Below are 115,343 nucleotides of genomic sequence, written 5' to 3'. Positions count from 1 at the left end.
GCGCGAGCCACTCCGGCGATGGCGCGCAGAACCGCGTGAGCGCCCCCCGGACGGCCGACACTCCCGCATCCGGCACATCCGACACACCCGATGCAGCCGTCGCGGGACAGGTGTCCTCGTCACCGCATCCGCGTGGCCCACTCCTGCACCTTGGCGATCCGCTGCCGCAGCTGCCCGGCCGTGGCCTCGGCGCTCGGCGGGCCGCCGCACACCCGGCGCAGCTCGGTGTGGATCACTCCGTGGGGCTTGCCGCTCTGGTGGGTGTACGCGCTGACCATGGTGTTGAGCTGCTTGCGCAGCTCCATCATCTCCTTGTGGGAGACGACGGGGCGCCGCTCGGCGGGCATCTCCAGGAGGTCGGCCTCCGAGTCCGGCTTCTTGCGGCTGTGCGCGATCTGCCGCGCCTGCCGCTTCTGGAGGAGGAGCTGCACCTGGTCGGGTTCGAGCAGCCCCGGGATGCCGAGGTAGTCCTGCTCCTCCTCGCTCCCCGGGTGCGCCTGCATGCCGAACTCGGCTCCGTCGTAGAGGACGCGGTCGAAGACGGCGTCGGACTCCAGCGCCTCGAAGGCGAACTGCTCCTGCTCACCGGTGTCCTCGTCCTCCTCCTTGTTCGCCTCCTCCATCTCCTTCTCGGACTCGGCGTAGGGGTCCTCCTCGCCCTCCTTCTTCGGCTTGTCGAGGGCGTGGTCGCGCTCGACCTCCATCTCGTTGGCGAAGGTGAGGAGGTCCGGGACGGTCGGGAGGAAGACGGAGGCGGTCTCGCCGCGCCGCCGGGACCGTACGAAACGGCCGACGGCCTGGGCGAAGAAGAGGGGCGTCGAGATGGTGGTGGCGTACACCCCGACCGCGAGCCGCGGGACGTCGACGCCCTCGGACACCATGCGGACGGCGACCATCCACCGGTCGTTGCTCGCGCTGAAGGCGTCGATCCGCTTGGACGCTCCGGTGTCGTCGGAGAGGACGAGGGTGGCCTTGGAGCCCGTGATCTCACGGATGAGCTTGGCGTAGGCCCGGGCCGATTCCTGGTCGGAGGCGATGACGAGGGCCCCGGCGTCCGGGATCCCCTTCCTGACCTCGGTGAGCCGCTGGTCGGCGGCCCGCAGCACGCTGGGCATCCACTCACCGCGCGGATCCAGGGCCGTACGCCAGGCCTGGCTGATCGCGTCCTTGGTCATGGGTTCGCCGAGCCGGGCGGCGATCTCGTCACCGGCCTTGGTCCGCCACCGCATCTGCCCGCTGTAGGACAGGAAGATGACGGGCCGCACGACGTGGTCGGCGAGCGCGTTGCCGTAGCCGTAGGTGTAGTCGGCGGCCGACCGCCGGATCCCGTCGTTGCCCTCCTCGTACGTCACGAAGGGGATGGGGTTGGTGTCGGACCGGAAGGGCGTACCGGTGAGCGCGAGCCGTCGCGTGGCCGGCTCGAAGGCTTCGAGGCAGGCCTCGCCCCACGACTTGCTGTCACCGGCGTGGTGGATCTCGTCGAGGATGACGAGCGTCTTGCGCTGCTCGACACGGTTGCGGTGCAGCATGGGCCGTACGCCCACACCCGCGTAGGTGACGGCGACGCCGTGGTAGTCCTTGCCGATCGGGCCCGCGCTGTACTCGGGATCCAGCTTGATCCCTATCCGCGCGGCCGCCTCGGCCCACTGCTTCTTCAGATGCTCGGTCGGCGCGACGACGGTCACCTGCTGCACGACATGGTGGTGCAGCAGCCAGGAGGCGAGGGTGAGGGCGAAGGTCGTCTTGCCCGCACCGGGGGTCGCGACGGCCAGGAAGTCACGCGGCTGCTCCTGGACGTATCTCTCCATCGCCCCCTGCTGCCAGGCACGCAGCTTGTTGGCCGTGCCCCAGGGGGCGCGGCCGGGGAAGGCGGGAGAAAGGTGGTGGGAGGAGGCGGCGGTGGTAGTCACGGTCTCCGTCGGGGGTCGAGCGGCTCGGTGCGTATACGACTGCGTCTTGGGCTGTGTCTTGGGCTGTGTCTGTCGACAGGTTCTTCGGCAGGTTGGCAGGTTGGCAGGTTGGCAGGTTGGTCGGCAGTGCCGTCGCCTGTGTATGACGACCGGGTCACCTTACCGGCGGCCCGGTCGCGTCAACGCGCGGACGGGGCCGGGGCACCGGCGGGTGGGACCGAGGTCACATCGCGTCGTGCAGCGCCCTCAGACGCAGGGCGATCAGCCCGACGTCCTCCAGATCGCCGGCCGCCACTTCGATGACCAGCTTGTACGCCTCGTCCTGGTCGACATCGAGCATCTCGGTGCCGTTGAAGTCGAGGAAGACGACCGTGCACATCCACGCCATGCGCTTGTTGCCGTCCACCAGGGGATGGTTCACAGCAAGTGACTGGAGCAGCGCCGCGGCCTTCTCGAAGAGGTCCGTGTACGCCTCGACCCCGAACATCTGCGACCGGGGACGGTGGGCGGCCGAGCTGAGCAGACCCAGGTCACGCACGGCGACCCGGGTCTGCTCCCCGCAAGCCAGCTCCGCCAGGTCCAGCACCTCCTGGACCGTGAGGTACTTCATCTACTCCCCCAGCCTCCGCAGCAGGTCGGCGTGGCCCGCCGCATACTTGGCGCCGAGCTTGCGGACCGTGCCCCGGTCGGCCTCCTGCTCCAGATACCTGTCGATCGCCTGGAGCACTATGGCGTGCATGCTGCGCCCCTCCTCCTCGGCGCGCAGCTTGAGCGCCTCCTGCTGGTCTTCACGCAGACGAAGATTCATAGCCATACCAAAACGGTACCGCTCATGGGGTCATCTTGATACCACGGCACCGCCTCGCAACCGCGTCGTCACCCACGCCCCCACCAACGCCACCCCCGCCATCGGCAGGAACACCACGGCGAAGGCCAGCGGATGCTGCGAGCCGGCCGCCTCACTCGCCGTATGGCTCACCGTGCCCCCGCCCAGCGCGGCGAAGGCCGCCCCGCCCGCCGCCAGCAGGACGGCGTTGGAGAGGCCGTCGGAGATCTGGAGGGCGGCGGAGTTGGTGCCGGCTTCCTCGGGGGCGGAGAGATGCAGCAGAAGCACGCTGGTGGAGGCGATCACCAGTCCCATCCCGAAACAGCCGAACCCCCAGGCCACGGCGACGGTCCAGACCGGCACGGAGTGGATCAGCACACTCGGCGCGGCGGCGATCGCGGCGGCGACCAGCACCATCCCCACGGTCATCAGCCGCCCCCGGTACGGCTCCACCCACGGCCGTGACTGCACCCACGACCCCAGCGCCCACGTACCGCCGCCCGCCGCGAGCGAGAACCCGGCCAGCGTCGGCGACAGCCCCCGCTGGGTGACCAGCATCAACGGCACGAAGGACTCGGCGGCGACGAACGACCCCGCGGCGACCCCGCGCAGCAGCACGACGGAGGGCAGCCCCCGCGCCGCCCGGTACGTACCGCGCGGCAGCAGCCCGTGCACGGCCGGTACGAGCAGCGCGGCGCCCGCGAGGCCCGGGAGCAGGGAGAGAGGGCGCAGGTCCTGGGCGGCGTACTGGAGGAGCCCCGCGCCGAGGGAGATCGCGAGGGCGAGCCGGATGCGGCGACGGTCGAAGGAGGCCTTCCCGTGGGCGTCGTCGACCGGCCCTCCCGCCAGCCGCCGTATCTGCGGCAGCGCGAGGGCCAGGGGAAAGACGACGAGCACCGGAATCCCCACGAACACCCACCGCCACCCGAGATGCTCGGTCACCGCTCCGGCCGCGAGCGGCCCCACGATCGACGGCACGACCCACGCCGCGGCGAACGCGGCCATGATCGCGGGCCGCAGCCGCTCGGGATACGCCCGCCCCACCACGACGTACAACGCCACGATGACGAGCCCGCCCCCGAGCCCCTGCACGGCCCGCCCGAGAATGAACTGCCACATCGCCGTGGCGGTCCCGGACACCAGCAACCCGGCGGCGAACGCGGCGATCCCGCTCCCCAACGCCCCGAGCGGCCCCCGCCGATCCGACCACTGCCCGGACAACACCATCCCGAACAGGCTGGTGGTGAAGTACCCGGAGAACGCGAACGCGTACAGCGCGACCCCGTCCAACTCCCGCGCGGCCACGGGCATCGCGGTCCCGACAGCGGTCGCCTCGAACGCGATCAGCAGCACGACGGAGACGATCCCGATACTGAGCGCCCGATAGGACCGCCCCAGCACCCCCTCCCCGACCTCACCGGCGAACGGGCCCACAGAGTCATCAGTGACACCGACGTCACGCGGTTCGAGAGCTGCCATGCCCGCCAGAGTAAGTCCCACAACCCACGTTGACCCCTGTCAAGAGACCGCCTCCCCCTAAGACCTTGGACGTACGACCGCCCCCGCACGGCCCCGTTCATGAACGCCGTATGGCAGTCCCGTTGCAGCCCCCGCGGCCCCCTTGAACCCACCCTCCTCCCCGCCCTACGTTCATTCCACCGACCTCGGCAGGAGCACCCCACTCCACACCGACCCGGCCGTGTGCCCGAGTGGTTCAGGGACTCGCCTGCAAAGCGAGTTACGCGGGTTCGATTCCCGCCACGGCCTCTGGCGAGTGACCAGGCAGAACGGAAGGGCGGCACTTCTTCGGGAGTGCCGCCCTTCCGTTCGTCCGTCTCAGTCGAGGATCGCGGTGGCCTCGATCTCGACCAGGTGGTCGGGGACGTCGAGTGCCGCGACACCCAGCAGTGTGGCCGGTGGGACCGGGGTGATCCCCAGCGTCGCGGCCGCCCGGGAGATCCCCTCCAGGAGCGGGGGCATCTTGTCGGGAGTCCAGTCGACGACGTAGAAGGTCAGTTTCGCCACGTCGTCGAAGGAGCCGCCGGCCTCGGCCAGGGCGGTGCCGATGTTGAGGTAGCACTGCTCGACCTGCGCGGCGAGGTCGCCTTCGCCGACCGTGACGCCCTCGGCGTCCCAGGCGACCTGCCCGGCGATGAAGACCAGCTTCGATCCCGTCGCGATCGACACCTGCCGGTAGACATCGATCTTGGGCAATCCGCTGGGGTTCACCAGAGTGATGGCCATGCCGTCCGCCTCCTTGGCCGGGCATCGTGGGCCCGTGCTCGTCAGTCGAGGACCTTGCGGTCTCCTGTGGTTACTCAGGAACCGTAAGAGAGTGTGCGCTGACATGGAAGAACGCACTTTTCGGTGACCGGGGAACCGGATGGTGACCAAGGAGGTAGAGGGCCCATCCCCGGAGGAAGAGATACAGGACCCGGGTCTGGCGCTCGACGATGACGGGCGCCCTGCTACCGACGGCGATGATCACCCAGCCGACCGGCAGCACGGAGGGCCGGCCGCTGCGGCACCACCCCTCGGTGGCCCCGTGGCGTGACGGCGGTCAGAGCACTCCGCCTGCCTCGTCCTGGAACAGCTCCGTCCAGTAGTGCCAGTCGGCGTCCGTCGTCGTGCCCGTGGGGTCGATGGTGGAGAGGGCCCGGATCATCGTCTTGGCGACCTGGACGTACAGGGAGTTCGTCAGCTCGTGGGCGAGCGACTCGTCTATCTGTCGCTCTCGGTGCAGGAGCCAGAGGGTGAAGGCGAGGGTGGAGATGTCGGTGTTGAGGGGGTGGAGGGTCGCTTCCCGCTCGCTCCAGTTCAGGACCGCGCCCGTCTCGCCGTCGACCACCAGGGTGTTGTCCTCGATCAGGTGGCCCAGGACGATCAGGTGGTCGGCCCGGGGCGGGAGGGCGACCAGCCGGTCGGTCTGGTGCTCGGCGAGGGTCGGGAGCGGGGCGTCCGGGTCGGTGTGGAAGAGGACGCCGTCCTCCGGCAGACCCGTCTCCGCCAGGAAACGGCGGGTCGGGGCATGGGTGAGCGTGGACGGGAAGTCGATGTCCTCGAAGCGGGCGACCCGGTTCCGGCCGAACTCCTGGTCCAGCAGGCGCGGCGGCAGGTCCAGGGCCAGGCCGGAGTCCGTGCCGGGGCCCGCCACCAGGGCCAGCGGTCGGATCAGGGCCGCGATCTTCCAGAACGTCGGTATCGCGCCGCCCATGCCCTCCTCGAACACCGTCAGCAGCTGACGGGTCGCCTCCTCCACCGCGGTGGGACCGAAGCGGCCGGCGTACGCGGCGAACTGGCCGCGCACCTCCGTCAGTTCGTCCGTCGCCGTCGCGAAGCGGACCAGCGTGGGGAGCGACGGGGCCAGAGGGGTGCGGTCCATCAGGTCGGGGCGGGCGTGGAAGAAGGCCGTCGTCGAGACCTCGCCCGTGGCTCCGTCGAGCAGGACCGACTCCGTTTCCATGCCGTGCAGGTCCGTCAGTCCGCCTATCACCAGTTGGTCGCGCAGCCCGTCGCTGAGCCGTCCGGCCGGGTCGGCCGTCGCGTCGGCCACCGTGCGCAGGCCGTCGCGGCGCAGTTCCTCGAAGGTGAACAGGTCGCTGTCGCCGGGCAGTCCGGGGCCGCTGAGCCAGCGGCGTGTGGACACGTGAGTGATGTACGGGCGCAGTTCGTCCTCGGTCAGTCTGATCGCCGCTACGGCGGCATCGGTCGTGCTCATGGCTCCCCCGTGTGTTTCCTTGCACAGTCCCCTGGGCACGTCTCTCACGGTCCCCTGGCAGGGCACGGCACGGCGAACCAGTTCGGTCGGCGCTTGTCCCCCACTGCTCGAAACACTACGCGCCGCCACTGACAACGCCCCCCCCCGTATCAGGGAGACGTCAGAGCACCCTCGCGCGTTCCCGCCCCGCGAGGATCGCCTCCACCGACTGCGCCGGGGTGAGCTCGGAGGTGTCCAGCCACAGGCCGATCCGTGGCGTCGACGCCCGTAGTGCCTCGTCCAGCGCGGGGATCGTCCAAACCGCGTCGTCGTAGCCCGACTTGGTCCGGCCCGCCTCCCGGGCGGCCACCGTCTCTGCGTCCGGGGCCAGGACCACGACGTACAGGGGGCGCGTCCGGACCAGCGCCACGTACGCCGTCAAGTGCTCGCCCAGGACGACGTCCTGGACGATCGCCGTGAAGCCGGCTTCCGCGTACGCGTCCGCTGTCGCTGCCGACAGCCGGTATCGCAGGCACAGTTGGGCTTCGGCCTCACCCGTCTCGGCCTCACCGGACGCCCCGGGTACGTACTCCTCGCGCCCCGACACGATCATCCGCCGGAACAGGTCGCCGCGGACATGCGCCGCCCGCGGAAGCCGCTCCGCGAGTGCCTGCGCGACCGTCGACTTGCCGGCCGCCATCACTCCGGTGACCAGGACGACGCCGTTCACGCGAAGTGGACGCCGCCCACCGGAACCACCCTCACGCGGAGCTCCTGACCGGCAGACCTCACCGGTCCGTCACCACCGCGGCCTGCGGACGGATCGGCAGCCGGTTCACGGGACGGCCGGTGGCCGCGCGCACGGCGGAGGCGACGGCAGCAGGGGACGTGACCACCGGCACCGCGCTGGCCGCCTTCGCACCGAACGGCGCGATCACGTCCCGCTCCTCGACGAGCTTGACGATCCGGATGTCCGGCGCGTCCAGGGCCGTCGGCAGCGCGTACCCCGTGAGGTCCGGGTGGCGGATCAGCCCGCGCGCGGTGCGCAGGTTCTCCGTCAGCGCTATCCCGACGCCCTGGGTGACGCCCGCTTCGATACGGGCCTCCAGCTGGGCGGGGTTGAGGATCCGGCCGACGTCCTGGGCGAGTGCCATCTCGACGACGCGGACCGAGCCCAGTTCGACGTCGACGTCGACGACCGCGCGGATCGCACAGAACGCGATCCCCACGAAGGCGTCGCCCTGGCCCGCCTCGTTCAGGGGCTCGGTCGGATGCGGGCGGCACTGGGCGGTCGCCCACAGTTCCTTGCCGTCCATGGCCTCGGTGACGGTCGTCGACAGGACGCCGTCGTACGAGGTGATCTTGCCGTCGGTGATCTGGAGCAGCTCGGTGGACATGCCGAACTTGTGCGCCAGGGGCTGGAGGAGCTGGGTGCGGACCATCTTGGCGGCGCGTTCGACCGCGCCGCCCGAGACCCAGGTGTGGCGGCCTCGCGCACCCGGGCCGGCCGGGGGCTGGTCGGTGTCGACGGGAGCGACGTGCACCTCGTCGATGCCGAGCGTCTCCTGGACGATCTGGCGGGCCAGCGTGGTGAAGCCCTGGCCGGTCTCGACGGCCGCGCACAGCACCGTCGCGACACCGTCCTGGACCCGTACGGTCGCCGTGGAGACCTCGTCCGCGCCTTCCGTGCCGAGCATGTGGACCATGCCGAGGCCGTAGCCGACGCCCCGGCGGACCGCGCCCGGTTCGCCCGCGCCCTCGGGACCGCCGGGCAGCAGCCACTCGTCCTCGGGGGTGTCCTTGGGGAGCTCGGGGAGCGGGAAGTCCCGTACGGCCTGGAGCAGTTCGGCGACCGGGGCCGGGCAGGTCACGGTCTGGCCGGTCGGGAGGACGTCGCCGGTGGCGAGGACGTTGCGCAGGCGCAGTTCCGCCGGGTCGACGCCCAGCCTCTTGGCCAGCTTGTCCATCTGCGCCTCGTAGGCGGCGCACACCTGCATCGCGCCCTCGCCGCGGACATGGCCGGAGGGCGGGTTGTTGGTGCGGACGGCCCAGCCCTCGATGAAGGCGTTCGGGACGACGTACGGCCCGCAGGCGAAGCCCACCGCGGCGGCCAGGGCCTCCGAGGAGGTGTCCGCGTAGGCGCCCCCGTCGAGCAGGATCTGCGCCTCGACCTTCACCAGCTTGCCGTCCGCGTCGGCGTGGTGGCGGTATCTCAGCAGGGTGGGATGGCGGTGCACATGGCCGAGGAAGGACTCCTCGCGCGTGGCCGTGAGCTTCACCGGGCAACCCGTCTTCAGCGCGAGCAGGCCGAGCGGGAGCTGGAAGCCCTGGTCCTCGCGGTCGGCGGTGGCGCCGGGGACGCCGGTGACGACGACCTTGACGCGCTCGGGCTCCAGGCCGTAGCAGGCGGCGGCGGTGTCGCGGTCGGAGTGCGGGTCGGTGGAGGCGAGGTAGAGCTCGACGCCGCCGTCGGGACGGGGCACGGCGAGGCCGGCCTCGGCACCGATGGGGGCGGGGTCCTGGCGGCCGATGCGGTACTGGCCCTCGACGATGATCTCGCCGACGACGTCCGGGTCGCCGTGGTGCAGCGGGATGTGGCGGACCAGGTTGCCGTCGGGGTGCAGGGGCTCGGCCTCGAAGGCCTGCTCCGGGTCGGTGACTGGCTCCAGTACCTCGTACTCGACGATGACGGCGGCCGCCGCCATGCGCGCGGTGTCGGGGTGGTCGGCGGCGACGGCCGCGATGGGCTCGCCGTGATGGCGTACGACCTCGGAGGCGAAGACCGGGCGGTCGGCCTTGCCACGGCCGTGCACCGGGCTGCCGGGGACGTCCTCGTGGGTGATGACCGAGCGGACTCCGGGCATCTCACGCGCGTGGGACGTGTCGATGGACACGATGCGCGCGTGCGCGTGCGGGGAGCGCAGGACGGCGGCCCACAGCAGGCCCTCGGCCCACAGGTCCGCCGCGTACGGGAAGGTGCCCTCGGTTTTCGCGCGCGCGTCGGCGGCCGGCAGGGAGACGCCGAGGCCGTGCGGAATCGGCTCCGGGGCGGGTGCTGCCTCCGCGGCGGTGGTCGCGGTGGCGGCTTCGTTGCTCACGCCTGGCCTCCGTCCTGTCCCTGTCCGTACGCCTGCTCATGCGGTCCGGCGGCGCCCGGGAACCCCGGCGAGTCGAACGCCGACGCGTGGACGCTTCCGGCCCCGGGGCCCGCCTGGTGCGGAATACGTGCCTCGTCGCCATCCGTCTCAGCGTCGCCCGTCGCGTGGGCCTCGCGCTCGGCGACGACCTCCTTGACGGCGTCGACGACGCCTCGGTAGCCGGAGCAGCGGCAGAGGTTGCCGCACAGTGCGGTGCGGGTCTCCATCTCGGTGGGCGCCGGGTTGCCCTCCAGCAGGTCGTGCACGGTCATCGCCATGCCCGGCACGCAGAAGCCGCACTGCACTGCGCCGCACCTGGCGAGCGCGCGCTGCACGTCCGAGGGGCGGCCGTCCGCGGCGAGGCCCTCGACGGTGCGGACCTCGCTGCCGGCGGCGGTCACGGCGGGCACCAGGCAGGAGGCGACGAGCCGTCCGTCGACCTGGACGTTGCACGCCCCGCACTCGCCCTGGGAGCAGCCGTCCTTGGCACCGGCGAGTCCGAGCCGCTCGCGCAGTACGTAGAGCAGCGACTCGCCGATCCAGGCGTCGGTGACGGGGCGGTCGACGCCGTTGACGCGCAGGACGAAGGAGGCGAGGGGGTGTTCCTCGCCGGTGGGTGCGGGGGCCGGATCGTCCGCGTCCTCGCGGGAGGCGGAGGCGGAAACCGCGTCGGAGTCGGAGTCGGCCGCGTGCTCCTCGGCGGCTTCCGGCCCCGGTTCGTCGTCACCGACGGACGGGGCGTGCTCCACGCCGGACTCGGCAAGGCCGTCAGCGGCTTCTACGGCCCCTTGGGCGTCGTCGGAGGCCTCGGGGGCGGCCGGAGCCTCACCGGCGCCTGGAGTGGGCCGTGAGGCGGCTGCGGAGGGGCTGTCCGCGTAGGGCTCGGCGGGGTCGTGGGGCGCCGGGCCCGGCTCGGTCGGCGCGGGCTGCTCCGACGTATCGGCGGGCGCGCGGTCCTCGGTGTGCGCGGCGGGCGGCACATGCAGGTCGGTGTGCGTGTCGGCCTGCGCGTCGGCGGCCGGCACCGCGTAGGCGTCACCGGCGGAAGGGGAGTGCCCGGTGTGCCCCTCGCCGAAGGCGCCACCGTGCCCGGGGGCCGCTCCGGCGCCACCCTGGGCCGGGTCGCCCCACGGCTGCGCCGGCTGTGTCGCCCAGGGCGCGGACGCACCGCCCGGCAGGGTCGCGGGAGGGGTGCCGCCCCACTGCTCGACCAGGGCCGACGTGGTGAACTCGCCCGATTCGTCCGGGAGGTCGCCGCCGACGACGGGGATCGACCACTGGCCGGTGACGTCGTGGCCGGGCGCGGGCGCGGTGTCCTCGACGTTCCACTGCTGGGTGGACGCGGGGTTGTACGTGAACTGTCCGGTCTGGCCCTGCGGCACCGCGTTCGGGTCGGGCCAGCCGGCCCCCTCGGCGGGAGTGCCCCACGCGCCCGTGCCCGCCGGGTCGGTTCCGGTGCCGTCGCCCGGCGCGGCCGTTATCTGCGGCGGGACATAGCCCTGCCCGCGCGCGGCGAGCGGACTGTCGGCGGAGGCCAGGAGGGCGTCGATGCCTCCTTCGGGGAGTTTCACGAAGGCGGTCGCGCCGTCGTCGTAGTCGCCCTGGGGCAGCGGGTCCCAGCGGCCCGCGGCCCGGGGTGCGCCCTCTCCGTGCTGGTCGTCGGTCACGACAGTGCCCTCCCCAGTGCTCGTCGGGCCAGTGCGGCGACGGTGCGCCGCAGGTGCAGTACGGCGGGCGGATGCTGCGGTACGGAGCCGTCCCCGGCCGGTGCCGGGTCGGGGATGCAGGCCGCGGCGACGTACTCGCCGAAGGCCTCCAGGGCCTCCGGGACGATCGCGCGGCCGTTGTCCCAGTCGATGAGCCGGGCGACCCACTGCTCGGCATCCAGGGGCCGCAGCGGCATCGGCGCTATGGCACCGACGGCGCACCTGACCCCCCGCCGGGCCGGGTCGAGGACCAGCGCGACCGAGGCCATCGCGCGGCCCGGGCCGGTCCGACCGGTCACCTTGAGGAAGACCTGCGGGGCGTGCAGCAGCGGCACGCGGACGAAGCCGATGAGTTCTCCGGCGCGCAGCATCTCCATGCCGGCCAGCAGGTGGGAGACGGGCATCTCCCGGCGGGCCCCGTCCGGGCCCGCGATGATCAGGGTCGCTTCCAGGGCGGCCAGTACGGGCAGCGCGTCGCCCGTGGGGGCCGCCGAGGCGATGTTGCCGCCCAGGGTGCCCGCGTTGCGGATCTGCGGCGGGCCCGCGGCGCGGGCGGCTGCCGCGAGCGCCGGGATGAGGGCGGCGAAGTCGGGACGGCCCATACGCGCGTGTGTGAGGCCCGCGCCGAGCAGGGCGTGTCCGTCCTGGTACTGCCAGCCGCGGATCTCGCTGATCCTGCCGAGGCCGACCAGCGCGGCGGGCCTGAGCTGCCCGGAGTTGACGGCGGCCATCAGGTCGGTGCCGCCCGCGACGGGCACGGCGGCGGGCATGGCCGTGAGGGCCGCCACCGCCTCGTCCAGCGTTGTGGGCAGCGTGACGGCCTGCTTCGCCTGCGGTGCTTGCGTGGTCAAACCGGCTGCCCCTTCCCGCTGCCCCACCTGGCCCTGCCTGTTGCTGCCGTACGGTACGTGCTGACAGGGCGGACGTGGCAACTCTGGCACATCTTCGCAACACCCGAAGACAGGGGTCCGCTAGGAGGCATTCGGTGGCATTCGCCCACCCCGTCCGGGAGATGGTCCGTTTTCGTACGGCATCACCGACATATGCCGATCGCCACCCTTAAGTGGCTCCTGGGGCCTTTATCTGTTCGGAGGCGTCCCGTCGATGGGCCGCCCGAGCACTCCGGGCCGCCGCTGCCACGGCAACGGCCCTGTGGGCGGCCGGTAGCCGACGCCCAGGGCGTCAAGTCGCGCGTAGTGGGCGGTCATTCGCCGCTCGAAGTCCGCGAGGTCCCGTTCCGCCGGGGCGGGCAGGGCGCTCCAGGCCACCTCGGCGAAGGCCGCGAGCCGTGGGAACGCCTGGTAGTCCACGCGCGCGTGATCCTCCATCACCTCGGTCCACAGGTTGGCCTGCGTGCCCAGGACGTGCGCGGCCTCCTCCGAAGTCAGCTGCGGCGGAACGGGTTCGAAGCGATACACGTCCTCCAGGGTGCGGACATAGCCGATCGGCACCGGCTCGTCCGCGCCGGCGTCCTGGCGGTGGTCCAGGTACACGTACTGCTCGGGGCACATCACGACGTCATGGCCGGAGCGTGCGGCGGCGATCCCGCCCTCGTATCCGCGCCACGAGGAGACGGCGGCGCCTTCGGCAAGCCCGCCCTCCAGGATCTCGTCCCAGCCGATGAGCCTGCGCCCGCGCGCGGAGAGCCACTTGTCGAAGTGTCCGATGAACCAGGACTGCAACTCGTCCTCGTCCGCGAGGCCGAGTTCCTCGATACGGGCCTGGACGAAGGGCGACTCCCGCCACTGCTCCTTGGCGCATTCGTCGCCGCCGATGTGAATGAACTCGGAAGGGAACAGCTCCAGCAGTTCCTCGAACACGCCCTCGTAGAACCGAAGGGTGTTGTCAGTGGGGGCGAGTACGTTCAGAGAGATGCCCCAGTTGTCCCAGACCGACAGGGAGGACGTGTCGATGACATCGGTGTTGCCGAGTTCCGGGTACGCGGTGATGGCGGCCTGCGAGTGTCCGGGTACGTCGATTTCGGGGACGACGGTGATATGCCGCTCGGCCGCGTAGGCGACGATCTCCCGGATGTCGTCCTGGGTGTAGAAGCCCCCGTGCGGCTTCTCCTCCCACAGCGGTGAGGCCCGGTGGCCGAATTTGGTACGGGCCCGCCATGAGCCGACCTCGGTGAGCCGGGGGTACCTCTTGATCTCGATCCGCCAGCCCTGGTCGTCCGTCAGGTGGAAGTGGAAGACGTTGAGTTTGTGCGCGGCCATCAGATCCAGGTAGCGCAGCACTCCGTCCTTGGGCATGAAGTGCCGGGAGACGTCGAGCATCAGGCCGCGCCAACGGAATCGGGGTGCGTCGCGGATGGTGACCGGGGGTACTTCCCAGGCCCGCTCGGAGGTGATGGGTGCGCGACGGAAGGCGGCGGGGCCGAGCAGCTGACGGAAGGTCTGGGCGCCGTAGAACAAGCCCTCCCGGCTCGCCCCGTCGATGACCACCCCGTGCTCGTCCACGGTGAGGCGGTACGCCTCGGGGCCGAGCTCGTCGGCGAGGGGCGGCGCGATCCGCAGCCGGATGCGGCTCCCGCCGGAGGCGTACGGCTCCAGCGGCAGGCCCGTCGCCGCGCCGACCGTCGTGCGCAGCCAGCGGGCCACTTCGCCGGCACCACGGCCGGCCTCGATCTCGGTCTCCTCGCCGAGGACGAACACCCGCCCACCGGGGCTGTCGACGCTCGACGGCGCCGGAATCAGTGAAGTCACGTCAGTCCTTAACCGCTCCGCCCAGCCCCGAGACCAGGCGTCGCTGTACGAGTACGAAGAACACCAGCACCGGAATCGTCATCACCGTCGAGGCGGCCATGACGCCGCCCCAGTCCGGCTCGTCCGGTTTGAAGAAGACCAGCAGGGCCATCGGCAGCGTGGACTGCGAGGTGTCGCTGATGATGAACGACTTGGCGAAGAGGAAATCGTTCCAGGCCGAGATGAAGGAGAACACGCTCGTGGCCACCAGGCCGGGCAGGACGAGGGGAAACAGAATCTGCCACAGGAATCGCGCGCGGCTCGCCCCGTCGATGTACGCGGCCTCCTCCAGAGCCTCCGGTACGGCCTTCACGAACCCTCTCAGCATCCAGATCGCGAAGGGCAGCGAGAAGGCGATGTGGGGCAGGATCAGCGAGCCCAGCGTGTTCAGCAGACCGAAGTCCCGCATCTGGAAGAACAAGGGGATGGTGAGGGCCTCCACAGGCACCATCTGGGCCACGAGAAACATGATCAGCAGGGTGGTCCGGAAGCGGAAGCGGAATCGTGTCACGGCGGTCGCCGCGAGAAACGCGATCAGCGCCGAGACGATCACGACACTGCCCGCCACGACAAGGCTGTTGACGAAATACCGACCGAAATCCTGCTGCCCGAACACCCGCCGGAAGGAATCGAGCGAGGGCGAGAGCGTCCAGGGCCGGGGCTCGGTGGACTCGATCTCTCCTGCCGGTTTGAAGGCGCTGAGCACCATCCAGTAGAGGGGGAAGGCGACGACGACCGCGATCAGCAACGCGGACCCTTCGGCGGCCAGCCGCCACGGACGCCGTAGGGACAACCGCGCGCGTGGAAGGCTCACAGTTCCTCCCCCTGGCGGGTCAGCAGCCGCAGGTACACCAGTGTCACGGCGAGCAGGATCAGCAGCATCACGACGCCGATCGCCGCGCCGAGGCTGTACTGCGAGGAGGCGAAGGCCTGTTGGTAGGCGTAGACGTTCAGGACGAGGTTCTGTCCGGCGATGCCGCCGCCGTTCGTCATGACGTAGATCTGGGTGAAGACCTTGAAGTCCCAGATGACCGACTGGATGGTGACGACGGCCAGGATCGGCCTCAGCATCGGCGCGAGCACCGACCGCCAGATCCGCCACTGCGAGGCCCCGTCCAGCGCGGCCGCCTCCAGCACCTCGCCCGGCACGGCTCGGATCCCGGCGTACACCGTGACCATCACGAACGGGAAGGAGCACCAGACGACTTCGAGGAGTACGAGGAGGAAGGCGCTGACCCGCCCGTACGTCCACGAGTGGTCGCCGAGCCCGAGGACGCGGTTCACCGGTCCGAAGTCGGGGTCGAAGAGGAGCAGCCAGACCGTCGACCCCGTCACCGCCGGTGTCGCCCACGCCCCGAGCGCGGCCAGCATCAACGCCAGCCGCGGCACGGCCCGTACCCGTGTGAGGAGCACGGCCAGCGCGCACCCGACGGCGAGCGTCGACATGACGCAGGCCGCCGCGAACAGGACGGTGGCCAGCAGCACCTGCCAGAACTGCGGGTCGGAGAGGAGCGCGGAGTAGTTCCCGAACCCCTCGAAGGCGGTCGGTTCCCCGCCGCTGACCTGGGCCTGGGTGTACCGGAAGAAGGAGATCAGACCGAGCTGGTAGACGGGGTAGACGAGCAGTCCGCCCAGGACGACGAGAGCGGGGGCGAGATAGAGCCAGGGTGCCCGGGTGGTGCGGTTGATCACTGACGTCACCGAGGTCATCCGACGGTGCCGAACGCGGCGTTCATCTTCTTCGCCGCTTCACGGGAGGCCGCCGCCACGTCCTTCTTGCCGCTGATGACCTCCTGGAACATCGTCGGCAGCACCAGCGAGGAGTCGATCTGCGACCAGGCGGGCGAGGCGGGCACGAACTTCGTCCCGGCGGCGAGGGTCTGCGCGAAGGGCTTCACGTACGGCTGCTCGGAGGCGGCCCGCTGCCGGACGTCCGCGAACGTCGGCAGGAACCCCATCGCGCCGAACATCGACGCCTGCGTCTTCTTCGAGGTGAGCTGTTCCATCAGGTCGACGGCGAGCGTCCGGTGGGCCGTGCTCTTCAGCACGCCGATGTTGTTGCCGCCCGCGAAGGCGGGAGCGATCGACCCCGCGGTGATCCCGGGCAGCGGCACGACCGCGTACTCACCCCTGACCTTCCCGGCCTCCACGGCCGTGTGGCTGAAGTCGCCCCCGATCGCCATCCCGGCCTTGCCCGCCGCGAACGCGGTGATGGTGTCGTTGCCGCCCATCCCGGCGCACTTCGCGGCGGGACAGTTGGTGTCGGTGAAGAGCGAGGTGTACTCCTTGATGCCCTTCTGCGCGGCCGCGCTGTCGATCTCGGAGGCGTACGACCCGCCCTTGCCGTCGGCGAGTTCGCCGCCGGCCGCCCAGATGAAGGGCATCGCGCCGTACGTGTAGGCGCCGCCGACGACGAGGCCGTACAACTCGGGCCTCGCGGCGCGGATCGTGCGGGCCGTGGTGGCCAACTCGGCCATCGTCCTCGGGACTTCGAGGCCTAGTTCCTTGAAGACGTCGGTGCGGTAGTACAGGGCGCGGACGCCGACGTAGAAGGGCGAGCCGTAGATCTTGCCGTCCACGGTGACCGACTGTCTGGCGGTGGGGTCGGTGTCCTTGGCCTCGTTCCAGTGGGCGAACTCCTTGGTGACGTCGAGGAGTCCGCCGTCCTTCACGTAGCCGGCGGTGTCGGTGTTGCCGTACTCCATGACGTCGGGTGCGGAGGAGGGGTCGTTGAAGGCGGCCTTGACGCGCTGGGCGCGGGTCTCGACCGGGATGTACTCGACGTCGACCTTGGTGCCGTCGTGGGCCTTCTCGAAGGCGGACACGACGGAGTCGACGACCTTCTCCTTCGGCTTGTTGCCGACCTCCTGGAAGAGCCAGACGCGCAGGGTGCCGGTCTTCTCGTCCTTGTCGGAGGAGGAGTTGGAGGAGGTCTGGGGCGCGCAGGCGGTGACGACCAGGGCGGCCAGGAGCAGGGCGGGAAGGTGGGGGGAGAGCTTCATGGAGCGTTCCTCCGGGCATGCGTTGCAACATATGCAATGACGGTTTCGCTCAACGCAACGGAGGTTATGGGTTACATGAACACGCCCACAAGAGGTCTCTACCACTTCGTGACCCTCGGCCCGCTCCGGCGCACACGAAGGCCCCCCGGAGCGCGCCGAAACGCGCCCCGGGGGGCCTTCGAAATCCTCAGAGCGTCACAGGACGGACCGGACTACTTGTCGCCGCCCTTGCCGCCCTCGTCGTCCCCGGAGCCCATGGACTCGTAGATCTCCTTGCACATGGGGCACACGGGGTACTTCTTGGGATCGCGGCCGGGCACCCACACCTTGCCGCACAGCGCCACGACGGGAGTCCCGTCGAGGGCGCTCGCCATGATCTTGTCCTTCTGGACGTAGTGGGCGAAGCGCTCGTGGTCGCCGTCACCGTGGGACACCTGCGGCGTCGGCTCTACGAGGGTCCCCGTACCAGTCCCGCGCTCGGGCTCGAGAGTGCTCATGAACCCAAGAGTACTGAAGGTCACATGCATCAGTTGAGCGAAGGGTCGTCCGGGTAGGTGGCCACCATCGCGAGCTCGTTGCGCTGGCGGCGCAGCACCTCGCGCCAGAGTCTCTCCGGGGACGGCGAGGAGACGTCGCCGGGTTCCGACTCGACGACATACCAGGCCCCGTCCACCAGCTCGTCCTGCAGCTGGCCGGGGCCCCAGCCGGAGTAACCGGCGAAGATGCGCAGGCTGCCGAGGGCCGAGGCGAGCAGCTCGGGCGGGGCCTCCAGGTCGACCAGCCCGATCGCGCCGTGCACTCTGCGCCAGCCCAGCGGAGTCCCGTCGACGGCCCCGCCGCCGGGTATGACGGCGACCCCCAGGGCCGAGTCCAGGGAGACCGGGCCGCCCTGGAAGACGACACCGGGTTCGCCTGCGAGGTCCGCCCAGCCCTCCAGGATGTCGCCGACGTCCACCGGGGTGGGGCGGTTGAGGACCACGCCGAGCGAGCCCTTCTCGTCGTGGTCGAGAAGAAGCACCACCGCGCGGTCGAAGTTCGGGTCCGCCAGGGCGGGCGTTGCCACGAGCAACCGCCCTGTGAGCGAGGACACCTCGGTCATGCCAGACATGATCCCGCATCTTCCCGCGAAGTGTGGAGGCAATGCGTTCACCGCCGAGGTTGCAGCTCAGAGCGCAACCGTGCGCCCCGGGCGTGCGACACGCGCCCGTGACCCCATGTGCCCGACAGGGAACGGCCCGTGTTGTGACAGAGCTATGACGTGGCTGGGTGGCACTTGGGCTTACAGAAGGGGGGTAGGCGGCGATTACCCTTTCCCTTCTGGTCCCTGCCCGACTCATCGGAACGCGAGATACATGACCGTCATCGGCTCAGACGACGTACTGCTTGTCCACGGCGGAACCCCGCTGGAGGGTGAGATCCGTGTCCGCGGTGCGAAGAACCTCGTACCGAAGGCCATGGTCGCCGCCCTGCTGGGCAGCGGACCGAGTCGACTGCGCAACGTTCCGGACATCCGAGACGTGCGAGTCGTACGAGGGCTGCTGCAACTGCACGGGGTGACGGTCCGTCCGGGTGAGGAACCGGGCGAGCTGGTGATGGACCCGACCCATGTCGAGAGCGCCAACGTCGCCGACATCGATGCCCACGCGGGGTCGAGCCGCATCCCGATCCTCCTGTGCGGTCCGCTGCTGCACCGCCTCGGGCACGCGTTCATCCCCGGCCTCGGCGGCTGCGACATCGGCGGCCGGCCCATCGACTTCCACTTCGAGGTGCTGCGGCAGTTCGGCGCGACGATCGAGAAGCGCGCGGACGGTCAGTTCCTGGAGGCGCCCCGGCGGCTGCGCGGCACGAAGATCCGGCTGCCGTACCCGTCGGTGGGCGCGACCGAGCAGGTACTGCTCACCGCCGTCCTCGCCGAGGGCGTCACCGAGCTCTCGAACGCGGCCGTGGAGCCGGAGATCGAGGACCTGATCTGCGTCCTGCAGAAAATGGGCGCCATCATCGCGATGGACACCGACCGGACCATCCGCGTCACCGGTGTGGACCAGCTCGGCGGTTACAACCACGCGGCCCTGCCGGACCGCCTGGAGGCGGCCTCCTGGGCGTCCGCGGCGCTGGCAACCGAGGGGAACATCTACGTCCGCGGCGCCCAGCAGCGCTCGATGATGACGTTCCTGAACACCTACCGGAAGGTGGGTGGCGCCTTCGAGATCGACGACCAGGGCATCCGCTTCTGGCACCCCGGCAGCCAGTTGAAGTCCATCGCGCTCGAAACCGACGTGCACCCGGGCTTCCAGACGGACTGGCAGCAGCCGCTGGTGGTCGCCCTGACGCAGGCCACGGGCCTGTCGATCGTCCACGAGACGGTGTACGAGTCCCGCCTCGGATTCACCTCCGCGCTGAACCAGATGGGTGCTCACATCCAGCTGTACCGCGAGTGCCTGGGCAGCTCGGACTGCCGCTTCGGCCAGCGCAACTTCCTCCATTCGGCGGTCGTCTCGGGCCCGACCCGCCTCCAGGGCGCCGACCTGGTCATCCCCGACCTGCGCGGCGGCTTCTCGTACCTCATCGCGGCCCTCGCCGCCCAGGGCACCTCCCGCGTCCACGGCATCGACCTCATCAACCGCGGCTACGAGAACTTCATGGAGAAGCTCGTGGAACTCGGCGCGAAGGTGGAACTGCCGGGCAAGGCACTCGGATAGCCGTAGGCGACCCTGCGCAAATGGGGCGGCCCCCACGCCGGGTGGCCGCCCCATCCGCATGACCGCACCCCGTGGCTCCGGCCCCGAACACTCGGGTGACGGCGCGGTCGTACACACGTCGATGGGGCGGTCACCCGAGTCCGGGTGACCGCCCCATCGGCGTTGTGCTGAGCGCCCCGAAGGGGCGCGGGGCCGCATGAGCGCGGCCGGCCACGGGCGTCCGACAGCCGAAGGACGGCCCGCAGTCACCCGGCGCTCGTAGCGGAGCGCTTACTTGCCCTTGGCGGCTTCCTTGAGCTTGGAGCCCGCCGAAACCTTGACGCTGTAGCCGGCCGGGATCTGGATCGGGTCACCGGTCTGCGGGTTGCGCGCGGTACGGGCGGCACGGTGGGTGCGCTCGAAGGTCAGGAAGCCGGGGATGGTGACCTTCTCGTCACCCTTGGCGACGATCTCGCCGACGGTCTCGGCGAACGCGGCCAGAACGGCGTCGGCGTCCTTGCGGGTCACCTCGGCGCGGTCGGCCAGCGCGGCCACCAGCTCACTGCGGTTCATGTTGTTACTCCCGTGTTCTTCTTGCCGTTGGGGTGTGCCTCGCGGCGGCGGGGCCGCACACGTGGCACAGCGAAGCCGATGCGCTCGCGCCCAGTGACGCATCCTGCCCCTACCTGCTGCGGGAAAGCCAATCCGGCACCCGCAGGACTCGTGAGAACACCCTAGGGGGTCACACGAACTGGGGCCTGGGCGTGGCGCCACCATAGAGGGTGGCGTGAAGCGCCCCGTTTCGCGACGCGCCGGGCCGGAGGGCCACCGTGGCGATCCTCACAGCCGACGCCCACTGTAGACGCGGCCCTATGCCGTCGCCCCCGCGGCCTTCGCCGCGTCCCGCACCGCGCCCGCGACCGCGCCCGCGACCTTGTCGTTGAACACGCTCGGGATGATGTAGTTCGGGTTCAGCTCGTCCTCGGTCACGACGTCCGCGAGCGCCTTCGCTGCCGCGAGCATCATCTCCGTGTTGACGGTGCGGGACTGAGCGTCCAGCAGACCGCGGAAGACACCCGGGAAGACCAGCACGTTGTTGATCTGGTTGGGGAAGTCGGAGCGGCCGGTGGCCACGACGGCCGCCGTCTCACGGGCGATCGTCGGGTCGACCTCGGGGTCGGGATTCGCGAGCGCGAACACAATCGCACCCTCGGCCATGGCGGCCACGTCGGCGCCGTCGAGGACGTTCGGGGCCGAGACGCCGATGAAGACGTCGGCGCCGCGCACGGCCTCCTTCAACGTTCCGGTGAGGTTCTCGGGGTTGGTGTTGTCGGCGATCCAGCGCAGCGCCGAGCCCGGAGCGGCGTCGACGAGGTCCTCGCGGCCTGCGTGCACGACGCCGTGGATGTCGGCGACGACGGCGTTCTTGACGCCAGCGGCGATGAGCAGCTTGAGGATGGCGGTACCGGCCGCGCCGGCGCCGGACATGACGACCCGGATGTTCTCGATCGCCTTGCCGGTGACGCGCAGTGCGTTCGTCAGGGCGGCGAGGCAGACGATCGCGGTGCCGTGCTGGTCGTCGTGGAAGACGGGGATGTCGAGGGCCTCGCGCAGCCGGGCCTCGATCTCGAAGCAGCGCGGAGCGGAGATGTCCTCGAGGTTGATGCCGGCGAACCCGGGGGCGATCGCCTTGACGATCTCGACGATCGCGTCGGTGTCCTGGGTGTCCAGGCAGATCGGCCAGGCGTCGATGCCGGCGAACCGCTTGAAGAGGGCCGCCTTGCCCTCCATGACCGGGAGGGCGGCCATCGGGCCGATGTTGCCCAGGCCCAGCACGGCCGAGCCGTCCGTCACGACCGCAACGGAGTTGCGCTTGATGGTGAGGCGGCGGGCGTCCTCGGGGTTCTCGGCGATGGCCATGCAGACGCGGGCGACACCCGGCGTGTAGATCATCGAGAGGTCGTCACGGTTGCGGATGGGGTGCTTCGACGCCATCTCGATCTTGCCGCCGAGGTGCATGAGGAACGTACGGTCGGACACCTTGCCGAGCGTGACGCCCTCGATGCCGCGCAGCTGCTGGACGATCTCGTCGGCGTGCGCGGTGGAGGACGCGGCGATGGTGACGTCGATGCGGAGCTTCTCGTGGCCGGACGCGGTCACGTCGAGGCCGGTCACCGAGCCTCCGTGGGACTCTACGGCCGTGGTGATCTGGGAGACCGCGGTGCCGCTCGCGGGCACCTCCAGCCGGACCGTAATCGAGTAGGAGACGCTGGGCGCCGTTGCCATGGCCGACTTCCTCTGCTTTCACCTGTGACGCTGATGCCGTCCGATGGTCGCACCTACTGACGAGTAGGGGTTAGCCGCACCGGATTGCGGACTTTGTGTTCACGGGGGCGCTCATGCGAAGAGGCTCACGTCCCGTCGGACGTGAGCCTCTCACCAGGTCAGTGACACCGACCCGCCATGCTCGCCTCGCGGCAAGTGGTCGCTCGTGGCGACGAAGGTTGGGCCCGGGGGCTTGGATCGGGCCGGTGTCACACCCAGGCTAACAAACGGATCCCGAAAGACCATTCCCGTGCCGAGAGTTCAATCTCTCAGCAGATCCGGCACCCCTTCCGCGTTTGGCTGGTCGCGGTCCGCGGACACCACCGTCAGCTGCTGAGTGGCCCGGGTGAGCGCGACGTACAGCACGCGCAGCCCGGCCGGTGACTCGTCGGCGATCTCGGCCGGGGAGACGACGATCGACGCGTCGTACTCCAGGCCCTTGGCCTCCAGGCTGCCGAGCGCGACCACGCGGTCGCCGAGCCCGGTGAGCCAGCGGGCCGCCTCCTCGCGCCGGTTCATGGCGACGACGACGCCGACGGTGCCGTCGACGAGGTCGAGGAGCCGGGCCGCCTCCTCGCGGACGGTCTCGCCCAGCGTCTTGCGTACGACCGTGAAGCGCGGCTGGACGCCGGTGGACCGTACGGCCGAGGGGGAGATCGCGCCGGGCATGGCCAGCACGAGGACCTTGGCCGCGAGGTCGGCGATCTCGGAGGGGTTGCGGTAGTTGACGGTGAGCTGGAATCGGCGGCGAGGGCGGGTGCCGAGGGCCTCGTCGCGGGCCTCGGCGGCCTCGTCGGGGTCGGACCAGGAGGACTGGGCCGGGTCTCCCACGACCGTCCAGGTGGCGTGCCGGCCGCGGCGGCCGACCATGCGCCACTGCATCGGCGTGAGGTCCTGTGCCTCGTCGACGATGACGTGGGCGTACTCGACCCGTTCCTGGGCGAGCCGCTCGGCCCGCTCGCGCTGCGTCTCCTCGCGGACCGGCATCAGCTCCTCCAGGCCCGTGAGCTGGTCGAGCGGATCCAGGTCCCGCCTCCTGCGCGGGCGGGCCGGGACGCCGAGGATCGCCTGGAGCTCGTCGAGCATGGCGATGTCGTGCACGGAGAGGCCGTCGCGTCTCAGGGAGCGGGCGACCCTGCGGATCTCGCCGGGGTTGAGGATCCGGCGGGCCCAGCGACCCAGGCGCCGCTCGTCGGCCATGGCGTCGAGGACGGACTTCGGGGTGAGCTCCGGCCACCAGGCGTCGAGGAACGCGATGAAGCTGTCCTCCGAGGTGATGTCCTCGTCGAACGACGACCGCAGTTCGGCGGCCAGCTCCGGGTCGGTGTGCCGGCTACCCGACCCGGACCGCGCCCACAGGGCGTCCAGGAGCAGCTTGCGGGCCCGGGGCCGCAACAGGTTGACGGGCGCGGTGCCGCTGAGGGCGGACTGGCGGATACGTTCCAGCTCGTCCGCCTCCAGTTCGAGCCGGCGCCCGAAGGCGACGACGCGGAGGCGGGAGGGAGTTCCCGCGGGGGCGGCCTCGGGCGTGTCCTCCTCGCCGAAGGCGAGCTGGCCGGGCGCGCCGGGCTCGCCGAAGGCCCGCTGCCCCGGACCGCTCCCCCTGCCGTGGGTGCCTGCCTCCAGTGCCCCCCGCGCGGCCTTCCGCAGGACCTTCAGCATCCGGTACGACCCCTTGGCGCGGGCCACGGCCGGGGAGTCGTACACGGTGGCCTCGACGCCGTCGACCAGGGAGCCGATCGCCCGGATGGCGACCTGGCCCTCCTCGCCGAGGGACGGCAGGACGCCCTCGGTGTACGCGACGAGCAGGGGTGTGGGCGAGACGATGAGGATGCCGCCCGCGTAGCGACGGCGGTCCTGGTAGAGCAGGTACGCGGCCCGGTGCAGGGCCACGGCGGTCTTGCCCGTGCCGGGGCCGCCCTCGACGTACGTCACCGAGGCCGCGGGGGCCCGGATGACCATGTCCTGCTCGGCCTGGATGGAGGCGACGATGTCCCGCATGGTGTGGCTGCGGGCCTGTCCGAGCGCGGCCATCAGGGCACCGTCGCCGATGACGGGCAGCTCCTGGCCGTCGAGGAGGGCCTTGAGCTCGGGGCGCATGAGGTCGTCCTCGACACCGAGCACCCTGCGGCCCTTGGACCGGATGACGCGGCGCCGTACGACACGCCCGGGATCCACCGGAGTGGACCTGTAGAAGGGCGCTGCGGCGGGGGCCCGCCAGTCGATGACCAGCGGGGCGTACTCGGAGTCCAGGACGCCGATCCGGCCGATGTGCAGGGTCTCCGCGATGTCCGCGGTGTTGTCCTCCCGGACCGCGCCTTCGGCGGGTTCCACGGCGGTGTAGGCGCCGTCCGGGCCCTTCTTGCCGTCCCTGCCGAGGAGCAGGTCGATCCGGCCGAAGAGGAAGTCCTCGAACTCGTTGTTGAGGCGGTTGAGGTGGACGCCGGCCCGGAAGACCTGGGCGTCCCGCTCCGCGAGCGCGCCGGGTGTGCCCACCTGGCCGCGCTTGGCCGCGTCGTTCATCAGGAACTCCGCCTCGTGGATCTTCTCCTCGAGGCGCCGGTACACCCGGTCCAGATGTTCCTGTTCCACGCTGATCTCGCGGTCCCGAACTGAGTCGGAAACCGAGTCGACCGCGGTCGGTTGAGCCTGAGCGGCCACCGGGCCCCCTTCTGACGTGCTGGGCAGCCGTCAACCGTACGCGAAGGGGGGCCCGGGCGGGAAGTTACGCGTCGACCTCGACCAGCTTCTTGCCGTTGGAGTCGACGACCTCGAAGTGGTCGATGTCGCCCTGTGCCGGGGCGACGGCCCCGCCGATGTAGAGCGGCTTCTTGGACTCCGGGGTCTTGCCGTCCGTGAGGCCGTAGCCCCACTTGCCGACGGACCAGGTGGACGCAGTCCAGCGTTCGCCGTTGTCGGCGACCGCGATGAGGGAGCACTTGAGCGGTCCCTTGACGCCCTTCAGCTCCAGACCGAGCGAGGTGCCCCAGTCCTTCTGCTGCATGGCGACGGTCGCGCTGACCCCGGTCGAGGGGTCGGTGCCGGAGACCTTGTCGGTCATGGACTCGAAGAGTTCCTTCGCGGTACTCGCGAGGACCTGGCCCTGCTTGGGCTGGGTGCCCGAGTCGCCGCCGCTCGCCGCCATCGCGACGAACGGACCGCCGATGATCAGGGCGGCCGCGGCCGCGACCATGTAGAAGCTGCGGCGCCGCTTGTGCGCACGGCGCTCCGCGACCTCGTCCACGAGCTTGTTCACGATGCGTGGGCTGGGCTTCGCGGAGAGCGACTCCCCGATCGCGGGTGTGCCGGAGCCCGGCAGGTCCGCGAGGGCGGCGAGCATCGGCTCCATGCCGGCGAGCTCGTCGAGCTGCTGAGCGCACCATTCGCAGGTCGCGAGGTGGGCCTCGAAGGCGGTCGCCTCGGCGTCGTCGAGGATCCCGAGGGCGTAGGCGCCGACGGTCTCGTGCTCGTTCGGCACCGGAGATCCCATCATGGAACCTGACATACCCGAACCACCTGTACCGAACCCCTGGTTACCCCCGTACACACTCATCACGCCGTCACCCCCCGCTCCTCCAGTGCGAGCTTCATCGACCGCAGGGCGTAGAACACCCGCGAGCGGACGGTGCCGCTGGGTATGCCCAGGGTCTCGGCCGCCTCGTTGACGGTACGCCCCTTGAAGTACGTCTCGACGAGCACCTCCCGGTGGGCCGGGGTCAGGTCGTCGAGCGCGTCCGACAGCGTCATCAACCACAGCGCCTTGTCGATCTCGTCCTCCGCGGGGATGACCTCCAGCGGTGACGGGTCGACCTCCTGCGGCCGGGCCTGCCGGCTGCGGTGTCCGTCGATGACGATGCGCCGGGCGACCGTCACCAGCCAGGGGCGTACCGATCCGGTCGCTCGATTGAGCTGTCCGGCGTTCTTCCAGGCACGGATGAGCGTCTCCTGCACCACGTCCTCGGCTCTCTGGCGGTCTCCCGCAACCAACCGGAGGACATACGCAAGGAGAGGTCCGGCATGCTCCCTGTACAGGGCACGCATCAGCTCCTCATCAGGTTCCGAGGGCTGGGACATGCGATGTCGGGCCCTCGATCCACGTTCATTGGCCACGACAGAATCCTTGCGCACGCCCACCTCCGATGTCCGGGGGTTCCCCCAGTCGGTCGCTCACCAACAGGTACGGAAGGGGGGTGCCGGGTGTTCAAAGTGCTACGACAGTTTTCTTCTGAGTGACGTGACGAGACAGGACATGCGCGCACATTCCCGCCGCGCGATCTTTACATTTCCGCCACATCGGCAAGATCACGACTACGGCCCGTGAGGTTGAGCGAGTAAACGACATGTAATCGAAATCACGTCGACAGGCCCTCCACAGAAGGGACATAACGACCAGTCAGGCGCGGAGGACGGCCGCGCGCCTCCGGTGCCGGGCCACTCTTTCGCGGTTTCCGCACACCTCACTGGAGCACCAGCGCCTCCTGCGCCCCCGTGATGTATCCAGGTACACGATGGTGCAGTTGTCCCCTTCGCACTCTCTGATCCCCAGCCGCGCGACCGGGTCGGTGAGCAGTTCCACGGCGTCCCTGGCGACGGCCCCGAGCAGTGCCGCGCAATCGGGCGGACCGTCCAACTCCCGCACCAGGGCGCCGTCCGCACCGGACACCGCCCGCGGGGCCGGGGGTGCGGCGCGAGCGGCGTCGTTGACGTGGGCGAGCGCGAGGTCGTAGCCGTGCCCGGGACCCTCGCGCACCAACTGTCCGATCCAGCCGCGCAGTTCGCGGAAGCCGACGAGCCAGGAGGGGTCCGCGTGCGTCAGGCCGGTCCCGTCCGGCACCAGCCCCGCACCGACGATCCAGGCGCACAGCACCTGCGTCGAGTCGAGGCGTTCCTCGGGATGGGTGGTCGCGAGGAGGTCGAGACAGATCCGTCCGGCGTCGAAGCGCAGCTCGTACGCGACCGTGGCCGTACCCAGTGCCATGTGCCTGTCACCGCCTAGGGGTGCCGCTTCGGGGCTCCCTCTAACAGTGCCTCCCCGCTCCCGCCGCCGGAACCCCCCGGACCGGGAGCGGTACCTGGATCCAGCCCCTCCGGCGTTTGAGGAGCGGGGGTCCGGGGGCGGAGCCCCCGGAGGACGGGACGGGTAGGGGCGGCGGGGGCGAACCCCTCACACGTCGGAGTACTTCGCGTCCGCCGCCGGGTCCAGCGCCAGCCGGTACCCCCGTTTCACCACCGTCTGGATCAGCTTCGGCGCCCCGAGGGCCGTACGGAGGCGGGCCATGGCCGTCTCCACCGCGTGTTCGTCACGACCGGCACCCGGCAGCGCCCGCAGCAGCTCGGCGCGGGACACCACCCAGCCGGGCCGTCGCGACAGCGACCGCAGCAACGACATCCCCGCGGGCGGTACCGGCCGCAGCGCCCCGTCGACCAGCACCGCGTGCCCCCGGATCTCCACCCGGTGGCCGGCGACGGGCAGCGACCGGGCTCGCCCGGGCAGTTCCTGGCACAGCAGCTGCACGAGCGGTCCGAGCCGGAAGCGCTCCGGCTGCACCGTGTCCACTCCCTGCGCCTGCAAGGGCAGCGCGGTCACCGGCCCGACACACGCGGGCAGCACGTCGTGGTTGAGCGCGGCGAGCAGTTCCGGCAGCAGGCTCCGGTCCTCGGCCCGCGACAGCAGGGACACCGCGGCGGGCGCGCTCGTGAACGTCAGCGCGTCAAGCCCGCGCGAGACGGCCGCGTCCAGCAAACGGTCCAGCGGCGCGAGGTCCTCCGGCGGCATCCACCGGTACACCGGCACCCCCACGACCTCCGCGCCCGCGGCCCTGAGCGCCTCCACGAACCCCGGCAGCGGTTCACCGTGCAGCTGGATGGCGACCCGGCGCCCCTCGACGCCCTCCTCAAGGAGCCGGTCGAGCACCTCGGCCATGGACTCGGACGACGGCGACCAGTCCTCCGTCAGCCCTGCGGCCCGTACGGCCCCCTTGACCTTGGGTCCGCGCGCGAGCAGCTCCACCCCGCCCAGCCGGTCGAGGAGCGGCTCACCGAGCCCCCACCCCTCGGCGGCCTCGATCCAGCCCCGGAAGCCGATGGCGGTCGTGGCGATCACGACGTCGGGCGCCTGATCGATCAGTTCCTTCGTCGCCGCCAGTAGTTCGCTGTCGTCGGAGAGGGGCACGATCCGCAGGGCGGCCGCGTGCAGTACAGCGGCTCCGCGGCGCTGGAGCAGCGCACCGAGTTCGTCGGCCCGGCGCGCGGCTGTGACGCCCACGGTGAACCCCGCGAGGGGGCCGTGTTGCTCTGCTGGCTGCTGTTCGTCGTACATGGCTGTCGTCCCGCAGTCTGTCGTCCGACCTACATGCCGACCGAGCCTGTCAACGGCTCGTGACAGGCTCGGTTCCGCTTCATGTCGTCAGTGTTACGTCACACCTCGGCGTAGCTGAGCTGCGGCTTCGCCTCTGAGGCGGTCGTGGCCTGGCCCTGGGTGGCCGAGCGGCGAAGGTATACGGCCCAGGTGACCAGGAAGCAGGCCGCGTAGAAGGCGAGGAAGGCGACGAACGCGCCGGTTCCGGAGCCGTAGGAGAGGAAGGACTGGCGGAAGGCGAGGTTGATGCCGACGCCGCCGAGTGCGCCGACCGCGCCGATCAGGCCCATGGAGGCACCGGAGAGACGGCGTCCGTAGGCGGCGGCCGCTTCGCCTTCGAGCCCCTTGCCCAGGGCCTTCGTGTGGAAGATGCCGGGGATCATCTTGAAGGTCGAGCCGTTGCCGAGGCCGCTGAGGACGAACAGCACCACGAACGCGACGGTGAACAGTCCGAGCGACTTCGCCATGCTGGCGGCGATGAGGACGCCGGTCGCGGCGCCCATCCCGACGTAGTTCCACAGCGTGATCTTCGCGCCGCCGTACTTGTCGGCCAGCGCGCCGCCCAGGGGACGGATCAGCGAGCCGAGCAGCGGGCCGATGAAGGTGACGTACGCGGCCTCCAGCGGGGTCCGGCCGAACTGGTTGGTCAGCACCTGGCCGAAGGCGAAGCTGTAGCCGATGAAGGAGCCGAACGTGCCGATGTAGAGGAAGGACATGATCCAGGTGTGGCCGTCCCTCGCGGCGTCCTTGGCGGCGCCGGTGTCGTTCTTCACGTTCTCGATGTTGTCCATGAAGAGCGCGGAGAGGACGGCGGCGACGAGGATCAGCGGGATGTAGATCCCGAGCAGCACCCGGGGTCCGCCGCTGGCGCCGATGATCGCGAGGGCGATCAGCTGGATGACCGGGACGCCGATGTTGCCGCCGCCGGCGTTGAGCCCGAGGGCCCACCCCTTCTTACGCAGGGGGAAGAACGCGTTGATGTTCGTCATGGACGACGCGAAGTTGCCGCCACCGATACCGGCCAGCAGGCCGACCAGCAGGAAGGTGTTGAACGAGGTCCCCGGCTTCATCACGGTGAACGCGGCGATGGTGGGGACGAGGAGCAGGCTGGCCGAGATGATCGTCCAGTTCCGCCCGCCGAAGATCGCGACGGCGAAGGTGTAGGGGACGCGGACGACGGCACCGACGAGCGTGACCATCGACGTGAGCAGGAACTTGTCGGCCGGGGTGAGCCCGTACTCCGGGCCCATGAAGAGCACCAGCACGGACCACATGGTCCAGACCGAGAACCCGATGTGCTCGGAGAGAACGGAGAAGAGCAGGTTCCGCTTGGCGACCTTCTCGCCGGTCTCCTTCCAGAAGGTCTCGTCCTCGGGATCCCACTGCTGGATCCAGCGGCCGCCCCTGCTCGGGGGTGCGGGGGCTGTACTAGGGGCTGTCATGACGCCTCCACGGTGCGACGGGGCTCGGTCCTGCTTCGAGTGGCTGATCCCGAAGGTAGGGACGACGCGTTTCCTGCCTGTGGCACAGGGTGACCGGAAAGGAACGTTGCTCTCACCCCGGCGGGGGGCGGGATGAGAGGTCGTGGAGGCTTTGTGTTACGAACAGCTCAGCGCCGTGAGGCGGCGGTGTGAGGCCCGGTCGGCCACTTCACTCGCCGGCGCCCACGGGGTCGTCGTACTCCTCGGCCAGCCGGAGCCCGAGGTCGGACTCCCAGTCCAAGGCCCATCGCCGCAGCTCGGCGATCTCCTCAGGGCCGAGTCCGTGGGCCGCGAACTCCTCGTCACTCACCCATACGACGCTCTCCAGCCGGTCGCGCAGCTCGACGAGGCCGGATTCCCCCTCGTTCCCCGCGCCCGGCTGCTGCAACTGCTGCACCAGCTCCAGCTCGATCACGGAGTAGTAGCGGCACGCCGCACGGACGCCGATCACGTCCTGGGGCAAACCCCGGTCGACGAGGTCACGCATCAGCAGCTTCACGTCTTCGGGATCGAGGACCGCGCCGTGATCCCAGCGGGAGGGCGCTCTCCGGCTTCCGTCCACGTCCTCGGCCACAGCGGCAGTATGCCGGGCTCGGGCCCGTACGACAGTCGCTGCCGGACTTCTCAAGGCGTCCGGCCGCACCGGCCACCCCGGCCCACCTCGAACCACAGCAGCTTCCCGGCACCCCGGTCGAGAAGCCCGTCCCCCAGCGACCAGCCACCCCACGAGTCGGCGAACTCCTGCACGAGGAACAGTCCACGTCCTCCGGCGTCCCCCACCGGGGAGGGTTGCAGCCGATCGCCGGGAGGCTCGGCGAAGGGAGCGGGGATATAGGGGTGGGCGTCCCACACCCCGACCCGTAGCCGCCCCTCCCCGAGCGCCGTCAGCCGCAGGGACGCGGGGCCCTTGGCGTGCCGGTAGGCGTTGGTGACGAGTTCCGACGTCAACAGCTCGACGACGTCGAGGACTTCGGTCATGCCGTGGCCTTTCAACGCGGCCCGCACGGTCGTACGTGCGACTCGTGCGGCTCTCGGGTCATAGGGCAGGCGAAGGGCGTACACCCAGGTGTCGGGCAGGGCTACGGTGACCATCGGATACCTCCGGCGGATGGAAGGGGACCACGACGACTCGCTCAACGGCCGCGCCGGGCGGTGGCAGTGCCTGGGTGGGTGCGCTTCCGGCTTATGGGCGGGGAGTCGGGCGACAAGAAGTACAGTAGGGGTTCACGGGAGATACATCTTCCGAATCGAAGAGATGCACCCGTTGTTACTTCGTGTGGGTTACACGACCGCCGTGCCGCCGCCCGGAAGGACGCGCTTTGCCGCCCACCAGCAACCCCACCCTGCGCCAGCGCCGACTCGGCGCCGAACTGCGCAAACTCCGAGAGCAGGCCGGCTTCACCACGACCGGTGCCGCCTCCCTGTTCGGCGTCAACCAAGGGCGCATCAGCATGATCGAGACTGGCCGCAGCGCTCTCAGCGCCGACCGAGTCCGCGCCATGGCGTCCGCTTACGCCTGCTCCGACGAGGCCCTGATCGACGCCCTGGCCGACATGACGGGGAGACGGACCCTCGATTGGTGGGAGACGTATCGCGATCACCTACCGGCGGCGCTGGTCGACCTGGCCGAACTGGAGCACCACGCAACGGGGTTCCGGGTGGCCCTCGTGATCCACATCCCCGCACTGCTGCAGACCACCGACCATGCCCGAGCCCTCTTCCGGGCAGTCGTACCGCCCATGCGGCAGTACGAGATCGAGCACCGCCTCACCCACCGCATCAAGCGGCAGGGCATCCTGCACAGGGAAGATCCGCCGCCGTACTCGGCATTCATCCACGAGAGCGCCCTGCGCATGGGCTTCGGTGGCCCCGCTGTCGCACGCGGCCAACTCGAGCATCTGCTGGACATGAGCGAACTGGCCCATGTCACAGTCCGGGTGATCCCCTTCGGCGCGAAGTTCTTCCCGAGTACAGGTCAGTCCTTCGACTACGTCGAGGGCGCAGTCCCCCAGCTCGCCACGGTCCAACTGGACACGCACCACGGCGGCTGCGGCTTCCTCGACACGGAGGCCTGGTTGAGCAAGTACCGTGCCGTGCTCGACCATATGGAGACCTGCGCACTCGACACCACTCAGTCACGGGACCTCATCCACCACCTCGTCCAGGACACGTGAAAGGGCCGTACGGTGCAGATCCTCCACTGGCAGAAGTCCAGCTACAGCGGCGACAGTTCGAACTGCGTCGAGATAGCCGCGACCCCCGCGACGGTCCACGTCCGCGACTCAAAGGGCAAGGAAGGCCCGAGCCTGACTTTCCCGTCGTTCGCATGGGCCTCTTTCGCTGCGCACGCAGCGAAAGACAAAATTCACGACCGACACAAATAGCAGGAATATCGAAACCCGAACATCGCGTGAATTCTTTCATCCTTCGTAAATATGCGCCACACACAGACCTTCGCGATCAGCTCGCCGGAACACTTCACGCATCTCTATGAAATATTCGGCCAGGTCTTCCAGATACCCCTGCGGAATAGCACCGCTAATGATCTCGGAGAGCAACTCTGGCGCCTGACTCATCACGCTCTCGACACTCACTGCGGTAAGGAATGAGCTGACTCGCCGCACTTCGGCCACAGAAAGAAAGGTACACACCGTACCGACACGGTCATCGCCAAGGACGCTATCGCCGGAAACGGCGAGACGAGCGATATCTCCCGCACCGGCACTCAGGAGTAGCTTTTCGATAGCCGCTCCCTCCTCGCCTAGATCACAGTAAGTGTCGACGGATTCACTATCAGATTCCAAAGCGCGAAATTTTGCCACTACATTCTCGAACCCGGAGTCGATCTCCGCAGCCTCTAGAGGAAAAATGGAAACGTTCATGCTTGAATTCCGCCTTCCAGGAACGCGCAGGGTCAATAGGCTACCAGAGGGCCAGAGAGCGGAGGAATCAGCGGTGCATTCGAGCCGCCTTCACCGAAGTCAAACGGACCTCTCGACCAGTCATGATTCCCGACGTTCTCATGCCACCAATCCGAGGCACTATTTGTCACCTTCTTGTACCACGGATTCTTCACGTTCACCGGATCATTAACTGGAGGGTTCGGATTTCTGGGCGGAGTGCGATCCACTTTCTTCGCCCTGTATGCGATCACGCCTTCGCTCTTCACTGAAGGGAAGGCGTCCACCCACTCATCCGGCTTGAACAAATTCGGTCCCTTGAGCGGGAACATATTGAAACCGATTTTAACCTTCATTTTATTGGTCTTCTCATTCCCTCGGAGTTGCTCCTGAAGGGCCTTTACGTACTTCTTCACCTCTGCGTCACCGTCGATTTCGGCTTTTCCTCCAAAATTCTTCACATCCCAGACGTAGACAGTGTCATCAGTCCAATAAAGGAGGTCCGCCCAGCCACCTTTCCCCCTCTTCCCCGCCTTGCGGATGTAATTCTCGGGGTTCCGATACCCCATCGTCTGGCCAAGGTCCACCGTAACCTTTCCGCCCCCCTTGGGCTGAAGCAGGCGCAACCAGGCCATGTACATCACGATTGTGGTGTCATGCGCCTTCGTATACTTTTCTTTGATGATGTCGGCGCGCCGCTGCCCGCGCTGCTTCGCGTGTTCGGACTCCTCCTTTACTAGGTCGAGCAGACCGGTCGGGTCGCTGCGCGACACAGGACTGTTGTGGCTGTACGCGTACCCGTTCATCTGAAGCGGGTCCGCGATGTCGAAGATCGGGTCCGCGGAGAGGAAGCGGCCCGAGGCCTGGTCGTACTCGCGCGCCCCGATATGCGTCAGGCCGGAGGCCGTGTCGTCAATACCGACGCCCAAGTAGCTGCGCTTGTTGGGCCAGTTCGACGGCTTCGCTCCACGCACATCGCCGTAGGGCTTGAAATCGCGGCGGTTGACCGTCTGACCACTGGCCAAGTCGACAGACGTGTTCGCCGTGCCGAGGTTGTCGGAGATCAGGACACTGAGCTTGTGGCCCGTCGTCGCGCCGTTGGTCGTCGAGCGGACGACTGTGGGTGCGCCGGCCTGGGCGTAGGAACGCGACGCCTTGGTGATGGTGCCGGTCACATTCGTCGTCAGCTCCGTCTCGCCCAGGTACAGGGTCGAGCCCGAAGCAGAGTTCTCCAAAAGGCGGTTGCCCGCGGCGTCGTAGACGTACGTCGTCTTGTTGCCACCGGCGGTGATCGAGTCGAGCTTGTTCTCCTGCGACCAGACGAGGTTCTGGGTGGCGCCGGACAGGGCCCGGACGGTGTTGTTGCCCGTTGTGTCGTAGATGTAGGAGCTGCCCCTACCCGACGGGTTCGAGCTGACCGTCGTCATCGTGTGCGGCTGCGTCCGGTACGCCGGAGTGGTCGGCGTCGCATCGACCGTCTTGCCGTAGCCGTAGGTGAGGGTGACGTTCTTCGTCGCGTCCGCCGTGTCGTGTTCGGTCATGGTGGCGCGGTTGCCGAGCCAGTCGAAGGTGAACGACTGGCGGTAGGCGGTGGCACCCGTGGAGACGGTCGTGGCGTCCGGAGCGGCGGCCGCAAGCGTCGACTTCAGTGCCGAGTCCGGAGTTGCGGCATCCGTCGACTCGTCGGGGGCATCGGTGACGGGGCCCGAGGACGTCGCGTAGTCAGTGCGATAGCCCCAGGCCGCACCGCTCGCAGCCTTGCAGCCCGTTCCGTCGCCGGCCGGCGCGACATTGGACGTCCAGGCATGCACCAGTTCGCCCAGCACGTCGTAGGTGAAGCACTGGGTGTCCCAGACCTTGTCCGCCGGGTCACCGAGTTGGCGCGCGCTGGAGGTGATCGTCCCGGAGGCGTCGTAGGAGTAGTAGTTGTCCGCGATGCGATGCGGGCCAGCTGTCTCGCGGTCCGTGACCGTGCGTTGGAGGCTGCCGTTGAAGGGGTTGACGAAGTTCGTCGTCCAGACGCGGTAGGGCTGGGATCCGGAGACGGCACGCAGTACCTCGCCGTAAGGCGAGTAGGTGGCGTCGGAGGTGTACCAGGTCTGGCCGGAGGTCGATTCCGGCAGGCCGTCGCCGTTGTAACGGGTGACGACCTTCTCCCGTGCCAGTCCGCCTGCGGCGGGCAGGGTGACGGACAGCGGTTTGCCTGTCGGTGTGTACGTGTAGGTGTACGCGTACGTGCCCGAAAGTCCCGTCGTCATCGAGTTAGCCGGGATGACCGTCTCGCTGCCGGTGACGTTGTACTCGGCGTCGTAACCGGTGACGCGGCTGACGTAGTCACCGGTGTCGGTGTGCCGCTTGGAGGAGAGCGGCTGTCCGATGCCGCCGGGCGCTTCGTCGTAGGTGTACTCCTTGACCGGAGTGGCGGTCGTGGAGCCCTGCCGCACCTTCAGGACGCGTCCGAGGATGTCGTACTCGGTGTAGGTGTGCAGACCGAGCTCACTCCGCACATGGTCGGGGCGGTCGGCCACGTCGTACCAGGTGTCCGTGGTGCCGGTGTCCGGGTCGGTCGCGGATGTCACCCTGCCTCGGGCGTCGTAGGTGTACGTCCAGGCGTTGCCCGCCGGGTCGGTGACTTTGGAGCGGTTGCCCCTCGCGTCGTACTCGTAGGTGGTCAGGCGGCCCGCGTCGGAGCTGCCCTGGGTGTAGTGCTTCAGCATGGTGGGGCGGCCGAGGGCGTCGTAGGCGGTCCAGGTCTTCGGCAGGGTCGAGCCCGCCGGATCCACGAACGTGGAGGAGAGGCCGTACGACGTGTAGGTCGCGTACTTGTACTGGTCGCCCTGGTAGACCTGCGACCGTACTTCCCGTTCCAGGCCGTCGTAGCGGTATTCGGTCCAGGAGGGGAACAACCAGTTCGACTTGGGGGCGAACAGAACCGCCTCGGGTTCGCCCTTCGCCAGATAGCCCCCCGTCTTCTCCTGCACGAGGCCGTGGTCGTCGTACTTGGTGTCCACGATGATGCGGCCGGGGCCATGCGCCTCCGCCTGCTGCTGGACCTCGCGCCCCAGACCGTCGTACAGGGTGATGTTCGCGGCGTAGGAACCGTCGTCCTTCAGAGTCTTGACGGTCACTGCCGCCGGACGGTTCACCTCGCTCGTTGCGATGGCCGCCTGGTAGGCGATCTGCACGTTCGGCGGCTGTCCCGCGCCTGAGCGGGACGGGGACCAGCCCTTCACCAGGCGGCCGAGAGCGTCGTACTCGGTGCGGGTGACACGGCCGTTGGGGTCGGTCACCGTGAGAGGGAGGCCACGCCCCGGGTCGTAGGTCGTGATGGTCTCGTAGTTCTTGGCGTCGTAGGACCTCACTTCGGTGACCGGACCACCCTCGTCAGCCGGGGTGTACTTGGTCTCCGTCGTGCCCTTGCCGGGCGACGTGACGGTACGGACCCTGCCCAGTGGGTCGTACGTGGTCGTGACGACAAAGGAGTACGCCGTACCGGCACCGTCGATCTCGGCCTTCGAGGTGGCCATGCCCCTGGTCGGGGTCGCGCCGTAGGAGAGGCCGTCGTAGGAGAACCGCACGGCCGACTTGAGTTTGGTGGCCGGGTCCGCGGTGTCGTGTGCCGCACACGAAGTGCCCGTGCTGCGTTGCTCCTTCGGCAGCCCGATCAGCCAGGCCGTGGTGTTGTGGAGGTACGACGTCTTGGTGCACGTCTGGTCGGAGAGGGTCTCGGCGGTGCCATTGGGCTCGACGACAGCCGTCTCGATCTGCTCGGGCAGTCCATAAGTGTCATCGACGGTGGTGAGTGTGCGCACAGCGCGCCACCCCGAGTCCAGGGTCTGAATGTCGTCGGTTCGTTTGACACCGGTGCGGTGAGCGAGCAGCGGGTCCGCGGTGGTGCCGTCCTCGTTCTCGCGGGCTCGGGAGGCTGTCTGCTGAGACCACGGGAAGTTGAGGCTGCGGTTGAGAACCTCGCCGTTGGAGTCGCGATAGGTGATGGTCTCCGCGGTCATGCCGGCGTACTGCGGTGCGTCGTCCGCGGCGAGCGTGTAGGCACCGGTGGAGTCCTTCACCGCACCGCCGACGCCCTGGAGATAGCGGGTCACGGAGAGGGACTGGGACGGCGCCTCTCCGACCTCGGAGACGACCGTCTCGCCCTTGGTGACCTTCACCTGCCGGTAGCCGCGCCAGTCGCTGTAGGTGCGCAGAGCGGGGCGGGTGAACTCGTCGTCGTTCTTGGCCCAGGCCGATCCGGAGTATTCGTACTCCGTGGTGACCGGCTTTCCTCGGGAGGTGACCTTGTCCGTCTCGGTCACCTTCTCGACGACGTACTTGTTGAACCAAGCCTTGGCAGGAGTCTTTTCGTCGCCATCGGGAGACCAGCGCACCGGGAAGCAGGTGCCGTTGCTCCTTCCCTTGTCCTCCGTGGGCTCAGTGGCGCAGCCGCCCGTGTACTCGACCTGGATGTCCCCACCGTTCTCCGTGGAGACGGTTCCGATGCGAGGGCGGGTGAAGCCGGGACGCTGGTCGCTCTTATTCTTCAGCACCAGGTTCGGCAGTTGGCGGTCCCGGAGCCGGCCCTGCAGGGGCGAGGAGGAACCGACCGTGTACGGCGCGAAACTCACGCCGTAGTCGGACTGCACGGTGCCAGTCGTGTCTCCGGGCGCGTAGCCGGTGCGGGTGATGGAGTTGAGCCACAGGCCGGGGGCTGTGTCGTACCAGGCCTCGGGGAAGGACTGGCGAAGCGTGTACTTGTCGACCGGACCCATGACCGCCTGGCCCGCGCGAGCCGCCTTCGTCGTGACCGTGTCCAGGCGCATCTGCGTCCAGAAAGACGGAAACGCTTGGCACATCTTTGACGTGGACTTGCAGTTGAGGTTGCCGGGGGTGTCCCACCAAGGACGATAGGCGCCCGGGTCGTCGGTTTTGGCGAAGTTGGCTTCGGTGCAGACCGAGACCGACTTGAGGCAGCGCTGCTTGACGCCGAAGTCCACGGTCGCCGACGGCTTGGTCAGGCCGTCAGGTCGCATGCCGTACTCGATGGACGCCGGGTAGGCGTAACGGTCGTACTGCTCGGGAGACTTGAACTTCTCGCGAACGGCGTAGTAGTTGGACTCCTGCTTCCAGTTGACGATCATCGTGTTGCCGTTGACGTCGACGACCTTGTCCAGGCCCCAGCGCCAAGCCTGCTGCTTGCCGGCGCCGCAGCGGGAGTCGGCGAAGGCCGTGGCGTGGCACGGCTCGCCCTCGTGGTTGCCGAAGACAGGGACGGTGGAGACGGAGTCGGTGGTCGCGTGGCCTCCGCCGACCGTGTTCTGGCCGTAGTAGTACTGGGTGCCGTCGGTGGTGCTGACGACCCAGTACTCGCCGTTGTTGTCGTCGTTCGTGCCACCCACACGGTGTTCGACCCGGGTGCCGTCGTCCTGTTGCGGACGGTAGACCTCGGTGTCCTTGTCGGGGTTGCTGCCGGATGCCGCGTCCCGGACCAGCTCAGTGGTCTTGCCGCCCAGTGACATCACCGCGTTGTACGAAACCCAGCACAGGTCGGAGGTCTTGTCCTTCTTGGCCGTGTTGTTGGGAGTTCCGGCCTTGAGGGTCTTGCGGTCGTCCTGGCAGGCGCGGTAGCGGCGTTCGATGTAGCCGGGGTCGTATGACCAGCCTTCGCCGATCCAGGAGGCCTGGGGAGAGGCTACGGACGTACGACCGTCCACGCTCTGTGAGCTGTATTCGAAAGAGATCGTCGGAGTCGGTCCTGCCGGCGGGTCCGGCACGGTGAGGGGGTAGGACCAGCTGAACGCGCCCGATGACCCACCAGCCGTCCACTTGCCGTCCGAGGAAAGCGGTGTCGCCTTGAAGGTGCCACCACCGCCTGTTCCGGAATCGACAGCGCCGATCACCGCCGTGCCACTGCCCGCGGTGGCGATCGGTGTCGCCTTTCGGTAAGCCGCTTGGATGACACCGGAGTTCGAAGGCTTCACGGACCTTGCCAAGGCAGGTGTCACCGTGCCGTCGGCTGCGGGGTCGACCGTGGCCGTGAGCGATGCCGACGCGGTGTCGTTCGTGGTCTCCAGTTCCTCGTACGCCTGGCACGCTTCGTCGTCCGGCGTGTCCAGATAGCAGTCCGGGAACTGTACGAAGCGGAGGCGGGATGCCCAGTCGGCGCCGTAGAGGTTCTCGAACTTGGTGTAGTCGAGCTTCACAGAGACTGGGACCGCTCCGCCGGCGGGGGCTTCCACGACGATGACGGCACCGTCGGCGCCCTGGCCCAATGCGGTATCGCGCCGCGGAACCATGACCTGCCATATGCCTGTCGGTGCAGACTGACCGACTGCCTGACCGACGCTCACCGGCAAAGTACCGGCAGGTTTCATGCCCACTTGCTGCGCTGCTTGTGCTGAGCTTCGGGCCGAGGCCGACGTAGTGGGCGAATTGAAGTCGACCTGCGCCGATCCGGCGGGTGGCGTGACAGTGCTGGCGGGTGCTTCAAGCCGGTCCTTGGGCACCTTGGCACGCAACGTCGAGCGGTCCAGGCTGAACTCTTCGCCTGGGATCGGCTCTTCCTTCTCAAGCTCCTCCAGGGTGAGCGTCTCCCGCCCGATCTCCGCCTTCGCCGGATCCGGGGGAAGCGCAATGGCCTGTGCGGGCAGCAGTCCGATCAGCAGTGCCGCTGCCGTGACCGGAACAGCAGTGCGTGCCATGCGGCGCTTGCGAGCATGCGAAAGTCGATCGAACACGACCAGGTCCCCCCGGACCACTTGAAGCGGGACCGGTGAAGGACCACGCGTGACGACTTAGCAGAGAACACAGATTCTGTGATCACTCTGTGAAAAAACACCAGATGCGACGGACTGACGTGATGATCGTCACCGTGTGTAATGCATCATTACGCTGCGAATACACTTGAAAACGGGATTTCGCTTTACGCGGGATTGACTTCCCCTTTATCGACCATTGGGGAAATTCAAGAGGATTGCGACATAAGGCTTACTCATGCGGCCAATTTGTCCCACCTCAGCATGATTTACGAGCGAGCGCCTGGGATCGCTCGACACGTTCTCCGGCACAGCGCGCCCGCTCACCGGAGGCAGTGCCGAAGATCTCCACAGGGTGACGACAGTTCCCCCATAGGTCATCATCGGCTGGCCACACGAGGGGGAAGGGGAACCCGCCCGATGACGCACAACCGGCGCCGCCTGCCCGGCCGTCGGGCCGGAGCGGCACTGCTCGCCGCCGCGGTCACCACGACCGGCATCGTCTACGCCGGCTTCCGGCTGTCCGACGACGCGCGCAACGACAGTGCCCGCGGCCGAGGCACTCCGACGGTCACAGAATCCGTCGCGCTCACCCGGGCTGCGAGGACGGGGAAGTCCGTCGAGGTGACCGCGGCTCGCACCGCACGCTCCACCACGTGGGCCCGCCCCGACGGCCAGATGGCGAAGCAGCTGTACTCCTCCCCGATCCGGGCCAAGGTGGACGGCGAGTGGAAGAGGATCGACCCGAACCTGCGGCGCACTGCGCAAGGTTGGGAGCCAAAAGCCACCAACACGCGGATGGTGTTCTCCGCCGGGTCGGAGGAGCGCAGCGAAGAGCGCTCTTCCCGTTCGACCACGCACCGCGTCTCCCTGGTCAAATCCGCCACCGCTGACGCCGGGACGCCGTTGGCCACGCTCCACGTCGGCAACAACGGGGAGCACACGATCCAGCTCACCTGGCCGGGCCCCATACCGACGCCGATCGTCGACGGCAATCGCATCCTGTACCCGGAGATCTTCCCGGGCGGCGACCTGGTGCTGACGGCGGACGACGACGGATTCGGCCAGACCCTCGTGGTGAAGAACCGGCAGGCCGCGTCCGATCCGCACGTTCAGCAGATGACATACGGCCTGCACTCCAACAATCTATCCTTCCGCTTGGATCCGTTGTCAGGGATGCTCAGCGCGGTGAACCTCTCCAACGATGAGGTCGCTGTCTCCCCTACCCCGTTGATGTGGGACAGCAGCGGATCCCCCGCCGTCACCGACGGACAGGTGGGTGCCACGGCCCAACCGACCGAGGCTGAATCGCCGGACCCGACCGACTCACCGACCAACGCGCCCTCGGACACTGCAAGCCCGACAGAGGAAGAAGTCGAGTCCGACGAGCAGAAGGACACCGACGTCGAGGTTCTCCCCTCCGCAAGCGACGGTCCCGGACCCTCTGTTTCGGAGTCTCCCCTGCCCTCTGCGCCGGCCGAGCCGACCCCGGCGCCATCCCAGTCTGGTTCCGGCGCGTCGCTGAGCCTGTCGGCCCTGGACGGCCCTTCACCCGACTCGCGCGGTGATCTGGTGAAAGCCGCTCTGTCCCCGGGCCAGTGGACTCTCAGGCCGGATCAGGACTTCCTCGACGATCCAGCCACGGTCTACCCGGTCTTCATCGACCCCTCGGTGAAGAAGCAGATGCAAAACTGGACCACCGCCTACGACCGCCACCCCAAGGCCACGTTCTACAACGGCAAGGGTTTCAACAAGGGCGGGACGCACGAAGCGCGGGTCGGCTTCGAGTCCGACACGTGGGGTACGTCACGGTCGTTCTTCAACATGACCTTTGGCAAGGACCTCAAGGGCACGAAGATCACAACAGCCACGCTGTACCTGCTGGAGACGTATTCCTGGTCCTGCCAGGCCCGCTCCATGAGCGTGCACCTGACGAGTGAGATCAACGCGCACACGAACTGGGACAACGCTCCCGAACTCCATGACGGCAACAAGCTGAGCACCAAGAGCTTCGCGCACGGTTACAAGTCCGGCTGCCGCGATGCCTTCGAAAAATTCGATGTGCGAAAGGGCGCGCAGAAGCGAGCCGACAAGGGGGCGGACTCGATCACCTTCGGGATGCGGGCACGGGATGAGGACTCCCAGTACGCGTGGAAGAAGTTCGTGGCCGACGGCCCCGAGCACCCACCTGTGCTCGAACTCGTCTACAACCGCAAACCATCGATCGTCACCGACTCCCTGGACCTCGGCCCGGACGGCAAGTGCACCACCACGAAGCCCTATGTCCGCATGGGCTCCGGCGATCTGGCCTTCACCGCCAAGGCCACGGACAAGGACAAGAACCTCGACTACTTCGACTTCGACCTGTGGGAGATGGGGAAGTGGAATGAGACCGGCGATCTGCTGAAGTCGACCGGCAGGATCCAGCTAGGCGGAAACCTCGGCACGGCATTGAGCACCACCGACGGATTCGCCACCAGCAAGCTCAAGAACGGCGCCACATACTCCTGGCGAGTGCAGATCTTCGACGACGCGGGCAGCACCTCGGGCTGGTACCCGAAGACGCCCTGCCGCTTCGTCCTCGACACCGCCGCGCCGCGCCCACCCGTGGTGACGTCCACCGACTTCCCCAACGCGGACGGCAGCCAGAACGGCTTCGGCAGCGGTGGTGAGGACAGCAAGTGGTCCGACAAGAAGTTCGGTACTGCCGGCGCCTTCGACCTGCGCGCCCTGGACAAGGATGTCGTGCGATACGAGTACGGCTACAACTCGCCCAGCTACAGCGGCGTCGTTCCCCGCGTCAACGGCACGGCTACCAGCGTCCACGCCGCCATCGGCGACGCCAAGCCCCCCGCCGCCGGACCCAACGTGCTCTACGTCCGGACCGTCGACGCTGTCGGCAACGTCTCCGAGCCCACCAAGTACTTCTTCTACATCACCCCGCGCGATCAGGCAGACAAGCCCGGCGACTTCACCGGTGACCAGTTCCCCGACATGATGGTCGTCACCGACGAGGGCAACCTCGCGCTGTACCCCTCCGAGGCGACGACAACCGACCCGGACAAGGGCTCGGGTGATCTGAACTACTCGATGCCCGGCGCCTATTGGCCGAACCCCGACAAGGATCCCAACGGCAACGACAGTCTGCCGCCCTACGTCGCCGCCCCGAAGGGCCACTTCAAAGGCGCCCTGATCACCCATAACGGTGACATCTACGGCGGGGACGGCCTCCAGGACCTAGTCGTCCGGGTGGGCGGCAAGCTCTGGGTCTATCCGAGCGACGGCTACGGTGCGGTGAACATCGACAGACGGCAGGAGATCCTTCTGCCGTCGGGCGCCCCGAGTCCTTCGACACTGACCCAGATCATGGCCGCCGGGGACATCACGGGCGACGGCCGTACCGACTTCTTCGCCACGGCCGGCGACTCGTTGTGGGCCTTCACCGGATACCACGGAGCGACAGTCGACCAGGCAGTCCTGCTGGCCGGTGGTTGGACAAACCGTGATCTGGTGACCGTCATGGATGTCAGCGGAGACGGCGTCGCCGACATGGTCTACCGCACCGACTCGTCCGGGCGGCTCCTTCTCCGCAAGGGGATCGCCGCGAGCGGAGGAGGTACCGACCTCAACTCCCTGGCCTCCGCCGCGAACTCCTCGGGCAAGACCGACACCGAGTACGGTGCCTCCGGCTGGTACACCACCGACGTTCCGCTGCTGATGGGGACGCCTGACGCCAACGGTGACGGCATCCCCGACATCTGGGCCGTCGCGGCCAACGGTGGCGTGAAATTCCATGCAGGGAGCAAGACCGTGCTGTCGGGCTCGGGCACGCAGGTCATCAACCCGAACACGTACTGGCCGCTTCGGCTCTCCATCGGATGACTCGGCCGGGCTCCGCTTCCCGCACGGGACGCGGAGCCCGGAGCCGTCAGGATCCGTGTGCCGCGCTCGCCCCACGCCGGACCCGACCCCGGCGCGAACCGTTCGGCCACAAGCGAGGTCGCCTCTTCGCCGCCAGGTCCTCGATCCAGCCGAACGCCAGGATCGCGAGCCCGATCAACGGCCAGACCAGGACGAACATCCACAGCATGTCCGTCGCGTCGAGCGCGGCGACCGCGCGGTCGCTCTGCATGAAGGGCAGGCGGTAGGCGAGGTCGATGATCGGGACCGTGGCCATGATCAGCAGGTTGTGCCAGAGGTAGATCGTGACGGCCCGGTTGTTGGAGAGGGTCACCAGTTTGTCCCAGCGGGCCAGGCGGCCGGGGAGCTCCTGCCAGGAGGGGGAGTACTGGAGGAGGATGACGACGAACCCGAAGGACCAGGCCGCCTGGGCGAGCGGGATGTCGTTCAGGTCCCAGCCGTCGGGGCCCAGATGGCCGGAGGCCCACCACAGGGCGAAGGCCATCACCATGACCGAGCCGGAGACGGCGAGATAGCGCGGGACCTTCGCGAGCACCCCCTCGTGATGTGCGATACCGAGGACCCAGCAGCTGCCGTAGACCGCGAAGTCGGTGACCGCGTTGCCGAGTTCGCCGGGGATGGTCACGAGTCCCGTACCCACCACGGTCGTCAGGGCCAGCGGGGCGAGCAGGGTCGCCCACGGCACCCTGCGGAACGCCCACAGCAGCAGCGGGGACGCCAGTACGAACCAGAGGTACGCGCGGAGGTACCACAGCGGGCCCACCGCCTGGTCCGCCCACGTGCTCTCCAGCAGGTCCGACGGGAAGCCGACCTCCCAGGGGTACGGCGGAGCGCCGATCGGGATGACGTAGTTGACCATCTCCAGCAGGCCCCATGTCCCGCTGTGGTCGGGGTCCTTCGAGAGATTCCAGCCGCCCGCGAACATCAACGGCAGCACCACCGCGCCGAACGCCCACAGCGGCGGCAGGAGTCGGCGGAGCCGGCCCCTGATCACGCTCAGCGCGGGCCGGCTGAGCGAGCGGGCCATCAGCGAGCCCGCCAGCGCGAACATCACGCCCATCGAGGGGAACAGCACGGTCAGCCACGCCCAGCCGAACAGGTGGTAGAGGACCACCCGGACCAGGGCGAGGGAGCGGAGAAGGTCCAGGTAGCGGTCCCGGCCGGGCGCCTTGGGCACGGTGGGCTCACCCGCACGCTGTTCCGGTACGGAGGCGTCCTGCCGACCCGCCGCGTAGTCCTGCGTCATCCGACCGGCCTCCGTTCGTCGCTCTCACTGCCCGCCCGCTGCCGCGGCACCGGTCCGCCCGGCGCCTCGACGACCCCCGTGCGGCGCAGCTTCTGCCAGCGCAGGCGGCCTCCGGTGAGCGCCGTGATCCAGGACTGGAGCAGCACGACGTACATGAGCTGGCGGTAGAGGATCTGCTGCAGCGGCAGCGAGATCAGGTGGGTCATGCGTTCGCGGTCAAGCCGGAACGCGTAGGCGGCGCAGACCACTTGGATCGCGAGGACGCCCAGCCAGGCCACGATCGTCTTCTCGGTCGGGCCGAACACGACGCCGTAGAGGAGGAACACGTCGATCAGGGGAGCCAGCAGGGGCGCCACGACCATGAACAGCGAGACCAGCGGCAGGCCCACGCGGCCGAAGCGGCCTGACGGTCCGCGTTCCACCAGCGCGCGCCGGTGCTTCCAGATCGCCTGCATGGTGCCGTAGGACCATCGGTAGCGCTGGGACCACAACTGCTGCACGGATTCCGGGGCTTCGGTCCAGGCGCGCGCCTTCTCGGCGTACACCACGCGCCAGCCGTCCCGGTGCATGGCCATGGTGATGTCGGTGTCCTCGGCGAGCGTGTCCTCGCTCATGCCGCCGACGCGTTCCAGGGCCGAGCGCCGGAACGCCCCCACCGCGCCCGGAATGGTCGGCATGCAGCGCAGGATGTCGTACATCCGGCGGTCGAGGTTGAAGCCCATCACGTACTCGATGTGCTGCCAGGCGCCGATCAGCGAGTCCCGGTTGCCGACCTTGGCGTTGCCCGCGACGGCGCCGACGCGCGGGTCCCCGAAGGGCTGCACCAGTTCACGGACCGTGGACGGTTCGAAGACCGTGTCGCCGTCCATCATGACGATGATGTCGTGACGGGCGTTCGCCAGACCGCGGTTGAGGGCGGCGGGCTTGCCCGCGTTGAGCTGGCGGACGACCCGGACGTTCGGCAGGCCCAGCGCCTCGACGATCCGGGCGGTGCCGTCGCTCGAACCGTCGTCGATGACGATGATCTCGATCGGCTGCTCGCTCGCCATCAGCGAACGCACGGTGTTCTCGATGCACTTGGCCTCGTTGTACGCCGGGACCAGCACCGACACCGGCTCGGTGACCGGCTCCCCCCAGCGGAAGTCCTTGCGGCGCACCCGGCGGGCGTGGACGCCCGACAGCAGCAGCATGAGCACGAAACGGCCGATGACCAGGGAGCCGATGACGGCGAGACCGGCGACGAGGACGTCGGTGATGTGCTCGGAGGCCTGGACGAGGAAGACCCACGCCCTGCCCTTCCACAGCTCGGGTCCGGCGACCGGGGTGAGCGCGCTGGGTGCGTCGAGGGCCTCGGTGAGGTTGTCGAACGCGTAGCCCCTGCCCTGCATGTCGGGCAGGAACCGGTCGAGCGCCTGGACCGTCTGGTGGCGGTCACCGCCGGAGTCGTGCATCAGCACGATCGCGCCCTTGCCGTTCTTCGGGGTGGCGTTGCGCAGGATCTGCCGGACACCGGGTTTCTGCCAGTCCTCGCTGTCGGTGTTGTTGACGACGGTGACGTAGCCGCGGGAGCCGATGTACTCGGTGACCGGCCAGGACCTGTCGTCCATGGCGTCGGCGAAGGAGGAGTACGGCGGGCGGAACAGCGAGGTGCGGATGCCGGCCGCACCGGCGAGCGCGAGCTGGTTCTGGGAGAGCTCCCAGTCGATGCGCTTCTTCGACTGGAAGGACAGGTCGGGGTGGTTGAAGGTGTGCAGCCCGACCTCGTGGCCCTCGTCGACCATGCGCTGGACCAGGTCCGGATAGCGGGAGGTCATGGTGCCGGTGACGAAGAAGACGGCGTGCGCGTGGTGCTTCTTCAGGACGTCGAGGACCTTGGGGGTCCAGGTCGGGTCGGGGCCGTCGTCGAAGGTCAGGACGATACGGCGGTCCGGCATCTTCAGGCTGGTGGCCCGGCCGCTGCGGGTGTCGATCACCGGGCCGCCGTCGAGGATCTTCTCCGGCACCTTGTCGGTGGCGGCCTCGGCCTGGATGCGGTGGTCGGCGAGGATCTCGCTGTGGACGTAGCCGCGCAGCATCAGCATCGCCATCAGGGCGAGGAGGACGAGCAGCGGCAGCAGGAGGCGCATGGGCAGGCGGCGGCGCCTGGAACCGCCGGGGGCTGCTGGTGCGGCCCCCGGACGGCGGGTGCGGGATGCCATCAGAGGATGTGCTCCGGGGACGGGGCGGGCGGGACGTCGGGCGGGGTGGCGGGAGCGGTGGTGCCGGTGCCCGAGGTCTCCGACGCGATGGGTGAGGGTTCGGCCGGGCCGTCGGCGACCGTCCCGGGCCCGGCGCTGCCGCCGCCCGCGGTCTCGCTCGGGACGACCGAGGGCTCGGGGCTGGGCGTGACGGGCGGCGTCGGGGAGGGGCTGGCCGGCGGGTTGACCGACTGCGTCGGGGTCACCGACGGGACGGTGCTCGCCGACGGGTTGCCGCCGGGCTGGGTCGCGGTCGCCGACGGGGCGGGGGACACCCCCGGCTTCCCTGGGCTCACGGTGGCAACGGGCGCGGGCACGCTGATCCCGGGAGCCGGTGTCGCTCCGGCGCGCGCGGTCGGGGTGATCCCCGGCAGCAGCACACCCACGGGGGCGGAAGGCGGCGCCGACTCCGCGGGCACCGGGCTGGTGTCGACCTTGCCGGCCGGGGTGTCGTCCTTCGGGCCGGTCATCGGCACCCAGGGCGCGTTGGAGTTGCCGGACAGCAGGGTGACGACGATGACGACGGCGTAGACCGCGCAGGCGATGCCCACGGCGAAGCCGATGCGGCGGAACCTGCGGCTGCGGCGCCCCGACTCGTCGACGAAGACCGGGCCGTCGGAGCCCTCGGACCCACTGTCACCCGGTTTGCCCTCGGTGCGGTGGTCGCCGCTTCCCCCGTCGAGCTGGACGGTCACCTCGTCCGGGTCGTGGGTCTGCCCGGCGGTGCCGCCGGACTCCTCGGTGCTGCCGGACTCGTCCCACGGGTCGCGCACGACCGAGCCGCTCCCGACCGGACCGCTCACGACGGACTTACGGCCGGGCGGCTCCGGGAAGCCGCTCGCGCGGTCCGCTCTCGGGGCCCCCGGGAAATCCGGTGCGCCGCCCGTGCCGCCTGCCACGCCCGCGCCGCCCGCGCCGCCCGCGTCCAGAAGCCCCTCGCTCGGGGCTCGGGTTTCGGGGGCTCGTGTCTCGGCGGCCCGGGCCTCCGGGATGCGAGTCGCTCCGGTTTCCGGAAACGTCTGGGTTCCGGCCCCGGTCGCCGGTACGGCCTGGGTGCTTGATGCAGCCTCGGGCCATTCCGGTTGGGCGTCTTCCCGCCACTTCTTCACGCGCATACATCCCCCCACAGGACCGTTCCGGGTGCGCGTACGACCCTCAGTACAACGGTCGAACCGGGCCCCCGCCCAGCCGAAGCGCCCCTTTTATCACATCTTGCTCAAGTCACGAATGTATCGCACGCGAAGGTTGTGTGTTTGCCGCTTGTCAATGGAGGACGGTCATGAGGCACTCATGAGGCGCTCATCGATGGCCGGAATCCATCCGTCAACGGGTCTGCGGAGCCAGTCATGTTCGACGCCGAGTTCGATTGCGGCCCGCCGCAGGGCGTCGAGAGCGGGATGCGTCAGACCCTTGCGCCACACCAGGGACACGGGCGACAGAGGTACCGGGTCGACCAGCGGACGCAGCACGCCGGCAGGCATGTCCGGAAAATCCACCACCACGAGAATCGGGTTCCGGGTCTTCGCCATGATCCGCCGGAACTCCTCGTCGCCGACCGCGAGCGGCACCGGCGGGGCGATCCCGATGCCCCGGCCTTCGAACAGCCGACGAGCGAGATCGGTCCATTCCGGAGTACGCGGATTTCCCGCCCCCGCGTACACGCTCTCGCCCTCCAGGGCGGCGAGGGGCACCCGCTCCAGGGACGCCAGCCGGTGCCCCTCGGGCAGGACGACCGCCATGGGCTCGTATCGCACGGGCTGGTGGTCGAGGCCCGCCCGCAGTGCCGGGTCCAGGCCGGCGAACCGGCCGAAGGACGCGTCGAGGCGGCCGGCCAGCAACTCCCCCGCCGCGCCGGTCAGGCCGCTCTCGTAACGGGCCATCAGCTCCTGGTCGGGGGCGAGTTCGCGGGCCCGGTGCAGCACGCTGCGGCCGGTGACCAGGCCCGGGGAGTTCAGGTCCACCAGCAGCGGCCGGGCCTGGCCGAAGGCGGCGAGCAGTTCGTCCTGGGCGTCCAGGGCGCGTCGGGCGTACGGCACCAGCCGCTCGCCGTCGGCCGTCAGCGTCACCTGGCGGGTCGTCCGCACGAACAGCTCGGTGCCCAGCTCCCGTTCCAGCCGCCGCACGTCCCGGCTGAGCGCCTGCTGGGCGACGTAGAGACGGGCCGCGGCACGCGTGAAGTGGAGTTCGTCGGCGACGGTGAGGAAGGCGCGCAGGAGGCGGGGGTCGAGGTGGTGGGGAGCGGGACCGGAGACCGGAGGGGGCGCGGACATCGGGCGAACTTACAACACAGGTGCGTGAATCGGTGCGGAGAAGGTGTTGGACCGCATGATCGGCTCCGCGCGACGGTGAACGCATGCCGCAACCGCCCGGACAACCGCCCCGACCGCCCCGACCGCTGTTCACGACGACCGCCGACGCCCTCGTCATCGTCGACTTCGGCCCGCGAGGCCGCACGAACCCGCGGGGCCAGAAAAACCCACGCCCCCCGCGCACCCCCGGCCCCTACCGCCGCCTCCTCGCCACCCCGGGCGCCCGCGCCTTCACCGTCGGGAACCTCCTGGCCCGCCTCCCCATGGGGATGTTCAGCGTCAGCGCGGTCGTCATGATCGCCGGGACGCGCGGGTCGTACGCCCTCGCCGGCGCCGTCACCGCGACCGGTCTTGCGGCGACCGCGGTCCTCGCCCCGTGGACCGCGCGGCTCGTCGACCGGCACGGCCAGGCCAGGATCGCCGTACCGGCCACGGCACTCGCCGCGCTGGGCTCGCTCGCGCTGCTGCTGTGCATCCGCCTCGGGGCGCCGGCCTGGACGCTCTTCCTGTCGTACGCCGCCACCGCCACGACCCCCAACCTGGGCGGCATGTCCCGTGCCCGCTGGGCCCATCTCCTCGACGGCGACGAGCAGTTGCTGCATGTGGCGAACTCCTTCGAGCAGGTCGTGGACGAGGCGTGTTTCATGGCGGGCCCGGTGCTCGCGGCCCTGCTGTGCGGGGCGCTGTTCCCGGAGGCGGGCACGCTGGCCGGGGTGGTGCTGCTGGTGACCGGCGTGCTGGTGTTCGCCGCACAGCGTTCGACGGAACCGCCGGTGCGCGGGCGCTCCCCCTCACCGGCCCCCTTCCGCGCCCCCGGCATCCCGCCGCTCCTCGCCGTCTGCCTCGCTCTCGGTGCCGTCTTCGGCTCCATGGAGGTCGTCACCATCGCGTTCGCCGACGCGCAGGGACACCGCTCGGCCGCCGGAGTCGTGCTGGCGCTCCAGGCGGCCGGTTCGTGCGCGGCGGGGCTGGTGTACGGGGCGACGCGGTGGAACGGTTTTGCCGAGGACCGGTACGTGTGGTGCGTCGCGGCCATGACCGCCCTGCTGACGCTGCCCCTGCTGGCCGCCTCCCTCACCGGCTCCCTGCTCGTCCTGGCGGCCACGCTGCTGGTGGCCGGGATGGCGACCGCCCCGACGATGGTCACGGGGATGGCCCTGGTCCAGCGGCGCACCCCGCCCGGCCGCCTGAACGAGGGTCTGACCCTCGCGGTGACCGGCCTGCTCGGCGGGATCGCCTGCGGGAGCGCGGCCGGCGGCTGGACGGTGGAGCACGTGTCGCCGGTGGCGGGCTACGGCGTTCCGGTCACGGCGGCCGCTGCGGCCCTGATGATCGCACTCGTTTCGGCCGGATCGTCGAATCGCTTCGCCTGATCCTGCACAACCCATTGACGGCCTTCGAAGGCGCCACATACGTTCCTGTGTCGAAGCGCTTCGACAGGGGTCGTCGAATCGACTCGAATCGACGACCCCGCGTGGCGGTACGGCCCGAAGCACCATCCGACTCCCCGGAGGTACGGGATGTTGACGGCACGACGGCGTGTGGTGGCGACCGCGGTGATCCTGACCGGATCGCTGCTGATGACCGCCTGCGGAGGCTCCGGCAGCGGGTCCTCCGACGCAAAGACGCTCAGGTTGTGGCACTACGAGAGCCCGACCAGCGCGATGGGCATCGCCTGGAACGAAGCGGTCAAGGAGTTCGAGGCCCGGCATCCGGGCGTGAAGGTGAAGTTCGAGGAGAAGAGCTTCGACCAGATGCAGAAGACCGCCCCGATGGTCCTCAACTCCTCTGACGCACCCGATGTCATGGAGTACAACAAGGGCAACGCGACCGCGGGCCTGCTCTCCAAGCAGGGCCTGCTCACCGATCTCACGGCGGAGGCGGCCAAGCACGGCTGGGACAAGAAGCTCAGCCCGAGCGTCCGCACCACCAGCCAGTACGACACCAACGGCGTGATGGGATCCGGCAAGTGGTACGGCATCCCCAACTACGCCGAGTACACGATGGTCTACTACAACAAGGACCTCTTCAAGAAGTACGGCATCGCCGAACCGAAGACCCTCGGCGAACTCACCGCCGCCATGGACAAGTTCGTCGCCGAGGGCATCACCCCGCTCGCCAACGGCGGCGCCGCCTACCCCGCCCAGCAGTACCTGTACCAGCTGGCGCTGTCGAAGGCCGACCGCTCCTGGGTCAACGCCTACCAGCTGTACAAGGGCAGAACGGACTTCCATGACGCGGCCTGGACGTACGGCGCCGAGACCTTCGCCGACTGGGTGAAGAAGGGCTACTTCAGCAAGGCCTCCAGCGGCCAGAACGAGGAGGCCGCCGGCGTCTCCTTCACCTCGGGCAAGACACCGATCCTGTTCTCCGGCAGCTGGTGGTACGGCCGCTTCACGACGGACAACAAGTTCGACTGGGGCACCTTCCGCTGGCCCGGCTCGAAGCTGACCCTCGGCTCGGGCGGCAACCTCTGGGTCGTACCGCAGAGTTCGAAGAACAAGGACCTCGCCTACGACTTCATCGACATCACCATGTCGGAGAAGATCCAGAACCTGCTGGGCAACTCCGGCGGAGTCCCGGTCGCGGCCGACGCCGCCGCCATCACCGATCCCCGGTCGAAGACCCTGATCGACGACTTCAACACCCTTTCCAAGGACGACGGCCTGGCGTTCTACCCCGACTGGCCGGTCCCCGGTTTCTACGACGTCCTCGTCTCCGGAACCCAGAAGCTGATCAACGGCAGCGACAAGCCGGACGGATACCTCAGCGATCTGCAGGAGGCCTACGACAAGGGCGCGCCGAAGCAATGACGGTGACCGTCGAACGGGGTGCGCGGGCGGTCGGCAAGGGTGACGCCGCCCGGCCCCCGCGCCGCCCCCGTGACTCCTACGCCCTCTTCCTGCTCCCGGGCGCCCTCGCCTTCCTCGCGGTCATCGTCCTGCCGTTCGCGATGAACACGTACGTGAGCTTCACCGACTGGCAGGGCGTGGGCTCCCCGGAGTGGTCGGGGCTCGCCAACTACCGCGCGCTGATGGACGATTCGGAGTTCTGGGCGTCCTTCAGGCACAGCCTGTTCATGGTCGTGGCGATGGCGGCGGTCCCGACCGCCGTCGGGCTCGTCCTCGCCGCCGCCCTGTTCGACTTCGTCGGCAAGCACTTCGGCAGCCGGATCGCCGCCGTCCTGCGCGCCTGCTTCTACCTCCCCCAGGTCCTGCCGATCGCGGTCGCCGGCATCGTCTGGAGCTGGATCCTCGCCCCGGACAACGGCTCGCTGAACGCCCTGCTCAAGGCGATCGGCCTCGGCTCCTGGCAGCAGGACTGGCTGGGCGATCCCGACCTCGCCCTCTACAGCGTCATGGGCGTGATGGTCTGGGTCCAACTCGGCTTCCCGCTGGTCATCTTCATGGCGGGCCTGCAACGCGCCGATCCCCAACTGGCCGAGGCCGCCGAGCTGGACGGCGCCGGCTGGTGGCGCCGCTTCTGGCACATCACGCTGCCGCAGATCCGCCCGGAGATCTACGTCGTCCTGACCTGGTGCTCGATCGCCGCACTGAAGGTGTTCGGCGCGGTGTACGTCCTGACCAAGGGCGGGCCGGGCGGCGCCACGAACGTCCCCTCCTACTTCTCCTTCGCCACGTTCTTCGAGAAGACGCAGGTCGGCTACGGCGCCGCGATCTCCACCGTGCTGACGGTGATCATCCTCGCGCTCTCCCTGATCGGTCTGCGGCTCCAGGAGAGGACCGGGTCATGACTGCCGCCCTGCGCCGCTACCCGGTGCTGATCGCCCTGTGCCTCGCGGCCCTGTTCATGGTCGTGCCGTTCCTGATCGTCACGGTCAACGCCTTCAAGTCCCCCGCGGAGTACGCCCAGCACGGCCCGCTCAGCCTCCCCGACGGCCTCTACACGGACGGCATCAAGGACTTCTGGGAGCGCGTCGACTTCGGGCAGAAGCTCGTCAACTCGGTGCTGATCAGCGGCTCGGTGGCGGTACTCGCCGTCGTCCTGTCCATCCTCAACGCCTACGCGATCGGCATCGGCCGGATCAAGGGCCGCACCTGGGTGCTCGCCTTCTTCGTCCTCGCGAACATGCTGCCGCAGGAGGCGCTGGTCTACCCGGTCTACTACCTGAGCAAGGAGGCCGGCCTCTACGACACCCGGCTCAGCGTGATCATCGTGTTCACGGTGATCCAGACGGCCTTCGGTACGTATCTGCTCTCCGCGGTGCTCGGCGAGTTCCCCCGCGAGATCCTCGAAGCGGCCCGGATCGACGGCGCAGGCAAGTGGCAGGTCCTGTGGCGGATCGTCGTACCCGTCAGCCGCCCCACCCTCGGGGTGCTGCTGGTCTTCTTCTTCATCTGGACCTGGAACGAGTTCCTGCTCCCCCTGGTCATGCTGATCTCCAACGACAACCAGACGGTGTCCGTGGCCCTCGGTGTCCTGCAGGGCCAGCGCCTGATGGACGCCACGATGACCAACGCCGCCGCCCTGCTCGGCGTGCTCCCCGCGATCGTCTTCTTCCTCGTCTTCCAGCGAACCCTCACCCGCGGCATCGCCGTGGGTGCCGTCAAATAAGGACCCCCACATGAAATTCACCGACGGCTACTGGCTGCTGCGGGAGGGCGTCACCGCGGACCATCCGGCCGTGGTCCACGAGGTCGTCGCGTCGGGCGGCGGGCTCGACATCCACGCGCCGTCCCAGCCCATCCGCCACCGCGGCGACCTGCTGAAGGGACCGGTCGTGACCATCAGCGCCCACGCCCCCATACCCGACGTCATCGGCATCACCTTCACCCACTTCGAGGGCGAGCAGCCGGACAGCCCCGAATTCGACCTCACCAAAGAGGAGTTCACCCCCCACGCCGGGTCCGACGAGGAGTACGCGACCCTCACCTCCGGCTCCCTGTCGGTCCGGTTCGCCCGCTCGGGCCCCTGGCAGGTCGACTTCCTCGCCGACGGCCGGGTCCTCACCAGCAGCGGCACCAAGAACATGGGCATCATGCGGGACGCGACCGGCGCGCACTACCTGCGGGAGCAGCTCGGTCTCACAGTCGGCACCTCCGTGTACGGCCTGGGCGAACGCTTCGGACCGCTGGTCAAGAACGGCCAGGTCGTCGACATCTGGAACGCCGACGGCGGCACCGCCACCGAACAGGCCTACAAGAACGTCCCGTTCTACCTGACGGACGCGGGCTACGGCGTCTTCGTCGACCACCCGGGCAAGGTCTCCTTCGAGGTCGGCTCGGAGGCCGTCTCACGCGTCCAGTTCAGCGCGGAGACCCAGGAGTTGACGTACTACGTCATCCACGGCCCCTCCCCCAAGGAGATCATCCGCAAGTACACGGCCCTCACCGGCCGCCCGGCCCTCCCGCCCGCCTGGTCGTTCGGGCTGTGGCTGTCGACGTCCTTCACGACGTCGTACGACGAGGAGACCGTGACGTCCTTCATCGACGGCATGCGGGAGCGCGAACTCCCTCTCTCTGTCTTCCACTTCGACTGCTTCTGGATGCGCGAGTTCAACTGGTGCGACTTCCAGTGGGACCCGCGGGTCTTCCCCGACCCGGAGGGCATGCTCGCGCGGCTGCACGCGCGGGGCCTCAGGGTCTCCGCGTGGATCAACCCGTACATCGCCCAGAGATCGCCCCTGTTCGCGGAGGGCAAGACCCTCGGCCACCTCCTCAAGCGCCCCGACGGCAGCGTCTGGCAGTGGGACCTGTGGCAACCGGGCATGGCCCTGGTCGACTTCACCAGTCCGGCCGCCCGCGACTGGTACGCGGCCAAACTGGAGGCGCTCCTCGCGCAGGGCGTGGACTGCTTCAAGACCGACTTCGGTGAGCGGGTGCCGCTGGACGTGGAGTGGTCCGACGGCTCCGACCCGGAGCGGATGCACAACTACTACACCTACCTCTACAACCAGACCGTCTTCGACGTGCTGCGCAAACACCGCGGCGAGCAGGAGGCGGTGGTGTTCGCCCGCTCGGCGACCGCGGGCAGCCAGAAGTTCCCGGTGCACTGGGGCGGCGACTGCGAGGCGACCTACGAGTCGATGGCCGAGTCCCTGCGCGGCGGCCTCTCCCTCGGCCTGTCCGGCTTCGGCTTCTGGAGCCACGACATCGGCGGCTTCGAGGGCACCCCGACACCCGCCCTGTTCAAGCGCTGGCTGGCCTTCGGCATGCTGTCCTCCCACAGCCGCCTGCACGGCAGCTCGTCCTACCGGGTGCCGTGGCTGTTCGACGAGGAGTCCGTCGACGTGCTGCGGCACTTCACGCGCCTCAAGCTGTCGCTCATGCCGTATCTCTACGAGGCCGCGCGCACCGCCCACACCGAGGGCGTGCCGGTGATGCGCGCGATGGTCCTGGAGTTCCCGGACGACCCCGGGTGCGCGCATCTGGAGCGGCAGTACATGCTCGGCCCCGACCTGCTGGTGGCCCCGGTGTTCAACGACGAGGGCGAGGTCTCCTACTACGTCCCCGAGGGCACCTGGACCCACTTCGTGACCGGCGAGACGGTGACCGGGCCGCGCTGGGTGCGCGAGAAGCACGACTTCCTCAGCGTGCCGCTGCTGGTCAGGCCGGGTGCCGTGGTCCCGGTCGGCGCGGTGGACGACCGGCCCGACTACGACCACGCCGACGGGGTGACCCTGCGGGCGTACGGTCTCGCGCGGGGCGAGCAGGTCACGGTGCGGGTCGGCGAGGTCGCCTTCACCGTCGTACGCGAGGGGGACACGCTGCGGGCGTCCTGCACCGACCCGTCGGCGCCCTGGGGTCTCGCCGCGGGTGGACGCGAGGCGCGGGCGCGGGCCGGGACCGGGTTCCTCTCCCTGGAGCTGGGCTGATGGCGAAGATCACCGATGTGGCGCGGCGGGCCGGGGTCTCCCCCAGCACCGTCTCCTACGTCCTCAGCGGGAAGCGCCCGATCTCCGAGGAGACCCGGCAGCGGGTCGAGGCGGCCATCCGCGAGCTGGGCTACCGCCCGCACGCGGGTGCCCGCGCCCTGGCCGGCAGACGGTCCAACGTCCTGGCACTGGTCGTGCCGCTGCGGTCCGGGATCCACGTCCCGACGGTGATGCAGTTCGCGGTGTCGGTGGTGACGACGGCCCGGCGGTACGACCACGACGTGCTGCTGCTGACCCAGGAGGAGGGCGAGGACGGACTGAGCCGGGTCGCGGACACGGCACTGGTCGACGCGCTGATCGTGATGGACGTCCAACTGGACGATCCCCGGCTGCCGTTGCTGCGGTCACTGGACCTGCCGTCCGTGCTGATCGGCTTCCCCGCCTCCTCGGAGGGCCTGACCTGCGTCGACCTCGACTTCAGGGCGGCGGGCGAGGCGTGCGTGGAACACCTGGCGCGCCTGGGCCACCGCTCGGTGGCCCTGATCGGCTCCCCGCCGGAGGTCTACGTCCGTCGCACCGCGTTCGCCGAGCGCGTGGTCCAGGGTTTCACGGCCGCCGCCGACCGCGGCGGGATGTCGTCGGCCGTCCACCCCTGCGAACCCGGCGGGGCCCGCGCACTCGCCGAGCAACTGCTGCGCGAGCAACCGGCGTTGACGGGCGTGGTCGTCCACAACGAGGCCCTGCTGGAGCCCTTGGTCGACGCCTTCGGGCACCTCGGCCTGCGCGTCCCGGCCGACCTGTCCGTCACCGCGATCTGCCCCGACGAACTGGCGGCCTCGGTCCGCGTCCCGGTCACCTCGGTCTCGCTGCCGGCCGCGGAGGTGGGCGAGCGGGCGGTGGAGCTCCTCATGAAGAAGCTGGCCGGGACGGCCGTACCAGAGTCGACCCTGCTGGCGCCGAGGATGACGGAACGGGCGAGTACGGCGGCGCGGACGCTCGTGTAAAAGTCAGATCCCGTCGAAGGTGACGCTCCGCCCGGGGCCGAGCTCGCCGGCGAGGCGTGCGGTGAGCAGCTCGCCCTCGTGGCGGAGACGGTCGTAGGTGTCGGTCAGGCGGGCGTCGTCGCGGTCGCGGAGCCAGGTGTCCATGGCCGCCTTGACGTCCGCCGCCCACTGGTTCAGACCGGCGACCAGTTCATGGGAGAGGTGCAGTGCGGCGGCGGGGTCGTCCGGGGCGAAGTTTCCGAAGCCCTCGGCGCCCAGCGGGTACGCCCCGTACTCGCCCACGACCCGGAGGTCGAGCGGGTGCGGCGGGGTGCCGTGGGCGTCGGGGGTCCAGTGGAGGCGGTCGCAGCCCCAGCACACGTACTTCGTCGTCCGGTGCCGTTCGTCCTCGTACCGGACGGCCCACTCGGGCCCGAGCCGCCCGGCCACCGCACGGGCCAGCTCCAGACCCCGGGCGACGTGCCGGCGCAGCTCGGGGCGGGAGGCGAACCCGGTGGCGGGACGGGCCCGGGACCAGTCCGTCAGGCGCTGCCGCAGGTCGCCGGGCAGGCCGAGGGCGGCATCGTCGACCGGGAGGGCGATCAGGGTCTCGGCGGCGGGCCGCCCGTCCTGGAGGGACGCCGTCGTCAGCAGCGGTCCCCGACCGTCCGCCGCGCTCACCAGAACCCGCCGTACCCCGCTCACACCGATACCTCCCTCGGTCCGTGCTCCAGCAGCCCGGCGCCCGACCGTACTTCTAGTCGTCGGCCACCAGGTACTCGACGGCCGGCACCACGAACTCGCCGTAGTGGAGCGCCGATCCGATGCCCTCCAGCCGCTTGTACTGGTCCTCGGACAGCGACACGCCGGGCGTGTATTCAAGGACTCTCAGCAGCACCCGCAACGCCAGGTCCGGAGTGCAGAGGTGAGCGCAGTCGACGAGGGCCCGGCGTACCTCGTCGGTCAGGCACTCCAGCTGCTCGATCTCGGCGACGACCGCGTCCCGGTGGGCGAGGCCGTCCTCGGTGTCGGCTCCGGCGAGCGGCGGTGCCTGCGCTCTCGCGGACAGCCGGGCGTCGCACACGTCGACGACCGTCCGCGTCCACTCGGCCCCCGTGGTCCGCAGGAAGCTCGGGCCGTACTGCGATCCGGCCGTCCACAGCGTCTCCAGCGTCCGGGACGGGAGGCCGCCGAGGAGCGTCAGGGCATCACGGCGCACGGCGAGGGTTCCTGCGGCATCCTCTTCCGGCAGCCCCCGTGCGACCAGTTCGGCGACCGTGTCCGCCTCGTAGCACCAGTCCTGATGGAAGCGACTCATCACCCACGGGACACCGAAGTCGAATTCGGTGAAGCGCTGCACAGCGGCCGCCTCCTTGAAGCACACATGAAGTCCGGGCAAGACAAAGGCCCCGCCGCTCGAAGCGACAGGGCCTTTGCCAACATGGGGTTGCCTCCCGGAAGAGGCGAGTGGAGATGGCGGGAATCGAACCCGCGTCCAACGGTGCAGAATCAGGGCTTCTCCGTGTGCAGTTCGCTGTGATTTTCTCGGCCCCGGCGATCACGCGAACAAGTCGCCGACGGGCCCAGTCACTGTTTGATTTCCCATCGAACCCCGTGACCGGGCTCGATGGTTTAGTTCCCTAGATTATGCCAGGGTCCGGGTCGGGAACACTCCCGGGCTGACACCCATTAGGGCCTTCACTCACTGCTTATTAGGCAGCGAGGGCGAAGGCGTGGGAATCGCGCTTGGAATTGGCGATTATTGGTTGCGACATATGGTTAACGAGATCATTGCCGCTTCCTCGACACGCTTCACCTGCTTCAACAGCCGCTGTCGAAACCGATCATCCCCATGTTTTTCCGCTATTGAGTTGTGTACTGCCAATCACTCACCGGTAGCGGCCGGTGTTGACACCATCGTACGTGACCAACGCCCGCCGATGCCACCGTATTCCCGGCGGCCTCCGGCGGCCTCGCCCTACTGGCCCCGCTGCTTCCTCTTGGCCGCCGCGATCGCCCGGTCCGACTCCCGCCGGTCCTGCTGCTCCCGCAGCGTCTGCCGCTTGTCGTACTCCTTCTTGCCTCGCGCGAGGGCGATCTCGGCCTTGGCCCGGCCGTTGAGGAAGTACAGGGCGAGCGGCACGATCGTGTGGCCCGTCTCCTGGATCTTCGACGCCAGCTTGTCGATCTCCTCCCGGTGCAGCAGCAGCTTGCGCTTGCGGCGGGCGGAGTGGTTGGTCCAACTGCCCTGGTGGTACTCCGGGATGTGGGCGTTGTGCAGCCATGCCTCGCCCCGATCGATCTGGACGAAACCGTCGGTCAGCGAGGTCCGCCCCTCACGCAGCGACTTGACCTCGGTACCGGTGAGGACCAGTCCGGCCTCGTAGGTGTCGACGATCGCGTAGTCGTGCCGGGCCTTCTTGTTCTGGGCGACCAGCTTCCGCTTGCCGCCCTTCTCGCCGTCCTGGGCCTTACCGCCCCCGCCACCCTGCTTCGGCTGGGACTCCTTCGGTACGTACATTCCCTTGCTCATAGTGCTGACCATTTTCGCACTACGAGGGGGCATGGAGACCAGTGCTTATCGACGCACGGCCTTCAGCGGTGCAGGGTGTGCCGAGACACGGCCCCGCCGCGCGGGCGCGACCTCTCAGTCGCCCAGCCCTCCGAGCACCGTCTCCGCCTGCTGAAGGGCCCCCGAGTCGGCCTCGAGGTCCGGCGTGATCCCCCGCCCGTCGACACCTCGCCCCGACGGAGTCCGGTAGTGCCCGACGGTCAGCTCGGCGACCGACCCGTCCGGCAGCCGGCTGGGCATCTGCACCGACCCCTTGCCGAAGGTCCGGGACCCCACGACCACCGCGCGCCCACGGTCCTGCAGCGCCCCGGTGAGAAGCTCCGCCGCGCTCATCGTCCCGCCGTCGACGAGGGCGACCAGCGCCCTGGTCGTGTCCCCGCCCGGCTCGGCGTGCAGCGCCTGCTGCTCCCCTTCGACGTCGTACGTGGCGACCAGCCCCCCGTCGAGGAAGGCGGACGCGGTGGTGACGGCCTCGGTGACCAGACCGCCGGAGTTCCCGCGCAGGTCGAGGACGATCCCGCCGTCGGCCGGAGCCTCCCGCACGGCGTCGCGGACCCGGTCCCCGACCCCCTTGGTGAACGAGCCGATCTTGATGACGGTGATCCCGCCGGCGAGTTCTCGAACGGTGACCGAGTCCGTGGACAGCCGAGCACGCCGCACGGTCTGCGTCCACGCGTGCGTGCCGCGTTGCAGGCCGAGCCGGACCGCCGTACCGGCCGCCGCGTCCGTGGCGTCACCGCGCAGTAAGGAGACCACGTCGGTGACCGGCTGCCCGTCGACCTTCTCCCCGTCGACGCTGCGCAGCCGGTCGCCCTTGCGGATCCCGGCGGCGGCCGCGGGCGACCGGGAGCTCACCTTGGTCACTTCGATACGGCCGTCCCGCTCACGCCGTGCCCAGAGGCCGACGCCGGTGTACTCGCCGTCGAGGGCCTCCTCGAACTCCTCGTACTCACCCCGGGAGTAGACGGCCCCCCAACGGTCCCCGCTGCGGCTGACGGCACGCTCGGCGGCCTCCATGGGCGACTTGCCGTCGGCCAGGGCCGCCTCCGCCGCCGCGGCCACGTCCTCGTGACGATCCCTGACGGGAGCGGCCGAACGGGCCGCGTCCGAGGAGGATTTCCGGTCGCCTCGGTCGGTCTCGGGGAAGGAGCCGGTCGCCGCGCCGGCCACCAGGACACTCGCGAAAACCAATGTCAGGGCCGCCCCGCGGCGGATGCGGCGGGGCTGGCAGAACAGGTCTCGGCCCGACATGCCGGTGAGTCTAGGACAACGCAAGAGGGCCGCACGGCCGGTTGACCGTACGGCCCTCTTGGCGTGTGTCACACCTTCAGGTACTTGCGCAGCGCGAAGAACGCGGCCAACGCGGGCATCAGCACGCTCGCTGCGAGGATGAGCGGCAGCTTCGTCAGTACGGCGTCCCAGCCCAGGAAGTTGATCAGGTTGAGCTTCGTGGCCAGGGCCATGCCGTGGTCGATGGTGAAGTACCGGCCGACGACCAGGAAGACACAGGCGAGCCCGCCGCCGATCGCACCGGCGACGGCGGCCTCCATGATGAACGGCGCCTGGATGTAGAACCCGGACGCGCCCACGAGTCTCATGATCCCGGTCTCCCGCCGACGGCTGAACGCCGAGACACGCACCGTGTTGACGATCAGCAGCAGGGCGACGATCAGCATGAGCGCCATGACACCGAGCGCCGCCCGGTTCATGAGGTTCAGCAGCTCGAAGAGGTTGTCCAGGATGCCCTTCTGGTCCTGCACGGACTGCACACCGTCACGCCCGTTGAAGGCGGTGGCGATGACCTGGTACTTCTCCGGGTCCTTCAGCTTGATCCGGTACGACTCCTGCATCTGGTCCGGCGTGAGGGAGGCGGCCAGCGGGGAGTCGCCGAACTGCTCCTTGTAGTGCTTGTACGCCTCGTCCTGGGACTCGTGGATGACCGTCTCGACGACCGACATCTTCTTGAGGTCGGAGAGGATGTCCTTCTCCTGGTCCTCGGTGACCGCGCCCTTGGCGCAGTTGGGGTCCGACTCGGCGTCGCTCTTGTTGCAGAGGAAGATCGAGACGTTGACCTTGTCGTACCAGTAGCCCTTCATGGCGCCGACCTGGTCGCTCATCAGGAGCGATCCGCCGAACAGGGCGAGCGACAGGGCGACGGAGACGATGACGGCGAACGTCATCGTCAGGTTGCGACGGAGACCGACACCGATCTCGGAGAGTACGAACTGGGCGCGCATGGCGTCTTCTTCAGGCCTTTCCGTGGACTCGACGAACGGCGGTCAGTGCTGGTAGCCGTAGACACCGCGTGCCTGGTCACGGACGAGGCGGCCCTGCTCCAGCTCGATGACGCGCTTGCGCATCTGGTCCACGATGTTCTGGTCGTGCGTCGCCATCAGCACGGTGGTGCCCGTCCGGTTGATGCGGTCGAGCAGCTTCATGATGCCGACGGAGGTCTGCGGGTCGAGGTTGCCGGTGGGCTCGTCGGCGATCAGCAGCTTGGGCCGGTTCACGAAGGCCCGCGCGATGGCCACGCGCTGCTGCTCACCGCCGGACAGTTCGCCCGGCATACGGTCCTCCTTGCCGCCGAGCCCGACGAGGTCGAGCACCTGCGGCACGGCCTTGCGGATCTCGCCGCGCGGCTTGCCGATGACCTCCTGCGCGAAGGCGACGTTCTCGGCGACGGTCTTGTTCGGCAGGAGCCGGAAGTCCTGGAACACCGTCCCAAGCTGGCGGCGCATCTGCGGCACCTTCCAGTTGGACAGGCGCGCGAGGTCCTTGCCCAGAACGTGCACCTGCCCCTGGCTGGTGCGCTCCTCGCGAAGCACCAGCCGCAGGAAGGTGGACTTTCCGGAGCCGGAGGACCCCACGAGGAACACGAACTCGCCCTTCTCCACTTCCAGGGACACATCCCTGAGTGCGGGGCGGGTCTGCTTGGGGTAGACCTTGGATACGTTGTCGAATCGGATCACGGATGCACCACGGTAGGCCGGGGGTAGATGAGCGTGACCATACGCGAACCGGGTGCGGCGGCGCAGGCACCGGTTGGGGTTGCGCATCGGATGGGCGGTTTTGTGCCCACCTGGAAGCCCACGCTCTGGAAGCGCACAGGCAGCGCCCGGAGGAACCTGGCACAGTGGAGAAGGGAACGTTCCGAGACCCGTGAGCGTTCTCCTGTACGGAACCGCCGGCAAGAAGGGTGACGCGCATGACGTACGACCGCCTGGTGTGCGCAAACTGCGCTTCGCCCGTGAGTGAGGGCCGGTGCCATGTGTGCCGCGCGAACCGCGAGCGGCTGCAGCAGGAAAACCTCTTCGCGGGCCTGAACCCGATGGCTCTGATCTCCCTGCTCGCGATCCTGATCGCGGCCTTCGCACTGCTGGCTCACCAGACCGCCTGATGGCGGCCCCAAGGACATACGAAGGGCCCGGAGCGAGGTCGCTCCGGGCCCTTCGTCGTACAGCATGCGCACATCAGGCTGATGCGCGGCTACCGGGAGTCACCTTCAGGCGACAGCGCCACCGCGGCCGCTCGCGAGGCGCGGCAGGATACGGAAGCCGATGCCACCGGCGATCATCGTCGCGGCACCGATGACCAGGAAGGTGGTCTGGCCGGCGCCGGTCTCGGCGAGCTGAGCGCCGCCCTTGCCCTGGGCCGCGGTGTCCGTGCCGGTGTCGGTGAGGGCCGAGGAGCCCTCCTCCTGGGCGGAGGTGCCGGAGCCACCGTCGGGGTCGGCGTTGTTGCCGCCACCGGTGGAGCCGGTACCGGTGCCCGAGCCGTCGGTCGGGTCGTCGGTCGGGTCCTCCGTGGGCTCGGTGGGGTCCTCGGTGGGCTCGGTCGGGTCGTCGGTGACCGGCGGCGTGGTCACCGGGTCGGTCGGGATCTCCGGGTCGGTCGGGGTCCCCGGGTCGGTCGGGGTGCCCGGGTCGGTCGGGTCGTTGGGTACGGTCGGGATGCCCGGGTCGGTCGGGGTGCCCGGGTCGGTCGGGTCGTCGCCGAGGCCGGTGTCGACGTTCACGCCGACACCGCTGTCGTCCACGCTCACGCCGATCTCCAGCGCGGATGCGGCGCCGGCAGCGGTCAGCGAGGCGCCGGCCGCGATTACGGCACCGGCGGCTATGCGCGCGATCCGGATGCGCGTCTTCTTCGTCATGTGGTTGCTACCCCCAGTAGCTCATCGTCAATGAGGCGGCGCTCGGGGCCGTGATCGACGGGGGAAGGTAGCTCTACTCAAGTCCCCCGGTTCACATGCGCCCCAGAGATACGCATGCCACGCTTTACCTTTCCCATTTTTCAAAGCATCGTCAAGGCCGTTGCGCGCGCGATGTCCGGGTAAGCGGTCTTTGCCGGGGAAAGCGGTCTGTGAGTGTGATGTAAAACCCAGACATAAAGCAAACTGCCGCCCGATGGGCGGCAGTTGCAGGACGTTGTCAAGTCGACAAAGTTACTTCTCCTGCTGCTTGCGCCAGCGAATTCCGGCCTCCAGGAAGCCGTCGATCTCGCCGTTGAAAACAGCCTCGGGGTTGCCGACCTCGAACTCGGTGCGCAGGTCCTTGACCATCTGGTACGGGTGCAGGACGTACGAACGCATCTGGTTGCCCCAGGAGTTGCCGCCGTCGCCCTTGAGGGCGTCCATCTTGGCCTGCTCCTCCTGGCGGCGCCGGTCGAGCAGCTTGGCCTGCAGGACGTTCATCGCGGACGCCTTGTTCTGGATCTGCGACCGCTCGTTCTGGCAGGAGACGACGATGCCGGTGGGCAGGTGGGTGAGGCGCACCGCGGAGTCGGTGGTGTTCACGCCCTGGCCGCCGGGACCGGAGGAGCGGTACACGTCGATCCGCAGCTCGGACTCGTCGATCTCGATGTGGTCGGTCTTCTCGACCACGGGGAGGATCTCGACGCCCGCGAAGGAGGTCTGCCGGCGCCCCTGGTTGTCGAACGGGGAGATCCGCACGAGCCGGTGCGTGCCCTGCTCGACGGAGAGCGTGCCGTAGGCGTACGGGATCTGGACGGCGAAGGTGGTGGACTTGATGCCCGCCTCCTCCGCGTACGAGGTCTCGTAGATCTCCGTCTTGTAGCCGTGCTGTTCGGCCCAGCGCAGGTACATGCGCTGGAGCTTCTCCGCGAAGTCGGCGGCGTCGACGCCACCGGCCTCGGCGCGGATGTTGACCAGCGCCTCACGGGAGTCGTACTCGCCGGACAGGAGGGTGCGGACCTCCAGCTCGTCCAGCGCCTTCTTCACCGAGGTGAGCTCCGCCTCCGCCTCCGCGCGGGTGTCGGGGTCGTCCTCCTCCTCGGCCATGTCGAAGAGCACGGACAGATCGTCGATCCGCCCGCGCAGCACGTCCGCCTTCCTGACCTCGGCCTGGAGGTGGGACAGCTTGCTGGTGATCTTCTGCGCCTCGTCCGGGTTGTCCCACAGGGACGGCGCGGCCGCCTGCTCCTCGAGCACGGCGATGTCTGCCCTCAGCTTGTCGAGGTCCAGAACGGCCTCGATCGACTCCATGGTCGAGGAGAGGGACTTGAGCTCTTCGGATACATCGACGACTGCCACGCCCTCCAGCCTAACGGCTGTGGCAACCGACCTCGTCCGGCGTCCACCTCACCGGGGCCGGCGCCCCGGCCCGCTCACGGCGAAGCCGGCGCCGAGTTCTTCGTGTCCTGCGGCGACGCCCCCGCGTCGTCCCCGGACGTGGCCGCCCACACCCCGGCCCCCGCCGCGGCCACCAGCACCAACGCGGCGGCCCCGACGGCCAGCCTGCGCCGCCGTGTGGTCGCCCGGTGCCGGGCGGATCCCGGCCGGGGTGCTCCGGCGGGCCGCGGCACCCGGGCCGTCCCGCGCGCACCCCCGGCCAGCTCGTCCGGCCCCGGCACCCTCATCGACGTGTGCGTGTCCCGGTTGGAGTCGGCCGGCTTCGCTCCCGGCACCAACGGCACCGCTCCCCGCCGCACCGGGCGCCCGGAGGACACCGCCCCCTCCGCCGAGGCCGAACCCGGGCCCGAGGCCGGTCCGGTGTCCTCCTCGTCCTGCCCTTCCTCCAGCTCCGCGTCCGGTTCGTCCACGTCCAGCGGCGGCATCCCGGCCAGCAGCGGCAGCAGCTCCCGCAACCGCGCCCCCAGCTCGGACGCCCGCAGCCGCGAGGCCGGCGCCTTCGCCAGGCACTGCACCATCAGCTGCCACAGTTCGTCGGGGATCCCCGGAAGCGGAACCACCGTCTCCGTCACATGCCGTCGCAGCACCGCTCCCGGGTGGCCGCCCCCGAACGGCGTGAACCCGGCCAGCAGCTCGTACAGGACGGTCGCGAGGGCGTAGATGTCCACGGACGCCCGCGGCGGCAGGCCCTCGACGATCTCCGGCGCCAGATAGTCCGGCGTGCCGATGATCTTCGTGGCCCGGGTCCTTCGCGGCGAGTCGATGAGCTTCGCGACGCCGAAGTCGGTCAGCAGAGCCGGGTGCGAGCCCCCGGGCCCCAGCGGCCCCTGCATGTCCAGCAGGACGTTCTCCGGCTTCACGTCCCGGTGCACGACCCCGGCCGCGTGCGCGGCCGCCAGCCCGTCCGCGACATCGGCCACGATCGCCGCCGCCGCCTCGGGCGCGAGCCGCTTCTCACGGTCGAGCCGGGTGCGCAGGTCGGTGCCCCGGACCAGGTCCATGACGAGCGCGAGGTCGTTGCCGTCGACCACGAGGTCGCGTACGGAGACCACGTTCGGATGCTCCAGGCCGAGCAGCGCCGTGCGCTCCTGCACGAAGCGGCCGACGAGTTCCTGGTCGGACGCGAGATCCTCGCGCAGCAGCTTGACGGCGACGGGCCCCTCGGGTCCCTCGCCCAGCCACACCGTGCCGGCGCTGCCCCGCCCCAGGATCTGGTTGGCGGTGTACCGGCTGCCGATCTTCCGTGCCAAGACTGCTCCTACAGACGCGTGTTGTCGCTAAAGCTACGCGCCGGAAGAGCCAACCTTCACCGCGGAGACGGAAATCACCCGCTGGGTGTCGACAAATCTCCAGAGTTACTGCTGACCTGAGGAGTTACCGCCCAGATCGCCGATCCATCCGCTCACCGTGTCGATGATGTCGCCGAGCTGCTGCCAGTAGCTCTTGCCGGTGCCGATCCACTCCTGGAGCGGGCTCAGCTCCCAGATCAGCCAGCTCGCCACGAACAGGATGACGATCGTGAAAAGGCAGCCCTTGAGACAGCCCAGACCCGGGATCTTCATCGGGTTGGCGCTGCGCTGCCGCGGCTGCCTGGGCTCCCGCGCGGGCCGCTCGGCCTGCGGCGGGGGCGCGTACCGCTGCGGCTGCTGTTGCGGCTGCGGGGCGTACTGCTGGGGCTGTTGCTGCTGACGGCCGCGACCGCCCTGCGGGGGGCGCTGCTGAGGCCGTTGCTGCTGCGGCTGCTGTTGCTGGGGCCGCTGCTGCGGCCTGGGGGCCTGCCGCTGCGGGCGGCGACGCAGCGGGTCCTCGCTGGGGTCGAGGTACTGGACCTGCGTCTGTTCGTTGCGGTCCCGGGCCGCGCGCAGCTGGTTCTGCCAGGGGTGCGGATCCTCGGGCCCACCGGGCTGCTGCCCCTGCCGGCCCTGCTGTCCGTACGGTCCTTGCTGCCCGTACTGACCCGGCTGCCCGGGCGGGACCGGCGGCATGACGGCGGTCGGGTCGGCCGCGCCCCGGTTCGTCGGGAGTACGGCGGTGGGGTCGGCGGCGCCCGCGTTCCCTGGGCCGGTGTGCGGGAGGAAGCTGGTCGCGGCGTTCGGGTCGAAGGTGCCCGCGCCGTGCGGCAGGACCTGTGTCGGGTCGGCGGCACCGGGCACGTCCGGGACGGCCGCCGGGGCGGGGTCGGGCAGGAGCAGCGCGCCGACGTTCTCCGCCGCGGCGATCTGCGCGGAGTTCGCGTGCACGCTGACGCCCTCGGCGACGACCCGCAGACCGCGCGCGAGGTTCTCCGCACTGGGACGCCGGTCCGGGTTCTTGCTCAGACAGCGCTCGATGACCGTCCACAGCGGGTCGGGGACCGTGGAGGGGCGGCGCGGCTCGGCGCTCAGGTGCTGGTGGAGCACCTCCAGGGCGGAGCCGCCGGCGAACGGCGGACGGCCCGTGACCAGTTCGTACAGCAGGATGCCGGCGCCGTAGATGTCCACCGCGGAGGTCTGCGGGCGGCCCTCGGCGGACTCCGGAGCAACGTACGCGGGCGTGCCGACGAATTCGTGGGTCCGGGTCAGGCCCGGGGAGTCCGCGAGACGCGCGATGCCGAAGTCCGTCAGGAGGGGGTGCATCTGGCCGCCGTACTGCCGCAGCAGCACGTTGGCGGGCTTGAGGTCGCGGTGGACCACGCCGTCGGCGTGGCTGGCGGCGAGCGCATCGGCGATCTGGGCGGTGAGCAGGGCGGCGCCGACGGGGCTGAAGGGGCCGTTCTCACGCAGGTAGCGGTGCAGGTCGGGGCCCTCGACGAGGTCCATGACCAGTGCGAGCAGATCGCCTTCGACGACCAGGTCGCGCACCCGCACGATGTTCGGGTGGGTCAGCCGCAACAGGACGGAGCGCTCGCGAAGGAACCGCATCACGATGTCCGGGTCGCTCGCGAGCTCCTCCTTGAGGACCTTGATCGCGACGGTCTCGCCGGGCTGCCCGGCCACAGCGGCCTCGGCGCCCGCGGTCTCCCGCTGGCGAGCACGCCAGACGGTCCCCGTGGCACCGCGTCCGAGCGGCTCCTCGAGGAAGTACTTGCTGCCTACCGGCCGCACGTCATGCACTCCCTGCTGCTGGCTGTCGTTCCGATCCACTGTAGTGCCGCTCTCCAAGGCACTACGTATGCGTTGCCCGGCACGTTCGAAGGGAAGACGCTCCGTCCGGGTCTCGCGGTTGCCAGGCGTTGACGTGACCGATCTCAAGTGATCATCGGCGCTGCACTGGTCAGGCACTTTTAGGGGCAGAGCTGACCAATCAAGATCACTTGCCCTCGGGCGGCGGGCGCGTTGTCAGTGGCAGGTGCGAGGATGCCTTCCGTCAAGGCCGACGAACTTGGGCGCGTGCTTGTGCGCGAACTTGTCCGCGCAGAAGGGACCGCTGACGGCGATGCAGATCCGGCTGACCGTCGTAGACCCGCTGGGCCCGCCCGACCGTGCCCGGAGCCGCGCCGCGAGCTGCGACGTGCTGGTCACGGCTCCCGTCGGCACAGCGTTGGCCGCGGTGGCGGCGGCACTCGCCTCGGCGGTCCCGGGGGACGCGAGCGCCTCCCGCGCGAGCGAGGCCGAGCGCGGCGGAGGCCCGGTCGTGCTGTACGCGGACGGCGAGCGGCTCGACACCCAGCGCGCCACTCTGGGCGAGCCCCCGCTGGTCGACGGCGCCGTGCTGTCCCTGGGCGCCCCCGCCGCCCCCGAACCCCACCCCGAGCTCGACGACGCCCCGACCCAGCTCCATGTGGTCGCCGGCCCCGACGCCGGCGGCGTCCACCTGCTGCACGGCGGCCAGATCCACATCGGCCGCTCCGCCGACGCCGACGTCCCGCTGGACGACCCCGACGTCTCCCGCCTCCACTGCGCGGTCACGGTCGCCGGCGACGGCCGCGTCTCGGTGGCCGACCTCACCTCCACGAACGGCACGCTCCTGGACGGCACCCGCGTGGGCACCCGCCCGGTGCGGTTCCCTCCGGGGGCCCTCCTGAGGATCGGCGAGTCGGTACTCCGGCTGGCGCCGAGCGGGGGCTCCCGGCTGGAGACGGAACCGGACGGCGAGGGGCATGTGCGGGTGGCTCCCGGCGACACCGGGGGAACCGCGACCGCGCAGGGCGGCGAGGGAGACGGACAGCGCCAGGGGCGCGGGGCGCCGGGAAGCACGGGGGAGAGCGGCGAGGGCCGCCACGCGCCGGGCGGGGGCGGCCGGGGACGCAGGGTGTCGGGAGGCGCTCCGGCAGGGACCGGGGCCGGCCGCAGGACCACACCGGGGGTGACCTCGGGCTCGGGGTCGGCCACGGACGCCGGATCGGGCTCGGGTGCCCGGTCGGCTTCGGGCACTGTGCCGGGCCACGGCAGCGGGTCGGGCTCGGGTGCCGGGCGGGACACGGGAACCAGGTCGGCCTCGGGCGCCGCATCAGGCCCGGGCAGCGAATCCGCGACCACCTCCGACGCCGGGACGACCCCGGGTTCCGGCTCGGCACGCGCGCGTGGGGCCCGTGACGGCGGCGTCGTCCCGCCCCCGCCGCCCGCCGACCGGACCCACCACACGTACGGCTCGGCCGGCTGGGGCGCGTCCGGCGGGGGCCCCGGGATCGCGGGAGCGCAGGGCCACGGCCCCGTCGGGTCGCCGGTCGTCGTGCCGGGTCAGGGCGGTGCGCCCCGGATCGAGAACCGGGGTGGCGGTGGCACCCACCGGGACGCGACCGGAGTGACCACTGACGGAGGCGAAACCGGGCGGGGTGCGAACGGCACGGCCACCGGCGACGGACGTCCGGACCGCGGGCGCGGCCCCGGCCCTGTCGGGGACACACACGGTGGCCGGTCCGGGATCGGCTCCTTCGACGCACCTCGCACACCCGCCGCCCCCTCGTCCTCCTCGTCCTCCTCGCCTTCGGTGGCCCCCCAGGACGCGCCCTCCGCTCCCGACGACGGAGCCCCGGACGCCCCCGGAACCGCCCGCCGCAAAGGCACGCCCCTGCGCGGAACCGACGTACCGCAGGGCGTACGTCGGCGCGGGGGGCTGTCCGCGTGGGCGCGGCGGCTGGCCGGGGGACGGGGCGAGCAGGAGGCGACCGGGCAGGAGGCGGCCGACGAGAAGCCGGCGCCCCCGGTCCCGGCTCCGCCGACCGCCGCGGCCCAGATGCCCGAGGTCTGGCCGGACCCCGCGGCTCTGCTGCTGACAGCGCTGGGTCCGGGCGCACGCCTGTGGGAGCGCGGGCCGGGGCATCCCGAGGCGCTCACCGTGCGGCTCGGCACCGCCGACCGCGCGGCACCCGACGGGACGGGGCTGTTGCCGGCCGTTCCCGTCACCGCGGATCTGCGCGAGGCAGGGGCACTGGGGCTCGCCGGTCCCCGCGCGCGGCTGGCGGGGCTGGCCCGCGCGGTGGTGGCCCAGCTCGCCGCCCTGCACGCGCCCGAGACCCTGGAGATCGTGCTGATCAGCGCGGACCGCGCCCGTCCCGCGCAGGAGCGCACCGCCGAGTGGTCCTGGCTTGGCTGGCTCCCGCATGTCCGTCCGGGCCACGGCCAGGACTGCCGGCTCCTCCTGGCCCACGACCGCGAACAGGCCGCGGCCCGCACCGACGAACTCCTCCGGCGCCTGGACGACCACCTGACCGACGCGAAGACCGCACCGGCCCACAGGACGATCCCGGCGGCCCGCTCCGCCACCTCGCAGGACGACGTCCCGCGGGGCGCCGCCCGTCGCCCTTCCTGGGCCCAGGAGGACGCCGAGGACGAGAAGAGCGGCGGTTTCCCGGGGCCGTACACCGTGGTCGTCGTGGACGGCGACCCCGGTGGCGCGGACCTGCGCAAGGCGGTGGCACGGCTGGCGGCGGAGGGTCCCCGGGCCGGCATCCACGTCGTGTGCCTGGCCGAGACCGCCCCGGCCTCCCCGGCGTCCCCGGTGACGGACACATACGAAGCGGCGTGTGCGGCGGCCCCGACGTTCCGCGAGTGCGGCGCGGTCGGCCTGCTCAGCGGGGACGTGGCGACGGCACTGCGGCTGATGCGGGTGGCGAGGGCGGGAGTTCCCGCGAGCACGGGCACCGGTGACGGCGGGTCCGCGAGTGCGAGCGAGGACGCCAGAACGTACGGCGGCGGACCGGACCCGGCGGCATCGCGCCCCCGCTCCCGTCACACAGGCTCCGAGACCACCCACACCGTGCCCCGTCCCGTGGCGGCCGCCTCCCCCGCCGACGCGTCCCGCACCGCCGTGGAGACCGGGCACCCCGCCCCCACTCCCGTCGGACACGGCACGGTGGCCGCCGTGGACGCCGTCTCCGCGCCCTGGGCCGAGCGGTTCGCGCGTGCGCTGGCGCCGTTGCGCACGGACGGGGCCGCCGACGGGCGGCACGCGCGTGTGTCGTCGCCGTTGCCCCGCGCGGCGCGGCTGCTGGACGAGTTGGGGCTGGCCAGGGCCACCCCGCCGTCGCTGATGACGCGCTGGGCGGACGCGGCCGACGATCCGGAGTCGCTGGGCGGCCGTGCCTGGGCGGTGCTCGGGGCCGGCCCGCGCGGGCCGGTCTGCGCCGACCTGGTGGCCGAGGGCCCGCATCTGCTGATCGAGGGCCCCGCGGGCAGCGGCCGTACGGAACTGCTGCGGGCCGCCGTCGCCTCGCTGGCGGCGGCCGAGCGGCCGGACCGCCTCAGTGTCGTCCTGGTCGACGGCCGGGACAGCGTGGGCGCGGCCGGCGGCCACGGCGAGGGCCTGCGCGTGTGCACGGACGTGCCGCACGTGACCACTCACCTCACCGCCAACGACCCGGTCCGCATGCGGGAGTTCGCCCAGTCCCTGAGCGCCGAGCTGAAGCGGCGCGCGGAGCTGCTCGGCCGCTCCGACTTCGCGGAGTGGCACACCGGCCGGGAGCTGTCGGGCCGTATGGTCGCCCAGCGCTCGGCGGCCCCCCGGGGCACCACCGGCTCCTCCGGCACCACACGCACGTCCGGCGACCCGGCCACCGGTGACCTCGACTCCCCGCCCAGCTCGACGACGATCCGGCTGCGTCCGGCGGCGGCCCGTCGGCAGACGGAGGCGGCGCCCCCGCTCCCCCGGCTGGTGGTGGTCGTGGACGACCTGGACGCCCTGGTCTCGCCGCCCCTCGGCTCCCCCGGCCGGCCGGCCGCGGGCTCGGTCATACGCGCGCTGGAGGCGGTTGCCCGCGAGGGCGAGCGTCTGGGCGTCCATCTGGTGGCCGCGACGGGACCGGACGGCCGTACGGCGGAGTCGGAACCGGCCCGCCGGGCCACGCTCCGCGTCACCCTGGACGCCCCGGCCACCGGGCCGGACGAACCGTCCCCGGGCCGCGGCCGTCTGACCTGGTCCGACGGCCGGGTCACGGCCTTCCAGGCGGGCCGGGTCACGGGCCGTATCCCCCGTACGGCGACCCTCCGCCCCACGGTCGTCCCCCTGGAGTGGGAGCGCATGGGCGACCCGCCGGCGCGCCGCCCGGTCCGGGAGCTGGGCAACGGCCCGACGGATCTTGCTCTGCTCGCCAGCGCATTGGAACGCGCAGCGAGGGAAGTCGCAGCGACAGAGGTGCCGTCACTGCTCTAGCCGAACCGGCAGTACCTCCTCAGTCGTGTGCCATAACGCCCCCGCACTGGTCACGAGGCAGCAACGATCTCCTGCTTGACAGCGGACGCGCACTTGCCGACCCCGTTCTCCCGGCGTAGACCAGTTCGCACGGGACACCCTCAACGTTCGACGAGGAACGAGGAACGGGGACGTGATGCGCAGCACGAGCAGCACAAACCGAAAGCCCAGGGCAGCGAAAACCGCGGCCGCCGCCCTCGCGGCCGCCCTCGCCCTCTCACTCACCGCATGCGGTGGTGACGACGACAAGGGCGGCGACGCGGGCGCGACAGGCGCCAAGGAGACCGGCACCACCGTCACGCTCCCCAAGCTGGACGGCGAGAGTCTGGAAGTCGCCGCCGTCTGGAGCGGCGCGGAGCAGGCCAACTTCAAGAAGGTCCTCGCGGAGTTCGAGAAGCGCACCGGCGCGAAGGTCTCGTTCGTGCCCGCGCAGGACCCGATCATCAACTTCCTCGGCTCCAAGGTCGCGGGCGGCCAGCCGCCGGACGTCGCGATGCTGCCGCAGCCGGGCGCCATCAAGCAGGCCGTGGACAAGAAGTGGGCCAAGCCGCTGGGCGCGGAGGCCAAGGCCGAGCTCGCGAAGAACTACTCGCAGGGCTGGCAGGACATCGGCAAGGTCGGCGGCACCCAGTACGGCGTCTACTACAAGGCCGCCAACAAGTCCCTGATCTGGTACAACGCCAAGGTCTTCGAGAACGCGGGCGCCACCGAGCCGAAGACGTGGGCCGAGCTGCTCACCACCGCCCAGACGGTCTACGACTCGGGCGTGACCCCGTTCTCCGTCGGCGGCGCCGAGGGCTGGACCCTCACGGACTGGTTCGAGAACATCTATCTCTCCCAGGCGGGCCCGGACAAGTACGACCAGCTGGCCAAGCACGAGATCAAGTGGACGGACCCGTCCGTGAAGGACGCGCTGACCACGCTGGCCCAGGTGTGGGGCAAGAAGGACTACATCGCGACCGGCGCGCTGCAGACGGACTTCCCGGCCTCGGTGACGCAGACGTTCACCGGCGGCGACCAGCCCAAGGCGGCGATGGTCTACGAGGGTGACTTCGCGCAGGTCAACATCCAGACGGCCAAGGCGAAGGTGGGCACCGACGCGAAGGTGTTCCCGTTCCCGAAGGTCGGTGACACCGCTCCGGTGGTCTCCGGCGGCGACGCGGCCGTGATCCTGAAGGACTCCAAGGCGGCACAGGCCCTGGCGACCTTCCTGGCCTCGCCGGACGCGGCGACGATCCAGGCCAAGCTGGGCGGCTATCTCTCGCCGAACAAGAGCGTGGACATCTCGTCCTATCCGAACCCGGTGCAGCAGAAGATCGCCAAGGCACTGGTCGACTCGGGTGACGACTTCCGCTTCGACATGTCCGACCAGGCCCCGCAGGCCTTCGGCGGCACGCCCGGCAAGGGCGAGTGGAAGGCTCTCCAGGACTTCCTGACGAATCCGAAGGACATCGCGGGCGCGCAGGCCAAGCTGGAGGCCGACGCGGCGGCCGCCTACGGGAACTGACGCGATGACCTCGGCCACCGAGGCAGGGGTCCCACCGGCCCCTGCCTCCCCCAAGTCGCGCAAGAGCGTGACCGGCACCCGCAGGACCGTGGCAGTGCTGTTCCTGCTGCCCGCCCTCGTGCTGCTGGGCGCGCTCGTGGTCTACCCGATCGGGTACTCGCTGGTCCGTAGCTTCTACGACCAGTCCGGCGACGGGTTCGCCGGAATCGACAACTACAAGGCGCTGTTCACCGACGACGGCATCCGCACGGCCCTGAAGAACAACATCATCTGGGTGGTGTTCGCGCCGACGATCGCCACCGCGCTCGGTCTGATCTTCGCGGTGCTGACCGAACGGGTGCGCTGGGGAACGGCGTTCAAGCTGGTCGTCTTCATGCCGATGGCGATCTCGATGCTGGCGGCGGGCATCATCTTCCGGCTGGTCTACGACCAGGACCCGGACAAGGGGTTCGCGAACGCGGTGTGGGTGGGCGTGCACGACACCTTCGCGCAGTCCTCGGCGTTCCCGAAGGCCCACCCGGGCCGGAACTCGCCGTTGGTCGCGGAGAAGGGCGGCTTCCTCACCAAGGCCGCGGTCCACACCGGCGGCACGGTCACGCTCCCCCTGGTGGGTGTCGCCCCGGACCAGATGCCCGGCGACGCGAAGAAGGCCGTGGCGCCCCAGGCGGACCCGGGCAGGATCACCGGCACCACCTGGCAGGACTTCACCCGCGGCAAGGGCGTCGGCACGCTCGGCGGGGTCGACCCGACCGAGCTGGGCTATCCCGGCATGAAGATCGAGGCGGTCAAGGACGGCAAGGTCGTCGAGACGGTGACGGCCGGCGACGACGGCACGTTCTCGTTCTCCCCGAAGGCCGACGGAGCCCAACTGCGGCTCCCGGCGGGCAACTTCAAGGAGGCCTACAACGGGATCGACTGGCTCGGGCCGTCGCTGGTGACGCCGGCGATCATCGGGTCGTACGTCTGGATGTGGGCCGGTTTCGCGATGGTGCTGATCGCGGCCGGGCTCGCGGGCATCCCCCGCGAACTCCTGGAGGCGGCCCGGGTCGACGGCGCCAGCGAGTGGCAGGTCTTCCGCAGGGTCACGGTCCCCCTGCTGGCGCCCGTCCTCGCGGTCGTCACCGTGACCCTGATGATCAACGTCCTGAAGATCTTCGACCTGGTCTTCATCATCCCCCCGGGCTCCTCGCAGGACGACGCGAACGTCCTTGCCCTGGAGCTGTACCGCAAGGGCTTCGCCGAGGACCAGCCGGGCATCGCGAGCGCCATCTCGGTGTTCCTGCTGCTTCTGGTGATCCCGGTGATGTGGTTCAACATTCGTCGGCTCAGGCGGGAGGTACGGCGATGACCACCGAGGCCCAGAGGCTTCCCGAGACGGCACCGGCCGACGGGGTGAAGGCGAAGCAGTCACTCGGCTCACGGCTCGTCGAGCGGGTCAGCGGCGGCCTGATCAGCGTCTTCCTCGTCATCGTCGCCCTGTTCTGGCTGGTGCCGACGATCGGGCTGCTGATCTCCTCGCTGCGCACCCCGGGCGACCTGTCGGCGAGCGGCTGGTGGCAGGTCTTCACCAAGCCCTCCCAGCTCACCTTCGACAGCTACGACAAGCTGCTCCAGAACAGCGACATCACCGGCTCCATCGTCAACACCATGCTGATCACGGTCCCGGCGACGGTCCTGGTGATCGTCATCGGCTCGCTCGCGGGCTACGCGTTCGCGTGGATGGAATTCCCGGGCCGCGACTGGTGGTTCATGGCCGTGGTCGGTCTGCTGGTGGTGCCGGTGCAGGTGGCGCTGATCCCGATCGCCGAACTCTTCGGCAAGCTCGGCCTGTTCGGCAACATCTTCGGGGTGATCCTCTTCCACACGGGCTTCGGTCTGCCGTTCGCGGTGTTCCTGCTGCGGAACTTCTTCGCGGAGATCCCCCGGGAGCTCCTGGAGGCGGCGAGGCTCGACGGCGCGGGTGAACTGCGCCTGTTCGCACGGGTGGTGATGCCGCTCGGCGGGCCCGCGATCGCGAGCCTGGGCATCTTCCAGTTCCTGTGGGTGTGGAACGACATGCTGATCGCCCTGGTGTTCACGGACACCGACAGCCAGCCGATCACGGTCGCCCTGCAGACCCAGATGCGCGCCTTCGCCGACAACGTCGACGTACTGGCCCCGGGCGCGTTCATCTCGATGGTGATCCCGCTGATCGTGTTCTTCGCGTTCCAGCGGCAGTTCGTGTCCGGCGTGATGGCGGGCGCGGTCAAGTAGCCGACAGTACGGCCGATTTGAGGGGCGGACCCGGTACCGGTCCGCCCCTTCCCGTTCGCCCGAATGCCGTACGGACCGTAACCAAGCGCCTTCATGGGGCGTTCCCGGGCAGACCGCCCGCGCCGACCCATGGATGTGCCGTGCCCAGGTTCAGTGTCATCGTCCCCGCGTACAAGGTGCAGGCGTATCTGCCCGCCTGCCTGGAATCGGTGCTGTCGCAGTCGTACGAGGATCTGGAGCTGATCGCGGTCGACGACCGCTCCCCGGACGCGTGCGGCGAGATCGCCGACGAGTTCGCCGCCCGCGACCCGCGCGTACGGGCCGTCCACCTGCCGCGGAACAGGGGTGCCGGTCCCGCCCGTGACGCGGGGGCGGCCGAGGCCACGGGCGACTACCTGGTTTTCCTGGACGGCGACGACACCCTCGCCCCACACGCGCTGCGGGCGATCGCCGACCGGCTGAAGGAGACGGGTGAGCCGGACGTCCTGGTCCACGGCCACGCGCTCGTCCCCTGGTCGGGCGAGAGCGTCCGCGACGCGTTCGCGGGACAGCTCACCGAGCAGGGTCCGGCCCCGTTCCGCCTGGAGGACCGGCCGGGACTGCTGCGGGTACCGGCGGCGGCCTGGAACAAGGCGTACCGCAGGGAGTTCGTCGAGCGCGGGGGCTTCGCCTTCCCGCCCGGTCGGCACGCGGACCCGGCCTGGACCTACCCGGTCCTGATGACCGCGGAGACGATCGCCACCCTGGACCGGGTCTGCGTCCACCACCGGCAGCACCGGCAGACGGGCGCCCCTGACCAGGCCGGCCCGGTGTACGGCGGCGACTTCGACGTCTTCGACCAGTACGACAGGGTCTTCGCGTACGTCGACTCGCGTCCCGAACTCGCCCAGTGGCGGCCGGCGTTGTTCCACCGCATGGTCGACCACCTGTGGGCGGTGTTCACCGAGGAGGGCCGGCTCCCGCGCGGCATCCGCGCCGAGTTCCTGCGGCGGGCCCGCGAGCACTACCGCGCCCGTCGTGTCCCGGGCCATCCGGTCCCGGCGCGTGCACGGCTGCGCCACCGGACGATCCGGCTGGGCCTGTACCGCACCTACCGGGCACTGGAAACGGCCCGGCGGCTCAGCCACCGGGCCACCGCACCAGTCGTACGTCTGGCGAAATCCCTGCACGCGGCGGCTCTCCGGCTCCACTACCGCCTCCAGCGCCGCCTTCCCGTGCGCGCGGACCGTGCCGTCTTCGCCGCGTACGGGGGCCGCGGCCACGGCTGCAACCCGGGCGCGCTGGAAGAGGCGTTCCGCACCTTCGCCCCGCACATCCGCACCGCGTGGATCGCCCGCCCCGAGCACCATCACACGATCCCGACCGCGACCCGCCGGATCCGCCCCGGCACGGCCGCCTACTGGACGGCGCTCGCCCGCTCCAAGTACCTCGTGAACAACACCGAGTTCGACCACCGCCTGGTCAAGCGCCCCGGTCAGGTCCTCGTCCAGACCCAACACGGCACACCCCTCAAGCACATGGGCCTCGACCTTCAGGAACGCCCCGCGGCGGCACGGGACATGGACTTCGCGCGGCTCCTCGCCGACGTCGACAAGTGGGACCACGTCCTGTCCCCCAACCGCCACACCACGCTGACCTGGGAGCGCGTCTACCCCGGCGGCTACACCACGCTCCCCTACGGACAGCCCCGCAACGACGTGTTCCAGAGGGCGACTTCGGAGGACGTACGGCGGGTGCGCGAATCCCTCGGCATCCCCGAGGGCACGGTCGCGATCCTCTACGCGCCCACCCACCGCGACTACCGGCGCACCCAGCGCGCCACTCTCGACCTGGACCGGCTGCTGCGCCGTCTGGGCCCCCGCTTCGTCGTGCTGGCCCGCGCCCACCACCGGCACGGCGGTCCGCTCGCCTCCCCGGCGCCGGCCCGGGTCATCGACGTCACCGACCACCCGAGCGTCGAGGCCCTGTGTCTCGCCTCGGACGCCCTGGTGACCGACTACTCGTCCCTGATGTTCGACTACGCGGGCCTGGACCGGCCGATCGTGATCCACGCCGACGACCGGGAGGCGTACGAGGCGGCCCGCGGCACCTACTTCGACCTGCGGTCCTTCGCGCCGGGGGCGATCGCGCGCAACGAGGACGAACTGATCGACATCTTCGCCACCGGCCACTGGCGCGGCTCCCGCTCCACCCAGTTGCGCTCCGCGTTCCGCGAGCGCTTCTGCCCGTACGACGACGGCCGCGCCGCCGAGCGGGTCGTACGCCATGTCGTGCTGGGCGAGACCGGGTTGCCGCCGGTGATCCCGACGGCGGAGCGGCACCCGGTGCCGTCGGCCTTGGCCGCGTCGGAGCGCGCGCCGCTGACCAGCGTGCCGCGGCCGGCACCCGACACGACCGTCACCGAGACCCTCTAGAGGACCCCCGCATGCCGTCCAGCCCGTCCCGTCCCACTCCGACCCGGCCGACCACGTGGCGCCCGGCTGGGCGGCCACGTTCGACCGCGTCGGTCTTCTGACCTACTCGACGACGAGCTCGACCTCGATGTTGCCGCGGGTGGCGTTGGAGTAGGGGCAGACCTGGTGGGCCTGCTCGACGAGCTTGCGGCCGGTCTCCGCGTCCACGGTGTCGGGCAGTTCGACGCGCAGGGCGACCTTGAGGCCGAAGCCCTCGCCCTGCTTGCCTATGCCGACCTCGGCGGTGACGGCGGCGTCACTGACGTCGACCTTGGCCTGACGGCCGACGAGACCGAGGGCGCTGCCGAAACAGGCGGCGTAACCGGCGGCGAACAGCTGCTCCGGGTTGGTGCCCTCCCCGTTGCCGCCCAGCTCCACCGGCGGGGCCAGCTTCAGGTCGATCTTGCCGTCGTTGGAGACGGCGCGACCGTCGCGGCCGTGGGTGGCGGTGGCGACTGCGGTGTAGAGCGCGTCCATGGAAAACCATCCCTCTCGAAGTCTTGTTCCGGCGGCCTTCGTTCGACCGCCTCACGACCACAAGTAGAGCACACAATTTAGTTGTGCACAACTAAGTGGCCCGCAAGAGCTATCCTGGAACCATGACCACGCCACCGACCGCCACCGACTGGCTCCGCCTCGACCAACAGATCTGCTTCTCCCTGAACGCCGCCTCCCGCGCCTTCGGCAGCGTGTACCGCGTGATCCTCAAGGACCTGGGGATCACCTACCCGCAGTACCTCGTGCTGCTGGTGCTGTGGGAGCACGGCGACCTGCCCGTCAAGAAGCTGGGCGAGCACCTGCGGCTCGACTCGGGCACCCTGTCCCCGCTCCTCAAACGGCTGGAGACAGCCGGGCTGGTACGACGCGAGCGCAGCACCCACGACGAGCGCTCCGTGCTGGTGCGGCTCACCGAGGACGGCGTCGCCCTGCGCGAGCGCGCGGTGCAGGTGCCTCGCCGGATCGTCGCGGCGACCAGTTTCGACGTGGACGAGATCGGACGGCTGCGCTCCCGCCTGGACGAGCTCACCACGGCGCTGGACGCGGCGGTGCACGCCGAACTGCCCGACGGGGACTGACACCCGCCGAAGGCCGGCGACGCTGCAAAGACCAGCGACGCTTCAAGGTCTGCCTGGCCGCCGCCCGGATGCCGTCGGCCGCGAGGTGTGGCGGCTCGGCCAGCACTGGTACGGCGTCCTCGCGTCCTCCCGAACGACGCCTCCCCCGTACTCCCGCACACGCGTGTGGCGCTCGACGTCACCCCTCCGGCACCGCGCGTGTCCCTGGCTTCACTCCCGGTCATCCCGGCGGCACCCGCCGGACCCGGTCGCCTGGTTCACTGATACGCGGCCACGGGCCGACAGACGACACGGGTCAACCGACGAGGGGACTGCCGTACATGACCTGGCTGATCACCGGCGGCGCCGGCTACATCGGGGCGCACGTCGTGAGGGCGATGACCGAGGCGGGCGAGCAGGCGGTCGTGTACGACGACCTGTCCACCGGCATCGCCGAGCGCGTGCCCGCCGATGTGCCGCTGGTGGTGGGCTCCACGCTGGACGCCGAGCGGGTCGCACACACCCTCGCGGACCACGAGGTCACCGGCGTGGTCCACCTTGCGGCGAAGAAGCAGGTCGGCGAATCGGTGGACCTGCCGCTGCACTACTACCGGGAGAACGTCGAGGGCCTGCGCGTCCTCCTGGAGGCGGTGACCGCGGCCGGGGTCCCCTCCTTCGTCTTCTCGTCCTCGGCGGCCGTGTACGGCATGCCCGACGTCCCCGTGGTGACGGAGGAGACGCCGTGCGCGCCGATGTCGCCGTACGGCGAGACCAAGCTGGCCGGCGAGTGGCTGGTCCGCGCCACCGGCCGCGCGACAGGCCTCGCCACGGCCTGCCTGCGCTACTTCAACGTGGCGGGCACGGCGGCCCCCGAGCTGGCCGACACGGGCGTGTACAACCTGATCCCGATGGTCTTCGAGAAACTCACGGCGGACGCGCCCCCGCGTATCTTCGGCGACGACTACGACACCCCTGACGGCACCTGCGTCCGCGACTACATCCACGTCGCCGACCTGGCCGAGGCCCATGTGGCCGCCGCCCGCGCCCTGCAGTCGTCCCCCGGCCGCGGCCTCACCGTCAACATCGGCCGCGGCGAAGGCGTGTCCGTCCGCGAGATGATCGACCGCATCAACGCCGTCACCGGCTACGACCGCCCCCCGACGACCACTTCCCGCCGCCCCGGCGACCCGGCCCGGGTGGTGGCCTCGGCCGACCTCGCGGCCACAGAACTCGGCTGGAAGGCCAAGCACGACATCCAGGACATGATCACGTCGGCCTGGGAGGGCTGGCTGCGGCTGCATCCGGGGGCGGCACGGGGGTAGTGGCGGGGCGGGTCCGGCCGGGCGTGCCGGGCGTGCCGGGGTGCCGGGGTGCCGGGGTGCCGGGGAGAGGTTGTCGGCTGGGGGTTAGCCTGCGCGGATGATCGCTCGCGCAGAGCGCGCCCTGGGCGCCGTCATCGGTTCCGCAGTGGGTGACGCGCTGGGCGCCCCCTTCGAGTTCGGTCCGGAGGGCGCCTTCTCGGCGCGGTTCCCGGAGCCGGGGCACGGTGGTGAGATGTGCGGGGGCGGCGGCTGGGACCCCGGCGAGGCGACCGACGACACGCAGATGGCGGTCCTGGTCGCCGAGTCCCTGGTGGAGTGCGGCGGGCTTGAACTCCCGGACGTCTTCCGGAGGTTCCGGCAGTGGGCGGCAGCCGAGCCGAAGGACATCGGCCTCCAGACCGAGGCCGTGCTCAGCAGCGGCGACCCCTGGGACACCGCTGCCGCTCTCCACTTCCAGGTGAGCCAACGGGCCGCGGGAAACGGCTCCCTGATGCGGGCGGCCCCCTCCGCCGTGTACTTCGCGGCACGGGGCCGTGACGCCACCATGGACGCGGCCCGCCGCCTGGCCGCCCTCACCCACGGGGACCGAGCGGCCTGGGAAGGCACGGCCGTCCTCCACGAACTGATGCGGGTGGCTCTGGCCGGCGAGGACCCGCTGGACGCCGTGGCAGCCACTCTCACAGCGGTCCACCCCGACCACCGACGTCGCTACGCCACCGTCCTGGCCCCCGACTGGCACCCGGACCAGGCCACGGAGTTCAACGGCGCCGTATGGCCCTGCCTCGGCTCCGCGGTCTGGGCGCTGCGCACGACGACCTCCTACGAGACGGCCGTACGCGCCGCGATCGACCTGGGCGGCGACACGGACACGGTGGCAGCGGTGACCGGGGCCCTGGCCGGCGCGGTCCACGGCATCAGCGCCGTCCCCGAGCGCTGGACCGCCCCGTTGCACGTACCGCTGCCGGGCTTCGCGGACCGCGTGCTGAGCACCGCCGACCTGGCAGCGCTCATCCCGCTCCTGACCACCTGAGAAGTCCAACGGCTCGACAGCCCGATCTCAGGCCCTCACGACCGGCAGCCACTCCCGATCGCGCGCACCTCGACCCCCGCGGTGAGCGGAGCGCGCGGCAAGGCGTTCGGGCGCGGGTGTGAAGGCCGAACCTTCTGGGCGTCGGTCAGCCGGGCACGGTCCCCGGAGCTCCTCGCCCCGCGCACGGCACCGGGCACCGGCCGAGCCCGCTGAGGCTCAGAGCGCCTTCAGCGCCTCCGTCGTCGCCCGGGCCAGCGCCGCGAGGTACCCCTTCGGCAGCTTCGGGCTGCGGATCACGACCGAGCGCCAGTACAGCGGGCCCGAGATCAGATCCAGCGCCAGCTCGTCGTTGAAGCCCGCGCGGAGCTCACCGCGCCGCTCCGCCGCGACGACGATCTTGCTTGCGACGCCCTCCTGGCCCTTCTGCAACGCGTTCTGCAGGGCCTCGGCGATCTCGGGGTTGCGGGCCGCCTCGGCCTGCAGATCCGGGATGACCTGCGAGGCCACGGGGTGCCGCAGGGCCCGGGACGTGACCTCGTACAGCATCCGCAGGTCGTCCTCCAGGGAGCCGGTGTCCGGCACGGGCAGGCCCATCACCGCGATCTCCGAGACGACGTCGAGGACCAGATGCAGCTTGGAACGCCAGCGGCGGTAGACCGCGGTCTTGCCGACACCCGCGCGGCGCGCGATGCCCTCGATCGACATCCGCGCGTATCCGACGGCCGCGAGCTCGTCGAAGACGGCCGCCCTGATGGCATCCGTCACATCCTCGCGGAGTACGGCGGCTCCTGCCGGGGCACGGCGGCGCGGACGGGTCTGCGGCGCGTCGGCGTTGGTCGTCATGCGGACCAGCATAGGGCGTAGCGACGAAACGGTCCCGTCCCGACGCGAGTCGTTGCGACGAGACGGTCTCGTTCCGGCGACGGCCGTGACGACGATACGGTTTCGTTCCATCGTCATCCGTCACGACGAAACGGTTGCGTTCCGACGCTCACTCGTCCTACGCTCACGTTGCGACGATACGGTCCCGTCCCGACGTAAGAAAACGTGAAGAGTCACGTAAGGAAACATCGGGTGTCGGACCCGCCCGCCGCATGCGCCTCCCTCGCCCCACCCCCACCCCCACCCCCACCCCCACCCCGAACGAAAGCAGCGGATGTGAGCCAGGTCCTCGACACACCGCCCCCGACAGCGGCCTCCGCCGGCGACGACCTCGCGGCCCTGGCCGTCCGTCACGGCCTGTCGGTCAGCGGTGCCCGCCCCTCCCTGCCCGAGTACGTCCGCCAGTTGTGGGCACGGCGTCACTTCATCACCGCGTTCGCCACCGCCAAGCTCACCGCGCAGTACGCGCAGGCGAAGCTGGGCCAGGTCTGGCAGGTCATGACCCCGCTGCTGAACGCGGCGGTGTACTACTTCATCTTCGGCGTGCTGCTGGGCACCAAGAGGAACGTGCCGGACTACGTCCCGTTCCTGGTGACGGGCGTGTTCATCTGGACGTTCACGCAGAGCTCGATCATGGCGGGCACCCGCGCGATCGCGGGCAACCTCGGTCTCGTGCGCGCCCTGCACTTCCCGCGGGCCGCCCTGCCGATCTCGTTCGCCCTCCAGCAGCTCCAGCAGCTGCTGTTCTCGATGGCCGCCCTGGTCGTGATCCTGCTCTGCTTCGGTGTCCCGATCGCCGCGTCCTGGCTGCTGGCGGTCCCGGCGCTGGTGCTGCAGTCCGTCTTCAACGCGGGCGTCTCGATGATCATGGCGAGGATGGGGGCCAAGACCCCGGACATCGCGCAGTTGATGCCGTTCATCCTGCGCACCTGGATGTACGTCTCCGGCGTGATGTGGAGCATCGACAAGCTGGCCAAGGGGCACCACGACTGGCCCTCCTGGGTGGTGCCCGTCCTCCAGGCCAACCCGGCCGCCGTGTACATCGACCTGATGCGCTACTCCCTGATCGACAGCTTCCACGCGAGCCAGCTCCCGAACCACGTGTGGGCGATCGCGGTGGGCTGGGCGCTGGTCGCCGGCGTCGGCGGGTTCATCTACTTCTGGAAGGCTGAGGAGACGTACGGCCGTGGCTGACATCGCGAACGACCAGATCCCCACCGTCGTCGCCGACGGCGTCGACATCATCTACCGCGTCAACGGCACCGGCGCCGGCAGGGGCTCCGCGACCGCCGCCCTGAACCGCATGGTGCGTCGCGGCCAGGCCGAGAAGGCGGCGGGCGTCCGCACGGTGCACGCCGTCAAGAACGTGTCGTTCGTGGCGTACAAGGGCGAGGCCATCGGCCTGATCGGCACCAACGGGTCCGGCAAGTCGACGCTGCTCAAGGCGGTCGCGGGCCTGCTCCCGGTGGAGAACGGCCGGATCTACACGCACGGCCAGCCGTCCCTCCTCGGCGTGAACGCGGCTCTGATGAACGACCTGACCGGCGAGCGCAACGTCTACCTCGGCGGCCTCGCGATGGGCATGTCCCGCGAGCAGGTCAGGGAGCGGTACGAGGAGATCGTCGACTTCTCCGGGATCAACGAGAAGGGCGACTTCATCACCCTCCCGATGCGGACGTACTCCTCCGGCATGGCGGCCCGGCTGCGCTTCTCCATCGCCGCCGCCAAGGACCACGACGTCCTCCTCATCGACGAGGCCCTGGCCACCGGCGACCGCTCCTTCCAGAAGCGTTCCGAGGAGCGCATCCGCGAACTGCGCAAGCACGCGGGCACGGTGTTCCTCGTCAGCCACAGCAACAAGTCGATCCGTGACACCTGCGACCGGGTGCTGTGGCTGGAGCGCGGCGTACTGCGCATGGACGGCCCGACCGACGAGGTCCTGGCGGCCTACGAGGACTTCACGGGCGGCCCGGACAAGGACAGGGCCAAGCAGCCCAAGGCGGCCGTCTGAACTGCCGCCGTACGACGACGAGGGCGCCCGGGACCGTGAAGTCCCGGGCGCCCTCGTCGTCTTGGGCCCGACGAAACGGCCGTATGCCTACGGCCCTACGCCGACGGCCGTACGCCTACGAGTGCTGTCGCAGCAGTGTGCGCATCGTGCGCATCGCCACCGAGAGGTTGGCGAGGTCGAAGGCGTCCGAGCCCTGGATCTCCTCCAGGGTGGTGCGGGCCCGGCCGAGGATCGCGGCGTTCTTCTCCTCCCAGGCCTTGAAGCGCTGTTCGGGGGTCGAGGTGCCGTTGCCGGCGGCCAGGACGTCCGCGGTCAGCGCCGAGTGGGCCGCGTAGAGGTCCTCGCGGATGGAGGCGCGGGCCATGGACTGCCAGCGGTCGGCGCGGGGCAGCTCGATGATGCGGTCCATGAGCTGGGTGATGTGGAGACGGTCGGCGAGGTCGTAGTACACCTCGGCGACGTCCATCGGGTCCCGGCCCATGCGGTCGGCCACCGAGACGATGTCCAGCGTCGGGAAGGCGGAGGAGAACCCGGCCACGCGCGTGGCGACCTCGTCCGGCACGCCGGCGCCGGCCAGCTCGTCGTAGATCTTCTGGTACCACTCCAGGTCCGCGCCCCGCAGCAGCTTCGGCAGCTGCGACCACACCGCCTCGACCCGGTCGCCGAAGAACTCGACGGTCTCGGCGAGCTGCAGCGGCTGCGGCCGGTTGTTGAGCAGCCAGCGGGTGCCGCGCTCGACGAGGCGGCGCGAGTGCAGCCGGATACGGGTCTGTACGGCGGCCTCGACCCGGTTGTCGAGCGACTCGACCCCGTCCCACACGGTCGCCGAGCGGAAGATCGCGCGGGCCACGGTCTGCGCCCGGACGATCTCCTCCAGCGACGCACCGGTCTCCTCACGGAGGCGGTGCAGATAGGTCGTACCGCCCGTGTTGACCGTGTCGTTGACCAGGACGGTCGTGGTGATCTCGCGGTGCAGCGGGTGGTTGTCGATGTGGTCGGCGAACTTCTCGCGCAGCGCGGACGGGAAGTACGCGTGCAGCAGGGTGCGCAGGTACGGGTCGTCCGGCAGGGAGGTGTGCAGGAGCTCGTCGGCGACCGTGATCTTCGTGTACGCCATCAGGACGGCCGTCTCGGGGCTGGTCAGCCCCTGTCCGGCGCCGAGGCGTTCGCGGATCTGACGGTCGGTCGGCAGGAACTCCAGGGCTCGGTCCAGGTGTCCCTCGCGCACCAGGTGGCGCATGAAGCGCTGCTGGGCGTGGAGCATGTCCTTGGACTGGGCGAGCGCGTTGGCGATCGCGGTGTTCTGCGCGTAGTTGTTGCGCAGGACCAGGTGGCCGACCTCGTCGGTCATCTCGGCGAGCTGCTTGTTGCGCTGCTTGACGGTCATGTCGCCGTCGGTGACCAGGCCGTTGAGCAGGATCTTGATGTTCACCTCGTGGTCGGAGGTGTCCACGCCCGCGCTGTTGTCGATGGCATCGGTGTTGATCTTTCCGCCGTGCAGCGCGAACTCGATCCGGCCGAGCTGGGTCAGGCCCAGGTTGCCGCCCTCGCCGACGACCCGCACGCGCAGGTCGGCGCCGTCGACGCGGATCGGGTCGTTGGCCTTGTCGCCGACGTCCGCGTGGGTCTCGGTGGACGCCTTCACGTAGGTGCCGATGCCGCCGTTCCACAGCAGGTCCACGGGCGCCTTGAGGATCGCCTTCATCAGGTCGGCCGGGGTCATCTTGGCGACCTTGTCCTCGATGCCGAGGGCCTCGCGGATGTGGGCGTTGACCTGGATGGACTTGGCGGTGCGGGGGAAGACGCCGCCGCCCGCGGAGATGAGCTCGGTGTTGTAGTCGGCCCAGCTGGAGCGCGGGAGGTCGAAGACGCGGCGGCGCTCGGCGTAGGAGGTGGCCGCGTCGGGCCTGGGGTCGATGAAGATGTGCCGGTGGTCGAAGGCGGCGACCATGCGGATGTGCTCGGACAGCAGCATGCCGTTGCCGAACACGTCACCGGACATGTCGCCGATGCCGACGACGGTGAAGTCCTCGGACTGGGTGTCGACGGCCAGTTCGCGGAAGTGCCGCTTGACGGACTCCCAGGCACCGCGGGCGGTGATGCCCATGCCCTTGTGGTCGTAGCCGGCCGAGCCGCCGGAGGCGAAGGCGTCGCCGAGCCAGAAGTTGTACGACTCCGCGACCCCGTTGGCGATGTCCGAGAACGTCGCCGTGCCCTTGTCGGCCGCGACCACCAGGTAGGTGTCGTCCTCGTCGTGCCGCACGACGTCGGCCGGTGGCACGACCTCGCCGGCCACCATGTTGTCGGTGATGTCGAGGAGGGCCGAGATGAACATCTTGTAGCTGGCGATGCCCTCGGCGAGCCAGGCGTCGCGGTCGACGGCCGGGTCGGGCAGCTGCTTGGCGACGAAGCCGCCCTTGGCGCCGACCGGGACGATGACGGTGTTCTTGACCATCTGCGCCTTGACCAGGCCGAGGATCTCGGTGCGGAAGTCCTCCCGCCGGTCGGACCAGCGCAGCCCGCCGCGCGCGACCTTGCCGAAGCGCAGGTGCACGCCCTCCACGCGCGGGGAGTAGACCCAGATCTCGAAGGCCGGGCGCGGGGCCGGCAGGTCGGGGATGGCCTGCGGGTCGAACTTCATGGAGACGTAGTCGTGCGGCCTGCCGCCCGCGGCCTCCTGGAAGAAGTTGGTGCGCAGGGTCGCCTTGATGACGGTCAGGAAGGACCGCAGGATCCTGTCCTCGTCCAGCGAGGCCACCTGGTCGAGGGCCGCGTCGAGCTCCTCCAGGAGGGCGTCGACGAGTTCGTGGCCGGCGCGCTGCCGGTCCGGCGACATCCGCGCCTCGAACAGGGAGACGAGCAGCCGGGTGGTGTGGACGTTGTGGCGGAGGGTGTCCTCCATGTAGTCCTGGCTGAATGTCGAGCCCGCCTGGCGCAGGTACTTGGCGTACGCCCGCAGCACCATCGCCTGCCGCCAGTTCAGGCCGGCGCTCAGCACCAGGGCGTTGAAGCCGTCGTTCTCCGCCTTGCCGGTCCAGGTGGCGGCGAAGGCCTCCTGGAAGCGCTCGCGGCCGTCGTCGCCGAGGTAGTCACCGGTGCCGTTCTGCGACCGGGGCATGCGCAGGCCGAAGTCGTAGATCCAGGCGATGCTGCGGTCGGAGCAGCGCAGTTCGTAGGGCCGCTCGTCCATGACCTCGACGCCGAGCCGGTTGAGGACCGGCAGGACGGCGGACAGGGAGATCGCGTCGCCCTTGCGGTAGATCTTGAACCGGCGTTCCTCGGGGGCGGCGCCCACCGGCTCGTACAGGCTCAGCGCGAAGTCGTTGTCCTCGTTGAGCCGCTCCAGGTGGACGAGGTCGGCGACCGCGGAGCGCGGAGTGTGGTCGGCCTTGTAGCCCTCGGGGAAGGCGGTGCCGTAGCGGCGCAGCAGTTCGGCGGCGCGCTCCTCGCCGAGCTCGGCGTTGAGTGCCTCGCCGAAGCCGTCGGCCCAGGAGCGGGCGGCCTCGACCAGGCGGGCCTCGATGCGCTCCTTGTCGTCGTCGCTGAGCTGCGGCAGCTCGGTGCCCTGCGGGACACGGACCACGAAGTGCAGCCGGGACAGGATCGACTCGGTGTTCCAGGCGGTGAAGTCGACGCTGGTGCCGTCGAGTTCCTCCTTCAGGATGTCGATGATCCTGAGGCGGACGCCGGTGGTGTAGCGGTCGCGGGGCAGGTAGACGAGGGCCGAGTAGTAGCGGCCGTACTCGTCCTGGCGCAGGTACAGGCGCAGCCGGCGCCGCTCCTGGAGGTACAGGACGGAGGTCGCGATGGACTCCAGCTCGTCGGCCGGGGTCTGGAAGAGCTCGTCGCGCGGATACGTCTCCAGGATCTGGAGCAGGTCGCGGCCGTCGTGGCTGTTGGGCGAGAAGCCCGCCCGCTCCAGCACCTCCTCCACCTTGCGGCGGATCACCGGGACGCGGCGCACCGACTCGGTGTAGGCGGCGGAGGAGAACAGTCCGAGGAAGCGCCGCTCGCCGACGACGTTGCCGGCCGCGTCGAACTTCTTCACGCCGATGTAGTCGAGGTACGACGGCCGGTGCACGGTCGCCCGGCTGTTGGCCTTGGTCAGCACGAGCAGCTTGTGCTCGCGGGCCTTCGCACGGGCGTCGGCGGGCAACCGCTCGAAGGACGGGCTGACCGGGTGGCTCTCCTCGTCGGCGTGGTGCGGGTCCGAGCGCAGAATGCCGAGTCCGGTGCCGGGGACGGCCACGAGGGAGTCGTCCTCCCTGAGCTGGTACTCCCGGTAGCCGAGGAAGGTGAAGTGGTCGGCGGCCAGCCAGCGCAGGAGCTCGCGGGCCTCCTCGATGTCCATGTCGCGCAGATCGGAGGCGATGGGCTCGGCGGGCAGTTCGTCGGCCATACGGAGGGCCGCGTCCCGCATCTTCTCCCAGTCCTCGACGGTCTCGCGGACGTCGGACAGGACCCGCAGCAGGTCGGCGGTGATCTGCTTCAGGTCGGAGCGGTCGGTCTCGCGGTCGATCTCGACATGGATCCACGACTCGGTGTGCGCGTCGTGCGGGAGTTCACCGGCGGAGGGCGGGGCGGTGAGGACCTCGATCAGTTTGCCGGTGACGTCGCGGCGGACGACGACCTGGGGATGGATGACGACATGGATGCCGCGTCCCTGCCGGGTCAGCTCGTTGGTGACGGAGTCGACGAGGAAGGGCATGTCGTCGGTGACGACCTCGACGACGGAGTGGGTGCACGTCCACCCGTTCTCCTCCACCGTGGGCGTGTGGACCCGCACGTTGGCGGTGCCCTGCGGGCGGTTCTCGCCCAGCCGGAAGTGCGAGAGCGCGGCTCCGTAGACATCGATGGGGTCGCGGGAGGTCAGGTCTTCCGGGGCGGTGTGCAGGTAGTAGCGCTGGAGGAACGCGAGCACGGTCTCGCTGTCCGGGGTGTCCGGGGTGCGGGGGGTGTCCTCGTCGGTCGTCCCAGTCGGTAGGTGCCCCCCGACCGGGCTGTTCTCAGCTACCCGTGCAGCCCTCTCGAGCAGCTCGGCCTTGGCTTCGTCCAGCTTGGTCTGCATTGTCCTCTGACTCCTGTCGCGCGCCGTTGCGTGACGTAGAAGGAAGTACGGCTCTTCCCCTGCGGCTCGACGCCACGGCCCCGGGGTCTCCGGTCTGCTCCGACGCTATGCCGCAAGGTGAGATGAGCGGGGGGATATCAGCCATTCTCGACACGCCCGCCAGGTGTGACGCTGCTCTCTGCCGCGCCGGTGACGAGGGTGTACTCGGCGTCATGAGGGCCCCTACGGCCCCGTCCCGCCCGCGAGGACCAGCGGCCGCCGCCCGGCCACGGAGGTGTTCCGTGCGCACCGGGCGCAGGGCGGGGGCCACAGCGCCCCCGCGAACTATCGCGCTGATCACGCCACCAAGGCTATCGCTCCTTGCAGGGGGGTCGTCATGAGCCGTATGTGTACAAAAGCAGGGGTCGAACTTTGACAGTCTGCACAGGGGCGGAAGGGGTGAATCCGTCGTAATGCGACAGGTCGCCCGACCTGTGTGCCGGCAGGCCCCCGGATGAGCCGTCGGGCGGTTCGCCGGACGTCTCGTCGGACGTCTCGTCGGACACGCGCCGAGGCTTCGGGGCGGGCCGGGTCGCTCGCCCGTGCTCGCACCACAGCTCGTCGTCGGCTGAGGCCCGTTCGACGAAAGCTCTCGTCCGACGGAAGCGCCTGCCGCAGAAACTCGTCCGACGGCGCGCCGCCTCCCGCAGAAGCTCGTGCCATGGATCGCCCCGCCGCCCGTCCCCGCATGTACCCGATGATGCGCACCCCCTTGGCAACCCCGTTTCCCGGATGCACGTTGCCGACATGACAGCCAAAATCCTGATCGTGACCGGCGACGCGGCGGAGTCGCTGGAGGTCCTGTACCCCTACCAGCGCCTCCGCGAGGAGGGCTACGACGTCCATATCGCGGCCCCCGACCGCAAGACGCTCCGCTTCGTCGTCCACGACTTCGAACCCGGCTTCGACACCTACACCGAGAAGCCCGGCTACACCTGGCCCGCCGACCTGGCCTTCGCCGAGGTCGACCCCGGCCAGTACGCCGCCCTCGTCATCCCCGGCGGCCGGGCCCCCGAGTACCTTCGCAACGACCCCGAACTCCGCAAGATCCTCAAGTCCTTCTTCGACGCGGACAAGCCGGTCGCCCAGATCTGCCACGGCCCCCTGCTCACCGCCGCGATCGACGGCCTCCGTGGTCGCCGCGTCACGGCCTATCCGGCCCTGGAACCCGACATGCAGTCCGCCGGCGCGGTGTTCCAGGACGCCGAGGTGGTGGTGGACGGCACCTTGGTCTCCTCCCGGGCGTGGCCTGACCACTCGGGCTGGATGCGGGAGTTCCTGACGGTGTTGCGGGCGAAGGCACCGGTGACCTAGCCGACGAGGTACCGCGGGGGCGGTACGCGCGGGCGGCGCCGAGCGCCGACCACAGAGCGACCGGGCGACAAGACGGCCGTGCGGCCACGGAGCCATGCGGCTATGTGGCTATGTGGCTACGCGGCTATATGCGGCTATGCGGCTATGCGTTCAGCCTCCGCGACCGCCTCCGCCAAGGTGTCCACCACCGGCACACCCGCCACCTCGAGACTGGCCCGGCTGTGCGATCCGCCGGTATACAGCACGGCCCGCGCCCCGACCCGCATGGCCGCCACCGCGTCGTCAGCGGCGTCCCCGATCACCACGGTGCGCGCCGCCTCCACCCCTGCCAGCGCCGCGATGTGCCGCTCCATGTGCTCCGCCTTGCTCCCTCCGGAGGGCCCGGTCCGCCCGTCCACCCGCAGGAAGTGCGGCTCGATCCCGAACCCCCGCACCAACGGAACCAGTTCGTCGTGCCCGTACATGCTGAGGATCGACTGGCTGCGCCCCGCCGACCGCCACCCCGCGAGCAGTTCCACCGCCCCGTCGGTCAGCCCGCACCCCACCCGATGCTCGGTGTAGTACCGATGGAAGGTCACATCCATGACCTCCCACTCGGCGTCCGTGGGCAACCGGCCCAGCAACCGCTCGTAGAACTTCGGCACCGGCACGCAGTACAGCGCCCGGTACCGCTCCATCGTGATCGGCGCGAGCCCCAGCTCGCCGAACGCGGCGTTCGTCGCCCCGATGATCGCGTCGTTGTCGTGGAACAGCGTCCCGTTCCAGTCCCAGACGATGTGCGCCCCTGTCATCTTCCCCATGCCGAAAACGTACCCGCCTCCACTGACAATCAAGAGAGTCACAGGTCAAGGCAGGTCAAGGCAGGTCAAGCCGCATCTCGGAGCAGTCCCAGACGGGTTCAACCGCTCAGACCCAGCAGGTTCGGGATCTCCTGCGTCGCGTACCAGAGCAATTCATGGTCCTCGGCCCCGTCCACGACGAACTGAGCGTCGCCGTCCCCACCGTCCGCCGCCGCGAGCGCGTCCACGGCCGCGGTGACGTCGTCCTGCGCGTCGTCCGAGTCGAGGTGCACGGCGGCCGCCTTGGCCAGCCTCACCGTCCCGCTGACCCGCACCTCACCGAGCGCCGCGGGGTCGAGGCCCCGGTCGGGATCGGCGACAGCCGCCCCGTCGGCCACGTCGACGGCCACCACGACCCGGCGCCGTACGGCCCCGGCGTCCGCCGCGAGCAGCCGCAGCGAGGCCAGCGCGGCCCGGTTCAGCGCCGCGTACTCCAGCTCCTCGATGTCGTCGGAGACGTACCACTCGCGCAGGGCGGGCGTGACGGCGTACGCGAGGAGCGGCTCGGCCCCCAGCTCGCCCGTCTTGTACGCCTCGGCGAGACCGGGAAGGGTCAGGGGGACGTAGACGCGCATGGGTGGCCGCTTTCGTGGTCGGGGAACGTGGTCGCAGGGGTTCCGCGAAGGCCTTCAGGATACGTGCGGGCGTCCCCTTTCGAGTCCCTGCCCAGCCCTTGTGAGGCGTCCACCCCAGGCCCGGAATTCACCCGCTCCGCTCCCGGGGCCAGGGGCTTCCGCTCGCTCCGGTCATCCTGATAGGTGAACATTTCGGCCGCCCGATCCGGCCCGCCGCTTTCTTGCCGTCGTGGCCCGCGGCCCCGTACAAGATCCTCATCCATGAAGTTACTGCCCGGTACTCTCCGGGCCGGCAGAACGGGGATCCCATGAACAAGGTCATGACCAGGGCTCAGCGCCACTCGGGCACTCGCCCGCCGACCCGCCGCGACGCCCGCCGCCCGGGCGCCACGCCACCCCGCTCGCCCGGCGGCAGCACGCCCCGTACGGCCCCGGGCGACGGCCGCCCGCCGGGCTCCCCCGGCAACGGCCCCCGCACCCGTACGGGCCCCACGGACAGCCGTCCCCTCGGCACCCCGGGCCGGTCCACCGCCCCCGCCGGCACGGCCGTCCGCGACGCGGCCCCCGCACCCCACCCGGACCAGGTCGTCCCCGCTCAGACCCCGCGTCGCCCGCTGGTCCCCCAGCCCCGCCCCACCGACCGCTTCGCCGACCTGCTCCTCGGTGTGCTGAGCGGCCAGCGCCCCGTCCACTCGATGCTCCGGCACACCGCGGGGCGCGCCTACGACGAGCTGGCCTGGCTCGCCGAACGCGGTTCCCTGCGCACCCGCGGCACCCGCCCCGTCGTCCGGGACATCGGCTACTACGTGCCCCGTCCCGGCGCCGTGGAGGCCTTCGCCCGCATCGGCGCTGGCGACCAGTTGCGCGCCATGGCCTTCCGCCTGGAACAGGGCCAGGACCGCCGCTGGCGCTGCACAGCGGTCGAACTGGGCGGTCCCCGGGCTCCGCACCCGTACGACGACTGACGGCACCGCAGAAGCCCCCGCAGGCCCCGCACGCCGAAGGGCCGGGTCACCTTGAGCGACCCGGCCCTTCCTCCGTCACGGCACCGCAGGCGCCGTCACGCGAATCCGCTGCGGCGCCACCGGCACCGCGCAGGCACTACTTCTTGCGGCGCGCCCGGCCACGGGACTGCTTGCGGCGCTCCGCACGCGTGAGACCGTCCGCCTCGGAACGCACGGGCTCATCGTCGTCGTCGGCGAACTCGCCCTCGATGACACCGCCCTCGCCGTCCACGGTCGGCGCCGAGAAGTGCAGGTCCCGACGCTGCGGGGCGTCGAGCCCCTTCGCACGGATCTCGGGACGCGCGCCGGCCTGCGCCGGAACCACGTCCTGCTTGTCGAGGGACGGCTTCTCGTCCTGGACCGGGACCTCCTCGACCTGCTGCTCGACCTGGACCTCCAGGTTGAACAGGTAGCCGACGGACTCCTCCTTGATGCCCTCCATCATGGCGGTGAACATGTCGAAGCCCTCGCGCTGGTACTCGACCAGCGGGTCCTTCTGCGCCATCGCGCGCAGGCCGATGCCCTCCTGGAGGTAGTCCATCTCGTAGAGGTGCTCACGCCACTTGCGGTCCAGGACCGACAGCACGACCCGGCGCTCCAGTTCACGCATGATCTCGGAGCCGAGCTGCGCCTCACGCGACTGGTACTGCTCGAGGATGTCGTCCTTGATGGACTCGGAGATGTACTCGGCGGTCAGGCCCGCGCGGTCGCCTGCCGCGTCCTCCAGCTCCTCGACGGTGATCTTCACCGGGTAGAGCTGCTTGAACGCACCCCACAGCCGGTCGAGGTCCCAGTCCTCGGCGAAGCCCTCGGCGGTCTCCGCGCTGATGTACGCGTCGATGGTGTCGTTCATGAAGTGCACGACCTGCTCCTGCAGGTCCTCGCCCTCCAGGACGCGGCGCCGCTCGCCGTAGATGACCTCGCGCTGCCGGTTGAGGACCTCGTCGTACTTCAGGACGTTCTTGCGGGTCTCGAAGTTCTGCTGCTCGACCTGCGACTGGGCGGACGCGATCGCGCGCGTGACCATCTTGTTCTCGATCGGCACGTCGTCCGGGACGTTCGCCATCGACATCACGCGCTCGACCATCTGCGCCTTGAACAGGCGCATCAGGTCGTCGCCCAGGGAGAGGTAGAAGCGGGACTCGCCGGGGTCGCCCTGGCGGCCGCTGCGGCCGCGCAGCTGGTTGTCGATACGGCGCGACTCGTGCCGCTCGGTACCGAGGACGTAGAGCCCTCCGAGGTCCTTGACCTCCTCGAACTCCGCCTTGACCGCCTGCGCGGCCTTCTCCAGTGCGGCGGGCAGGGCCGCGGCCCACTCCTCGATGTGCTCCTCGGGGTCGAGGCCGCGCTGGCGCAGCTCCGCCTCCGCGAGGTCCTCGGGGTTGCCGCCGAGCTTGATGTCGGTACCACGGCCGGCCATGTTCGTCGCGACGGTGACGGCACCCTTGCGGCCGGCCTGAGCGACGATCGTCGCCTCACGGTCGTGCTGCTTGGCGTTCAGCACCTCGTGCTGGACGCCGCGCTTGCTGAGCTGCTGGGAGAGGTACTCGGACTTCTCGACCGACGTCGTACCGACGAGGATCGGCTGGCCCTTCTCGTGCTTCTCCACGATGTCGTCGACGACCGCCTCGAACTTCGCGACCTCGGTGCGGTAGATCAGGTCCGACTGGTCCTTGCGGACCATCGGCCGGTTGGTCGGGATCGGGACCACGCCGAGCTTGTAGATCTGGTGGAACTCGGCGGCCTCGGTCATCGCCGTACCGGTCATGCCGCACAGGCCCGGCTGTTCCTTGCCGTTGTGGTCGTGGCGCTTGTAGAGGCGGAAGAAGTTCTGCAGGGTGATCGTGGCGAGCGTCTGGTTCTCGTCCTTGATGTCCACCCCTTCCTTCGCCTCGATGGCCTGGTGCATGCCCTCGTTGTAGCGACGGCCCGCGAGGATACGGCCGGTGTGCTCGTCGACGATCATGACTTCGCCGTCCATGACGACGTAGTCCTTGTCCTTCTTGAAGAGCTCCTTCGCCTTGATGGCGTTGTTCAGGTAGCCCACCAGAGGGGTGTTCACCGACTCGTAGAGGTTGTCGATGCCCAGCCAGTCCTCGACCTTGCTCACACCGGCCTCGTGGATGGCGACGGTGCGCTTCTTCTCGTCGACCTCGTAGTCGCCGGTCTCCTCGATGCCCTTGAGCTGGTTGCCGGCCTCGCCCTTCTTCAGGCGCGTGACGAGCTTGGCGAAGTCGCCGTACCACTTGGTGGCCTGGTCGGCCGGGCCGGAGATGATCAGCGGCGTGCGGGCCTCGTCGACCAGGATGGAGTCGACCTCGTCGACGATGGCGAAGTTGTGGCCGCGCTGGACGAGTTCGTCCTGGGACCATGCCATGTTGTCGCGCAGGTAGTCGAAGCCGAACTCGTTGTTCGTGCCGTACGTGATGTCGCACGCGTACTGCTCGCGACGCTGGGCCGGCGTCATGTTGGCGAGGATGCAACCGACTTCCAGGCCCAGGAACTTGTGGACGCGGCCCATCATCTCGGAGTCGCGCTCGGCCAGGTAGTCGTTCACCGTGATCAGGTGGACGCCCTTGCCGGACAGCGCGTTCAGATACGCGGGCAGCGTGCCGACGAGGGTCTTGCCCTCACCGGTCTTCATCTCGGCCACGTAGCCGAGGTGGAGGGCGGCGCCGCCCATGATCTGCACGTCGTAATGACGCTGGCCGAGTGCGCGCTTGGCGCCCTCACGCACGGTGGCGAACGCCTCGGGAAGCAGGTCGTCCAGGGTCTCACCGTCTGCGTACCGCTGCTTGTACTCATCCGTGAGGGCCCGCAGCTCGGCGTCGGAGAGGCTGACGAAGTCCTCTTCGATGGAGTTGACCTGGTCCGCGATGCGGTGCAGCTTGCGCAGGATCTTGCCTTCGCCTGCACGCATGATCTTTGAGATGACGGACACGGGGGTTGGTCTCCTTGCCGGTCGGGCCTGGGACGGTCGGTTTCCATTTGGCTTACTGAGCAACGGCCATCGTATGCGAGGACCCCGCCACGTCGGGAGGCCTGCCGGGTACGCCGACTGTCAGCTCCTTCAAATCTGTTTCAAAGGTGACAACGGACGGGCAACGCCGATGGTGCCGCGCCCCGCTTGCGAATTGCACGAATTGTGATCACCCGCTCACCCACAGCAAAAGTGATGGCGCCTTCGGTGAACACCTGAGCAGAATCGGCCGATGGAACCCGTCACGCTGACCACAGACCGTCTCCTGCTGCGCGCACCCGCCGTGCGGGACACCGGTGCCGTCCTCTCAGCCGTCCAGGACCCCGACGTCCTGCGCTGGACCACGATCCCCACGCCGTACCTGCCCGAGCACGCCCAGGGCTTCACGGAACAGCTCGTCCCGGACGGCTGGGCGAACGGCACGATGTTCACCTGGGGCCTCTTCCTCCCCGAAGGGGAGGACCTGGTGGGCATGCTCAGCCTGAGCAGACGCTCGCCTGGCACGGTCGAGATCGGCTACTGGGGCACCAAGGAACACCGCGGCAACGGCTATGTCACCGAGGCCGTCCGCGCGGGCTGCCGCTGGGCCTTCACCGAACTGTCCGCCGACCGTGTGGAGTGGCGCGCGGAAGTGGGCAACCAGGCCTCCCTCGCCGTGGCGGAGCGCGCGGGCTTCGTCATCGAGGGCGTCCTGCGCTCCGCAATGGTCCACGAGGGCGTACGCCGGGACTGCTGGATGGGCGCGCTGCTGCCGTCCGACCTGGGTCTGACGTCGACAGCGCCGTATCTCCCCGCCCCTCGGTAGCCGTCACGTCGGCGGCGCCGGCCGCCGACGCGCTCATCTCCGACAGGGCACCTCGCTCGTGTCCACAGGTCTCCTCGCACTGTCAGTGCCGACCTCTATCGTTCGGACCCATGACGACCCCGCGTCCCACCACCGACCTCTCGGCCGACGAGGCTCGCCGCATCGCGCTGCGCGCCCAGGGTTTCCTCGGCACCCCAGACCGCCGGGCCGGAGTCCGCGGCGTCCTCCGTCATCTCGGCGCGGTCCAGCTCGACACCATCTCGGTCCTCGCCCGGTCCCATGAGCTGATCCCCTACGCCCGGCTCGGTGCGGTGGGCCGCAGGACGGTCGAGGACGCGTACTGGGAGCCCGGCCCGACGGGCGCGCCCCACGCCTTCGAGTACTGGTCGCACGCGGCGTGCATCCTCCCCATCGAGGAGTGGCCCCACTTCGCCTTCCGCCGCCGCGCCTACCGCGGCCGCCCGCACTGGCACCACCAGCTCCCGGACGGCACCTACGACCAGGTCATCAAGCAGCTCCGCACCGAAGGCCCTCTCACCGCCACGGAATTGGGCGGTGCGAAGAAGACCAGCGAGTGGTGGGACTGGTCCGGCACCAAGGTCGCCGTCGAGCGGGCCCTGATGTACGGCGAGGTGGTCTGCGTGGAGCGCCGCGGCTGGAAGCGGGTGTACGACCTCGCCGAGCGCGCCGTCCCCGCCGACCTGCTGCACGACGAGCTGGACGACGCCGAGTGCGTGCGCCGCCTGGTCCGGCTGGCCGGCCGGTCCCTGGGCGTCGGCACCCGCGCGGACATCGCCGACTACCACCGTCTGAAGGGCGAACAGGTCGACGCGGTGATCGCCGACTCGGGCCTGCTGCCGGTCACCGTCGAGGGCTGGTCCAAGCCGGCCTGGGCCGACCCCGCAGCCCTGGAGACACCCGCGCGCGGCCGTCACCGCACCACGCTGCTGTCCCCGTTCGACTCCCTGATCTGGGAGCGCGCGCGTACGGAGCGGATCTTCGGCTTCACCCACCGCCTGGAGGCCTACGTCCCCAAGCCCAAGCGGGTGCACGGTTACTTCGCGATGCCGGTGCTGGCCGGTGGCCGACTCGTCGGCCGCGTGGACCCGGCCCGCGAGGGCGGCACGCTGGTGGCCAGGCAGGTCACCCTGGACGGTCCGAAGGCGGTCCCGGCAGTTGCGCAGGCCCTGGTCGAGGCGGCGAGCTGGGTGGGCAGCACCGACATCCGCGTGGAACGGGTGGACGCTCCCGAGCTGCGCGACCCCCTGGCCAAAGAGGTGACCCGAGCGCTGACCGCGGCCCTGCGCTGAGCGGGGTTCGGGTCGGCGTCAGCGGATCTCCAGGATCTTCTCCCGCATCGCGTAGACCACCGCCTCCATCCTGGAGTGCAGCTGCAGCTTCTCCAGGATGTTGCGCACGTGGTTCTTCACGGTGTTCTCGGAGATGAACAGTTCCTTGGCGATATCGCGGTTGTTCATCCCGGTGGCGACGAGCTTGAGGACTTCCAGCTCACGGTCGGTCAGCCGGGGGGCCGGCACGAGTCGACGCTCGTCGGTCCGCTGGATCATCGACTTGAACTCGGTGAGCAGCTTCGACGCCATGGAGGGGCTGATCTGCGACTGTCCGTCGGCCACAGCGCGAATGGCGGTGGCGACCTCGTCGGTCGAGATCTCCTTGAGGAGATATCCGGTCGCGCCGGCCTTGATCGCCTCGTAGAGGTCGGCTTCCTCGTCGCTGATCGTCAGCATGATGATCTTGGCGCTGGGTGCCACCTCCTTGATGGAGGTACAGGCCTCGATACCGCCCCGCTTGGGCATCCGCACGTCCATCAGAACGATGTCCGGCAGCAGGTCGGCGGCCTTGTCCACGGCCTCCGCGCCATCGCCTGCCTCGCCGACGACCTGGATGTCCTCCTCGGCCGCGAGCACGATCTCAAGTCCACGCCGGAAGAGAGCATGGTCGTCCACGACAAGGACCCGGATCGGCTCCTTGCGTGGAGAGCCCGCGTCCGCGCCCATGCTGACGACGCCGTCGCCGGCGTCCTCGCCGTGCAGCGGTCCGAAGCTGTCCGCCATCGTTCCTCCCCCTGAAGGCTGTGGCTGGTCCTGTGCCATCGCCAACCAAAGGCACCGGCCCACCGGTTGGGCCGGACGTAGCCATGATTCCATGCCCGGACGACAGTGAGGTGACAGAGCGGGGCGCGAAAGGGTCGCACGCGGGTGCCCCTGGGGCGCACACGCGCTCCAGGGGCACCGGCTCACCTGTCGTCCGACAGGGTCAGCTCCCTGTCGTGCCGCCGGCAGCGGAAGAGTGCGCCCGGGCGACCATCGGGTCCGTGCTCAGGTGGATGACGCCGTAGTCGTAGGCGTGCCGTCGGTAGACGACACTCGGTTCCTTGGTCTCGGAGTCGACGAACAGATAGAAGTCGTGGCCGACCAGCTCCATCTCGTAGAGAGCCTGGTCGAGGGTCATCGGGGAGGCGACGTGGGTCTTCTCACGTACGACGAGGGGGCCTTCACCCTTGATCTCCAGTGAGCCGATCTTCTTGGTGGGCACACCGTCCGGCTCTTCCTCATGGACGGGCTGCCCGTTGCCGTTGAGCGTCGCCGCACCCGGGACGTGGTCGGCCACCTCGGCAGCGGTGAGCCGCCGTGCGCCTCGACGGGTGTGACGCTTGTCGTGCTCCTTGCGCAGCCGGGCGTCCAGCTTCTCCGCCGCCAGGTCGAGTGCCGCATACGGGTCGCTGGCTGCCGCTTCCGCCCTGATCACCGGACCGCGGGAGCGGAGCGTGATCTCCACTCGGTCACAGCGGTCGGCCTGTCGGGGGTTCGGCTCCTTGGACACCTCGACGTCGAGGCTGATCACCTTGCCGTCGAGCTTCTGGATCTTCTCCAGCTTCAGCTTCTCGGCCACGTGCTTGCGGAACCGCTCGGGCACCTCGGTCTTGCGGCCCTTGACGACGATGTCCACGCAGAACTCCGTTCCCGGATCGCTCCGCTTCTCTGCGGAGCGTCTCCCTTTTGCACCAGGCTCCGGTGAGCCCCGGAACCTCGGACTCGGTGACGTCCACCTCCTCCCCCGCGGGCAAGATCTCCATTCCACCGTCGCGGGTGGTGGTGGAAATCCCGCGGCACGACATTCGGATTTGCGAGGTGTGGCCTGCGCCTTTTCTCTCACAACCGAACATATCTCGCCTGGACGGATGTCGTCACCCTCTACCGCGGTGTACCTCCGTTCAGGTGAATTGACTCTCTCGTAACCTGCAACGATGCAACTCCGCAGTCAGTTCCGGTTTATTTCGAAGGAATCCGGCGGGGCGGCGACCACAGCAGCGCAGATCGCGTCACGGACGCCACCGGCGCCCGATGCTGCCGTCGAGCGGCGCTCCCGGCCCATGTCCTCCTCCGTCACTGTGACCATCCGTTCCCCCATGCCTTCCCGGGTTACGGCGGTGTACACGACGCCTGCCCCTTCACCACCGCATCCATCCACTTCCCGTCCACTACGCAGCCCGCCGTGCCCTGCGGCCGTGTCCCGCTGTTCTTGGCCCGGCCGTCCACCGAGCCCCCGTTGCCGTTGATCACGGTGCCCGGCCGCTGTCTGTTCAGCGCGGTGCCGGGCCTGTTCACCGCGATGTCCCGCGTTCTCCCGCCGTCTCGCCTCCCGGACGGCCCGCGCCGCCTCGGTCAGGGACGCGCCTGTCGTCATCAGGTCGTCGACCAGCACGATCAGCCCCTGCGTCAGCAGCCGCTCCCCGCCGGGGGCCACCGTCAGCGCGCCGGCGAGATTCTCCAGTCGCTGCCGGGAGTTGAGCCCCGACTGGTCGGCCACTCCCCGCCGCTGCCGCAGGACGGCTGCCACCCGCGTCGGCATGCCCGCCCGCCGTAGTTCCGCCGCCGCCGCGAGGGCGATCCTCCTCGCCGGATCATGCCCACGAGCTCGCACGGCCCGCCGCGCCGACGGCACGGGGACGAGCAGCACAGGCACCCCGAGCCCGCCCCTCTGCCAAGCGCCACCGGCGCCCCAGCCCGGCGCCACGTCGCCACCCCGCGTCAAATGCCCGGCACCCGACTGCACGTCACTGCCATACGCCACAGCCTCCGCACCCACCCGCCCATCACCACCCCGCACCCTGGCCGCAACACCGGACCACGCGCCCCCACCACGAGCCAGGGCCTGCACATCCACCTGCCCGTCACCATCCCGCACCCTGTCGTCCGCACCAGACGGCATGCCCCCGCCCCACGTCACAGCCTCCGCACCCCGCGCCTCGGCACCCGAAGCACCAGCCGCCGACAACCGCCGTTCCCCACCACCACCCACACACCCCCGCTCCCAGGGCCCCGGAGCGCACCCCGACGCCGATCCCCCGCCATCCTCCGGCTCACAGACCTCCCGCACCCCCGCCCACACGGCTCCCGCCAGAGCCGAACCGAGTGGCCCCGCCAGGGCCAGCGCTCCCCGCTCCTTGTGAGCCAGCAGCACCGCCCGTACCGCGTCCGCATACCGAGCCGCCGCATGCACGGCCGGCAGTCCGGGCGGCTCCGGCACCGGTCGCACCCGGCGCGGTGCGACCCCGTTCAAGGCGGCACGGCACTCCGGACAGAGCACCGTGCGAGGCCTTCCACAGCCTCCGCACTCGGCCGGCAGCACCAGATCCGTGAGGTCCTGCCACCACCCCCGCATGACCACCACTGTGCCAACGCCGAAGCCGACCGACCACCCCTGTGGATAACTCCCTGTGGAAAACCCCGCCCTGCACGCGAACAACTGTTCCCACCGGAAATCCCGGCCCTATACAACCAATCGGCGAGGCCTCCCGTCAGGCCAGCCAATCAACCCCTCGCACGACGAATCCGCCCCGCCCTGCGTTCAATCGGGACCGCCCTCCGACCAATCCGGACCGTCCCCGGCGAAAGCGAACCACCCCACCCCGCGATTCGGACCCGCCAGCCAGCGGCGAATCGTCCCACCGTCCCGGAGCGATTCCCCATCGCCCGAGCAAAAAAAGCGGCCACCCCCACCAGGACCCCGTCCCGGCAAAAGTGGCCGCTCCCGACAGCGCGGTCCCGTCACCTCACCCCGGATACACCGGCGCGGTCCCGTCCGCGTCCACCTTCTGCCACTGCGCCCCGGACGGCAGCCGTACGATCCCGTCCTCCGAGTACGCCACCAACGGCATCTCGTCGTCCTCCGACGCCGCGATCTCCTTCACCCCGGTCAGAGCGGCCGGCGGCGGCCCCTCGGGCGTGGAGCCGTCGACCTGGACGTATCGCGTCTGCTGCACGCCGCCCTGCTCGCGCCCGACCACCACCAGCCTGCTGTCGCCGGCCCAGGACATGGTCGTGACCTCTTCCAGATCCGGCGTCGTGGAGCGCATTTCCCGGACCGAGACGCTCTGCGCGTCCCCGGTCCTCCCCTCCCGCTCGATCCGCCCGACGAAGAGCGACTGCTTGCCGCCCTTCTCCACGACGAGCGCGATCCGCACCCCGTCGGCGGCCACCCGCAGGTCCTTGATGCGCCCGTCGAGCCCGGGGGTCTGCACCTTCAGCGGCTCGCCGGCGCCCTCCTTGAACAGCAGCAGCCGCGGAGCTGCCGGGTTCCGGTCGGCCACCCACAGGTCGCCCTCCGTGTCCCAGCTGGGCGTGGTGAGCCGGTCGTCGGCCGTCTTGCCAGCACTGACCAGGACCGGCTCCCCGAGCGACCCGCCCGACACCAGCGAACCCACGTACAGCGCCTTGCCGTCGAGGCCGACACCGGCCGCCATGTGCTCGTCCCGCGAGACGGCCACCGACCGCAGTTGCTTGACGCCCTCACCCAGCGCCCCGGGCACCGGCACCGGGTCGGCCTTCGTACTGCTGCCCTCCGGACCGGCCTGAATCCGTACCAGCCGGTGTGCGCCGTTCACGAAGTACAGGAACTCGGGCTCCTCGACCGAGCCGCGTGTGGCGGCGCCGTCGGCCTGGGTCTCGTTGGTGGAGCACAACTGCTTGCCACCCGCGCTCAGTTCGATGTCGTCCACCGCGGGGGTGAGGTTCTGCAGGGTGAACAGCAGTTGGGCCGCCATCGCCTCGCACTGGTCCGAACCGACGTTCCTGGCCTTGTCGTTGAGCGGGACCGTCAGCGTGTTCTGGTCGTCGGGGGCCAACGAGGAGACACCCTTCATCAGGGCCGTACCGGTGGGAAAACGAGTCCTGACGACAGGGTCGAGCCAGTGTGTCGGTCCGCTCAGCAGGGACCGCACCAGCTGCGTCATGGGGTCCACGCGCTCGCGCACATACACGGGATCGGCGACCGCCACGGTCTGGGGAGCCGTCGCCGCCTTGGTGTGGGAGGCGAAGTAGTACTTGTTGACCGACACGTAGTTGCGCTGGAAGTCCGACTTCCCCATGACGACACCCTGCGGAAGGCTGTCGATCCGCCACTGCTTGGTCTTCTTGTCGTGCACCAGGTGCACGGTCCGCTGGTAGTCACCGGAGGACGGCGAGTACGACTGCTGCCCGTCCACCACGGCCACCCTGGTGCCGGTCAGCGTGAACGACGTGTCCTCGTCGGTCCGATCCCGGTCGACCGGCGGCGTGAGGGAGGCACCGGGCCCGTCCTCGAGCACCGTGGTGGACAGCCCCGGCTGCCACTGCTTCGCCGCACTCCCGGTCAGGTACTTACGGGCCGTCTCGTAGTTCGGATCGTCGCTGGTGAGCGCCTCCAGGAAGCCCTGCACGATGTCCAGCGGCTCGGCGTCCTCCTGCGGCGGCATGGCGAAGACCCGCACCTGGGTGTCCTGCCGCGGCGTGGCGTCGACCCCGCGCAGGTCCCCGCTGTCCGGCATGGAGGCACATCCCGCCAGCAGTACGACTCCACAGGCGGCGTACGCCAGCCCGCGCCCCGGCCTGCGCCGGCCGCTTCCTTCGCGGTCAGCGTCCACGGAAGGCCTCCCCCTGCTGTTCGTACGACTCCCCCGGCCCGGCGCCCGGCCGGCTCGCGGTCTCACCAGCGGCTCCGCCGGCGGATGCGCCGTCCTTCCGTCGCCCGTTCTGCGTCGGACGGGACACCACACGCGCGCCGTTGCCGGGCAGCGCCGTCGGATCGGCGGTGGGCGTCACGGCACCCTGCCGGGGCGCTATGGGGTCCCGCGAGGTCCCCTGGTCGCCCTTGTGCTGGGCCGGCACGGTGGCCGCCTTCTCGCCGCCCCCGCGCGGCAGTCCGGCATCGTCGAGTCCACGGTGACGGCGTGAGTCCTTGGGCTCCAGCGGTATCGGCGAGCCCCGCAGCGGCTCGTCGGCCGTCCTGGGCAGCGTCAGCCGGAACTGGGAGCCGCCGCCCGGCTCACCCCACGCCTGCAGCCAGCCGCCGTGCAGCCGTGCGTCCTCCAGGGCGATGGACAGCCCCAGCCCCGTACCGCCGGTGGTACGCGCGCGTGCCGGGTCGGCCCGCCAGAAGCGGCTGAACACGCGCGTGGCCTCGCCCGGCTTGAGCCCGACGCCGTAGTCGCGCACCGCGATCGCGACCGCCCCGCCCGCCGAGGCGAGTTTGACGACGACGTCCTTGCCCTCACCGTGCTCCACGGCGTTGACGACGAGATTGCGCAACACCCGCTCCACCCGCCGGGCGTCGGCCTCGGCCACCACGGGCTGCTGGTCGCCGACGATCCGGACCAGGGTGCCCTTGCGCTCGGCCAGGGGCGCGGCCCCGCCGACCACTCGCCGCACGACCTCCCTGAGGTCTATCGGCTCCGCCTCCAGCGCCGCCGCGCCCGCGTCGAACCGGCTGATCTCCAGCAGATCCGCGAGCAGCGTCTCGAACCGGTCCAGCTGGTCGGCGAGCAGTTCGGCCGACCGCGCGGTCATCGGATCGAAGTCCGCGCGCGCGTCATGGATGACGTCTGCGGCCATCCGTACGGTCGTCAAGGGCGTACGCAGCTCGTGCGACACGTCCGACACGAACCGCCGCTGCATCCGCGACAGGTCCTCCAACTGCTGGATCTTCAGCTGAAGGTTCTGCGCCATCTTGTTGAAGGCTTCGCCGAGCCGCGCGATGTCGTCCTCACCGGTGACCTTCATCCGCTCCTGAAGCCGCCCGGCGGACAGCCGCTCGGCGATCCCGGCTGCCATCCGCACCGGCGTGACGACCTGGCGCACCACGAGCCAGGCGATGGCTCCGAGGAGTACGACGACGAAGAGGCCGGCGGTCGCCAGAGTGCCCTTGACCAGGCTGAGCGACTTCTCCTCCTGGGTGAGCGGGAACAGGTAGTACAGCTGGTACGGGTCGCCGTTGGGGTCGTTGACCTGCTTGCCGATGACCAGGGCCGGCTGGGACTCCTGGTCGGTGTCGTAGGCGATGCGGGTGTAGCTCTGGGCAGCCGTCGTACTGTCGTCGACCTTCTCGCGCAGCGCCTCGGGGACGCTGGACGTGGGATCGACGTCGCCGGAGGCACGCGGCCCGCGCCCGCTCCCGCTGTCGCCGCCCACGGGCAGGGTGACCACGTCGAAGGCGCCCTGACCGCCGCTGGAGAGCGAGTAGACGAGATTGCTCATCCACTCGATGACGAACTGGTCGGACTGACCGTCCGCCGGGGCCGAGTCGTCGGTCCCGGCCGCGGCCTCGTCCGCCTTCTGCTTGGCCACCGCGAACCCACCGGAGGCCTGGCTCTGCGACGCCTTGACCTTCGCGTCCAGCAGGCCGTTGCGCACCTGCCCGATGACGACGAAGCCCAGCAGGAGAACCACACCGAGCGACATCAACAGGGTCGTGGCGACGACCTTGAGCTGGATGTTGCGCCGCCACAGCCGCATCACGGGCAGCAGCGGCCGACGCACCCACCGCATGAACAGCCTCAGGACCGGACTGCCCTGAACTCCGCCCTGAAGCAGCCCGCCCTCCAGGAACCGCCCCCAGCGGGAGCGGGCCCTGGTCTGCCCGACAGGCCGCCCCGCGCTCGCCCCGGTCCGCCCGGGCGACGAAGCGGCACTGTCTCCGGACATGTCAGCTGGGTCCTGCCTTGTAACCCACACCACGGACGGTCACCACGATCTCGGGCCGCTCCGGGTCCTTCTCGACCTTGGAGCGCAGCCGCTGCACATGCACATTGACGAGCCGGGTGTCAGCGGCGTGCCGATAACCCCACACCTGCTCGAGCAGCACCTCACGCGTGAACACCTGCCACGGCTTGCGCGCGAGCGCGACCAGCAGGTCGAACTCCAGGGGCGTCAGCGCGATCGACTGGCCTTCCCGCTTCACGGAGTGCCCGGCCACGTCGATGACCAGATCGCCTATGGCGAGCTGCTCGGGCGTCGGCTCCTCCGACCTCCGAAGCCGAGCCCGGATCCGGGCCACGAGCTCCTTCGGCTTGAACGGCTTCACGATGTAGTCGTCGGCGCCGGACTCCAGCCCCACAACGACATCGACGGTGTCGCTCTTGGCCGTCAGCATCACGATCGGCACCCCGGACTCCGCCCTGATCAGGCGGCACACCTCGATGCCGTCCCGGCCGGGCAGCATCAGGTCCAGCAACACCAGATCCGGCTTGGCCTCGCGGAACGCGGCCAGCGCCTTGTCGCCGTCAGCTACGAAAGACGGCTCAAAACCTTCACCACGCAGCACAATGCCCAGCATCTCGGCAAGTGCGGTGTCGTCGTCGACGACAAGGACTCGTCCCTTCATAAACGACATCATCCCATTCTCGTAACAGTGACCGGGGCGCTGGTGAGCAGGGTCACTGGCCTGTGACGATAGTCGTACGTGACCGGCACTGTCTGCCCTCGTCCATCGGCATCGATGTCAGCTACGGATGTCAGCGCCATTCAAGTCAAGCAGCCCGGCCGCGCGCGTGGCGAAACCCTGACAGCAGCGACATGGAGCATTACGCTCCGCGACCCTCGCCCCATGATGAGGCCAGAGCGGACGAGCGACTGTCTCTGCGTGCTACACCGCCGACGTCGGCTTCCCGAGTCGGGCGAATCGTCGCCAGGCCACCCGCACGTTGATCAAGAGCAGGGCGCATCCCGCGATGGGCCAGCCTACAGATCCACCGCTGTGGTAGGTCCTCATGCCGAGGGACAGCATCAGCAGACCTGCCACAGGCCCGCCGACCAGGTCGAGGAAGGTCTTCGCCCACCTCGCGATCTTCGCCACGTCAACCACGGCCTGATCGTCACAGTCCGTCGCTTCCGTTGCCAAGGGCCCGATCCCTGCAGAACCTGCACCGGTGGCCGACTGGGATCACCGCGTCCACGGCGCGTGCCTCGCGCGGACCACGCCGACCCCGTTCCTGGATCAGCCGTTCGTCATCTGCCGGGACCTGGCACACAGCTCGGCAAGGGCCTCGCCCGTCACCGGTGACACCACGCCCTCCTCGGTGACGATCGCCGTCACCAGCTCCGGTGGCGTCACATCGAACGCCGGGTTGTACGCCTGCGTCCCCAGCGGCGCCACCTGTATCCCGCCGCCCGCCTCAGCTCCCGCCACCGGTACCTGCGGCGCGGCGATCTCGGTCACCTCGTGCCCGGCCCGCTGCTCCACCTCGATCGACGCGCCGTCCGGCGTGTCCGGATCCACCGTCGTCACGGGTGCCACCACGATGAAGGGCACATGGTGGTACCGGGCAAGCACGGCGAGCGGATAGCTCCCCACCTTGTTCGCCACCGAGCCGTCAGCCGCGATCCGGTCGGCGCCGATCAGCACGGCGTCCACCTCCCCGGCCGCGAACAACGAGCCGGCCGCGTTGTCGGTCAGCAAGGTGTACGCCATCCCGCTGCGCGCCGCCTCGTACGCCGTCAGCCGGGCCCCCTGAAGCAGCGGACGCGTCTCGTCCACCCACAGCCGCCGCAACCGCCCCGCCCGATGGGCCGCGAGCGCCACCGCGAACGCCGTCCCCTCACCACCCGACACCAGCGAACCGGTGTTGCAGTGCGTCAGGATCCGGTGCCCGCCGCCCGACAGCAGCTCGTCCAGCAGCGCCAGCCCGCGTTCGGCCATCACGGCACTGGCCGCGGCGTCCTCCCGGTGCAGCTCGCGCGCCGCCGCCAGCGCCGCCCCGGCCGCCCGCTCCTGATCACCGCTCTTTCCGAGCTCGGCGCGGTACGCGGCCTCGGCTCTGCGCACCCCGACAGCGAGGTTCACCGCGGTCGGCCGCGCGCCCGCCAGCACGGTCACCGCCTCGTCCACGTCGAAGCCCCGCGCGGCGGCGAGCGCGACCCCGTACGCCCCCGCGATCCCGAGCAACGGCGCCCCGCGCACGGCGAGCGAACGGATCGCCTCCACCAGCGCGGACGCGTCCGTACAGACCAGTTCGACCTCCTCGGTCGGCAGTCTCGTCTGGTCGAGAAGCACCAGCACGGGACCCTCGGGTGGTTCCTCCCAGCGGATCGCCGGTATCTCGGTGGGCTTGCTGTCCTCGCCGGTTTGCGCGTACTGATCAGCCATGCGGTCAGTCTGCCCCTTGTCGGGCGGAGTATTGAAGGTGCGCAGCCCATACCGCGGCTGGTCCCTCGCCCACCGCCCCATGACACGATGGCTGCCAACCTGCCGCCGCGCCCGCGGACGGGCACCGTGAAGGAGCGACGATGAAAGACACTCCGGGCTGGGCCTCGCCCGGATCCGCCCCGTCCGACGGGCACGAGCCCGGCACGTCCGGTTCCGCCGAGCCGACCGAGGGACCCGGCGCCGCGAACCCCGCGCAGCAGCCTGAGGAAGCCCCGCAGGACGCCGGCTCGCAGTGGTCCCAGGAGCAGCCGCCACCCGGTCAGTGGTCCGCTCCCACGGGTCCCGCCGCTCCCGGCCACGCTGCTTCGCCCCCGCCGCCCGGCCCGGGCTGGGGATCCCAACCTCCCGCCGGTCCGCCCGGAGGCTACAGCCCTCCCCCGGGCTGGGGCGGTGGCTACGGCGGACATGGCGGCTGGGGCGGTCCTCCGCCCGCGGCCAAGCCCGGCGTGATCCCTCTGCGCCCGCTCGGTGTGGGTGAGATCCTCGACGGCGCGGTCTCCACGATGCGCACCTACTGGCGCACGGTCCTGGGCATCTCGCTGACCGTCGCGGTGGTGACCGAGGTCCTCGTCATCCTGCTCCAGGGCTTCGTCCTGAACGACACCGCCGGGAGCGAGGCCCTCAACGACCCCAGCGCCAGCGTCGACGAGCTGACCCACGCCATGGGCGAGGCCATGCTCGGCAGCACCGTCGTCTTCCTGATCTCCCTGATCGGCACGGTCGCCGCGACGGCGCTGCTCACCACCGTCACCAGCCGGGCCGTGCTCGGCAGGCCGGTCACCACCGGCGAGGCCTGGCGCGACGCCCGCCCGCAGGTACCCAAGCTGTTCGGCCTGATCTTCCTGCTGCTGCTCATCACCTTCGGTGTGCTCGCCGTCGGTGCGCTGCCCGGCATCCTCGTGGCCGCCACGGGTTCCAACGACGGTGGCATCGCCCTCGCCGTCCTCGGCATCCTCGGCGCCGGCGTCGTCGCACTGTGGCTGATGATCCGCTTCTCGCTGGCCTCGCCCGCGCTGATGCTGGAGAAGCAGAGCATCGTGAAGTCGATGGGGCGCTCCACCAAGCTCGTCCGCGGTTCCTGGTGGCGGGTCTTCGGCATTCAGCTGCTGGCCGGGATCATCGCGAACATCGTCGCCGCGATCGTCGTCGTCCCCTTCACCTTCCTCGCTGCCGCCTTGAGCGGTGAGGGGCTCTCCGGTTTCGTCAACGGGACCGGCGACCTGGGCTGGACGTTCCTCATCATCAGCGGCATCGGCTCGGTGATCGGCTCCATGATCACCTTCCCGATCACGGCGGGCGTGACCGTGCTCCTCTACATCGACCAGCGCATCCGCCGCGAGGCCCTCGACCTCGAACTGGTCCGCGCTGCCGCCGTCCAGGACCACGGCACCGGCCCCACTCCCGGGAGCTGATGCGGTGCTGCCGGGGGGAGTGCTCATCATGCTGCGCGCAAGCGGAACATTCATGCTGTCATCGGCACGGTCCGCCGACGAACCGCCGTTGACCGTCCCGCGCGACCCCGCGCGGGAGGCGGCCCGTCGCGAGCTGTCCAAGCGCATGTACCACGAGAACGACCCCGGCTGGCTCGAGCGCACCCTCAACGCCATCTGGGACTGGGTGGACAAGCTGTTCAGCTCCGCCTCGTCCGCGACACCAGGAGGGCCACTCGGCCTGCTCGTCGTCATCGCCGTGGTCCTCCTGGTCGTCGGCGCGCTGTGGTGGCGCCTGGGCGCCCCGCGCCGGGGGCCGGCCTCCTCCGCCGCCCTGTTCGACGACCGTCCCCGCAGCGCCGCCGACCACCGCTCGGCCGCCGAGGCACACGCCGCCCAGTGCCACTGGAACCAGGCGGTCCAAGAGCGCATGCGCGCCATCGTCCGCTCCCTGGAGGAACGCACCCTCCTGGACGTCCGCCCCGGCCGCACCGCCGACGAGGCCGCCGCGGAAGCGGGCCGCACCCTGCCCTCACACACCGACCGACTGCGCTCCGCGGCCCGGGACTTCGACGACGTCACATACGGCGGCCGGACCGCGACCGAACAGGCGTACGTCCGCATCACCGAACTCGACCGCGACCTGGAGCGCGCCAAACCGGTACTCGCGACCACCCTGAGCAGCACCCACAGCGCGGACCACAACACCCGCCAGGGGGCCGCCGAATGACCACCGAGGCCACGCTCCCGTCCACCTCGGTCTCCCGCACCCCCGGCCAGATATGGGCCCGCGCGCGAGGCATCGTGATCGCTCTTGTGCTCCTCCTCGTCGCGGCCGTGGCGATCGCGGCGATCCGGTCCAACGAACAGCACGGCAGCCTCGACCCGCGCTCCGCAGACCCCTACGGCAGCCGCGCCGTCGCGGAACTCCTCGCCGACCGGGGCGTCGACACCCGCGTGGTCACCACCCTGGACGAAGCACGCACCGCCGCCGGCCCCGACACCACACTCCTGGTCGCCGGACCAGACCTCCTGACACACCGCCAGCAGAGCCGACTGCACTCCGCGACCGCCGGCTCCGACGGCCGCACCGTCCTCGTCGCCCCCGGCAGCTGGTCCGTCGAACGTCTGGTGCCCGGCGTCGTCGCGAACCCCGCCACCAGCCTCAACTCGACGCTCTCCCCCGACTGTGCCCTGCCGGCCGCCCGACGCGCGGGCAGCGCCGACACCGGCGGCATCCGATACGCCGTCACCCACCCCGGCAACGACGAGTGCTACCCCAGCGAGCGGCTGCCCACCCTGGTGCGCGTCCCGGCAACCTCCGGGGACGGCGACACCGTCGTGCTCGGCGCGCCCGACATCCTCTACAACGACACCCTCGGCAAGCAGGGCAACGCCTCGCTCGCCCTCCAACTCCTCGGCTCCCGCCCCCATCTGGTCTGGTACCTCCCCTCGCTCTCCGACTCCTCCGCCGCCGATCCGGACGACGAGAAGAGCTTCCTGGACCTGCTCCCCTCGGGCTGGCTCTGGGGCACACTCCAGCTCTTCGTCGCGGCAGGACTCGCCGCACTCTGGAGGGCACGCCGACTCGGCCCACTCGTACCCGAGAAACTCCCCGTGGCGATCCGCGCCTCCGAAACCGTCGAAGGCCGCGCCCGCCTCTACCGCAAGACCAACGCCCGTGACCGTGCGGCCACCGCTCTTCGCTCCACCACCCGCACTCGCCTCGCCCCCCTCATCGGCGTCCCCGTCACCCAGGCGCACACACCCGAAGCCCTGCTTGCCGCGCTGGCCGCCCATCTGGACAGCGACACGCACGGACAGTCCCTGCAGTCCCTCCTCTTCGGCCCGCCGCCCGGTGACGACGCGGCCCTCATCTCCCTCGCCGACCAACTCGACGCCCTCGAAAGAGAGGTACGCCGTTCATGATGGATCCGACCACTGACAACGCCGGGACCACCGGGGATCCGGGCACCGCCCGGGACTCCCTCGAAGCCCTGCGCGCCGAGATCGCCAAAGCCGTGGTCGGCCAGGACCCCGCCGTGACCGGTCTCGTCGTCGCCCTCCTCTGCCGCGGACACGTACTACTGGAAGGAGTCCCTGGGGTCGCCAAAACGTTGCTCGTCCGCGCCCTCGCATCCGCACTCGAACTCGACACCAAGCGCGTCCAGTTCACCCCCGACCTCATGCCGAGCGATGTGACGGGCTCCCTGGTCTACGACACCCGCTCCGCCGAGTTCTCCTTCCAGCCCGGCCCGGTCTTCACCAACCTCCTCCTGGCCGACGAGATCAACCGCACCCCGCCCAAGACCCAGTCCTCCCTCCTGGAAGCCATGGAGGAACGCCAGGTCACGGTCGACGGCACCCCACGCCTCCTCCCCGACCCGTTCCTGGTCGCAGCGACCCAGAACCCGGTCGAGTACGAGGGCACCTACCCCCTCCCCGAAGCCCAGCTGGACCGTTTCCTCCTCAAGCTGACGATCCCGCTCCCCTCCCGCCAGGACGAGATCGACGTCCTCACTCGCCACGCCGAGGGCTTCAACCCCCGCGACCTGCGCGCCGCCGGCCTCCGGCCCGTGGCAGGACCGGCCGACCTCGAAGCCGCACGCGCGGCAGTCGCCAAGACAACGATCTCCCCCGAGATCACCGCCTACGTCGTCGACATCTGCCGCGCCACCCGCGAGTCCCCGTCCCTCACCCTCGGCGTCTCCCCGCGCGGCGCCACGGCCCTCCTGGCCACCTCGCGCGCCTGGGCATGGCTGACCGGCCGCGACTACGTCATCCCCGACGACGTGAAGGCCCTGGCTCTCCCCACCCTCCGCCACCGCGTACAGCTCCGCCCCGAGGCCGAGATGGAGGGCGTGACGGCCGACTCCGTCATCAACGCGATCCTCGCCCACGTCCCGGTCCCCCGCTGATGGCCCTCACCGGCCGCGCCGCACTCCTCGCAGCCCTGGGCTCCCTCCCTGTCGGCATCTGGGAACCCAGCTGGACGGGCATCCTCGCGGTCAACGCCCCCTTGGCGCTGGCCTGCGCCTGCGACTTCGCTTTGGCGGCCCCGGTACGACGGCTCGGCCTGACCCGCTCCGGTGACACCTCCGCCCGCCTCGGCGAGACAGCAGACGTCACCCTCACGATCACCAACCCGTCCGGCCGCCCGCTCCGCGCCCACATCCGCGACGCCTGGCCCCCCAGCAGCTGGCAGCCGGGCACAGAGGTAGCGGCCTCCCGCCACCACCTGACCGTCCCCGCCGGTGAACGCCGACGCCTCACCACTCGCCTACGCCCCACCCGCCGCGGCGACCGCCAAGCCGACCGAGTGACGATTCGCTCCTACGGCCCCCTCCGGCTCTTCTCCCGCCAGGGCACCCACCGGATCCCCTGGACGGTCCGTGTCCTCCCTCCCTTCACCAGCCGCAAGCACCTCCCCTCGAAGCTCGCCCGCCTGCGCGAACTCGACGGCCGTACCAGCGTCCTCACCCGCGGCGAAGGCACGGAGTTCGACAGCCTGCGCGAATACGTCCCCGGTGACGACACCCGTTCCATCGACTGGCGAGCCACAGCCCGCCAGACCTCCGTCGCCGTCCGCACCTGGCGCCCCGAACGTGACCGCCACATCCTCCTGGTCCTCGACACCGGCCGCACATCAGCGGGCCGCGTCGGCGACTCCCCCCGCCTCGACGCCTCCATGGACGCGGCCCTGCTCCTGGCAGTCCTCGCATCCCGAGCCGGCGACCGCGTGGACCTGCTCGCGTACGACCGTGGGGTACGAGCACTGGTCCAGGGCCGAACGGCAAACGACCTCCTGCCCTCTCTGGTCAACGCGATGGCCTCGCTCGAGCCCGAGCTCGTCGAGACGAACGCCCGGGGTCTGACGGCCACAGCTCTCCGTACGGCCCCGCGCCGCTCCCTGATCGTGCTGCTCACCAGCCTCGACGCTGCCCCGGTCGAGGAGGGCCTGCTGCCCGTTCTCCCTCAGCTCACCCAGCGGCACACGGTGCTTCTGGCTTCAGTGGCAGACCCGAACATCGCCCGCATGGCAACGGCCCGTGGAAACGCAGAGGCGGTCTACGAAGCCGCAGCCGCGGCCCAGGCCCAGACAGAACGTCAGCGCACCGCCGAGCAACTCCGCCGGCACGGCGTCACCGTCGTCGACGCGACACCGGACGATCTGGCTCCTGCGTTGGCCGACGCCTATCTGGCGCTGAAGGCAGCGGGGCGCCTGTAAACAAAAAAAAGGGGGGCACGATGCGCCCCCCTTTGAGAAAAACCGGACCGGAAATGCAGAAAGGCCCACACCATAAGGTGTGGGCCTTTCATTCAAAAATTGTTCGGCGGTGTCCTACTCTCCCACAGGGTCCCCCCTGCAGTACCATCGGCGCTGTAAGGCTTAGCTTCCGGGTTCGGAATGTAACCGGGCG

Annotated in this window: 86 protein-coding genes, 1 tRNA gene, 1 rRNA gene and 1 other RNA gene; 31 read left to right on the top strand and 58 right to left on the bottom strand. The window is 69.9% G+C overall.

Annotated features, from left to right (window positions below):
* Positions 1 to 119: 119 nt before the first annotated feature.
* From ACZ48Z_RS35405 to ACZ48Z_RS35390, 4 genes are all read right to left on the bottom strand, one after another.
* Entirely contained in the window at positions 120 to 1,910 is a 1,791-nt protein-coding gene (locus ACZ48Z_RS35405) for a DEAD/DEAH box helicase (protein WP_468740008.1), read from the bottom strand.
* 223 nt (positions 1,911 to 2,133) lie between these two features.
* A complete protein-coding gene (locus ACZ48Z_RS35400) occupies positions 2,134 to 2,520 on the bottom strand; it encodes a type II toxin-antitoxin system death-on-curing family toxin (protein ID WP_468740007.1) in 387 nt (128 codons plus the stop codon).
* Positions 2,521 to 2,718: an Arc family DNA-binding protein gene (locus ACZ48Z_RS35395; protein WP_468740059.1), complete on the bottom strand. Its 198-nt coding sequence runs from the start codon at positions 2,716 to 2,718 to the stop codon at positions 2,521 to 2,523.
* Positions 2,719 to 2,748: 30 nt separating this feature from the next.
* Positions 2,749 to 4,215 carry an MFS transporter gene (locus ACZ48Z_RS35390; RefSeq protein WP_468740006.1) on the bottom strand — a complete coding sequence of 489 codons (1,467 nt, stop codon included), beginning with the start codon at positions 4,213 to 4,215 and terminating at the stop codon, positions 2,749 to 2,751.
* 216 nt (positions 4,216 to 4,431) lie between these two features.
* On the opposite strand from ACZ48Z_RS35390, the gene ACZ48Z_RS35385 reads away from it, so the two are divergent.
* Positions 4,432 to 4,503: transfer RNA gene (locus ACZ48Z_RS35385), tRNA-Cys, on the top strand.
* 69 nt (positions 4,504 to 4,572) lie between these two features.
* Here ACZ48Z_RS35385 and ACZ48Z_RS35380 read toward each other — a convergent pair.
* The 12 genes from ACZ48Z_RS35380 to ACZ48Z_RS35325 form a co-directional block, all read right to left on the bottom strand.
* On the bottom strand, positions 4,573 to 4,980 hold the full coding sequence (locus tag ACZ48Z_RS35380) for a RidA family protein (RefSeq protein ID WP_468740005.1): 408 nt from the start codon (positions 4,978 to 4,980) through the stop codon (positions 4,573 to 4,575).
* A 316-nt stretch (positions 4,981 to 5,296) separates the two neighbouring features.
* The gene (locus tag ACZ48Z_RS35375) at positions 5,297 to 6,454 is read right to left on the bottom strand and encodes an SUKH-4 family immunity protein (protein WP_468740004.1); all 1,158 of its coding nucleotides are present in this window, start codon (positions 6,452 to 6,454) and stop codon (positions 5,297 to 5,299) included.
* Between the two features lie 160 nt (positions 6,455 to 6,614).
* Positions 6,615 to 7,163 carry an AAA family ATPase gene (locus tag ACZ48Z_RS35370; RefSeq protein ID WP_468740003.1) on the bottom strand — a complete coding sequence of 183 codons (549 nt, stop codon included), beginning with the start codon at positions 7,161 to 7,163 and terminating at the stop codon, positions 6,615 to 6,617.
* A 58-nt stretch (positions 7,164 to 7,221) separates the two neighbouring features.
* Positions 7,222 to 9,531 (bottom strand): xanthine dehydrogenase family protein molybdopterin-binding subunit, encoded by a 2,310-nt coding sequence (locus tag ACZ48Z_RS35365; protein WP_468740002.1) that lies wholly within the window; start codon positions 9,529 to 9,531, stop codon positions 7,222 to 7,224.
* Positions 9,528 to 11,237 carry a (2Fe-2S)-binding protein gene (locus ACZ48Z_RS35360; protein ID WP_468740001.1) on the bottom strand — a complete coding sequence of 570 codons (1,710 nt, stop codon included), beginning with the start codon at positions 11,235 to 11,237 and terminating at the stop codon, positions 9,528 to 9,530. The genes ACZ48Z_RS35365 and ACZ48Z_RS35360 overlap by 4 nt, the downstream gene beginning before the upstream one ends.
* On the bottom strand, positions 11,234 to 12,127 hold the full coding sequence (locus tag ACZ48Z_RS35355) for an FAD binding domain-containing protein (protein ID WP_468740000.1): 894 nt from the start codon (positions 12,125 to 12,127) through the stop codon (positions 11,234 to 11,236). The genes ACZ48Z_RS35360 and ACZ48Z_RS35355 overlap by 4 nt, the downstream gene beginning before the upstream one ends.
* A 228-nt stretch (positions 12,128 to 12,355) precedes the next feature.
* The gene (locus ACZ48Z_RS35350; RefSeq protein ID WP_468739999.1) at positions 12,356 to 13,984 is read right to left on the bottom strand and encodes a beta-N-acetylhexosaminidase; all 1,629 of its coding nucleotides are present in this window, start codon (positions 13,982 to 13,984) and stop codon (positions 12,356 to 12,358) included.
* A 1-nt stretch (position 13,985) separates the two neighbouring features.
* Entirely contained in the window at positions 13,986 to 14,837 is an 852-nt protein-coding gene (locus ACZ48Z_RS35345; protein ID WP_468739998.1) for a carbohydrate ABC transporter permease, read from the bottom strand.
* Entirely contained in the window at positions 14,834 to 15,733 is a 900-nt protein-coding gene (locus ACZ48Z_RS35340) for a carbohydrate ABC transporter permease (RefSeq protein WP_468739997.1), read from the bottom strand. Before ACZ48Z_RS35340 ends, ACZ48Z_RS35345 begins: the two co-directional genes overlap by 4 nt.
* Positions 15,730 to 17,025, bottom strand: a complete 1,296-nt coding sequence (locus ACZ48Z_RS35335; protein ID WP_468739996.1) for an extracellular solute-binding protein — start codon at positions 17,023 to 17,025, stop codon at positions 15,730 to 15,732. The genes ACZ48Z_RS35340 and ACZ48Z_RS35335 overlap by 4 nt, the downstream gene beginning before the upstream one ends.
* Positions 17,026 to 17,237: 212 nt before the next feature.
* Positions 17,238 to 17,522: a DUF3039 domain-containing protein gene (locus ACZ48Z_RS35330; protein ID WP_328747854.1), complete on the bottom strand. Its 285-nt coding sequence runs from the start codon at positions 17,520 to 17,522 to the stop codon at positions 17,238 to 17,240.
* A gap of 29 nt (positions 17,523 to 17,551) precedes the next feature.
* Positions 17,552 to 18,124, bottom strand: a complete 573-nt coding sequence (locus tag ACZ48Z_RS35325; protein ID WP_468739995.1) for a YqgE/AlgH family protein — start codon at positions 18,122 to 18,124, stop codon at positions 17,552 to 17,554.
* Positions 18,125 to 18,377: 253 nt separating this feature from the next.
* Between ACZ48Z_RS35325 and murA the strand changes: the two genes are divergently transcribed.
* Complete coding sequence (murA, locus tag ACZ48Z_RS35320; RefSeq protein ID WP_468739994.1) at positions 18,378 to 19,724, top strand: UDP-N-acetylglucosamine 1-carboxyvinyltransferase; 1,347 nt, start codon at positions 18,378 to 18,380, stop codon at positions 19,722 to 19,724.
* Positions 19,725 to 19,994: 270 nt separating this feature from the next.
* On the opposite strand, the gene ACZ48Z_RS35315 is transcribed toward murA, so the two are convergent.
* From ACZ48Z_RS35315 to ACZ48Z_RS35270, 10 genes are all read right to left on the bottom strand, one after another.
* On the bottom strand, positions 19,995 to 20,276 hold the full coding sequence (locus ACZ48Z_RS35315) for an HU family DNA-binding protein (RefSeq protein WP_007382399.1): 282 nt from the start codon (positions 20,274 to 20,276) through the stop codon (positions 19,995 to 19,997).
* Positions 20,277 to 20,573: 297 nt separating this feature from the next.
* Positions 20,574 to 21,989, bottom strand: a complete 1,416-nt coding sequence (locus tag ACZ48Z_RS35310) for an NAD-dependent malic enzyme (protein WP_468739993.1) — start codon at positions 21,987 to 21,989, stop codon at positions 20,574 to 20,576.
* 300 nt (positions 21,990 to 22,289) lie between these two features.
* Complete coding sequence (locus ACZ48Z_RS35305; RefSeq protein WP_468739992.1) at positions 22,290 to 24,689, bottom strand: HelD family protein; 2,400 nt, start codon at positions 24,687 to 24,689, stop codon at positions 22,290 to 22,292.
* Between the two features lie 64 nt (positions 24,690 to 24,753).
* A complete protein-coding gene (locus ACZ48Z_RS35300; protein ID WP_468739991.1) occupies positions 24,754 to 25,581 on the bottom strand; it encodes an anti-sigma factor family protein in 828 nt (275 codons plus the stop codon).
* Entirely contained in the window at positions 25,581 to 26,102 is a 522-nt protein-coding gene (locus ACZ48Z_RS35295; RefSeq protein WP_010039908.1) for a sigma-70 family RNA polymerase sigma factor, read from the bottom strand. Before ACZ48Z_RS35295 ends, ACZ48Z_RS35300 begins: the two co-directional genes overlap by 1 nt.
* Before the next feature lie 319 nt (positions 26,103 to 26,421).
* Positions 26,422 to 27,006 (bottom strand): CGNR zinc finger domain-containing protein, encoded by a 585-nt coding sequence (locus ACZ48Z_RS35290; protein ID WP_468739990.1) that lies wholly within the window; start codon positions 27,004 to 27,006, stop codon positions 26,422 to 26,424.
* A 186-nt stretch (positions 27,007 to 27,192) separates the two neighbouring features.
* Complete coding sequence (locus ACZ48Z_RS35285) at positions 27,193 to 28,347, bottom strand: uroporphyrinogen-III synthase (RefSeq protein ID WP_468739989.1); 1,155 nt, start codon at positions 28,345 to 28,347, stop codon at positions 27,193 to 27,195.
* A 98-nt stretch (positions 28,348 to 28,445) separates the two neighbouring features.
* Positions 28,446 to 29,828, bottom strand: a complete 1,383-nt coding sequence (locus ACZ48Z_RS35280) for a nitrate/nitrite transporter (RefSeq protein WP_468739988.1) — start codon at positions 29,826 to 29,828, stop codon at positions 28,446 to 28,448.
* A gap of 208 nt (positions 29,829 to 30,036) precedes the next feature.
* Positions 30,037 to 30,441, bottom strand: coding sequence for a hypothetical protein (locus ACZ48Z_RS35275; protein ID WP_468739987.1), 405 nt, complete (start codon positions 30,439 to 30,441; stop codon positions 30,037 to 30,039).
* A 50-nt stretch (positions 30,442 to 30,491) separates the two neighbouring features.
* Positions 30,492 to 30,959 carry an ATP-binding protein gene (locus ACZ48Z_RS35270; protein WP_468739986.1) on the bottom strand — a complete coding sequence of 156 codons (468 nt, stop codon included), beginning with the start codon at positions 30,957 to 30,959 and terminating at the stop codon, positions 30,492 to 30,494.
* Positions 30,960 to 31,186: 227 nt separating this feature from the next.
* On the opposite strand from ACZ48Z_RS35270, the gene ACZ48Z_RS35265 reads away from it, so the two are divergent.
* The gene (locus ACZ48Z_RS35265; RefSeq protein WP_468739985.1) at positions 31,187 to 32,041 is read left to right on the top strand and encodes a helix-turn-helix domain-containing protein; all 855 of its coding nucleotides are present in this window, start codon (positions 31,187 to 31,189) and stop codon (positions 32,039 to 32,041) included.
* A gap of 12 nt (positions 32,042 to 32,053) precedes the next feature.
* A complete protein-coding gene (locus ACZ48Z_RS35260) occupies positions 32,054 to 32,251 on the top strand; it encodes a DUF397 domain-containing protein (protein WP_468739984.1) in 198 nt (65 codons plus the stop codon).
* A gap of 36 nt (positions 32,252 to 32,287) precedes the next feature.
* On the opposite strand, the gene ACZ48Z_RS35255 is transcribed toward ACZ48Z_RS35260, so the two are convergent.
* Together ACZ48Z_RS35255 and ACZ48Z_RS35250 are read right to left on the bottom strand one after the other, a co-directional pair.
* Complete coding sequence (locus ACZ48Z_RS35255) at positions 32,288 to 32,749, bottom strand: DUF1877 family protein (protein WP_468739983.1); 462 nt, start codon at positions 32,747 to 32,749, stop codon at positions 32,288 to 32,290.
* A gap of 32 nt (positions 32,750 to 32,781) precedes the next feature.
* Positions 32,782 to 39,462, bottom strand: coding sequence for an RHS repeat domain-containing protein (locus ACZ48Z_RS35250; RefSeq protein ID WP_468739982.1), 6,681 nt, complete (start codon positions 39,460 to 39,462; stop codon positions 32,782 to 32,784).
* A 474-nt stretch (positions 39,463 to 39,936) separates the two neighbouring features.
* Between ACZ48Z_RS35250 and ACZ48Z_RS35245 the strand changes: the two genes are divergently transcribed.
* Entirely contained in the window at positions 39,937 to 43,398 is a 3,462-nt protein-coding gene (locus ACZ48Z_RS35245) for a DNRLRE domain-containing protein (RefSeq protein WP_468739981.1), read from the top strand.
* A 46-nt stretch (positions 43,399 to 43,444) separates the two neighbouring features.
* Here the strand turns inward: ACZ48Z_RS35245 and ACZ48Z_RS35240 are convergent, their stop codons facing one another.
* The 4 genes from ACZ48Z_RS35240 to ACZ48Z_RS35225 form a co-directional block, all read right to left on the bottom strand.
* Positions 43,445 to 44,683 (bottom strand): acyltransferase family protein, encoded by a 1,239-nt coding sequence (locus ACZ48Z_RS35240; RefSeq protein WP_468739980.1) that lies wholly within the window; start codon positions 44,681 to 44,683, stop codon positions 43,445 to 43,447.
* The gene (locus ACZ48Z_RS35235; protein WP_468739979.1) at positions 44,680 to 46,881 is read right to left on the bottom strand and encodes a polysaccharide deacetylase family protein; all 2,202 of its coding nucleotides are present in this window, start codon (positions 46,879 to 46,881) and stop codon (positions 44,680 to 44,682) included. Before ACZ48Z_RS35235 ends, ACZ48Z_RS35240 begins: the two co-directional genes overlap by 4 nt.
* On the bottom strand, positions 46,881 to 48,035 hold the full coding sequence (locus ACZ48Z_RS35230) for a hypothetical protein (RefSeq protein ID WP_468739978.1): 1,155 nt from the start codon (positions 48,033 to 48,035) through the stop codon (positions 46,881 to 46,883). Before ACZ48Z_RS35230 ends, ACZ48Z_RS35235 begins: the two co-directional genes overlap by 1 nt.
* A gap of 162 nt (positions 48,036 to 48,197) precedes the next feature.
* Entirely contained in the window at positions 48,198 to 49,190 is a 993-nt protein-coding gene (locus ACZ48Z_RS35225) for a LysR family transcriptional regulator (protein ID WP_468739977.1), read from the bottom strand.
* Positions 49,191 to 49,273: 83 nt separating this feature from the next.
* Here ACZ48Z_RS35225 and ACZ48Z_RS35220 point away from each other — a divergent pair, with 83 nt between their 5' ends.
* From ACZ48Z_RS35220 to ACZ48Z_RS35195, 6 genes are all read left to right on the top strand, one after another.
* Entirely contained in the window at positions 49,274 to 50,602 is a 1,329-nt protein-coding gene (locus ACZ48Z_RS35220) for an MFS transporter (RefSeq protein WP_468739976.1), read from the top strand.
* Between the two features lie 147 nt (positions 50,603 to 50,749).
* Complete coding sequence (locus ACZ48Z_RS35215) at positions 50,750 to 52,042, top strand: ABC transporter substrate-binding protein (RefSeq protein WP_468739975.1); 1,293 nt, start codon at positions 50,750 to 50,752, stop codon at positions 52,040 to 52,042.
* Positions 52,039 to 52,983: a carbohydrate ABC transporter permease gene (locus ACZ48Z_RS35210; RefSeq protein WP_468739974.1), complete on the top strand. Its 945-nt coding sequence runs from the start codon at positions 52,039 to 52,041 to the stop codon at positions 52,981 to 52,983. The genes ACZ48Z_RS35215 and ACZ48Z_RS35210 overlap by 4 nt, the downstream gene beginning before the upstream one ends.
* Positions 52,980 to 53,804, top strand: coding sequence for a carbohydrate ABC transporter permease (locus ACZ48Z_RS35205; protein ID WP_468739973.1), 825 nt, complete (start codon positions 52,980 to 52,982; stop codon positions 53,802 to 53,804). The genes ACZ48Z_RS35210 and ACZ48Z_RS35205 overlap by 4 nt, the downstream gene beginning before the upstream one ends.
* A gap of 10 nt (positions 53,805 to 53,814) precedes the next feature.
* The gene (gene yicI, locus ACZ48Z_RS35200) at positions 53,815 to 56,064 is read left to right on the top strand and encodes an alpha-xylosidase (protein ID WP_468739972.1); all 2,250 of its coding nucleotides are present in this window, start codon (positions 53,815 to 53,817) and stop codon (positions 56,062 to 56,064) included.
* Complete coding sequence (locus ACZ48Z_RS35195; protein WP_468739971.1) at positions 56,064 to 57,068, top strand: LacI family DNA-binding transcriptional regulator; 1,005 nt, start codon at positions 56,064 to 56,066, stop codon at positions 57,066 to 57,068. Before yicI ends, ACZ48Z_RS35195 begins: the two co-directional genes overlap by 1 nt.
* Positions 57,069 to 57,071: 3 nt before the next feature.
* Here ACZ48Z_RS35195 and ACZ48Z_RS35190 read toward each other — a convergent pair whose 3' ends face one another.
* From ACZ48Z_RS35190 to ftsE, 7 genes are all read right to left on the bottom strand, one after another.
* Positions 57,072 to 57,752, bottom strand: coding sequence for a hypothetical protein (locus ACZ48Z_RS35190; protein WP_468739970.1), 681 nt, complete (start codon positions 57,750 to 57,752; stop codon positions 57,072 to 57,074).
* 52 nt (positions 57,753 to 57,804) lie between these two features.
* Positions 57,805 to 58,407 (bottom strand): hypothetical protein, encoded by a 603-nt coding sequence (locus ACZ48Z_RS35185; protein ID WP_468739969.1) that lies wholly within the window; start codon positions 58,405 to 58,407, stop codon positions 57,805 to 57,807.
* Positions 58,408 to 58,512: 105 nt separating this feature from the next.
* Positions 58,513 to 58,899: a transfer-messenger RNA gene (gene ssrA, locus ACZ48Z_RS35180) on the bottom strand.
* A 126-nt stretch (positions 58,900 to 59,025) separates the two neighbouring features.
* Entirely contained in the window at positions 59,026 to 59,568 is a 543-nt protein-coding gene (gene smpB / locus ACZ48Z_RS35175) for an SsrA-binding protein SmpB (RefSeq protein WP_468740058.1), read from the bottom strand.
* A gap of 126 nt (positions 59,569 to 59,694) precedes the next feature.
* Positions 59,695 to 60,870, bottom strand: a complete 1,176-nt coding sequence (locus ACZ48Z_RS35170) for a S41 family peptidase (RefSeq protein WP_468739968.1) — start codon at positions 60,868 to 60,870, stop codon at positions 59,695 to 59,697.
* Positions 60,871 to 60,938: 68 nt separating this feature from the next.
* Positions 60,939 to 61,856 (bottom strand): permease-like cell division protein FtsX, encoded by a 918-nt coding sequence (ftsX, locus tag ACZ48Z_RS35165; RefSeq protein ID WP_468739967.1) that lies wholly within the window; start codon positions 61,854 to 61,856, stop codon positions 60,939 to 60,941.
* Between the two features lie 42 nt (positions 61,857 to 61,898).
* Positions 61,899 to 62,588 carry a cell division ATP-binding protein FtsE gene (gene ftsE, locus ACZ48Z_RS35160; RefSeq protein ID WP_468739966.1) on the bottom strand — a complete coding sequence of 230 codons (690 nt, stop codon included), beginning with the start codon at positions 62,586 to 62,588 and terminating at the stop codon, positions 61,899 to 61,901.
* Between the two features lie 236 nt (positions 62,589 to 62,824).
* Between ftsE and ACZ48Z_RS35155 the strand changes: the two genes are divergently transcribed.
* Positions 62,825 to 63,016, top strand: coding sequence for a hypothetical protein (locus ACZ48Z_RS35155; RefSeq protein WP_468739965.1), 192 nt, complete (start codon positions 62,825 to 62,827; stop codon positions 63,014 to 63,016).
* Between the two features lie 105 nt (positions 63,017 to 63,121).
* Here the strand turns inward: ACZ48Z_RS35155 and ACZ48Z_RS35150 are convergent, their stop codons facing one another.
* The 4 genes from ACZ48Z_RS35150 to ACZ48Z_RS35135 form a co-directional block, all read right to left on the bottom strand.
* Entirely contained in the window at positions 63,122 to 63,769 is a 648-nt protein-coding gene (locus ACZ48Z_RS35150) for a hypothetical protein (RefSeq protein WP_468739964.1), read from the bottom strand.
* Positions 63,770 to 64,060: 291 nt separating this feature from the next.
* Positions 64,061 to 65,167 (bottom strand): peptide chain release factor 2, encoded by a 1,107-nt coding sequence (prfB, locus tag ACZ48Z_RS35145; RefSeq protein ID WP_468739963.1) that lies wholly within the window; start codon positions 65,165 to 65,167, stop codon positions 64,061 to 64,063.
* A 74-nt stretch (positions 65,168 to 65,241) separates the two neighbouring features.
* The gene (locus ACZ48Z_RS35140; protein ID WP_468739962.1) at positions 65,242 to 66,516 is read right to left on the bottom strand and encodes a serine/threonine-protein kinase; all 1,275 of its coding nucleotides are present in this window, start codon (positions 66,514 to 66,516) and stop codon (positions 65,242 to 65,244) included.
* A 105-nt stretch (positions 66,517 to 66,621) separates the two neighbouring features.
* The gene (locus ACZ48Z_RS35135; RefSeq protein WP_468739961.1) at positions 66,622 to 68,349 is read right to left on the bottom strand and encodes a protein kinase domain-containing protein; all 1,728 of its coding nucleotides are present in this window, start codon (positions 68,347 to 68,349) and stop codon (positions 66,622 to 66,624) included.
* 331 nt (positions 68,350 to 68,680) lie between these two features.
* On the opposite strand from ACZ48Z_RS35135, the gene ACZ48Z_RS35130 reads away from it, so the two are divergent.
* The 5 genes from ACZ48Z_RS35130 (at position 68,681) to ACZ48Z_RS35110 (ending at position 79,048) form a co-directional block, all read left to right on the top strand.
* Positions 68,681 to 72,835: an FHA domain-containing protein gene (locus tag ACZ48Z_RS35130; RefSeq protein WP_468740057.1), complete on the top strand. Its 4,155-nt coding sequence runs from the start codon at positions 68,681 to 68,683 to the stop codon at positions 72,833 to 72,835.
* Between the two features lie 175 nt (positions 72,836 to 73,010).
* Positions 73,011 to 74,381, top strand: coding sequence for an ABC transporter substrate-binding protein (locus tag ACZ48Z_RS35125; RefSeq protein WP_468739960.1), 1,371 nt, complete (start codon positions 73,011 to 73,013; stop codon positions 74,379 to 74,381).
* A 4-nt stretch (positions 74,382 to 74,385) separates the two neighbouring features.
* Positions 74,386 to 75,729 (top strand): carbohydrate ABC transporter permease, encoded by a 1,344-nt coding sequence (locus ACZ48Z_RS35120; protein ID WP_468739959.1) that lies wholly within the window; start codon positions 74,386 to 74,388, stop codon positions 75,727 to 75,729.
* Positions 75,726 to 76,634: a carbohydrate ABC transporter permease gene (locus tag ACZ48Z_RS35115; protein ID WP_468739958.1), complete on the top strand. Its 909-nt coding sequence runs from the start codon at positions 75,726 to 75,728 to the stop codon at positions 76,632 to 76,634. Before ACZ48Z_RS35120 ends, ACZ48Z_RS35115 begins: the two co-directional genes overlap by 4 nt.
* Before the next feature lie 140 nt (positions 76,635 to 76,774).
* Positions 76,775 to 79,048, top strand: coding sequence for a bifunctional glycosyltransferase/CDP-glycerol:glycerophosphate glycerophosphotransferase (locus tag ACZ48Z_RS35110; protein ID WP_468739957.1), 2,274 nt, complete (start codon positions 76,775 to 76,777; stop codon positions 79,046 to 79,048).
* A gap of 102 nt (positions 79,049 to 79,150) precedes the next feature.
* Here ACZ48Z_RS35110 and ACZ48Z_RS35105 read toward each other — a convergent pair whose 3' ends face one another.
* On the bottom strand, positions 79,151 to 79,564 hold the full coding sequence (locus tag ACZ48Z_RS35105; protein WP_468739956.1) for an organic hydroperoxide resistance protein: 414 nt from the start codon (positions 79,562 to 79,564) through the stop codon (positions 79,151 to 79,153).
* Positions 79,565 to 79,686: 122 nt separating this feature from the next.
* Here ACZ48Z_RS35105 and ACZ48Z_RS35100 point away from each other — a divergent pair, with 122 nt between their 5' ends.
* The 3 genes from ACZ48Z_RS35100 (at position 79,687) to ACZ48Z_RS35090 (ending at position 82,494) form a co-directional block, all read left to right on the top strand.
* Complete coding sequence (locus ACZ48Z_RS35100) at positions 79,687 to 80,163, top strand: MarR family winged helix-turn-helix transcriptional regulator (RefSeq protein ID WP_468739955.1); 477 nt, start codon at positions 79,687 to 79,689, stop codon at positions 80,161 to 80,163.
* A 320-nt stretch (positions 80,164 to 80,483) separates the two neighbouring features.
* Positions 80,484 to 81,464, top strand: coding sequence for a UDP-glucose 4-epimerase GalE (gene galE, locus ACZ48Z_RS35095; protein ID WP_468739954.1), 981 nt, complete (start codon positions 80,484 to 80,486; stop codon positions 81,462 to 81,464).
* Between the two features lie 97 nt (positions 81,465 to 81,561).
* Positions 81,562 to 82,494 carry an ADP-ribosylglycohydrolase family protein gene (locus tag ACZ48Z_RS35090; RefSeq protein WP_468739953.1) on the top strand — a complete coding sequence of 311 codons (933 nt, stop codon included), beginning with the start codon at positions 81,562 to 81,564 and terminating at the stop codon, positions 82,492 to 82,494.
* A 216-nt stretch (positions 82,495 to 82,710) separates the two neighbouring features.
* Here the strand turns inward: ACZ48Z_RS35090 and ACZ48Z_RS35085 are convergent, their stop codons facing one another.
* The gene (locus tag ACZ48Z_RS35085; RefSeq protein ID WP_468739952.1) at positions 82,711 to 83,349 is read right to left on the bottom strand and encodes a TetR/AcrR family transcriptional regulator; all 639 of its coding nucleotides are present in this window, start codon (positions 83,347 to 83,349) and stop codon (positions 82,711 to 82,713) included.
* Between the two features lie 303 nt (positions 83,350 to 83,652).
* Here ACZ48Z_RS35085 and ACZ48Z_RS35080 point away from each other — a divergent pair, with 303 nt between their 5' ends.
* Positions 83,653 to 84,570 (top strand): ABC transporter permease, encoded by a 918-nt coding sequence (locus ACZ48Z_RS35080; RefSeq protein WP_468739951.1) that lies wholly within the window; start codon positions 83,653 to 83,655, stop codon positions 84,568 to 84,570.
* On the top strand, positions 84,563 to 85,387 hold the full coding sequence (locus ACZ48Z_RS35075) for an ABC transporter ATP-binding protein (protein ID WP_468739950.1): 825 nt from the start codon (positions 84,563 to 84,565) through the stop codon (positions 85,385 to 85,387). Before ACZ48Z_RS35080 ends, ACZ48Z_RS35075 begins: the two co-directional genes overlap by 8 nt.
* A gap of 115 nt (positions 85,388 to 85,502) precedes the next feature.
* On the opposite strand, the gene ACZ48Z_RS35070 is transcribed toward ACZ48Z_RS35075, so the two are convergent.
* A complete protein-coding gene (locus tag ACZ48Z_RS35070; RefSeq protein WP_468739949.1) occupies positions 85,503 to 90,455 on the bottom strand; it encodes an NAD-glutamate dehydrogenase in 4,953 nt (1,650 codons plus the stop codon).
* 786 nt (positions 90,456 to 91,241) lie between these two features.
* On the opposite strand from ACZ48Z_RS35070, the gene ACZ48Z_RS35065 reads away from it, so the two are divergent.
* On the top strand, positions 91,242 to 91,808 hold the full coding sequence (locus ACZ48Z_RS35065) for a DJ-1/PfpI family protein (RefSeq protein WP_328747904.1): 567 nt from the start codon (positions 91,242 to 91,244) through the stop codon (positions 91,806 to 91,808).
* Between the two features lie 134 nt (positions 91,809 to 91,942).
* On the opposite strand, the gene ACZ48Z_RS35060 is transcribed toward ACZ48Z_RS35065, so the two are convergent.
* Both ACZ48Z_RS35060 and ACZ48Z_RS35055 read right to left on the bottom strand, forming a co-directional pair.
* On the bottom strand, positions 91,943 to 92,608 hold the full coding sequence (locus tag ACZ48Z_RS35060; protein WP_468739948.1) for an HAD family hydrolase: 666 nt from the start codon (positions 92,606 to 92,608) through the stop codon (positions 91,943 to 91,945).
* A gap of 98 nt (positions 92,609 to 92,706) precedes the next feature.
* Positions 92,707 to 93,222: a DUF6912 family protein gene (locus tag ACZ48Z_RS35055; RefSeq protein ID WP_468739947.1), complete on the bottom strand. Its 516-nt coding sequence runs from the start codon at positions 93,220 to 93,222 to the stop codon at positions 92,707 to 92,709.
* Between the two features lie 308 nt (positions 93,223 to 93,530).
* Here ACZ48Z_RS35055 and ACZ48Z_RS35050 point away from each other — a divergent pair, with 308 nt between their 5' ends.
* Positions 93,531 to 94,187, top strand: a complete 657-nt coding sequence (locus tag ACZ48Z_RS35050) for an Rv3235 family protein (RefSeq protein WP_468739946.1) — start codon at positions 93,531 to 93,533, stop codon at positions 94,185 to 94,187.
* 136 nt (positions 94,188 to 94,323) lie between these two features.
* Here the strand turns inward: ACZ48Z_RS35050 and secA are convergent, their stop codons facing one another.
* Positions 94,324 to 97,167, bottom strand: a complete 2,844-nt coding sequence (secA, locus tag ACZ48Z_RS35045; protein WP_468739945.1) for a preprotein translocase subunit SecA — start codon at positions 97,165 to 97,167, stop codon at positions 94,324 to 94,326.
* A gap of 271 nt (positions 97,168 to 97,438) precedes the next feature.
* Between secA and ACZ48Z_RS35040 the strand changes: the two genes are divergently transcribed.
* Positions 97,439 to 98,011 carry a GNAT family N-acetyltransferase gene (locus tag ACZ48Z_RS35040; protein WP_468739944.1) on the top strand — a complete coding sequence of 191 codons (573 nt, stop codon included), beginning with the start codon at positions 97,439 to 97,441 and terminating at the stop codon, positions 98,009 to 98,011.
* Positions 98,012 to 98,121: 110 nt separating this feature from the next.
* Positions 98,122 to 99,321, top strand: a complete 1,200-nt coding sequence (locus ACZ48Z_RS35035; RefSeq protein ID WP_468739943.1) for a winged helix-turn-helix domain-containing protein — start codon at positions 98,122 to 98,124, stop codon at positions 99,319 to 99,321.
* Between the two features lie 18 nt (positions 99,322 to 99,339).
* Here the strand turns inward: ACZ48Z_RS35035 and ACZ48Z_RS35030 are convergent, their stop codons facing one another.
* The 8 genes from ACZ48Z_RS35030 to mtnA form a co-directional block, all read right to left on the bottom strand.
* Entirely contained in the window at positions 99,340 to 100,086 is a 747-nt protein-coding gene (locus tag ACZ48Z_RS35030) for a response regulator (protein WP_468739942.1), read from the bottom strand.
* A gap of 202 nt (positions 100,087 to 100,288) precedes the next feature.
* Complete coding sequence (hpf, locus tag ACZ48Z_RS35025; protein ID WP_468739941.1) at positions 100,289 to 100,981, bottom strand: ribosome hibernation-promoting factor, HPF/YfiA family; 693 nt, start codon at positions 100,979 to 100,981, stop codon at positions 100,289 to 100,291.
* A 312-nt stretch (positions 100,982 to 101,293) separates the two neighbouring features.
* Positions 101,294 to 101,884 carry a ComF family protein gene (locus ACZ48Z_RS35020; protein WP_468739940.1) on the bottom strand — a complete coding sequence of 197 codons (591 nt, stop codon included), beginning with the start codon at positions 101,882 to 101,884 and terminating at the stop codon, positions 101,294 to 101,296.
* 1,204 nt (positions 101,885 to 103,088) lie between these two features.
* Positions 103,089 to 104,936, bottom strand: coding sequence for an LpqB family beta-propeller domain-containing protein (locus ACZ48Z_RS35015; protein WP_468739939.1), 1,848 nt, complete (start codon positions 104,934 to 104,936; stop codon positions 103,089 to 103,091).
* Positions 104,926 to 106,992, bottom strand: coding sequence for an MtrAB system histidine kinase MtrB (gene mtrB, locus ACZ48Z_RS35010; protein ID WP_468739938.1), 2,067 nt, complete (start codon positions 106,990 to 106,992; stop codon positions 104,926 to 104,928). The genes ACZ48Z_RS35015 and mtrB overlap by 11 nt, the downstream gene beginning before the upstream one ends.
* A 1-nt stretch (position 106,993) precedes the next feature.
* On the bottom strand, positions 106,994 to 107,683 hold the full coding sequence (gene mtrA, locus ACZ48Z_RS35005) for a two-component system response regulator MtrA (protein WP_328747917.1): 690 nt from the start codon (positions 107,681 to 107,683) through the stop codon (positions 106,994 to 106,996).
* A 249-nt stretch (positions 107,684 to 107,932) separates the two neighbouring features.
* On the bottom strand, positions 107,933 to 108,151 hold the full coding sequence (locus ACZ48Z_RS35000; protein WP_468739937.1) for a hypothetical protein: 219 nt from the start codon (positions 108,149 to 108,151) through the stop codon (positions 107,933 to 107,935).
* 132 nt (positions 108,152 to 108,283) lie between these two features.
* Positions 108,284 to 109,432: an S-methyl-5-thioribose-1-phosphate isomerase gene (mtnA, locus tag ACZ48Z_RS34995; RefSeq protein WP_468739936.1), complete on the bottom strand. Its 1,149-nt coding sequence runs from the start codon at positions 109,430 to 109,432 to the stop codon at positions 108,284 to 108,286.
* 140 nt (positions 109,433 to 109,572) lie between these two features.
* On the opposite strand from mtnA, the gene ACZ48Z_RS34990 reads away from it, so the two are divergent.
* The 5 genes from ACZ48Z_RS34990 to ACZ48Z_RS34970 are packed head-to-tail and all read left to right on the top strand — an operon-like array spanning position 109,573 to position 115,150.
* Positions 109,573 to 110,904: a DUF7847 domain-containing protein gene (locus tag ACZ48Z_RS34990; RefSeq protein WP_468739935.1), complete on the top strand. Its 1,332-nt coding sequence runs from the start codon at positions 109,573 to 109,575 to the stop codon at positions 110,902 to 110,904.
* A gap of 28 nt (positions 110,905 to 110,932) precedes the next feature.
* Positions 110,933 to 111,652: a DUF4129 domain-containing protein gene (locus ACZ48Z_RS34985; protein WP_468739934.1), complete on the top strand. Its 720-nt coding sequence runs from the start codon at positions 110,933 to 110,935 to the stop codon at positions 111,650 to 111,652.
* Positions 111,649 to 112,851: a DUF4350 domain-containing protein gene (locus ACZ48Z_RS34980; RefSeq protein WP_468739933.1), complete on the top strand. Its 1,203-nt coding sequence runs from the start codon at positions 111,649 to 111,651 to the stop codon at positions 112,849 to 112,851. Before ACZ48Z_RS34985 ends, ACZ48Z_RS34980 begins: the two co-directional genes overlap by 4 nt.
* Positions 112,851 to 113,840: an AAA family ATPase gene (locus ACZ48Z_RS34975; RefSeq protein ID WP_468739932.1), complete on the top strand. Its 990-nt coding sequence runs from the start codon at positions 112,851 to 112,853 to the stop codon at positions 113,838 to 113,840. Before ACZ48Z_RS34980 ends, ACZ48Z_RS34975 begins: the two co-directional genes overlap by 1 nt.
* On the top strand, positions 113,840 to 115,150 hold the full coding sequence (locus ACZ48Z_RS34970; protein ID WP_468739931.1) for a DUF58 domain-containing protein: 1,311 nt from the start codon (positions 113,840 to 113,842) through the stop codon (positions 115,148 to 115,150). The genes ACZ48Z_RS34975 and ACZ48Z_RS34970 overlap by 1 nt, the downstream gene beginning before the upstream one ends.
* Before the next feature lie 101 nt (positions 115,151 to 115,251).
* On the opposite strand, the gene rrf is transcribed toward ACZ48Z_RS34970, so the two are convergent.
* Positions 115,252 to 115,343, bottom strand: a 5S ribosomal RNA gene (rrf, locus tag ACZ48Z_RS34965); the annotation flags it as partial.

The sequence above is a fragment of the Streptomyces sp. NPDC031225 genome (assembly GCF_055570355.1).
The sequence above is the reverse complement of the archived record's forward strand: the minus strand, read 5'-3'. Positions and strand labels throughout refer to the sequence as shown.

Bases quoted from the DNA above. Each gene is read 5' to 3' on its own strand.
- ACZ48Z_RS35325 (WP_468739995.1), bottom strand. From the start codon at position 18,124: ATGACCGAGGTGTCCTCGCTCACAGGGCGGTTGCTCGTGGCAACGCCC.
- ACZ48Z_RS35270 (WP_468739986.1), bottom strand. From the start codon at position 30,959: ATGGTCACCGTAGCCCTGCCCGACACCTGGGTGTACGCCCTTCGCCTG.
- ACZ48Z_RS35310 (WP_468739993.1), bottom strand. From the start codon at position 21,989: ATGGCAACGGCGCCCAGCGTCTCCTACTCGATTACGGTCCGGCTGGAG.
- ACZ48Z_RS34970 (WP_468739931.1), top strand. From the start codon at position 113,840: ATGGCCCTCACCGGCCGCGCCGCACTCCTCGCAGCCCTGGGCTCCCTC.
- ACZ48Z_RS35020 (WP_468739940.1), bottom strand. From the start codon at position 101,884: ATGCCGACGCGGGTGGCAGCCGTCCTGCGGCAGCGGCGGGGAGTGGCC.
- ACZ48Z_RS35155 (WP_468739965.1), top strand. From the start codon at position 62,825: ATGACGTACGACCGCCTGGTGTGCGCAAACTGCGCTTCGCCCGTGAGT.
- ACZ48Z_RS35335 (WP_468739996.1), bottom strand. From the start codon at position 17,025: ATGAAGCTCTCCCCCCACCTTCCCGCCCTGCTCCTGGCCGCCCTGGTC.
- ACZ48Z_RS35085 (WP_468739952.1), bottom strand. From the start codon at position 83,349: ATGCTGGTCCGCATGACGACCAACGCCGACGCGCCGCAGACCCGTCCG.
- ACZ48Z_RS35250 (WP_468739982.1), bottom strand. From the start codon at position 39,462: ATGGCACGCACTGCTGTTCCGGTCACGGCAGCGGCACTGCTGATCGGA.
- yicI (WP_468739972.1), top strand. From the start codon at position 53,815: ATGAAATTCACCGACGGCTACTGGCTGCTGCGGGAGGGCGTCACCGCG.
- mtrA (WP_328747917.1), bottom strand. From the start codon at position 107,683: ATGATGTCGTTTATGAAGGGACGAGTCCTTGTCGTCGACGACGACACC.
- ACZ48Z_RS35090 (WP_468739953.1), top strand. From the start codon at position 81,562: ATGATCGCTCGCGCAGAGCGCGCCCTGGGCGCCGTCATCGGTTCCGCA.
- mtrB (WP_468739938.1), bottom strand. From the start codon at position 106,992: ATGTCCGGAGACAGTGCCGCTTCGTCGCCCGGGCGGACCGGGGCGAGC.
- ACZ48Z_RS35245 (WP_468739981.1), top strand. From the start codon at position 39,937: ATGACGCACAACCGGCGCCGCCTGCCCGGCCGTCGGGCCGGAGCGGCA.
- ACZ48Z_RS35330 (WP_328747854.1), bottom strand. From the start codon at position 17,522: ATGAGCACTCTCGAGCCCGAGCGCGGGACTGGTACGGGGACCCTCGTA.
- ACZ48Z_RS35205 (WP_468739973.1), top strand. From the start codon at position 52,980: ATGACTGCCGCCCTGCGCCGCTACCCGGTGCTGATCGCCCTGTGCCTC.
- ACZ48Z_RS35225 (WP_468739977.1), bottom strand. From the start codon at position 49,190: ATGTCCGCGCCCCCTCCGGTCTCCGGTCCCGCTCCCCACCACCTCGAC.
- ACZ48Z_RS35060 (WP_468739948.1), bottom strand. From the start codon at position 92,608: ATGGGGAAGATGACAGGGGCGCACATCGTCTGGGACTGGAACGGGACG.
- ACZ48Z_RS35290 (WP_468739990.1), bottom strand. From the start codon at position 27,006: ATGGCACTGGGTACGGCCACGGTCGCGTACGAGCTGCGCTTCGACGCC.
- ACZ48Z_RS35035 (WP_468739943.1), top strand. From the start codon at position 98,122: ATGACGACCCCGCGTCCCACCACCGACCTCTCGGCCGACGAGGCTCGC.
- ACZ48Z_RS34985 (WP_468739934.1), top strand. From the start codon at position 110,933: ATGCTGCGCGCAAGCGGAACATTCATGCTGTCATCGGCACGGTCCGCC.
- mtnA (WP_468739936.1), bottom strand. From the start codon at position 109,432: ATGGCTGATCAGTACGCGCAAACCGGCGAGGACAGCAAGCCCACCGAG.
- ACZ48Z_RS35130 (WP_468740057.1), top strand. From the start codon at position 68,681: ATGCAGATCCGGCTGACCGTCGTAGACCCGCTGGGCCCGCCCGACCGT.
- ACZ48Z_RS35100 (WP_468739955.1), top strand. From the start codon at position 79,687: ATGACCACGCCACCGACCGCCACCGACTGGCTCCGCCTCGACCAACAG.
- ACZ48Z_RS35125 (WP_468739960.1), top strand. From the start codon at position 73,011: ATGCGCAGCACGAGCAGCACAAACCGAAAGCCCAGGGCAGCGAAAACC.
- ACZ48Z_RS35400 (WP_468740007.1), bottom strand. From the start codon at position 2,520: ATGAAGTACCTCACGGTCCAGGAGGTGCTGGACCTGGCGGAGCTGGCT.
- ACZ48Z_RS35070 (WP_468739949.1), bottom strand. From the start codon at position 90,455: ATGCAGACCAAGCTGGACGAAGCCAAGGCCGAGCTGCTCGAGAGGGCT.
- ACZ48Z_RS35120 (WP_468739959.1), top strand. From the start codon at position 74,386: ATGACCTCGGCCACCGAGGCAGGGGTCCCACCGGCCCCTGCCTCCCCC.
- ACZ48Z_RS35240 (WP_468739980.1), bottom strand. From the start codon at position 44,683: ATGACGCAGGACTACGCGGCGGGTCGGCAGGACGCCTCCGTACCGGAA.
- ACZ48Z_RS35105 (WP_468739956.1), bottom strand. From the start codon at position 79,564: ATGGACGCGCTCTACACCGCAGTCGCCACCGCCACCCACGGCCGCGAC.
- ACZ48Z_RS34990 (WP_468739935.1), top strand. From the start codon at position 109,573: ATGAAAGACACTCCGGGCTGGGCCTCGCCCGGATCCGCCCCGTCCGAC.
- galE (WP_468739954.1), top strand. From the start codon at position 80,484: ATGACCTGGCTGATCACCGGCGGCGCCGGCTACATCGGGGCGCACGTC.
- ACZ48Z_RS35030 (WP_468739942.1), bottom strand. From the start codon at position 100,086: ATGGCGGACAGCTTCGGACCGCTGCACGGCGAGGACGCCGGCGACGGC.
- ACZ48Z_RS35295 (WP_010039908.1), bottom strand. From the start codon at position 26,102: ATGTCCCAGCCCTCGGAACCTGATGAGGAGCTGATGCGTGCCCTGTAC.
- ACZ48Z_RS35055 (WP_468739947.1), bottom strand. From the start codon at position 93,222: ATGCGCGTCTACGTCCCCCTGACCCTTCCCGGTCTCGCCGAGGCGTAC.
- ACZ48Z_RS35230 (WP_468739978.1), bottom strand. From the start codon at position 48,035: ATGCGCGTGAAGAAGTGGCGGGAAGACGCCCAACCGGAATGGCCCGAG.
- ACZ48Z_RS35050 (WP_468739946.1), top strand. From the start codon at position 93,531: ATGAACAAGGTCATGACCAGGGCTCAGCGCCACTCGGGCACTCGCCCG.
- ACZ48Z_RS35170 (WP_468739968.1), bottom strand. From the start codon at position 60,870: ATGTCGGGCCGAGACCTGTTCTGCCAGCCCCGCCGCATCCGCCGCGGG.
- ACZ48Z_RS35380 (WP_468740005.1), bottom strand. From the start codon at position 4,980: ATGGCCATCACTCTGGTGAACCCCAGCGGATTGCCCAAGATCGATGTC.
- ACZ48Z_RS35065 (WP_328747904.1), top strand. From the start codon at position 91,242: ATGACAGCCAAAATCCTGATCGTGACCGGCGACGCGGCGGAGTCGCTG.
- ACZ48Z_RS35255 (WP_468739983.1), bottom strand. From the start codon at position 32,749: ATGAACGTTTCCATTTTTCCTCTAGAGGCTGCGGAGATCGACTCCGGG.
- ACZ48Z_RS35235 (WP_468739979.1), bottom strand. From the start codon at position 46,881: ATGGCATCCCGCACCCGCCGTCCGGGGGCCGCACCAGCAGCCCCCGGC.
- ACZ48Z_RS35210 (WP_468739974.1), top strand. From the start codon at position 52,039: ATGACGGTGACCGTCGAACGGGGTGCGCGGGCGGTCGGCAAGGGTGAC.
- murA (WP_468739994.1), top strand. From the start codon at position 18,378: ATGACCGTCATCGGCTCAGACGACGTACTGCTTGTCCACGGCGGAACC.
- ACZ48Z_RS35115 (WP_468739958.1), top strand. From the start codon at position 75,726: ATGACCACCGAGGCCCAGAGGCTTCCCGAGACGGCACCGGCCGACGGG.
- ACZ48Z_RS35150 (WP_468739964.1), bottom strand. From the start codon at position 63,769: ATGACGAAGAAGACGCGCATCCGGATCGCGCGCATAGCCGCCGGTGCC.
- ACZ48Z_RS35280 (WP_468739988.1), bottom strand. From the start codon at position 29,828: ATGACAGCCCCTAGTACAGCCCCCGCACCCCCGAGCAGGGGCGGCCGC.
- smpB (WP_468740058.1), bottom strand. From the start codon at position 59,568: ATGTACGTACCGAAGGAGTCCCAGCCGAAGCAGGGTGGCGGGGGCGGT.
- ACZ48Z_RS35220 (WP_468739976.1), top strand. From the start codon at position 49,274: ATGCCGCAACCGCCCGGACAACCGCCCCGACCGCCCCGACCGCTGTTC.
- ACZ48Z_RS35215 (WP_468739975.1), top strand. From the start codon at position 50,750: ATGTTGACGGCACGACGGCGTGTGGTGGCGACCGCGGTGATCCTGACC.
- ACZ48Z_RS35040 (WP_468739944.1), top strand. From the start codon at position 97,439: ATGGAACCCGTCACGCTGACCACAGACCGTCTCCTGCTGCGCGCACCC.
- ACZ48Z_RS35395 (WP_468740059.1), bottom strand. From the start codon at position 2,718: ATGAATCTTCGTCTGCGTGAAGACCAGCAGGAGGCGCTCAAGCTGCGC.
- ACZ48Z_RS34980 (WP_468739933.1), top strand. From the start codon at position 111,649: ATGACCACCGAGGCCACGCTCCCGTCCACCTCGGTCTCCCGCACCCCC.
- ACZ48Z_RS35390 (WP_468740006.1), bottom strand. From the start codon at position 4,215: ATGGCAGCTCTCGAACCGCGTGACGTCGGTGTCACTGATGACTCTGTG.
- ACZ48Z_RS35300 (WP_468739991.1), bottom strand. From the start codon at position 25,581: ATGAGTGTGTACGGGGGTAACCAGGGGTTCGGTACAGGTGGTTCGGGT.
- ACZ48Z_RS35315 (WP_007382399.1), bottom strand. From the start codon at position 20,276: ATGAACCGCAGTGAGCTGGTGGCCGCGCTGGCCGACCGCGCCGAGGTG.
- ftsX (WP_468739967.1), bottom strand. From the start codon at position 61,856: ATGCGCGCCCAGTTCGTACTCTCCGAGATCGGTGTCGGTCTCCGTCGC.
- ACZ48Z_RS34975 (WP_468739932.1), top strand. From the start codon at position 112,851: ATGGATCCGACCACTGACAACGCCGGGACCACCGGGGATCCGGGCACC.
- ACZ48Z_RS35195 (WP_468739971.1), top strand. From the start codon at position 56,064: ATGGCGAAGATCACCGATGTGGCGCGGCGGGCCGGGGTCTCCCCCAGC.
- ACZ48Z_RS35375 (WP_468740004.1), bottom strand. From the start codon at position 6,454: ATGAGCACGACCGATGCCGCCGTAGCGGCGATCAGACTGACCGAGGAC.
- ACZ48Z_RS35340 (WP_468739997.1), bottom strand. From the start codon at position 15,733: ATGACCTCGGTGACGTCAGTGATCAACCGCACCACCCGGGCACCCTGG.
- ACZ48Z_RS35285 (WP_468739989.1), bottom strand. From the start codon at position 28,347: ATGTACGACGAACAGCAGCCAGCAGAGCAACACGGCCCCCTCGCGGGG.